Source organism: Brevibacillus ginsengisoli, assembly GCF_050113715.1.
GTDB classification, from domain to species: Bacteria; Bacillota; Bacilli; order Brevibacillales; family Brevibacillaceae; genus Brevibacillus_H; species Brevibacillus_H ginsengisoli.
This window is the reverse complement of the sequence record NZ_JBNJQR010000005.1, coordinates 115344-230686: the sequence shown is the minus strand read 5'-3', so window position 1 is coordinate 230686 and position 115343 is coordinate 115344. Positions and strand designations below refer to the sequence as shown.

96 protein-coding genes and 2 riboswitches (2 of these 98 cut by a window edge) are annotated in these 115343 nt (G+C 46.3%); of the genes, 23 read left to right on the top strand and 73 right to left on the bottom strand.

Annotation, left to right across the window (positions count from 1 at the left end):
• The 13 genes from ACQCN2_RS12470 to ACQCN2_RS12410 all read right to left on the bottom strand — a co-directional run.
• On the bottom strand, positions 1 to 1002 hold the 5' portion of the coding sequence (locus ACQCN2_RS12470) for a cytochrome-c peroxidase (protein ID WP_426929243.1). The gene continues 30 nt to the left of window position 1, outside the view; only the first 1002 of its 1032 coding nucleotides appear in the window; it begins with the start codon at positions 1000 to 1002; its stop codon lies beyond the left edge, outside the window.
• A gap of 187 nt (positions 1003 to 1189) precedes the next feature.
• Complete coding sequence (locus ACQCN2_RS12465) at positions 1190 to 2089, bottom strand: COX15/CtaA family protein (RefSeq protein WP_426929242.1); 900 nt, start codon at positions 2087 to 2089, stop codon at positions 1190 to 1192.
• Positions 2090 to 2398: 309 nt separating this feature from the next.
• Positions 2399 to 3118: a YebC/PmpR family DNA-binding transcriptional regulator gene (locus ACQCN2_RS12460; RefSeq protein WP_426929241.1), complete on the bottom strand. Its 720-nt coding sequence runs from the start codon at positions 3116 to 3118 to the stop codon at positions 2399 to 2401.
• A 120-nt stretch (positions 3119 to 3238) separates the two neighbouring features.
• Positions 3239 to 5128, bottom strand: a complete 1890-nt coding sequence (locus ACQCN2_RS12455; protein ID WP_426929240.1) for an FtsX-like permease family protein — start codon at positions 5126 to 5128, stop codon at positions 3239 to 3241.
• Positions 5103 to 5873 carry an ABC transporter ATP-binding protein gene (locus tag ACQCN2_RS12450; RefSeq protein WP_426929239.1) on the bottom strand — a complete coding sequence of 257 codons (771 nt, stop codon included), beginning with the start codon at positions 5871 to 5873 and terminating at the stop codon, positions 5103 to 5105. The genes ACQCN2_RS12455 and ACQCN2_RS12450 overlap by 26 nt, the downstream gene beginning before the upstream one ends.
• 93 nt (positions 5874 to 5966) lie before the next feature.
• The gene (locus ACQCN2_RS12445) at positions 5967 to 6983 is read right to left on the bottom strand and encodes a sensor histidine kinase (protein ID WP_426929238.1); all 1017 of its coding nucleotides are present in this window, start codon (positions 6981 to 6983) and stop codon (positions 5967 to 5969) included.
• Positions 6964 to 7677, bottom strand: coding sequence for a response regulator transcription factor (locus ACQCN2_RS12440; RefSeq protein WP_426929237.1), 714 nt, complete (start codon positions 7675 to 7677; stop codon positions 6964 to 6966). The genes ACQCN2_RS12445 and ACQCN2_RS12440 overlap by 20 nt, the downstream gene beginning before the upstream one ends.
• 573 nt (positions 7678 to 8250) lie before the next feature.
• Positions 8251 to 8880 (bottom strand): hypothetical protein, encoded by a 630-nt coding sequence (locus ACQCN2_RS12435; RefSeq protein WP_426929236.1) that lies wholly within the window; start codon positions 8878 to 8880, stop codon positions 8251 to 8253.
• A gap of 43 nt (positions 8881 to 8923) precedes the next feature.
• The gene (gene cyoE / locus ACQCN2_RS12430) at positions 8924 to 9862 is read right to left on the bottom strand and encodes a heme o synthase (protein WP_426929235.1); all 939 of its coding nucleotides are present in this window, start codon (positions 9860 to 9862) and stop codon (positions 8924 to 8926) included.
• Between the two features lie 52 nt (positions 9863 to 9914).
• Positions 9915 to 11567 carry a cytochrome c oxidase subunit I gene (ctaD, locus tag ACQCN2_RS12425; protein ID WP_426929234.1) on the bottom strand — a complete coding sequence of 551 codons (1653 nt, stop codon included), beginning with the start codon at positions 11565 to 11567 and terminating at the stop codon, positions 9915 to 9917.
• 13 nt (positions 11568 to 11580) lie between these two features.
• Positions 11581 to 12519 (bottom strand): cytochrome c oxidase subunit II, encoded by a 939-nt coding sequence (gene coxB, locus ACQCN2_RS12420; protein ID WP_426929233.1) that lies wholly within the window; start codon positions 12517 to 12519, stop codon positions 11581 to 11583.
• 555 nt (positions 12520 to 13074) lie between these two features.
• The gene (locus ACQCN2_RS12415) at positions 13075 to 14748 is read right to left on the bottom strand and encodes an acyl-CoA dehydrogenase family protein (RefSeq protein WP_426929232.1); all 1674 of its coding nucleotides are present in this window, start codon (positions 14746 to 14748) and stop codon (positions 13075 to 13077) included.
• Entirely contained in the window at positions 14745 to 15146 is a 402-nt protein-coding gene (locus tag ACQCN2_RS12410) for a MerR family transcriptional regulator (protein ID WP_426929231.1), read from the bottom strand. Before ACQCN2_RS12410 ends, ACQCN2_RS12415 begins: the two co-directional genes overlap by 4 nt.
• Before the next feature lie 130 nt (positions 15147 to 15276).
• A riboswitch (purine riboswitch) is annotated at positions 15277 to 15378 on the top strand.
• Positions 15379 to 15473: 95 nt separating this feature from the next.
• Here ACQCN2_RS12410 and ade point away from each other — a divergent pair.
• Complete coding sequence (gene ade / locus ACQCN2_RS12405; protein ID WP_426929230.1) at positions 15474 to 17216, top strand: adenine deaminase; 1743 nt, start codon at positions 15474 to 15476, stop codon at positions 17214 to 17216.
• Between the two features lie 69 nt (positions 17217 to 17285).
• On the opposite strand, the gene ACQCN2_RS12400 is transcribed toward ade, so the two are convergent.
• Positions 17286 to 17960: a GNAT family N-acetyltransferase gene (locus tag ACQCN2_RS12400; protein WP_426929229.1), complete on the bottom strand. Its 675-nt coding sequence runs from the start codon at positions 17958 to 17960 to the stop codon at positions 17286 to 17288.
• Between the two features lie 22 nt (positions 17961 to 17982).
• Entirely contained in the window at positions 17983 to 18843 is an 861-nt protein-coding gene (locus tag ACQCN2_RS12395; RefSeq protein WP_426929228.1) for a carbon-nitrogen hydrolase family protein, read from the bottom strand.
• Positions 18844 to 19036: 193 nt separating this feature from the next.
• Between ACQCN2_RS12395 and ACQCN2_RS12390 the strand changes: the two genes are divergently transcribed.
• Both ACQCN2_RS12390 and ACQCN2_RS12385 read left to right on the top strand, forming a co-directional pair.
• Positions 19037 to 20263, top strand: a complete 1227-nt coding sequence (locus ACQCN2_RS12390; RefSeq protein ID WP_426929227.1) for an MDR family MFS transporter — start codon at positions 19037 to 19039, stop codon at positions 20261 to 20263.
• A 22-nt stretch (positions 20264 to 20285) separates the two neighbouring features.
• Positions 20286 to 20804 carry a PadR family transcriptional regulator gene (locus ACQCN2_RS12385; RefSeq protein ID WP_426929226.1) on the top strand — a complete coding sequence of 173 codons (519 nt, stop codon included), beginning with the start codon at positions 20286 to 20288 and terminating at the stop codon, positions 20802 to 20804.
• Between the two features lie 60 nt (positions 20805 to 20864).
• Here the strand turns inward: ACQCN2_RS12385 and ACQCN2_RS12380 are convergent, their stop codons facing one another.
• A complete protein-coding gene (locus ACQCN2_RS12380; protein ID WP_426929225.1) occupies positions 20865 to 21839 on the bottom strand; it encodes a Gfo/Idh/MocA family protein in 975 nt (324 codons plus the stop codon).
• A gap of 120 nt (positions 21840 to 21959) precedes the next feature.
• Here ACQCN2_RS12380 and ACQCN2_RS12375 point away from each other — a divergent pair, with 120 nt between their 5' ends.
• Positions 21960 to 22853: a LysR family transcriptional regulator gene (locus ACQCN2_RS12375; RefSeq protein WP_426929224.1), complete on the top strand. Its 894-nt coding sequence runs from the start codon at positions 21960 to 21962 to the stop codon at positions 22851 to 22853.
• 142 nt (positions 22854 to 22995) lie between these two features.
• Positions 22996 to 24279: a condensation domain-containing protein gene (locus ACQCN2_RS12370; protein ID WP_426929223.1), complete on the top strand. Its 1284-nt coding sequence runs from the start codon at positions 22996 to 22998 to the stop codon at positions 24277 to 24279.
• A 70-nt stretch (positions 24280 to 24349) separates the two neighbouring features.
• On the opposite strand, the gene ACQCN2_RS12365 is transcribed toward ACQCN2_RS12370, so the two are convergent.
• The 7 genes from ACQCN2_RS12365 to ACQCN2_RS12335 all read right to left on the bottom strand — a co-directional run bounded on the left by ACQCN2_RS12365 (position 24350) and on the right by ACQCN2_RS12335 (position 33587).
• Positions 24350 to 26044, bottom strand: a complete 1695-nt coding sequence (locus tag ACQCN2_RS12365) for a YcdB/YcdC domain-containing protein (protein ID WP_426929222.1) — start codon at positions 26042 to 26044, stop codon at positions 24350 to 24352.
• A complete protein-coding gene (locus ACQCN2_RS12360) occupies positions 26035 to 26595 on the bottom strand; it encodes a sigma-70 family RNA polymerase sigma factor (RefSeq protein ID WP_426929221.1) in 561 nt (186 codons plus the stop codon). Before ACQCN2_RS12360 ends, ACQCN2_RS12365 begins: the two co-directional genes overlap by 10 nt.
• 338 nt (positions 26596 to 26933) lie before the next feature.
• Complete coding sequence (locus ACQCN2_RS12355; protein ID WP_426929220.1) at positions 26934 to 29351, bottom strand: PAS domain S-box protein; 2418 nt, start codon at positions 29349 to 29351, stop codon at positions 26934 to 26936.
• Positions 29352 to 29486: 135 nt separating this feature from the next.
• Positions 29487 to 30158, bottom strand: coding sequence for a GNAT family N-acetyltransferase (locus ACQCN2_RS12350; protein ID WP_426929219.1), 672 nt, complete (start codon positions 30156 to 30158; stop codon positions 29487 to 29489).
• Between the two features lie 18 nt (positions 30159 to 30176).
• Positions 30177 to 31673 (bottom strand): PAS domain-containing sensor histidine kinase, encoded by a 1497-nt coding sequence (locus ACQCN2_RS12345; protein ID WP_426929218.1) that lies wholly within the window; start codon positions 31671 to 31673, stop codon positions 30177 to 30179.
• Between the two features lie 43 nt (positions 31674 to 31716).
• Positions 31717 to 32433 carry a lipase family protein gene (locus tag ACQCN2_RS12340; RefSeq protein ID WP_426929217.1) on the bottom strand — a complete coding sequence of 239 codons (717 nt, stop codon included), beginning with the start codon at positions 32431 to 32433 and terminating at the stop codon, positions 31717 to 31719.
• A 92-nt stretch (positions 32434 to 32525) separates the two neighbouring features.
• Positions 32526 to 33587, bottom strand: a complete 1062-nt coding sequence (locus tag ACQCN2_RS12335) for a YheC/YheD family endospore coat-associated protein (RefSeq protein ID WP_426929216.1) — start codon at positions 33585 to 33587, stop codon at positions 32526 to 32528.
• Positions 33588 to 33738: 151 nt separating this feature from the next.
• On the opposite strand from ACQCN2_RS12335, the gene ACQCN2_RS12330 reads away from it, so the two are divergent.
• The 5 genes from ACQCN2_RS12330 to ACQCN2_RS12310 all read left to right on the top strand — a co-directional run bounded on the left by ACQCN2_RS12330 (position 33739) and on the right by ACQCN2_RS12310 (position 37802).
• Positions 33739 to 34635, top strand: a complete 897-nt coding sequence (locus ACQCN2_RS12330; protein WP_426929215.1) for a GNAT family N-acetyltransferase — start codon at positions 33739 to 33741, stop codon at positions 34633 to 34635.
• 58 nt (positions 34636 to 34693) lie between these two features.
• A riboswitch (TPP riboswitch) is annotated at positions 34694 to 34806 on the top strand.
• A 103-nt stretch (positions 34807 to 34909) separates the two neighbouring features.
• Positions 34910 to 35197, top strand: coding sequence for a thiamine-binding protein (locus ACQCN2_RS12325; protein ID WP_426929214.1), 288 nt, complete (start codon positions 34910 to 34912; stop codon positions 35195 to 35197).
• Positions 35172 to 35954, top strand: coding sequence for an ABC transporter permease (locus tag ACQCN2_RS12320; RefSeq protein ID WP_426929213.1), 783 nt, complete (start codon positions 35172 to 35174; stop codon positions 35952 to 35954). The genes ACQCN2_RS12325 and ACQCN2_RS12320 overlap by 26 nt, the downstream gene beginning before the upstream one ends.
• A gap of 12 nt (positions 35955 to 35966) precedes the next feature.
• Positions 35967 to 37019, top strand: a complete 1053-nt coding sequence (locus tag ACQCN2_RS12315; RefSeq protein WP_426929212.1) for an ABC transporter substrate-binding protein — start codon at positions 35967 to 35969, stop codon at positions 37017 to 37019.
• A gap of 15 nt (positions 37020 to 37034) precedes the next feature.
• A complete protein-coding gene (locus tag ACQCN2_RS12310; RefSeq protein ID WP_426929211.1) occupies positions 37035 to 37802 on the top strand; it encodes an ABC transporter ATP-binding protein in 768 nt (255 codons plus the stop codon).
• A 71-nt stretch (positions 37803 to 37873) separates the two neighbouring features.
• On the opposite strand, the gene ACQCN2_RS12305 is transcribed toward ACQCN2_RS12310, so the two are convergent.
• A complete protein-coding gene (locus tag ACQCN2_RS12305; RefSeq protein WP_426929210.1) occupies positions 37874 to 38713 on the bottom strand; it encodes a helix-turn-helix transcriptional regulator in 840 nt (279 codons plus the stop codon).
• A 126-nt stretch (positions 38714 to 38839) separates the two neighbouring features.
• Here ACQCN2_RS12305 and fabF point away from each other — a divergent pair, with 126 nt between their 5' ends.
• The 3 genes from fabF to ACQCN2_RS12290 all read left to right on the top strand — a co-directional run bounded on the left by fabF (position 38840) and on the right by ACQCN2_RS12290 (position 41368).
• A complete protein-coding gene (fabF, locus tag ACQCN2_RS12300; RefSeq protein WP_426929209.1) occupies positions 38840 to 40084 on the top strand; it encodes a beta-ketoacyl-ACP synthase II in 1245 nt (414 codons plus the stop codon).
• Between the two features lie 38 nt (positions 40085 to 40122).
• Complete coding sequence (locus ACQCN2_RS12295) at positions 40123 to 40659, top strand: hypothetical protein (protein ID WP_426929208.1); 537 nt, start codon at positions 40123 to 40125, stop codon at positions 40657 to 40659.
• A 109-nt stretch (positions 40660 to 40768) separates the two neighbouring features.
• Positions 40769 to 41368 (top strand): GNAT family N-acetyltransferase, encoded by a 600-nt coding sequence (locus tag ACQCN2_RS12290; protein WP_426929207.1) that lies wholly within the window; start codon positions 40769 to 40771, stop codon positions 41366 to 41368.
• 265 nt (positions 41369 to 41633) lie between these two features.
• Here the strand turns inward: ACQCN2_RS12290 and ACQCN2_RS12285 are convergent, their stop codons facing one another.
• The 18 genes from ACQCN2_RS12285 to ACQCN2_RS12200 all read right to left on the bottom strand — a co-directional run bounded on the left by ACQCN2_RS12285 (position 41634) and on the right by ACQCN2_RS12200 (position 59948).
• Positions 41634 to 42098 (bottom strand): hypothetical protein, encoded by a 465-nt coding sequence (locus tag ACQCN2_RS12285; protein WP_426929206.1) that lies wholly within the window; start codon positions 42096 to 42098, stop codon positions 41634 to 41636.
• Between the two features lie 88 nt (positions 42099 to 42186).
• Positions 42187 to 43254: an alpha/beta hydrolase gene (locus tag ACQCN2_RS12280; RefSeq protein ID WP_426929205.1), complete on the bottom strand. Its 1068-nt coding sequence runs from the start codon at positions 43252 to 43254 to the stop codon at positions 42187 to 42189.
• 151 nt (positions 43255 to 43405) lie between these two features.
• Positions 43406 to 44428 carry an LLM class flavin-dependent oxidoreductase gene (locus ACQCN2_RS12275; protein ID WP_426929204.1) on the bottom strand — a complete coding sequence of 341 codons (1023 nt, stop codon included), beginning with the start codon at positions 44426 to 44428 and terminating at the stop codon, positions 43406 to 43408.
• Between the two features lie 155 nt (positions 44429 to 44583).
• The gene (gene manA / locus ACQCN2_RS12270) at positions 44584 to 45537 is read right to left on the bottom strand and encodes a mannose-6-phosphate isomerase, class I (RefSeq protein ID WP_426929407.1); all 954 of its coding nucleotides are present in this window, start codon (positions 45535 to 45537) and stop codon (positions 44584 to 44586) included.
• Between the two features lie 150 nt (positions 45538 to 45687).
• Positions 45688 to 46206, bottom strand: coding sequence for a GNAT family N-acetyltransferase (locus tag ACQCN2_RS12265; protein WP_426929203.1), 519 nt, complete (start codon positions 46204 to 46206; stop codon positions 45688 to 45690).
• A gap of 40 nt (positions 46207 to 46246) precedes the next feature.
• Positions 46247 to 48226, bottom strand: coding sequence for an endonuclease MutS2 (locus ACQCN2_RS12260; protein ID WP_426929202.1), 1980 nt, complete (start codon positions 48224 to 48226; stop codon positions 46247 to 46249).
• A 1024-nt stretch (positions 48227 to 49250) separates the two neighbouring features.
• A complete protein-coding gene (locus ACQCN2_RS12255; protein WP_426929201.1) occupies positions 49251 to 50459 on the bottom strand; it encodes an ABC transporter permease in 1209 nt (402 codons plus the stop codon).
• Complete coding sequence (locus ACQCN2_RS12250; protein ID WP_426929200.1) at positions 50459 to 51625, bottom strand: HlyD family secretion protein; 1167 nt, start codon at positions 51623 to 51625, stop codon at positions 50459 to 50461. The genes ACQCN2_RS12255 and ACQCN2_RS12250 overlap by 1 nt, the downstream gene beginning before the upstream one ends.
• Before the next feature lie 120 nt (positions 51626 to 51745).
• Positions 51746 to 52168, bottom strand: a complete 423-nt coding sequence (locus ACQCN2_RS12245) for a MarR family winged helix-turn-helix transcriptional regulator (protein ID WP_426929199.1) — start codon at positions 52166 to 52168, stop codon at positions 51746 to 51748.
• 112 nt (positions 52169 to 52280) lie between these two features.
• A complete protein-coding gene (locus tag ACQCN2_RS12240) occupies positions 52281 to 52838 on the bottom strand; it encodes a DNA-3-methyladenine glycosylase I (protein WP_426929198.1) in 558 nt (185 codons plus the stop codon).
• 77 nt (positions 52839 to 52915) lie between these two features.
• Complete coding sequence (locus ACQCN2_RS12235; RefSeq protein ID WP_426929197.1) at positions 52916 to 53131, bottom strand: hypothetical protein; 216 nt, start codon at positions 53129 to 53131, stop codon at positions 52916 to 52918.
• A gap of 15 nt (positions 53132 to 53146) precedes the next feature.
• The gene (locus tag ACQCN2_RS12230) at positions 53147 to 54304 is read right to left on the bottom strand and encodes a Ger(x)C family spore germination protein (RefSeq protein WP_426929196.1); all 1158 of its coding nucleotides are present in this window, start codon (positions 54302 to 54304) and stop codon (positions 53147 to 53149) included.
• A complete protein-coding gene (locus tag ACQCN2_RS12225) occupies positions 54301 to 55413 on the bottom strand; it encodes a GerAB/ArcD/ProY family transporter (RefSeq protein ID WP_426929195.1) in 1113 nt (370 codons plus the stop codon). Before ACQCN2_RS12225 ends, ACQCN2_RS12230 begins: the two co-directional genes overlap by 4 nt.
• 11 nt (positions 55414 to 55424) lie before the next feature.
• Complete coding sequence (locus ACQCN2_RS12220) at positions 55425 to 57038, bottom strand: spore germination protein (RefSeq protein WP_426929194.1); 1614 nt, start codon at positions 57036 to 57038, stop codon at positions 55425 to 55427.
• A gap of 334 nt (positions 57039 to 57372) precedes the next feature.
• Positions 57373 to 57675 (bottom strand): monooxygenase, encoded by a 303-nt coding sequence (locus ACQCN2_RS12215; protein WP_426929193.1) that lies wholly within the window; start codon positions 57673 to 57675, stop codon positions 57373 to 57375.
• A 33-nt stretch (positions 57676 to 57708) separates the two neighbouring features.
• Entirely contained in the window at positions 57709 to 58542 is an 834-nt protein-coding gene (locus ACQCN2_RS12210) for a VOC family protein (RefSeq protein ID WP_426929192.1), read from the bottom strand.
• Between the two features lie 15 nt (positions 58543 to 58557).
• Complete coding sequence (locus tag ACQCN2_RS12205) at positions 58558 to 58761, bottom strand: 2-hydroxymuconate tautomerase family protein (protein ID WP_426929191.1); 204 nt, start codon at positions 58759 to 58761, stop codon at positions 58558 to 58560.
• A 20-nt stretch (positions 58762 to 58781) separates the two neighbouring features.
• A complete protein-coding gene (locus ACQCN2_RS12200; RefSeq protein ID WP_426929190.1) occupies positions 58782 to 59948 on the bottom strand; it encodes a YbfB/YjiJ family MFS transporter in 1167 nt (388 codons plus the stop codon).
• A gap of 144 nt (positions 59949 to 60092) precedes the next feature.
• Between ACQCN2_RS12200 and ACQCN2_RS12195 the strand changes: the two genes are divergently transcribed.
• Positions 60093 to 60974, top strand: coding sequence for a LysR family transcriptional regulator (locus ACQCN2_RS12195; RefSeq protein WP_426929189.1), 882 nt, complete (start codon positions 60093 to 60095; stop codon positions 60972 to 60974).
• Positions 60975 to 61021: 47 nt separating this feature from the next.
• On the opposite strand, the gene ACQCN2_RS12190 is transcribed toward ACQCN2_RS12195, so the two are convergent.
• From ACQCN2_RS12190 to ACQCN2_RS12180, 3 genes are all read right to left on the bottom strand, one after another.
• Positions 61022 to 62119, bottom strand: coding sequence for an aminopeptidase (locus tag ACQCN2_RS12190; protein WP_426929188.1), 1098 nt, complete (start codon positions 62117 to 62119; stop codon positions 61022 to 61024).
• A 38-nt stretch (positions 62120 to 62157) separates the two neighbouring features.
• Positions 62158 to 64239: a methyl-accepting chemotaxis protein gene (locus tag ACQCN2_RS12185; protein ID WP_426929187.1), complete on the bottom strand. Its 2082-nt coding sequence runs from the start codon at positions 64237 to 64239 to the stop codon at positions 62158 to 62160.
• Between the two features lie 145 nt (positions 64240 to 64384).
• A complete protein-coding gene (locus ACQCN2_RS12180) occupies positions 64385 to 65605 on the bottom strand; it encodes an MFS transporter (protein WP_426929186.1) in 1221 nt (406 codons plus the stop codon).
• A gap of 126 nt (positions 65606 to 65731) precedes the next feature.
• On the opposite strand from ACQCN2_RS12180, the gene ACQCN2_RS12175 reads away from it, so the two are divergent.
• Complete coding sequence (locus tag ACQCN2_RS12175; protein WP_426929185.1) at positions 65732 to 66619, top strand: LysR family transcriptional regulator; 888 nt, start codon at positions 65732 to 65734, stop codon at positions 66617 to 66619.
• A 93-nt stretch (positions 66620 to 66712) separates the two neighbouring features.
• On the opposite strand, the gene ACQCN2_RS12170 is transcribed toward ACQCN2_RS12175, so the two are convergent.
• The 11 genes from ACQCN2_RS12170 to ACQCN2_RS12120 form a co-directional block, all read right to left on the bottom strand.
• Entirely contained in the window at positions 66713 to 67027 is a 315-nt protein-coding gene (locus ACQCN2_RS12170; protein ID WP_426929184.1) for a DMT family transporter, read from the bottom strand.
• Positions 67027 to 67368, bottom strand: coding sequence for a DMT family transporter (locus tag ACQCN2_RS12165; RefSeq protein ID WP_426929183.1), 342 nt, complete (start codon positions 67366 to 67368; stop codon positions 67027 to 67029). The genes ACQCN2_RS12170 and ACQCN2_RS12165 overlap by 1 nt, the downstream gene beginning before the upstream one ends.
• A gap of 68 nt (positions 67369 to 67436) precedes the next feature.
• On the bottom strand, positions 67437 to 68198 hold the full coding sequence (locus tag ACQCN2_RS12160) for an HAD family hydrolase (protein WP_426929182.1): 762 nt from the start codon (positions 68196 to 68198) through the stop codon (positions 67437 to 67439).
• 32 nt (positions 68199 to 68230) lie between these two features.
• Positions 68231 to 69037 (bottom strand): DeoR/GlpR family DNA-binding transcription regulator, encoded by an 807-nt coding sequence (locus ACQCN2_RS12155; RefSeq protein WP_426929181.1) that lies wholly within the window; start codon positions 69035 to 69037, stop codon positions 68231 to 68233.
• A gap of 17 nt (positions 69038 to 69054) precedes the next feature.
• Positions 69055 to 70074, bottom strand: a complete 1020-nt coding sequence (locus tag ACQCN2_RS12150) for an ABC transporter ATP-binding protein (protein WP_426929180.1) — start codon at positions 70072 to 70074, stop codon at positions 69055 to 69057.
• Positions 70071 to 70877, bottom strand: a complete 807-nt coding sequence (locus ACQCN2_RS12145) for an ABC transporter permease (RefSeq protein ID WP_426929179.1) — start codon at positions 70875 to 70877, stop codon at positions 70071 to 70073. Before ACQCN2_RS12145 ends, ACQCN2_RS12150 begins: the two co-directional genes overlap by 4 nt.
• A complete protein-coding gene (locus tag ACQCN2_RS12140; protein WP_426929178.1) occupies positions 70874 to 71722 on the bottom strand; it encodes an ABC transporter permease in 849 nt (282 codons plus the stop codon). Before ACQCN2_RS12140 ends, ACQCN2_RS12145 begins: the two co-directional genes overlap by 4 nt.
• 71 nt (positions 71723 to 71793) lie before the next feature.
• A complete protein-coding gene (locus ACQCN2_RS12135) occupies positions 71794 to 72612 on the bottom strand; it encodes an alkaline phosphatase family protein (protein WP_426929177.1) in 819 nt (272 codons plus the stop codon).
• 12 nt (positions 72613 to 72624) lie between these two features.
• Positions 72625 to 73725 carry an ABC transporter substrate-binding protein gene (locus ACQCN2_RS12130; protein ID WP_426929406.1) on the bottom strand — a complete coding sequence of 367 codons (1101 nt, stop codon included), beginning with the start codon at positions 73723 to 73725 and terminating at the stop codon, positions 72625 to 72627.
• Positions 73726 to 73966: 241 nt separating this feature from the next.
• On the bottom strand, positions 73967 to 80893 hold the full coding sequence (locus ACQCN2_RS12125) for an S-layer homology domain-containing protein (RefSeq protein WP_426929176.1): 6927 nt from the start codon (positions 80891 to 80893) through the stop codon (positions 73967 to 73969).
• 838 nt (positions 80894 to 81731) lie between these two features.
• Positions 81732 to 84389 carry an Ig-like domain-containing protein gene (locus ACQCN2_RS12120; RefSeq protein WP_426929175.1) on the bottom strand — a complete coding sequence of 886 codons (2658 nt, stop codon included), beginning with the start codon at positions 84387 to 84389 and terminating at the stop codon, positions 81732 to 81734.
• Between the two features lie 512 nt (positions 84390 to 84901).
• Between ACQCN2_RS12120 and ACQCN2_RS12115 the strand changes: the two genes are divergently transcribed.
• Positions 84902 to 88189 (top strand): DEAD/DEAH box helicase, encoded by a 3288-nt coding sequence (locus ACQCN2_RS12115; RefSeq protein ID WP_426929405.1) that lies wholly within the window; start codon positions 84902 to 84904, stop codon positions 88187 to 88189.
• 72 nt (positions 88190 to 88261) lie between these two features.
• Here ACQCN2_RS12115 and ACQCN2_RS12110 read toward each other — a convergent pair whose 3' ends face one another.
• The 5 genes from ACQCN2_RS12110 to ACQCN2_RS12090 form a co-directional block, all read right to left on the bottom strand.
• Positions 88262 to 89377 carry a response regulator gene (locus ACQCN2_RS12110; protein WP_426929174.1) on the bottom strand — a complete coding sequence of 372 codons (1116 nt, stop codon included), beginning with the start codon at positions 89375 to 89377 and terminating at the stop codon, positions 88262 to 88264.
• A complete protein-coding gene (locus ACQCN2_RS12105; RefSeq protein ID WP_426929173.1) occupies positions 89370 to 92489 on the bottom strand; it encodes a hybrid sensor histidine kinase/response regulator in 3120 nt (1039 codons plus the stop codon). Before ACQCN2_RS12105 ends, ACQCN2_RS12110 begins: the two co-directional genes overlap by 8 nt.
• Positions 92490 to 92705: 216 nt before the next feature.
• Positions 92706 to 93335 carry an HXXEE domain-containing protein gene (locus ACQCN2_RS12100; RefSeq protein WP_426929172.1) on the bottom strand — a complete coding sequence of 210 codons (630 nt, stop codon included), beginning with the start codon at positions 93333 to 93335 and terminating at the stop codon, positions 92706 to 92708.
• 19 nt (positions 93336 to 93354) lie between these two features.
• Entirely contained in the window at positions 93355 to 93945 is a 591-nt protein-coding gene (locus ACQCN2_RS12095) for a TetR/AcrR family transcriptional regulator (RefSeq protein ID WP_426929171.1), read from the bottom strand.
• A 352-nt stretch (positions 93946 to 94297) separates the two neighbouring features.
• Complete coding sequence (locus ACQCN2_RS12090; RefSeq protein ID WP_426929170.1) at positions 94298 to 95131, bottom strand: helix-turn-helix transcriptional regulator; 834 nt, start codon at positions 95129 to 95131, stop codon at positions 94298 to 94300.
• Positions 95132 to 95343: 212 nt separating this feature from the next.
• Between ACQCN2_RS12090 and ACQCN2_RS12085 the strand changes: the two genes are divergently transcribed.
• From ACQCN2_RS12085 to ACQCN2_RS12070, 4 genes are all read left to right on the top strand, one after another.
• Positions 95344 to 96282 (top strand): alpha/beta hydrolase, encoded by a 939-nt coding sequence (locus tag ACQCN2_RS12085; protein ID WP_426929169.1) that lies wholly within the window; start codon positions 95344 to 95346, stop codon positions 96280 to 96282.
• A gap of 55 nt (positions 96283 to 96337) precedes the next feature.
• Positions 96338 to 96886, top strand: coding sequence for a MarR family winged helix-turn-helix transcriptional regulator (locus ACQCN2_RS12080; protein ID WP_426929168.1), 549 nt, complete (start codon positions 96338 to 96340; stop codon positions 96884 to 96886).
• Between the two features lie 125 nt (positions 96887 to 97011).
• The gene (locus tag ACQCN2_RS12075) at positions 97012 to 97512 is read left to right on the top strand and encodes a hypothetical protein (protein WP_426929167.1); all 501 of its coding nucleotides are present in this window, start codon (positions 97012 to 97014) and stop codon (positions 97510 to 97512) included.
• A complete protein-coding gene (locus ACQCN2_RS12070) occupies positions 97509 to 98375 on the top strand; it encodes an SDR family oxidoreductase (RefSeq protein ID WP_426929166.1) in 867 nt (288 codons plus the stop codon). The genes ACQCN2_RS12075 and ACQCN2_RS12070 overlap by 4 nt, the downstream gene beginning before the upstream one ends.
• Positions 98376 to 98470: 95 nt before the next feature.
• Here the strand turns inward: ACQCN2_RS12070 and ACQCN2_RS12065 are convergent, their stop codons facing one another.
• From ACQCN2_RS12065 to ACQCN2_RS12055, 3 genes are all read right to left on the bottom strand, one after another.
• Entirely contained in the window at positions 98471 to 98608 is a 138-nt protein-coding gene (locus ACQCN2_RS12065; RefSeq protein WP_426929165.1) for a hypothetical protein, read from the bottom strand.
• Positions 98609 to 98610: 2 nt separating this feature from the next.
• Positions 98611 to 99159 carry a hypothetical protein gene (locus ACQCN2_RS12060; protein ID WP_426929164.1) on the bottom strand — a complete coding sequence of 183 codons (549 nt, stop codon included), beginning with the start codon at positions 99157 to 99159 and terminating at the stop codon, positions 98611 to 98613.
• Positions 99160 to 99370: 211 nt separating this feature from the next.
• On the bottom strand, positions 99371 to 100006 hold the full coding sequence (locus ACQCN2_RS12055) for a DJ-1/PfpI family protein (protein ID WP_426929163.1): 636 nt from the start codon (positions 100004 to 100006) through the stop codon (positions 99371 to 99373).
• A gap of 206 nt (positions 100007 to 100212) precedes the next feature.
• Between ACQCN2_RS12055 and ACQCN2_RS12050 the strand changes: the two genes are divergently transcribed.
• Complete coding sequence (locus tag ACQCN2_RS12050) at positions 100213 to 100809, top strand: TetR/AcrR family transcriptional regulator (protein WP_426929162.1); 597 nt, start codon at positions 100213 to 100215, stop codon at positions 100807 to 100809.
• Between the two features lie 104 nt (positions 100810 to 100913).
• On the opposite strand, the gene ACQCN2_RS12045 is transcribed toward ACQCN2_RS12050, so the two are convergent.
• Positions 100914 to 105404, bottom strand: coding sequence for a helix-turn-helix transcriptional regulator (locus ACQCN2_RS12045; RefSeq protein WP_426929161.1), 4491 nt, complete (start codon positions 105402 to 105404; stop codon positions 100914 to 100916).
• Between the two features lie 157 nt (positions 105405 to 105561).
• Here ACQCN2_RS12045 and ACQCN2_RS12040 point away from each other — a divergent pair, with 157 nt between their 5' ends.
• Complete coding sequence (locus ACQCN2_RS12040) at positions 105562 to 105771, top strand: hypothetical protein (RefSeq protein WP_426929160.1); 210 nt, start codon at positions 105562 to 105564, stop codon at positions 105769 to 105771.
• Positions 105772 to 105773: 2 nt separating this feature from the next.
• Entirely contained in the window at positions 105774 to 106094 is a 321-nt protein-coding gene (locus ACQCN2_RS12035) for a DUF2085 domain-containing protein (RefSeq protein ID WP_426929159.1), read from the top strand.
• Positions 106095 to 106101: 7 nt separating this feature from the next.
• On the opposite strand, the gene ACQCN2_RS12030 is transcribed toward ACQCN2_RS12035, so the two are convergent.
• The 8 genes from ACQCN2_RS12030 to ACQCN2_RS11995 all read right to left on the bottom strand — a co-directional run.
• Positions 106102 to 106977: a DMT family transporter gene (locus ACQCN2_RS12030; RefSeq protein WP_426929158.1), complete on the bottom strand. Its 876-nt coding sequence runs from the start codon at positions 106975 to 106977 to the stop codon at positions 106102 to 106104.
• An 18-nt stretch (positions 106978 to 106995) separates the two neighbouring features.
• Positions 106996 to 107547 carry a helix-turn-helix domain-containing protein gene (locus ACQCN2_RS12025; protein ID WP_426929157.1) on the bottom strand — a complete coding sequence of 184 codons (552 nt, stop codon included), beginning with the start codon at positions 107545 to 107547 and terminating at the stop codon, positions 106996 to 106998.
• Positions 107548 to 107763: 216 nt separating this feature from the next.
• A complete protein-coding gene (locus tag ACQCN2_RS12020; RefSeq protein WP_426929156.1) occupies positions 107764 to 109458 on the bottom strand; it encodes a methyl-accepting chemotaxis protein in 1695 nt (564 codons plus the stop codon).
• A gap of 199 nt (positions 109459 to 109657) precedes the next feature.
• Positions 109658 to 111391, bottom strand: coding sequence for a methyl-accepting chemotaxis protein (locus ACQCN2_RS12015; RefSeq protein WP_426929155.1), 1734 nt, complete (start codon positions 111389 to 111391; stop codon positions 109658 to 109660).
• Positions 111392 to 111661: 270 nt separating this feature from the next.
• Positions 111662 to 112381 carry a glycerophosphodiester phosphodiesterase gene (locus ACQCN2_RS12010; RefSeq protein ID WP_426929154.1) on the bottom strand — a complete coding sequence of 240 codons (720 nt, stop codon included), beginning with the start codon at positions 112379 to 112381 and terminating at the stop codon, positions 111662 to 111664.
• 34 nt (positions 112382 to 112415) lie between these two features.
• Positions 112416 to 113744 (bottom strand): ABC transporter substrate-binding protein, encoded by a 1329-nt coding sequence (locus ACQCN2_RS12005; protein ID WP_426929153.1) that lies wholly within the window; start codon positions 113742 to 113744, stop codon positions 112416 to 112418.
• 27 nt (positions 113745 to 113771) lie between these two features.
• Positions 113772 to 114599: a carbohydrate ABC transporter permease gene (locus ACQCN2_RS12000; protein ID WP_426929152.1), complete on the bottom strand. Its 828-nt coding sequence runs from the start codon at positions 114597 to 114599 to the stop codon at positions 113772 to 113774.
• Positions 114600 to 114623: 24 nt separating this feature from the next.
• Positions 114624 to 115343, bottom strand: the 3' portion of a protein-coding gene (locus ACQCN2_RS11995; RefSeq protein WP_426929151.1) for a carbohydrate ABC transporter permease. Its footprint extends 225 nt past the window's final position; 720 of the gene's 945 nt are visible here — the last part of the coding sequence; the start codon falls outside the window, past its right edge; the stop codon is at positions 114624 to 114626.

The following is a 115343-nucleotide window of genomic DNA, read 5'->3' as shown; positions in this document are numbered from 1 at the left end:
AACTGGCGGTCCACTAAGTGTCTTAAGAAAAGCAACCAACGCCTTCTTCTCGTCCTCGTTTAAATGAAGCGGCTTGATGTCAGGGGAGGTATTGTCGTCTTTTTGCTCCCCTTTGTTGTAGAACTCGACGACCTCCTCCAGTGTTTTCAGGCTGCCATCATGCATATAAGGCGCTGTGTACACGAGGTTGCGCAAGGGGCTTGTACGAAAACTTCCCCAATCCTCCGCACGCTGTGTAATCATATAACGACCGGAATCCCCATTGTTCATCCCGATATTCTCTGGCGCTTCATCTGTAAACATCGCACCGGAGTGGCAGGTCATACAGTTGGCCTTGCCTGCGAACAGCTCCATCCCGTGCTTCTCCTGCGCAGACAACGCCTGATTATCCCCCGCCATATACTGATCGTATCGCGTATGCGGTTGGGTGATGGTTCGCTCAAATGACGCCAGTGCTTTGGCGATGGTCTCCTTGGAGACGTCCTGTTGAAAAGCCTTCTTGAATTTGCCCCGATACTCGGGTACTTGTTTTAATTCTTTCACCAGCTCATCGAGATTCTGGTTCATCTCAACAGGATTCTGGATGGGAACCAGCGCTTGCTCTTCCAGACCTGTGACTCTGCCGTCCATAAACAGATGCTTCAAATAAGCCGTATCGATAATGGTTGGCGTATTGCGGGTGCCTACCCCTACTCCAACCGCTACTTCCTTCTGATCCGCAAATCCTAGATCAGGATTATGACACGTCATGCAGCTTATCTTATTGTTGCCAGACAATCTGGGGTCTGCAAATAATTCTTGCCCTAGCTGGATTTTGTCTTGGGTCATCGGGTTATCAACTGGTACTGGAACTTCGCCTAACGATTTATACTTGGCGCGAAGCTGATCATCCTGGCTAATCGCTCCCGCTTCGGTTACCGTAAACCAATTGCCTCCAAGACCGATGCAAGCCGCCACAAACAATACAGCGCTGATCATTGCCTTTTTTCCGCGTGTCTTCATAATGTACATGAACCTCCAAAATAAACAGTCGCTCCTGTCTATTTAAGACTGTGGAAAAGGGAAAGACAACGGAATTTACAGAATCTTTACACGAGCTCAAATAAACTTTAAGAATAACGAAAAAGGCCGCATCCACAAGTAACGGATACAGCCTCTTGGTTCATGAATGTTTATTCATCCAAACGATTTACTTCTCTGGCTTCTTCAAGGTTTGCCAACAAATATAGCACAGGGTACCGAACAAGCAGGTAACCACGGCTGAATGCAAAATCGTGGAATACAGATTGATTTGAGTCCAAATCAAGATGGCACCGCTCAACCCTTGCATCAAAACCAGTACGAACGCCAGAATACTTGCTGTATAAATATCTCGTCTGGTCTCTTTATAATGACGAATGGCGTACGTCATCATTCCCAGAATGAGCAAGGTCAGCACAAAAGCTCCGGCGCGGTGGGCGAAGTGATTGGCTACTTGACCGGTTAAATCCGGAATCAGCTTGCCTTGACAGAGTGGAAAATCGGGACAGGCAAGATACGACTTGGTGTGACGTACATAAGCCCCGAGATAAACTACGCCATAGGCAAACACTGCTGTCAGCCAGGCAAAATTACGGAATCCTCGAGAAACTTCTGTTTGCACAAGCCTTTTGGATCTCGACCGTTGTAAAACAAATATACTGAGTAACAAAACACCTGTGAAAGCTAAGAGCGAAAAACCAAAATGCAAGGCTAACGCGGAATCGGATTGCGGCCAAATTACCGCTGACGCTCCCATAATAGACTCGACGATGATAAAGCCTGTTCCAAACATCGCAAGTGAGCGTACTTCTTTATTCCCACGATAATGGCGCCATGCCAGCACAGAAAAAGCAATGACGACCATACCCGCTAAACCGGTGATGATACGATGCATATACTCAATGATTGACGTAAGTGTATATTCTGGAACCCATTTACCATTACATAACGGCCAGTCATTACCGCATCCCATCCCGGAATTGGTATTCGTAACCAAAGAGCCTGCGATCATTACCATAAACATGATGACGGTGGCAGCAATTGCTAACCATTTTATAAACTTGTCCACTGATGACGCCCCTCCTTCATACCTTCCCTATTCTACTGTATTCTTTTTTGAATTGCTATAAGGGAAGAAAAGACTTCGTCCCTATGCGCTCTGTTTAAGCTCGCTCTGATGCTCCTACTGTCCGCTCCGGTCACTGCGCTGGGTTTCGCTTAAAATGAGACTTCAGTGACGAAGTCTTTTCTTCTGCGGGCTTGCGCAGATGGAAGGAATGAAGAATTCCTTTACCTGATGTAAAGCAATTCTTCATTCCGAGAGTATATAAAAAAAGCAGACCCCGTCTTCCACAAGGTCTGCTCTCCTAATTCTATTTTATTCACCCAAATCAACGTTATGGTACACCTGTTGAACATCATCCAAATCTTCCAACGCATCAATCAGCTTTTCGAACTGCGCTTGCGCGTCTTCTGGAATAGAGATTTCGTTTTGCGCCAGCATGGTGATTTCTGCAACGGTGAATTCGGTGATTCCTACGTTTTTGAACGCTTCTTGTACGGCATGGAATTGATCGGATTCGGCGTAAACGATTACCGCATCATCTTCTTCGAGAATGTCGCGTACATCTACGTCAGCTTCCATCAGGAGTTCGAGTACTTCTTCCGCATTTTTGCCTTCAACCCCGATAACGGCTGTCTCATCGAACATATAAGCAACAGATCCGCTTACACCCATGTTTCCGCCGTTTTTGTTAAAAGCTGCACGAACTTCAGGTGCTGTACGGTTTACGTTATTGGTCAAGGCATCAACGATAATCATGGAACCGTTTGGACCGAAGCCTTCGTAGCGAAGCTCGCTATAGGTTTCCTCGGAACCGCCTTTTGCCTTTTCAATCGCCCGGTCAATGATTGCTCTTGGCACGCTGTAGGTTTTGGCGCGTTCAAGAACGACTTTCAATGCGCGATTCGATTCTGGATCCGGTTCGCCTTGCTTGGCTGCTACATAAATCTCTTTTCCAAACTTGGCATAGATACGGCTCGTGCTGGCATCTTTTGACGCTTTCTTTTCCTTGATATTGTTCCACTTGCGTCCCATCTATTCCACTCTCTTTCAACTGTCAATATTAGTTATTTTCGTTCACTCACAATAGTATATTATACCTCAATTGCAGTTTTAAAAAAAGAGAGGGCGTATAGGGTTACCATGAATTCCCGCTTAGCGAATCACTTGTTTCAAATGGTGCAAATATCGATTGCGAATCAGCCAGAAATAGACGACCTGCACGACCAAAAAGCAGGCCAACACCGCTGCGGTTGGTTTCACCACCGAGCTTACGCCGATCAGCTTCAACATATTCTGTAAAGAAACAAAAGCGACACTGCTGTGGATCACCGCAATAATGATCGGGATAAAGAAGAGCAGAGCAACCTGCGTAGTCACAATTCGCTTCAGCTCTTTTTCGGTCAAGCCAATTCTAGTAATCGCGCTGTATTGCCGTTTATCCGAATCAAGATCCATGTACAAACGGAAGTAAAGAAAGCTACCAGCCGCCACGAAAAATAAGACTCCCACAAAAAATCCAACAAACAACATCGTATTGGCCAACTGTTTCTGAGGCAGATAATTCTCTACTCGAGCGAAAAATTGATAAGGCGTCTCATTCGTCCAGCTTAACTCTTTACGCAGTTCATCGACCATCGGCATAGATTTTTCCCAGTCATTCGCTACGTATCCATACCAGTTACGTTCGCCGTTCGTCGAGATCTGTTCGTACACCTGATCCGGGACAATCACAAGCTGGCCTCCCGCCATATCCGTTCGGATCAAGCTTTCTTGCAAGGTTTGAACAATTCCTAGCTTGATGCCGCTTTCCTTAAAAGATATCTCCTTGGGACCATCTTTGGAGGCGCCTAGCTGGATCAAGATCGCCTCTCCCTGATTCACTGTCATTTCACTCCATCCGACCACCTTTACCAAACGGTTGTAGTCGCTTTGCTTCACCAAGGCTAGCGGTTTGCCTGTAGCCGAACTGGTTTGATAACGTAGCGTCACGGTATTGGTAGTAAATTTCGGATCAAGAGCATGTATCTTGTTCTCTATTATGGTTCGTTGAGCATTCAACTGATCGAAGTCTTTGGGAGCCGAATACGTAAAAGTATATGGAAACAGTTTGATTGCCGATTCCTTAAATGAGTTCGCATAAGAAACAAGCGAACCAATCGCACAGAAAGCTACCGTCGATATAATACAGACGAAAAAGAACATCCGAGCGTTATCCTTCATCCGGTAGGCCAGATCAGACATGATGACCAGATTGGTCTTGCGCCAGTAGAAACGGCGGTTCTTTTTCAGCTTATGAATGGTATAGACGCTTAGTTGAGTGAACAAAAAGTACGTTCCAACAATAACAATCGCGGTTACAGGTATTAACAGCAACGGAACGAACGCACCTTCAGCAAAAAGGGCCAGGCCATAGCCTAACAACAAAAGTCCAGCGGCCAGAAGTGAGAGTCCTTTCGATGCTTTTGGCTCGGTTTTGGGCTTCTGGCTTCCTTGAAGCAGATCAAGTGGCTTGCTTTTTTTCAGGAAAAGTAGCGTAAATAGCGTAATCACGATAAACAGCAGAAGAAAAGCACCCACTGTCAAGCCAATCGCCTTCCATGGCATATAAAAAGGAAGAGATTCTGCTTCAAGCAAGAATCCCGCTGCCATAAAGAATAGCTTGGCGAGCACCATGCCGAGACCGATTCCATAAATGATCGCAAATAGGCCAATCAGCATATTCTCCCAGAAGATCAGCATATTACGTTGCCAGCTTGACATCCCGTGTACAACCAGAATCCCAAACTCCTTCTCCCGCTTCTTCAGAAAGGCGCTGACCGAATAGAAAAGAAAAAGAAACGCAAACAGGTAGATCACATACTGGGCAACCCCCATCCCGATAGCTGCCGACCAATGAATCTTCCCGTTTACTATTCCGGGATGAAAAATAAACATCGCGTACATGAAAAAGATCATGACACAAAAGACACTGCTTAGAAAAAAAGCGGCATACATTCGTTTATTGCGAGTGACATTGTTAAACGCGAATTGACGAAAGGTCATGGACACTACCTCCCATCAGTGAAAGTGTATCGATAATCTTTTGGAAAAAGGCTTGTCGGCTCTCCCCGCGATACAGTTCATTGTGAAGCTGACCATCCTTGATAAACAACACACGGTGGCAGTAGCTGGCAGCGAAGGGATCATGCGTCACCATCATCATCGTGGTTTGATCGTTACGGTTGATTGCTTCCATTGTCTCCATCACGTTACGTGAAGCTTTGGAGTCCAGATTACCAGTCGGTTCATCCGCTAAAAGCAGCGACGGAGAATGAATAATCGCCCGAGCGATTGCCGCCCGTTGACGCTGACCACCCGACACCTCGTAGGTGCGCTTCGGCAAAATCTCGACAATATCAAGCTTACGCGCCACTTCCTGCAGCTTTGCATCCATCTCTTGGACGCTTCTGCCGTCAAGCGTAAGCGGCAGGACAATATTTTCTCCGATGGTCAGCGTGTCCAACAGATTAAAGTCTTGAAAAACAAAACCTAATTGACTCCGGCGAAACAATGCCAGCTCCCGCTTCTTCAACTGCAAAGGATTGGTTCCATTCAACAGAATCTCGCCAGAAGTCGGGGTATCAATAGTGGAGATGATGTTCAGAAGGGTCGTCTTCCCGCTCCCCGAAGGGCCCATCACGCCAACAAATTCGCTTTTTTGAATGGTAAAATCAATATCGGTCAGTGCGCGATACGTAACACTGCCTCCGTAAATTTTGCTCAGTCGCTTCACTTGAAGCATTTCCATAGTGGTAGTCTCCTTTCTCACAGCAGGTTGAACTCTATAAGTCTCTTAAGACAGTTACCACTATACCGAAGCACCACTATAGTTCCTATCGAATTAGCTTTCGGTTTCCTTACAAGATTGTAAGGTAGATACCACCGCGGAAAATATCAGCCGGATACTTGTCCCCTCACCCACCTGCGATTCCAGCTCAACGGCATGTCCCAGTCGCTTGCAAATCTCTTGCACCAGATAGAGACCCATGCCCGTCGACTCGGGGTATTTGCGACCGTTTTCCCCGGTAAAATAGGGTTGGAACACGCGATGTAGATCCTCCTTGGGGATGCCGATTCCGTAATCTCGCACCTCCAGAACCGCTTGCTGTCCGCGATGCGACAAGCGAATGCTGACTTTGCGGCTGACTCCCGCAGAATAACGAACCGCATTGGTGATTAGTTGATTCAACACAAACGAGAGCCATTTTTCGTCTGACTCTACTCTCCAGTCGCTATCTGCGATAACTTCCGGATATACCTGATTACGGATCAAAAGCCGCTTGTTCTCCGTCAGCACGTTCTGCACCAGTTTCTTAAGGGGTACGAGCTCAATCACGAAGTCATGCTCAAATCGATCCAAGCGGGCGATATAGAGCACCGTTTCCAACCCACGCTTCAACCGATCCACTTCTTCGCGCACACTCGTGGAAACCTGTGAATCTTCTTCCTGTAACAGCAGGTGGATGACAGAAATCGGGGTCTTCATCTGATGGACCCATTGCTGGATAAACGTGTTGTATTCCCGCTGCTTGTTTTCATAGAGATGAAGTTGTTCTTTATATAAGCGATATTGCTGGGCATTCATTTCTGCCACTGCTTGCGCAATCGGACTGTCGCCCATCTCTTGCGTCAAATCGTCCAACGCCTTCACTGGTTGGCTAAGCCGCTGGTACACCCTGCGATTGCTCCAATATCGGAACACCAAGAAGATCCCGGTAAAGAACAGCGTTAAAAAAATGGCGTACAGAATATTGCCCGTTTCATGCAATCCGCCCAACAAAAAAATCAACAAGATCAAGACTAGTTGGAAGATGAACAAGAGAGCGAAGGGAATCTGATCACGGAGAAACAGTTTCATTATCGTTCCTCCATGTCACTTTTAACCGGTATCCTTCTCCACGCACGGTTTCGACTGCCCCTTGCAAGGAAAGATCCTTCAGCTTGTTTCGTACGCGCGTCACATACACGTTCAGCGTATTTTCATCGACGAATTGTTCGTCCCACAGCTTTTCGAGCATTCTCTCCCGACTTGCCACACGGGGGTATTGGCTCATCAGAAGGTCTAGGAGAAGCGCTTCTTTTTTGCTCAGCTCCACTTTTTTCTGCTCTATACAAAGTTCCAAACGTTCAGGAAATAAGATCAATCCTTCTACCTCAATCGTCCGTTCCTTCTCTTGATTGGCGTACATCCCATAGGCGCGTCGAAGCTGACTGCGAATCTTGGCCAGCACCACATCGTAGTCAAATGGTTTGGTTATATAATCATCGGCTCCGTTCTCCAATGCCATGACCTGATCCATCTTGCTCTCTCGCGCCGAGATAAACAGAATCGGGCAGGTTGAGATCGATCGGATTTGCCTGCACCAATAAAAGCCGTCATACTTGGGCAGGTTCACGTCAAGTAGAACCAGCTCGGGTCTCTCTGACATAAACAGCTCTAAAACACGGTCAAATTGGGCCACCACAACAGTTCTGTACCCGTATTTCTCCAACTGCGACTGCAGCAGTTGCGTAATTTTGGGGTCGTCTTCCACTAGCATGATTGAGGACATAAATATTTCCGCCACCTTTTGAATTTTTCCATTTGTATCATACCAAAGAAAACGAGGTTGAACCAAAAATACCCACATGCGAGTACGACGTAACATCAAAGTGAGAAAAGACTTCGTCCCTCTATGCTCTGTTTAAGCTCGCGGGTAGCATTGGCTGTCCGCTCCGTTCACTACGGAAGGGAGTCGACAAGAAAATCACTTAGCTTCTCACTGACGTAAAGAATGCCGACTCTTTTCCTTCCTTCGTTCTCTGCGCTAGGTATCGCTTAAAATGAGCGTCGAGCGGACGAAGTCTTTTCTTGATGGGCTTACGCGAATGGAAGGAATGATTAATTACTTTAACTCTGTAAAGCAATTAATCATTCCGATATTACAAAAAAACATCCCCTGCGGAACAAGGGATGTTTGCTTAACGAAATCGATATGCTATCCATCTATCAGTTTATTTCCGAGTAGAAAGCGACGCGGAGTAATAGAATATCCCGCACAACAATCCAGTAAACAAGAACAGGCCAATCGCGAACAAGATGAGACCCATCTTACCTGCCTCCTTTTTCGATTTGCGGTCTAGAGTTATTTCACCAGACCCAAGAACTTCACTCCGCACCATTCAGTGAATTGTTCAACAGACATCACGTTGGTCAAGAGCAGGATGCCAAGTCCCAGCATCAGCGTGAATAGCCAGACACTCATGGAAGCTGGAATAAAGCGTTTCAGCGCTTGTTCGTTACGGCGCAGTTGGAAGGCCACCGCGACGACAAACAGGATCACCGAGATTAACAACATAATCGCCTGACAGACATAGACCGTCACATACGCTGTCCAGGCGGCAGGTCCTAGCGCTGCCATTTCTTTGATCAAGAGGCACTCCTGAACGAAAGAAGCTGCAAACAACATCAGCGATACGAACAAACCAGCGGCGAACATTCCATCCTTGCGATTGCGAAACGCATTTCCGGTGAAAATTGCCATGACTGCCCCGATCAGAAGCGTCAATGTGCTCTGATACGGAAGATCGGTTTGATACTTCAAAGCAAATACTTCAGGAGACCAGCCTCGCAGGTACACGTTGGACGAAACGAAAGTCGCAATCAGAAACAACGCACTAATTAAACCGAGCCACACGCCAAGCTGAGCGTTATCTTTCATCCCTGCCCCCGGTTTGTATTCCGGTGGGAAAGCATGGTTATTGTGATTCGCCATAGAAATCCTCCTCTGCCTGCCCGGGCAAGCCCGAGTCAAAGCATTATGAAATCGTACTGATCAAAATCGCAGCGCACATCGCCAACAAGTAAACCAAGGAATAACCGAACATCTTCTTCGCCCAAACTATATCATCCTTGGCAAAAATCCCTTTAAACGCCATGACCAGATAAATTCCGCCCAAAAGCGTAGCGGCCGCAAGATACACATAGCCAACCGTACCGAACGCAAACAGCAAGATCGATGCTGGCACAAGAGCTGCCGTATAGCGAATGATTTGGCGCTTGGTTTCTGCAAAGCCTTTGACCGCAGGCAGCATCATCACTTCACCGTTACGGTAATCCTCCACCTTCATCATGGCTAACGCCAGGAAGTGCGGGAATTGCCACAAAAAGATGATTGTAAATAGTATCAACGCGGTCGGATCAATCGAGCCTGTTACCGCAGCCCAACCAATCACTGGAGGGACCGCACCCGAAACGCCACCAACTACGGTATTCAACGTCGTCACTCGTTTCAGCGGAGTATACAGAAGGACGTAGAAGATGTGACCGATCAGGCTGATGACTGCCGCCAATACATTGACACATACGCCAAGAACGACTAGACCCGCTAACAGCAAGGCAATCCCGATCCCCATCGCGTGACGAGGATGTATCCGTCCGGTAGCAACCGCGCGATTCTTGGTGCGCTTCATTTTTAAATCAAGCTCGCGGTCGTAGTAATTGTTCAATGCGGCACCCGATGCGATCACAAATGCCGTACCGATCAAGGTAAGAACAGTTACCTTGAGATTGAGCGACCCCGATGAGGCCAACCACAAGCCAGTAAAAGTCGTCAACAGGTTCGAGATCGTAATTCCCGGCTTGGTTAGATACAAGTAATCGCTCCATGTAGCCGGTTTTACTTGCTCCAACTGAACGGTAGAATCCGCTTCAAGAAATGAGCGGTTATTCTCCTTCAATACTGCTTGTTGTTCCATTGGTTAGAACCCCCTTCTGGCTTGTCAGCCGGCCTCGGGTTGGTAGCTTGCCTTAATTCACTCCAACACCTGGGCCACTTACCGTTTCTCCGTATTTCGACCGTTTATCACGTGGTGATCCGAAGTTGTAAGGCGTTCCAGTCACAACAGGCATCTCCAGGAAGTTATGCTCTGGCGGCGGAGAAGAAACCGTCCATTCCAGTGTTTGCGCTTCCCAAGGGTTGTCCGCCGCTTTGGCGCCTTTACCTAATGAATATGCAATGTTGACGAAGAAAATCACTGTACCGATGGACAAAGTGAACGCTCCAACTGTCGCCAACTGATTGACCGTCGTTTGTTCCGGGATGTAGTCAAATACGCGGCGCGGCATACCCGCAATCCCTGCGAACAGCATCGGCGTGAATGTCAGCATCGTGCCGATGAAATACAGCCAGAACGACCATTTGCCCATCGCCTCGTTGTACATGCGCCCCGTCGTTTTCGGGAACCAGTAATAGGTCGCCGCCATAGCAGCCATCACCGTTCCGCCAAATACAACGAAGTGGAAGTGTCCGACGACGAAATAGGTATCGTGCAAATTCAGGTCAATTGGCACAGCCGCCAGGAACACCCCGGTCAAACCGCCAATCGTGAACAGGCCAACGAAGCCCAACGAAGCGAACAGCATCGGTGTCGTGAACTTGATCGAGCCGCGCCACAAGGTTGCCAACCAGGCAAAAACTTTAATCGCCGTTGGAACAGCAATCACCATGGACGTCACCATGAACGGAATCCCCGTGTTAATCTGCATGCCAGATGTAAACATATGGTGAGCCCACACGAGGAAGCCCAACAAACCAATCGCAATCGAAGAATAGGCAATCGCGTGATACCCGAAGATCGGTTTGCGCGCGAATACCGGGATGATCTCGGAAACAAGCCCCATCGCCGGGATAACCATGACGTAAACTGCCGGATGGGAATAGAACCAGAACAAGTGCTGATACAGCATGACGTCTCCACCGGCGGCAGAGTTATAGAAAATCGTGCCCAGATGGCGATCCGTCAACAAGGTCGTAACCGCGCCAGCCAAAGCCGGGGTACCAAACAGCTGAATGAAGGAAGTCACCAAAGACGCCCAAACAAACAACGGCATGCGGTTGAACGTCATCCCCGGCGCGCGCATGTTGAAAATCGTCACGATAAAGTTAATCGCCGCAAGTATAGAAGAAAGACCGAGGATATGTACGCTCGATACCCATAAATCAAGTCCTAACCCCTTGGTTTCAATACTGTATGGCGGATAAGCCGTCCACCCTACATCCGGCATCTGTCCAATGAAGAAGGAACTGATCAACACCATTCCGCCCAAAAGATAGAGCCAGTAGCTTAACGCATTCATCCTCGGGAAGGCCATATCGTGCGCGCCAATCATAATCGGTACGAGATAGTTGCCGAATGCCCCAGTCAAAAACGGAATGATAAACAAGAAAATCATGATCGTTCCGTGCATGGTAAACATCTGGTTAAAGGTATCCGGCGTGAGGATCGTAGGCCCAGGGAAAAAGAGCTCTGTCCGAATCGCCAAGGCTGCCAAACCACCCAAAATAAAGAATAGCAAGGATGTAACCGCATACATAATTCCGATCTTTTTATGATCGACGGTGAGTAACCAATCCTGTAAAAAAGAACGTTTCTTATTCGCTGCACCAGCCAATTGTGACACCCCTTTCTCCGTTTTATTTTAGTGTCTTGATATAGTCGACAAGCGCTGTCGCATCTTCTTCGGACATCGAACTGAACGGCTGCATGATATTGCTGAACCCTTCTACTACATGATCGCCCGGATTATAAATCGAGTTCTTGATATAGGCTTCATCTGCTTTGGCTGTTGAGCCGTCCGTGAATTTTCTTTCGGAGCCATAAAGGCCCTTCCAAGTAGGCCCAGCACCTTGTCCACCGTCAATAGAATGACAATTCAGACAACCGTTTTGTTGAGCAATGGCTTTGCCGTCTTTGGCTCCACCGGCCGTACCTGCTGGCTCTTTTCCGCCAGATTTCAACCAAGCGTCGAAGGCTTCAGGCTTCATAACCGTAATGTTATTTACCATCATGGCGTGAGCCGTGCCACAATATTCGTTGCAGATGACGCGGAGTTTTTTCGCGTCTCCTTTTTCCACTTTGACGGTGAAGGAGGTTTCTCGTCCCGGAACAGCGTCTTGTTTCAAACGGAACTCAGGAATCCAGAAGCTGTGAATGACGTCTTTGGAAGTGATCTTAAACATGACGTCTTTGCCTTCGGGAAGACGCAGATCGTTGGTTTTCTTGAAGCCGCCCGGATACCCGTACTCCCAAGACCACTTCTGAGCGTGAACGTTAATTACCACCACGTCTGACGGTGTTTTTTGAATCGCGAAGGTCATCTGGGTACTGTAAACACCAAGAAAAACCAGAATTAATGCCGGTATCGCTGTCCAGATGATTTCTAAACGATGATTTCCATGTAAGTTCACCCCATCCTTGGCAGCCCACTTCCGACGATAGCGAACAAGAAATACAGCGAGCAAGAACTCTACCAAAATAAAGAAAAAAATCGTAATGCCCAGAATGACATAAAAGAGATTGTCCATATTTTCGGCAGCTTTGGTAAGAGCCTCAGGAAGCCAAAAAGTTTGCATACGCTTCACCTCCGTGATAACAACGTGAATTCATTAACTATGTAACGAGATTTAATGCTAGATTTTGATGCAAAGTTCGGACGCAGGGTTCCCCCTGAATCACCTCCTCCGAAGATTCTCTAATCTGATAAATATCATTTTTTACTATAAATAAGTTATTTACACATAGATAACCTAAATCTATCAAAAAATGTCAAAAAAAGCACGCCTAAAATTGGAAAAAAGTTCGGCCAAACCATGAGAAAAGACTTCGTCCCTCTATGCTCTGTTTAAGCTCGCATGTAGCATTTTGCTGTCCGCTCCGTTCACTACGGAAGGGAGTCGACAAGAAAATCACTTCGTTTCTCAGTCTGATGTAAAGAATGCCGACTCTTTTCCTTCCTACGTTCACTCCACTTTGTTTCGCTTAAAATGAGCGTCGAGCGGACGAAATCTTTTCTCCAGCGGGCTTACGCGAATGGAAGGAAAGTTTAAATACTTTATCACTGTAAAGCAGTTAAATTTTCCAAAATGACAAAAAACGAGACTAGCAGCTAGCCTCGCTTTGGTCTTCTTTTATATACCAACAATCTCATCATAATGTTTAACCGACAGCATCTCCCGGTCAAGATAACCTCGCTCCCACGTAAATTGCAGATACAAGCAGGCCACCAGCTCCTTCCGCTGATCTCCCCTGCTTGCATCGCGCAAAGCGATCAGGCTCGTATAGATATCACTCATCAAATGAGCGACCCGCTTGCTATGATAGGTTTGCATGTCTTCGGATTGTTCGGTGAGATAAGTCAGAAGTTCTACCAACTGATTCATTCCTTGATCAATTGGCTTGCGAAGCGGCTGAAGCTCTGGCTTCAAAGCTGCCAGCTCCTGCTGGACATGTTGAATATACACTCGATGAACCTGATATTTATTCAATAGCCGAAGCACTTCCAGACCGAGGATGTTCGCCGTTCCTTCCCAGACCGTCAGCACTTGAGCATCTCGAAGCAGGCGTGGCGTGACAAAATCCTCGATATACCCGTTGCCCCCATGCATTTCAATCGCCTGATGGCTGAATTCAATCGCCAGTTCCGCTGTGCGCATTTTCAATAAGGCAATCAATAAACGGTTCAGCGCCTGTTCCTCCTGACTTACCTGTGGCTGACCATTTCCGCCTTGGCGATGACTATTCATTACCCGCTCGAACAAAGGGATCATAGAGAAGACCGCACTGGTTTCTACCTCTTGTCTGGCACAGAGGTTCGCCAACGTTTCCTTGACCATCGGAAACTGGGTCAGCTTCTGGCCAAAAGCATCCCGCTTCCTCGCGTAATTCCTCGCTTCCAGGTAAGCTCGCCGCATAATTCCAACCGAAGCGATGGCGTTGCATACCCGTGAGAGATTCAAGGCTTCCATCATGTAATAGAAGCCTTTGCTGGCGTCCCCCACCAGATACGCTTCCGCTCCCTCGAATACGACCTCACCCGAAGGCACAGCGCGAACTCCCAGCTTATCCTTGAGACGACGGATGGTGAGATGGTTCAGTCTGCCGTCCGGCTGGCGCCACGGAACAAGAAACAGACTTAAGCCTTTGGTACCCGCTCCCGCTCCTTCGACCCGAGCCAAAACCATGGCAACTCCGCATGCTCCCGCATTACTGGCAAAATACTTCTCGCCATACAGCCGATACGCGTCACCATCAGGAATCGCCCGAACGTCATTGGCGCCAACATCTGATCCGCCTTGACGCTCAGTTAGGAAGGTGGCTCCTTCGTATAGCTCCTCTTTGCCAATGGAGGTGACATGAGGCAGGTACTTCTCTTTCAGCTCTGGAGAGGCATACGCGTCAATCAAGTAAGAGGTGGCCATTGTCAAGGTTACCGGACAGTAAAAGCCTGCCTCCGTCTGGGATAAGAGGTAGCCTTGCGCATAGGAGTAGATGTAATTTCCTTTGTGTCCAAGCTCAGGTATTTTTTGATAGAGATAGCCTACAATACCTGCTTGGTACGTCTCTTTGACGGTCTGTTTATAGCCTTCGTTCATCCAGACATGAGAGATATCGTTGCCCATCTGATCGTACTTGATCAGTCTCGGTTGCCCTTCCCGATCTGTGTGAATCGCGCGCTGATCAATCTCGGTCCCGCACAATTCTCCATAGCGATCTAATTCACGACTAGCCCACTCCAGCATCCGTGGCTCCAAATACTGTCGCAGAATAAAGAGCAGATTAGGATCTTCCCGAAACAGATTCATTGACTGTCTCCCCCATCTTCTTTAAGTTTGGCGAGTCGATTAGCAAACTCAGCAAGCATCTCTTCCATCTCACTGCGCAGCTCACTTAGCTCTTCAATCCGTTCATTCACCTCTCGCAGGCGTTTCTTGCCGTATTCAATGGTTTGCTCCAGTTGTTTACTGCCTGTTAAGTCAGCGTCGAACAACTCGATCATTTCTTTAATCTCATCCAGGGAGAACCCAAAGCGTTTTCCTCTTAGAATTAATCGAAGTCGCGCGCGGTCTTTTTTACTGAAGCTTCGCACCCCGCCTGCTGTTCGCGTTGGCTCCAGCAATCCAAGCTCCTCGTAATAGCGAATCGTTCGGGTACTGACATCAAATTCCTGAGCCAGATCCGATATGGAGAATTCCTGTTTCATGCAATCACCATTTTTACAGAATTTTCTATCATTTTAGTTTACGTTAACGTTAAAGTCAATTAAAAAACTGTATAAACATTCACATTGACACACCCTTCCACAATGAATAGAATATGTAACAATACTTTTCTCACAAACAAAAAAGCTTGCTCGTATAATCTTGGAGATATGGTCCATAAGTTTCTACCAAACTGCCGTAAATAGTTTGACTACGAGATGATTTTGGAGTCTTTCTTTGGTGTACCCAATGAACCTCCAATCTCCCATCTCCTTCGTCAAACTCTAGTGAAAGCTAGAGTTTTTATTTTTATAATAAAGGAGAATCCGATGAAATTGACACCCGATCAGTTGCGCAAACGAATTGCTGTGGCGAGTAAACAATCACCTGCCGATACCGTCATCCGAAATGGAAGAATCGTCGATGTATTTAATTTGGAGATTATTCAGGGGGATATTGCCATCGTGGATGGAGTCATTGTCGGAATCGGTGAGTATGACGGCAAAGAGATCATTGATGCCCAAAACCGTTACGTATGCCCCGCTTTTATCGATGGTCATGTGCATATTGAATCATCGATGGTGACCCCAAGCGAATTCGCCAAGGTCGTGCTCCCACACGGAGTAACTACGGTAATTGCTGACCCGCATGAGATCGGAAATGTATCGGGTACCCAAGGTCTTCAGTTCATGATTGAGGATTCGGAGGATATCCCGTTGGATGTTTATTTCATGTTGCCGTCCAGCGTGCCGGCGACACCTTTTGAGAATTCGGGAGCGGAGCTTCGAGCGGAGGATTTGGAGCCATTCTACCAGCATCCTCGGGTCATTGGGCTTGCCGAAGTGATGGACTATCCTTCTGTCAAAAATGCCGATCCAATCATGCTGGACAAGCTCTCCATGGCCCTAAGTCACAGCATCCAGATTGACGGTCACGCTGCCGGATTGGATACAGACGCCTTTAACGTATACATGTCTGCCGGAATCCGAACCGACCATGAATGCACCACTGTCGCTGATGCCAAGGAACGCTTGCGTCGCGGCATGTATCTCCTGATTCGTGAAGGATCGGTTGCCAAAGACTTGCATGCCCTGCTCCCTGTCGTCAATGAGCGAAATGCTCGTCGATGCCTGTTCTGTACGGACGACAAGCATTTGGATGATTTGATCGAGGAAGGCAGTATCGACCACAATATTCGTTTATCGATCAAGCAAGGGCTTGATCCGCTGTTGGCAATCCAGCTTGCTTCGTTAAATACGGCGGAATGCTACGGATTGCACCATAAAGGAGCGGTTGCTCCCAACTACGAAGCAGATCTGCTACTACTGGATGATTTGCAAAGTCTTCAAATCGCCGAGGTGTATAAATCCGGGGAACTGGTTGCGCGTAACGGCTCCTATGTAGGGAAAAATCTGGTGAAAGCTCAAGCGAAAGCCGAGATTACGGAGTCCGTCAATATCCCGCAAATCCGTGAAAAACACTTGCAGATTCCATTGGACGATGCCGCTTCCGCGCATGTCATCGGCATAATTCCTAACAGCCTGATTACGAAATTGCTGATAGAGAAACCAAACGTGGTAAATGGGTATTTCAGCCCGTCCCGTGAAAATGATCTGCAAAAGATCGCGGTGATTGAACGGCACAAGAACCGGGGACATATTGGCTTGGGCATTGTCCAAGGATTCAGCTTCAAGGATGGCGCCATCGCCACGACCGTGGCGCACGATTCCCATAACCTTGTCGTTACCGGAACCAACGATGCCGATATGATCCGCGCGATTCAGGCCATCCAAGAAATGAAGGGTGGTTTAGTGGTTGTGAAAAATGGAGAGGTGATCTCCTCCCTTCCGCTAAGAATCGCAGGGCTTCTCTCCGATCTGGATTATCAAACAGTGAATTTGTCGCTTCATGAGGTGAATTCCGCGTTGAAGGAAATTGGCTTTGATGGGCCGTTTAATCCGTTTTTGACCTTGTCCTTTTTGACCCTTCCGGTGATTCCCGCACTCAAATTGACAGACCTGGGACTCTTCGATGTGACCCGTTTCAAGCATATTGATATACAAGTCAAATAAAGACAAACGGCTGTACTCCCTTTCAAGGTGTACAGCCGTTTGCTTTTCTCCGTTATTCTGTATAATCGTTCATCCCTCCACTCGAAACGGATTCCTCCACTCCATCAGTCCCGCGTAATGACAGGATTCCTCGTCGTCCAAATAATTGGCGACAACACCCACAGGGGTCCGACCGCATCGAAGGAGGAAGGAAATCACCGGGTCCTTGCGTTCGCCGCGGATGACTTGAGCGAAGTATTCTTCCGCTGACATTTCCTGTTGAACCAGATGATACCCTGACATTCTTCCTCCGCCCAGCAAGCGATCCAGACCTTTGTGGACGACAAGCTCATACATCGACTGCATCATCCACTTCCCTAATCCAAGCTGGCGGTAGGAAGGACGGACGCTGATATCGGCAATATACAGCGTATTCCCATGGGGATTATGGTTCGTAATATAGCCGTTATCGGTCACTTCCACCCAGCTGTGATTGTCATGAGGTGAATCCAATTGCACCATCAGACCTGTCATTGAGGCAACCAGCTGCTGTTCAATCTCTACACATATTGCCCCTTCTGGAAACAACGTCACATGATTGTGAAGCTGTTTTTCATTCCACCAGAGCTCGGATGGATACGGAGGCGGAAAGCTTTCTCGCTGAATATCGATCATGCCTGCGAAATCTTTCTGTGTGTAATTGCGAATCACAGCTTCATGCAGCCGATCCGACTTATCGTACAAGTACAGCTGTTTGCGATACATAACGGGCTTCCCTCCGTTCGTCTTATTCCCAATCTGGATACAAGTCCGTCCGACGGTCTCTCCAGGTGGTGACGGAACCCTTTTGGCGCACTTCGTACAACAAATCGAGATCAAGATCCGCTGTAATAATCATGTCGTCATTAATCTCCCCTTCAGCCAGAATTCCGCGCGGCGGGAACGGGATATCATTCGGGGAAATAATAGCGGCTTGACCGAAGTTCGCGCGCATGAAATCAACCGTCGGCAGCGATCCAACTGTCCCCGTTAACACGACGTACACTTGGTTCTCGATCGCTCTGGCATGGCTGGTATACCGTACGCGGTGAAACCCGTGCCGATCATCCGTGCAAGACGGGCAAAAGATCACATCCGCTCCCTTGGCTTTAACCATCCGCACAATTTCAGGGAACTCAATGTCATAGCAGGTCAACAAGGCAATCGTTCCTTTGCTTGTCTCAAATACCTGAAGCTGATCGCCCTGTCCCATTTTCCATTCGGTCACTTCTGTCGGGGTAATGTGCAGCTTGGCTTGCTCCGCGATCCTGCCATCCGGGTAGAAAAGATGCGCGACATTGTACAGCTTGTCTTCTTTACGGATCACATGTGTGCCGCCAATGATATGCATCCCTGTTCTCATCGCGAGTCCTTGGAAAAGCTGACGGTATTGCTCCGTGAAATTGGGCAGATCGTTAATGGAAAGCGCCCGATTGTTGGAATCCCCAATCGAAAGCAGCTGGGTGGTCATGAATTCAGGGAACAACAGAAACTCTACTCCAAATTCCTCCGCTGTCTTCACGTAATGCTCCACTTGATGCGCAAACTCCTCAAAACTTTGAATGGTATGTAAGTGGTATTGAACGGCTGATACCCGAATTTTTGTCATCTTCTCGTCCTCTCCTCATGTCGGGGTTGTATCCAGTTATTGTAACAAATTCAGAACCTCAAAGTAATGATATCCTTTGAACGAAAAAGTCTTGAATTGTATAAATTTCCATGATACTCTTACAAACGGATCTCCTACCTCGATTAGAGGTATGTTTCGTTTATTTGAAATTCAGAAAGACAGGGTGAACAACATGTTGAATTATCCCAAGAAACTCTGGATTCTGGCAATTGCGGCAGCCATTAACATTACAGGGTTCTCTTTTATTTGGCCTTTAACTACGATCTATATTACACAGGTTTTTCATCGGACTTTATCTGTCGCCGGTCTCGTCATGATGCTGCAAGCGGGCGCGGGAATTGTGGGAAGTTTTCTCGGTGGGATCATGTACGACCGATTTGGCAGCAGAACCACTCAGCTGACGACCTCCCTAATCTCAGCGCTCTGTACATTATCGCTGGCTTTGTTCACTTCCTGGGAAGTATTCATTCTGATGATGATGAGCATTAACTTTCTCATTGGAGTGTTGTCGACCTCGATTAATGCGCAAGCGGGAACGATCTGGCCTGAGGGCGGACGAAAAGCTTTTAACCTGATTTACATTGCGAGCAACATCGGAGTGGCTTTAGGCTGTACATTGGGCGGAATGGTGGCCGACTTATCTTTTCGCTACACGTTTGCAGCCAACTCCCTTACGTTCATTCTCTTCTTCCTGTTGATTTGGAAAGGGATGCCTGCTGAATCATCTGAGTCCGACAAAACTGCAAGCGCTGAGGAACAAGCTGCGAATGCAAAAGAAAAAGGATTAAAGTTTACACCATCCTTCATCTCTTTGCTCTTGCTGTCCATTGGGATGATGTTCTGTTTTGTCTGCTATGTTCAATGGCAATCCACGATTCCTGTCTACATGCAGTCACTTGGTTTGTCGCTGTCCTCCTACAGCTTGCTTTGGACGGTCAACGGTGTGCTGATCATCGTGCTCCAGCCGCTGAGCGCTAGCCTGATTCATCGGTTGATCCCGTCTCTGCCCAAGCAGCTGTTGATTGGCGTGCTTCTCTACATTCTGGCCTTTATCGTGTTAAGCCTTCAGCAGTCCGATTACCGCTTCTTCATGGTTGCGATGATTATCATGACGCTTGGAGAAATTCTGGTTTGGCCTGGTGTACCTGCCGCAGCCGCCAAGCTCGCGACAGAAGAGAATCAAGGATTCTATCAGGGAATGATCAATGGATTCAGCTACGGCGGACGGATGGTGGGACCGCTGATCGGAGGTTTCCTGTATGATCACTACAACCCGCAAATTATGTTTACCGTGATGATTACATTCTTTGTGCTTTCTTGCCTTTGTTTCTCCACCTATCATCGCATCAAGCAGCAGGCAGCGAGAAGACTGGATAAAACCGCGTTGCCCCCATCGTAATTCGTTCGTGAGGAGAATGTAGATGTTAGAGCCAGCAATCTTGGGGTTTCTCATGGAATCAAGTATCCATGGCTATGAATTGAAACAGCGCTTAACTTTACTGAATGGACATTTTCGATCGATCAGTGACGGGGCGCTTTATCCTGCCATTAATCGTCTGGAAAAGCAAGGCTTGTTAAGCAAACAAAAAGAAGTCAACGATTCTGGTATGACTCGTCAGGTGATGACCATTACGCAAGCGGGTAAAGAGAAGCTTCTGGAATTGCTGCAACATCCCAGTGATATGGACATCTCGGACCGCAACCGCTTCTTTACCATGCTTGCCTTCCTGAAATACTTATCAGCAGACGAACAGAAGGCGATTTTGATGAGACGCCTTACCTTCCTGGAAGGTGGTCGAAGCTTTTTTAGCAACGGAGACAAGCCCGTTCGTTTCACCGAAGAAAAAGACGTTTTCCGAGCGGGGATGCTTCACATTGCCAAAGAAACCAGCCGTGTTGAAAAAGAATGGTTGAATAGTATGATCGCCTCCTTGCAGTAAAACACTGTCCAAAATACGAACAGAAGACACCCCTGGAGGTGTCTTTTCTTCGTGAAAAAACTATACGCCTAGCAACTGTTCCAGCACCTTCTGAACGCGTAAACCCTCAGCGAAGTCGATAATGTCTGCCGGCTTTCCTTTGATCGCTTGAACGACCCAGTCCACTTCTTCCGCGAGGTGATGATGGGCTTCCAACTCCACTCGTACAGGAGATTCTTGCCCGATTCCCACTTCTAACTGTCCCCAATTCACTAGCGAGATTCTTCCCCTGGTTCCATAGATCGTAAACGAAATTCGCTCTTCTCCCACTTCCCCTTCCATCTGGCTAAGGCCATTCATTAGCACATGGGTGCCATCGGCAAGCTTCAGGCTAGCGATTATTCCAGTCTCACATTCATGCGGATCATTAGGATACTCCAGTTGCGCGTTCACTTGAGTAATAGGACCAAACAGCTTCTGGATCAAATGAATATAGTGCGGCATTACTTCACGAACAAAGCCCCCCTGTTCACGTCCTGCGATCCACGCATTCTGTTGCCAGACCCGCGGCCACTGCGGAAAATACCCCTGCACCTCAATGCGGCGAACACGTCCTATCTCTCCTCGCTCAATTCTTGCGGCCATTTCACGATAAGCTTTACGGTAATAAGTAGGAAAGTTCATCGCATGGACGATTCCCGCTTTCGCTGCCGCTTCCGCCATCTCTTCCGCTTCCTCCAGTGAATTAGCCAGTGGCTTCTCACATAAAATATGTCGCTTACTGTGAATGATGGCAAGCGCAATCCCGTGATGCAATTTGGGCGGAACCCCCAGGTAGATTACATCCAAATCATCTCGCTCCAAAAGCTCTCGGTAATCGGTATAGCAGGAAACACCGCCAATCTCTTGAGACAATTGAGCTATTCTTGCTTGATCGAGGTCACAAATTGCCCTTACCTCCGTCTCTGGATGCCGGTGAAACGTGCGCAGCAGCTTCTCCCCCACTCCCCCTGTACCGATTATTCCTACCCGAATAAGACCAGTCTCTTTACTCATCTATACATCGCCCTATCTCTGGAAGATTTCTTGTTTTCAGCATACAAACTGTCCTTTGTATTCGTCAAATGAATCGTTTGAATGTATAGTATAAGTAATATTTATACGAAGGTGATTCGATTGACACTCATTCAAATCAAGGTTTTTCTAAGTGTAGTAGAGACCGGCAGTTTCTCCAAAGCAGGTGACCTGCTCGGAATGAGCCAGCCTGCCATTAGTCATGCCATCTCAGGCTTGGAAGCGGAGGTAGGCGTAACCCTTCTAAACCGCAGTCGAAACGGTATCACTCTTACTGAGATTGGCGAGCAAATCCTGCCCCATATGCGAGAAATGATGCGCTATCAAGAGTGCGTCTATCAGGAAGTGGACGCATACAAGGGGCTAACCAAAGGAACCGTCCGCATCGGCAGCTTCCCGAGTATCTCCGCTAGCTGGATGCCCGGAATCATTCATACCTTTCAGCAAGCGTATCCCGCAATCCAGTTAATCCTCGCCGAAGGAACCTATGAGGAAATCGAGGATTGGATTCAATCCGGTCACATTCATGTGGGCTTTGTCACATTGCCAGTTACTCATTTGGATGTGATTCCGCTTATACGTGACGAGCTAGCCGCAATTCTGCCAGCAACGCATCCACTAGGCGTCGAAGCCTCCGTTCCAATAGAGAAGATAGTTACTTCCCCGTTCATTATGCCGAATGCCGGCTGTCAGACGTTGATCAAGCAGGCTTTTACCGACGCCAACATCACGCCGGATATCCGCTATGAACTGCGGGAAACAAGTACGATCCTCCAGATGGTCGAGTCGAATGTGGGGATTTCCATTCTGCCCAATCTAGCTCTCGCTTCGCGGCACTCGTCTGTGTTGGTCAAGCCGACAACACCTGTGATCTACCGAGAAATTGGCCTGGCCGTCCGTTCACTCAAGCTGACAGCTCCGGCTGTGCAAGCCTTTATCCAACATGTCCAACAATGGATAGCAGATTCTGCGGATTCACCATCAAGCTGTAAATAAACCCGAAGCCAGAATTTCCAATCTCCCTCGAGGTTGGAAGTTTTTTTTGGAATCAGCGTTGACAATAAACAAACTAAACAATATTATGTTTATAAAATTCATAGACAACAATAAAATATTCTACAAAGAAAGAGGGATTCTAATGGAACCGCTTCGTTTTCCAGTAACCGGGCAAGACTTGTTCAATTACCTTGCTGGTTATTTTGCTTCGGATCATCAGCTACAAGTTGTTTTAACCTTTAACAACACCCTGAATGAAACCCTTATGGCGAAAGCTGTTCGCGCGACGCTGGAGTTGGAGCCTGTTTTGGGATGCTGCTTCGTAGAGGATCAACCAACGTCTTATTGGCAACGTCGAGAGGATTTGGACACAATAAACCTTTGCAGCGTGGTACAAACAGACGATGTGGAAGCTGCTATCCAAGATTTTTTGACGACTCCGCTAAATTCGCTAAAGGATCCGCAAGTACAGGTAAGAATTATCCGTTCCAATTACGATGTTCTCTGCATCAAAATGGACCATTCTAGCACAGACGGAGGCGGATTGAAAGAATATGTCCAGTTGCTAGCTTCTGTCTATTCCGAATGCTGTGCCGATCCAGAATATTGGCCCAGCTTCCGCCAAGAGGCCAGACGTGATCAAGGTCAAATTTGGGAGCCGTTACAGATTACCGATCCCGCAAGTGTCTGGGACCGAACTCGCAATGTCGCGCCAACTTGGTCCTTTCCATCCCAACCCGGAGTTGACTCTAATCCCGCTCATGTGATTCGCCGGATTGCAGATTCCCACTATTCCAGACTGGTCGCGTTTGCTCGGGAGAAGGGGGGAACGGTTAACGATCTGTTGCTGACCGCTTTTTATCGAGCATTCTTCACCATAACGGGGGTACAGACTTCTGATCCAATGGCTGTTCAGGTTTCTGTCGACCTGCGCCGCTATTTGCCTACCCGCCATGCCGACGCGATTAGCAACTTATCTGGCGCAGAAATCATGCAGCTTGCATACCAACCGGAAGAACCGTTTGAGGGAACATTGACTCGCGTCGCCCATCAAATGAATCAGCACAAAAATAATCAGCCCGGCGTGCAGATCGGAATCGTCATGGAGTTGTTGGCTGGTCTTGGATATTCAGGGTTTTACAACTGGTACCAGGATGCCAGACGTCAAGCTTTGGAGAGCAATTGCTTCTCGCCGCTCTTATCCAACGTAGGAATTTTACACGATCAGCCCATCACCTTTGGTCCGTTGGCAGCAGTAGACGGATACTTCGTCAGCCCTTGTTTCTGGGCACCAGCATTTATGACAGGTGCCAGCAGCTACAACGGAGTCCTTACCTTGACCGTCGGATTCTATCAATCAACTGTGGACCGAGCAACGGTGGAAACATTCCTTGATCAGATGGTGCAGGAGTTAACTCAACTGTAATTACCCATTTGAAACCTCAAGAAGCCACCTCTATTCATTCAGAGGTGGCTTCTTGAATCGCTTGGTATGACTAAAACTGCAAGACCCGTCCGGTTACCGCATCCAGGTGAAACTCCTTATAGGAATCGAGCGAATGGTTGACTGGATAAGGAACATAGACGAGACGGCATCTCACTTGTGTACTCCCTTTTGGAAGTTCATACTGATAGGCTAGCTTCAATTCAACATGTTTGAGATATTCCTGCATGGCAGTATCTAGTGGAACAACGGATTGCTCGGAGGGAAAGGACTTCTGCGTCGATTCTATAAAATAGCCTTCCCGACGAAAACCGTTCACCTTCCCCGTACTGGGATCGACAGAAACAGTATAAGCGCCATGCGGGCTTTGTTGGTTCGTCACAAAAATACCATCCTGTTTTTTATAAAAGCTAATCTCGTAACTCCCCGGATTAATTCGAACTTGAGAAGCGGCCACCTCCCGCACACCAAGATCAGCGTACTTCTCAAGGAATTTGACTGCGGATTGCATGGCTTTTTCTTTGGTCACCTTCTGCTCTTTTGGTTGAGCATTCGTTTGAATCGACTGGATCTTCCCATTCGCTTTATAGTACAAGACCTTAATTTGATCGCCTTTCCCTGGTTCATACAAGACTTCTTGAATGAAAGCATTGCTTGAGCCTATCTTCAGCTTTTTGACATCGACGTTGATTCCATAGACGTCTTTTATCACGTTGGCAATATCTTGATTATTCTTCACCACTACATTCGTAGTAGATGGGTTTATTTTGAATGATTGCTCCGGCTCTTCCATCCATGATTGAATTTCCCCAGTTTGCGCATCCAGATTCCAAGCTGGTACAAACCGGTTAAACTCCCCATACCCTAACAAATTGGGTGAATACTCCAGTAGCGTTCGTGTTTCGGTTGGATTTCCCGTAGCAGGGTCGCTCTTCGTCACCAGATTCTCCACATAGCGAAGCTTCATCTGCTGCGTCAGCTTCTTCACAGCTTCCTCTTGGCTGATAACAGTAGTAGTATCCGCAATCTCAGCCTTCGCCAGCTCCCAGTTTCTCGATAACCCTTGATAATTAATCACATTCCCCGCCGCATCAACGATGACTTCCACCGTATCACCCAACAACGGCAATCCATTCAGGAACCGCTGATAAGTAATCAACTTGCCATCGGACGTATCATTAACTGTATCTGGTTTGTACTGTTTACAATCATCGCCTAATATCTGTTCAAGGAAGCTGTTCGCTTTCACTTGAGCAAAAGCTACTGTGGGTTTCTTGTCGGATAGATTTTGTCTATTAATAGAATAAACCTGATTACGAGAATACATCTCAATTTCACCAGTTTGGGGACGAAACTGAATCAGCACATTATCATTCGCATTCCTCTGTAAACGAATATAGGCGGCTCCGGTCTCTCCAACCTGATATTTTTTTAGCTCAGGTACAATGTTGTACATTTTTTGCAAGACAGCCTGCGCCAGCTTTTTCTGATCGATTTGGGTAACCGCTGGTGTAGGTTCCTCCTGTTGATGATTGAACGTGATGCCGTTCCAAGACGATGCAGCCAGAATAACGACTGCCACCGCAACTCCAGCAATACTCACACCATAACGAAGAAAAAATGATCTCCTATGCCCATGAATCGATTGGCGAATACTTCTCTCCAAGTCAGGAGTAAATTGGACATCACTCGCAACCTGTTGCTTATCCAGACGGGCGTATTCACGCATGAGTTGGTCTATATCCATGCTTCTCCCTCCTGCTCCAGTAATTGTTTCAACTGCCTACGGGCCCGATGCAGCTTCTGTCTCACGGCCTCCTCCGAAATCTGTAAGATCTCCGCCATTTGTTTGCCGCTTAACTCTTCGTAGTAATAAAGGACGATGATTTGCCGGTACTGATGCGGTAAATTCAATACGTGCCGAAGAATTGTTCGCTGCTTCAGCTTGCCCATGACCAACTGCTCTACTCCAACGGTCTCGACTGCTTCGAGCTTCTGATCCTTTTCTTTTAACCACGTGGAGAAAATATTGCGAAAAGACCAAGAACGAAGATACTTCTTCGATTCGTTCATGGCAATTCGATACAGCCAAGTCTTGACGTCGCTCTCACCACGAAAATGATCCAGCCCTTTGTATGCCTTGAGGAAAACCTCTTGTGTGATATCCTCCGCGAGAGTATGATCCCGGATACACAAATAGACAAGCTGAAGGATCTGTTGGCCATAGTCCCGCATGAGTGACTCCAATACAACCTCCTTGGAGAGCTGCAGAGTCACATTCATCTCAACCTCTGCCACTTTTCTCACCTTCTTCCTTTCTGACTATTTATTTGATCCCGCTGGTGGAGTTTTGTGACATGAGAAAAGACTTCGTCCCTTTTCGCTCTGTGGAAGTTCGCAATGAAGCGGAAAAGTCCGCTCTCTCAATCCGAAAGGGAGTCGCCAAACGCTTCGCGCCCTGCGGGTTGGGTGGCGCCTCTTTTCCCTTTCTCCTTTCCTTTGCTAGGCTTCACTTCCAAGGAGGCTGCAAGCGGACGAAGTCTTTTCTCTAGCTGGCTTATGCTAACGGAAGGAATGTTTAATCACTTTAACTCTGTAAAGCAATTAAACATTCCGATATTATAAACAAAGACACCTCATCCGAGATGTCCTTGCAAAGCTGTCAGTGCGGCAGTTGGCTCATTTTCTTCGACAAGCGGCAGGATGATCTCTACCGTCGTTCCAACATTCTCCACACTATCGATATTGATTTGACCCTGATGACTGTTAATAATGCTGAAGCTGATCATGGTTCCCAGTCCCGTTCCTCTTTCTTTGGATGTGTAGAACGCCTGCCCGATTTTATGCAGCAGCTCCTTGGGTATCCCGCATCCATGATCCACTACTTTGACATAGGCGTTATTTTCTTTGACGTTTAATTCTATGTAGACTTTGCCGCCCGTAGGCATTGCTTCCATCGCATTTTTGATGATGTTGATAAAGACCTGCTTCAGCTTGTTTTCAACGCAATAGACCACTGGCAGAAACTCACCGAACTGCGGGACCAACTCAATATTCCATAACATCCCCTGAGGTTTCAACAACGTAATCACTTCTGAAAGAATGGAGACAAGCTCTCTCTTTTCAAAATCATGTTTGTTCGGCTTGGCAAGAAGCAATAATTCGCCGACGATTTCATTAATCCGATCAATCTCCGAAAGCATGATTTTCAAAAACTCATCGTTCTCCGTTTCACCAGATCGTTGAATCAATTGGACAAATCCCCGCAAGCTCGTCAGCGGATTGCGAATCTCATGGGCAATCCCCGCAGCCAATTGCCCGACCACCGTGAGCTTCTCTGATTGTTGCAGATACTCACGGCTCTTCCGCAGCTCCGTCACATCACGGAGGACCACATACAGAGATGACTCCCCTTGATACGAGGTAGGAATCGATTTGATCTCCACATCCAGAACCTCTCCGTCCACCTGTACACATTTGACGACTAACTGATCAACCGCTTTGCCGTGACATAAACCTTCGTTTAGAATGATGCTGCGATAATCCTTATGTACGAAATAAATCGCTTCCTTGCCGATGATCCACTCTTTCTTCTGGGCACCCAGCAAAGAATATCCAGTATGATTGACGTAAACGACCCGCCCTTTTTGAAGGATAAAAATAGCTTCCGGTGATTCCTCAACTAGCGTACGGTATCGCACTTCGCTTTCATACAGCTTGTCCCAGAGCTCTTTTTGCGGAGTGATATCCTTGGCAATCCCATAAACTCCGACAATTTGATCATTCACAACGAGCGGGATATTCGTGATATTGACATGAAGCAGTTTGCCTTCTTTTTGCCTCAGACGCGCTTCGTAGGTCTGTGGGACACCACTTGCCGCCAGATTAAAATGATAGGAACTCCTTTCATAGTCCGCAACATAGAGGAATTTATAGAATGGCTCACCGATAATTTCCTCCGCCCGATAGTTCACAAGTTTCTCCAAAGCTGGGTTGATCCGTTGAAATCTCCCCTCCAAATCCAACCAGGCAATAGGGTCCGGATGATAATCCACAATGGATTTATAGCGTTGTTTACTTTCATTGAGCTCTTGCTCTGTCTGCTTGCGGTCACTAATATCGCGGATCACAATCTGGATGGCTGATTTATTTTTAAACAAATAGGGCGCCACCAGCACTTCGGTCTTGATTATTTTTCCGGAGCAGTTGATCCAATCTCGTTCAAGCGGGCCGATCGTAACGCTCTCTTTAATGATCTGATCGTAATGGTGCTTGACCTCCGCATGGAACTGAGAAGGAAGAAAATCATAGATAGAGTGCCCCAGCATGTCTGACGGCTTGGCAGCTTCAAACAAGCGGAGACCCGACGGATTTACAAACACCCAGTTCCCTTCAAAGATGATCGCAATGGTATCCAATGAATTCTCGATTAAGCGCTTCGATTCCGATCGAATAAAGCTTGTTTCCAACGTATTCTCCATTAACAGAATCAGCAGCGTTATCGAAAACACATAGGTGAAGGCGCCCAACGGGATTACCCCTGACCAATACTTCACCAAGAAATCGAATTGATGCATAGACAAGAAATGAAGAGAAATCGTTGCCAATAACACGGCAAAGACGATCAAGCCAAGCAGAAACCCTGAGATGATTTTCTTCTGCCGATGATACTTATGGAACCTCTTCGCCCAAAGCGGGACGACAAGAAGAAAAAAGGATGCCAGACCGACCGCCATACCATAAGCCACCCCACCACCTAGTGAGAAGCGATAGCTAATCAAGATTATAAAAGCCACCAATCCGCCTCGATACCCGCCATAAATCAACGCCAGCAAATACGGAATCAAACGCAAATCCCAAATAATTCGATCAATTGAAGTCATTTCGGAAGCGATTGGGAAGGTCATGCATAGAATGGAAGTAAGCCCGGCAACCAAGCCGAGCATCCACTGAAATTTCTTTCCGTTTTTTTCGTGATATTTAAAAAGTAACAGTTGCGATAAAAAGACAGGTAATAATAAAACTAATACGTTAATGATTAACGCTTCGTACACCCCTATCACTCCTGCTAATGCTGATCTATTTAACTATTAGTATAATTAAAGATTCTAAATTTTGTGTAAACTATAGCATAATCCTTGGAGTAATAGAAGAACTGTTCGTTCAATTTTTTCTATTTTATCAAAGGACTAGATGGGCAACAGTGCCAAATGGTCTTGTTGATCAAGCCCTTCGACCATCTTCAGCCATTCTTGAGGTTTGTTCGGAAGCACCGCGTAATAGGTGGTCAGGAATTGTTTTACCAGTCTAGCAGAAATCGTCTCCATACCTTCCTGATAGGCTAGGAAGCACAAATCAAGCCCGGTAACCGCTTCTCCGTCATTATTCCATGATGGATGGACATAGGAGAACTGAATTTTACGGTACCCTAAATGAGAGAGCACTTCCCTGCGAACAAAGGGATTCATGGAGGCTACACCGCCAAATGAGTAGTCTTCCACGAGAGTAGGATTGTAGATTTCGGCAAACATCCCGATTAACGGAGTTCCCTTTGATTGCACCAAGGCAAACAGATCTTCCTGCCGTTTACGTGCCAGAAATGCTCCGATACCCATTTTGTCACGGCCAATAATCGTGAAATCGGTCATAGCCACGTGTAAGTCTTCATAGTAACGGTATTCGGTTGCCCCTACTACTTCTCCGTTATGTACAGCCACAAAAATACGGATTCCTTCATCTTCAAGAGGCCCTTCCCACAAGTCGAAGGCGAGTACTTCTTCAGGCGGAAAGATGGTCTGCATCAGTTCGTGCATCTGTTTAAATAAAGGGTCGGATATACTGGTTAGACGTTTATATTCCATTTTTTGTTGCCTCCTGATTTAGATTCCTGGCTTCGAATCAGTCTCCACCATCGGTAATGTGATCGTAACAGAAGTTCCTTGATTTTGGGAACTCTCAATGTGCAGATTGCCATGATGATCCTTGATAATCTTCAGACTGACCATTAAGCCCAATCCTGTTCCTTTGGCTTTGGTCGTATAGAATGGCTCTCCCAATTTAGGCACCAGCTCTTGGGGAATCCCGCATCCGCTATCGACACATTCAATTTGAATCAGGCCACCCGCAAGCTTCCGGGTTCGAATCGTGATGTGTCCTTCTTGTTCGATCGCTTCCATGCTATTTTTTATCAGATTAATAAACACCTGCTTGAGATGATTCTCTTCACAAATCACATGGGCCTCTTCGTCAAACTCTGTGATGATGTCTACACCTTGCAATAGAGCTTGTGGACTCAGCAAGGTAACCGTGTTAGACAGAATTTCATTCAAGTTTTTGATTCTATAATTGGATAGTTGAGGTTTCGCTAGAATCAACAGTTCACTCACAATGAAATTGATGCGATCCAGCTCGTCAAGGATAATCGGGTAGTATTCGTGCTTCTCCAGGTTGGAGGACTGAAACAACTGAATAAACCCTTTTATAGAGGTAAGCGGATTCCTGATCTCATGCGCGATTCCGGCGGCAAGCTCGCCTAGAACAGAAAGCTTGTCCGAAATCCTGAGCAGCTCCTCATTGCGTTTTCTCTCCGTAATGTCCCTGGCGATCATGACTAAGCCAACCAGATTGTCTTCGTCCAGAATCGGTCTGACATGCGTTTCAATATGAACCCAATGCCCTTCCTTATGTCTCACTCGATAATCGACGTGAAAGAATTCTTTGGTTCTCATACCCCATTCGTGTTTCATTTTCACTTGGTCAATATCATCCGGATGAATCGTCTCTTGGGCAAGCTTGCCGTACAGGCAATGATCGTGAAGAAATTCATCCATCGAATAGCCGAGAATTCTCGTAAACGAGGAAGAAATAAACGTGACATCTCCCTTTTCATCCATTAAAAAAATGATATCCGACGTATTGTCTGCAATCAGTTTCAGCTTCGCTTCTTTTCCTTGCAGCATCTTGGCCGTTTGGAGATGACTCTCTCTGGCGGTTTGCAATTCGTTCTCCAATTGTTTGCTTCTGGTAATGTCTTTGGCTATCCCGATCGCACCGATAATCTTATTTTCTTGTTCATAGATCGGTAAACTCATGACGTGAATATAAATGATCTGCCCGGTACGATGCACAATACTCAGCTCGGCTTCACTCTGAGCACCCTTCAGCACTTTTTGGAATCTTTCCAGATCATCCTTTACCTCATGCGGAGGAAGAAACTCCAGGAAGTTGTGTCCGATCAGTTCTTCCTTGGGATAGCCGATTATCCGCTCGCAGGAATCGTTCGCCATAGTGATCACTCCATTACCATCAACTGCGTATATGGCATCCGGATTCTTCTCAAACAAGGATTGATACATAAGATTATCAAGTTTCGTCATTCTATCATTCCTCTTGGCGATATTAATGAGAATATTCGCTCGTCTAAGAGGAAAATCCTCGTCCCTTTTCAAACATCCGACATACCTGCTTATAATAGTTCGCCATTTCATGATTGGGCACGATTCCGCCCTGTCGAAACGAGATCCTGACCAATGAGTGAACATGCCGATAGTGTAATTGGAAGGTCCTCCTCAGAGGAAAATGCGGAACGACATCATAGCGATTGGCAATGCGATAAGAGAATGGAATGGTCTTATTAAATAAATGGACAAAGGCGGAATTGCCGACTCGCGGAGAACCGAATGTATACACATGAGGATGTTTAAATTTTGAATTGCAGGCAAGGTCAAGCGCCGCCAAAGTTGCAATGGCGCCACCCATACTATGACCGCAGAGAATCAGTTGTTTCTTGTGGGACAACCCGCTGAGGATATTGAACAGCTGGGAGCGAATCGTTCCTTCATACATCTCGGTAAAACCCTGATGAGTCTTTCCCGCTTGTTTCACAAATGGGTACGGAATCTGATTGAGCGTCAAATCCTTGTAGATATCAAACCAATTCCCCGTTCCCCGAAAACAGACGACAATTTGGGTGTCCGATTGAGCGATAATCCCTAGTCGCGGATCTTCACTCTTGCCAAGTCCAGCAACGATCTGGTATCCCTTGGGCAGAACACACTTACCGTCTCGCGCCAGAATTGTATCGTATGTCATGGTTGCTACAGTTACTACCTGCCTATCAATAACCGGCTTCCTCATTGTTGAACCCCCTCCCCAAGTGATCCAGATGGTTTTGCCATACTATATTCACTCGGGAAGGGACTTGCTTTAGTTGATTATACCGGTATTGACTAGGCTTTTATCCCCAGGAGAGAAGCCGCGTAGTAGATCGGCTGACGAATACTGTCCTGTTTGGTGTGGATGCCGAATACCTGCCGAAATGGAAGTTTCCCCGGCTTTACGTTCACCTCAATCAAGTAAATCTCTCCTTCTGGATCAATGGCCAGATCAAGTCCCAGATCTGCTTGTCGCCTGGCGTAGGCTTCTTCCAGGCAGCCGGGAATTCTAAGCGAAAGTTCTTTGATCTTTTGATAAAGTTTGCGGCTTTTCTTCTTACCAAAGTGGTGTTTCAAATAAGGGAGCAGTTCAAAAGCTGTTCCACCGTCCATCAGATTCGAGGTAATTTTTCCTGCTGCCCCCTGACGCGCGGCCAACCCTGTAATCTCCCAACGGCCCTTCTGATTTTTCTGGACCAGTGAACGCACATCATAGACAAGTCCTTCCCGGTTCACGATGGGAATCCACTTTTGCACGATGTATCTCCCGCTTTGGAGAATCCGCTCAATCTGATGAATGGCCCCCTGCTCATCTGCGAGTGGCTTTTTGTTCATTTGTTCCTCCAACAGATAAGGACCGCCCGAACCGTTTTCTCCTGTTTTGCTGAGCCGTACAATTCCCTTGCCTTCTTTTCCGTTGATAGGCTTCAAGATGACGGCTCCATAACGCTCCATCCAGTCCATTACCTGCTTGCCGTCCACCACCACTTCGGTTGGAATAAGGTGGGGACGTACGGTTTCAAATGGAAATAATTTTTGATGAATCATCCATTTGTTGCCGAGTCCGTAATTGAGAAAAGCAATCGATGGCGTATTCTTAATCTGTCGTACCTTGCCGACCACCTTCGGATCATGGTAATAGCCGATGTCAAACGTGATGGGCGGGGCGTTCATGATCCTTTTGTTCCAGCTTCCCTGTTCTCTTACGAAGCCGCTTATTTTGCCAGTGGTCAGATTGACATCCTCTGGGCGATAGACAAGCACTCGATCAAATCCTGCTTCCCTGGCCACTTCATCATATGGGTCGAATCGATCAGGATGGATTACACGACTGGCCATTACTCCAAGTATATTCATTTAGCATCACCTGAGCTTGAAGTTACGTTCTATTGTACTTGTCGCCTGCATAGACATAGGTATCCGTAATTTGTGTAGCATATGACAAATGCCCGCCTGAGGTACATGATTTGGGCGATTCGTTCAACTTATCTCGAGAAGGGGACCCGGAATGATTGCTTACCAGCTGGCAACAATTCAACAATTACCAGAAGTCTCGCAGTTTATTGCGTTCATGAATCAACATCGCGAGCACAATAACCCCTGGCTTCCCTCAGACATGGAAAGTATCAAGAAGGTACTAGCCGGTCTGCCTTTCGAAGAGGTGTTTGTCCTTGCTCTATCAGCTGAAACTTCAGCAGAAGATCAGCTTATCGGAGCGCTTGGCTACTATCCCTTCCCCGAACAAGGCTTAATCCGAATATTGGGACCTTATGTACGTGCATCTGACTGGCAACGAGTCGTCTCCGAACTGTGGGACCAACTGTTACTGCTTATCCCTCATTCATACGAGAAAATTCGGATTTCTTTAGATGAGAAGAATCAGAACGGTTTGGCATTCTTCGGCGGCCTTGGATTTGTCGTATATAACGCTGAAGCATCTCTCTCGCTTGAACTGAATTCGGGTACGCCCCTTCCGTCTGTACCGTCCAATCCAAGCGTAACCATCCGTCCCTATACGACAGGCGATCTTGAATCGTTTAATAGCCTACATCCGTTAGACGCTTATTTTAGCGCGTCGGATATCGTCAATCGGATCAGCGACACGCATCTGTTGTTTCTCATTTATGAGCAGAATCGGATGGTCGGGTACACTTATGTAGAGATCATGGAAGCGTTGAGCGCGGCAGAAATCTGCTTCATTCGCGTGTTGGAGGCAGAACGGAATAAGCGATACGGAAGCCAATTGCTCGCTCATGTGATCACCTGGTTGCGTGACAAAAGGAATGTCTCCCACATTGAACTGTCTGTCCGTGTGGAGAATACCGCCGCAAGAAGATTATATGAACGCTTCGGGTTTCATGAAGAGAAGGTATGCGTCAGCTTGGAAAAGCAGCTGGAAAAGTAAAAAGGATTTACACACCAATAAAGAATGTCTATAATGAGACACGTAATTGCATATGGAGTTTTTTGTTTTGGGGAGCTAGGTTAGCTTGGCTGAGAGGGTACCCGAATTGGTGCCGACCCTTTAACCTGATCTGGGTAATGCCAGCGTAGGGAACTAGCGCGAATGCAAACGAACAAGATTGTATCCATGCTGTTTTCTAGGCTGCCCACTTGGGTGGCTTTTTCGCTTTTCCAAGGCATAAAAGGAAAAATCGTAGAGGAAGGAGGCTTTATTGATGCCCATCGTCAATTTAGGATTTCAGGTGTTGCCAAAGGTCGCAGATGGTAATACTTACCCAGTGGTGGACAAGGCAATTGAAGTCGTACAGCAATCAGGAGTCAAATACGAGGTAGGCGCAATGGAAACCGTTATGGAGGGTGAACTGGACGAACTGATCGAGATCGTGAAGCGCGCTCAGGAAGCTTGTATCCAAGCGGGAGCCAGCGAGGTTATGACTCACATGAAAATTCATTACCGCCCAGAAGGGGTTTCCATGGATGAAAAGCTTCAAAAATACCGGTAAATCACAGACGCTAACCAGCGTGCTCCCCATCGGCTTGCTCATGCTCGTCCTGCTGATCTGGGAGATCGGGGTAAAAGTAAGCAAGATCGAAGTATGGATTTTGCCAAGCCCCACCCAAATCTTGCAATCTCTGTGGGAAGCAAGAGAGCTGATCTGGATGCATAGTGTCCAGACAATATACGAGACCCTGCTCGGTTTTGTCATCGCTATACTGGCGGGAACCTTGATTGCCGTCCTGATGGATTGGTCGGATTATCTGCGAAAAGCGGTTTACCCGCTTCTCGTGATTACCCAAACGATTCCCATCGTGGCGATTGCGCCCTTGTTTTTTATTTGGTTTGGCTTTGGGATCACGCCAAAAGTAATCGTCGTCGCATTGGTCTGCTTCTTCCCGATTACCGTGAATCTATCGGACGGTTTTCGCCTGGTCGATTCAGACATGATCCGCCTGATGTCCTCCATGGGGGCGGGTAGATGGCAGATTTTTCGGATGGTTAAACTCCCTGCCGCAATGCCCTTCTTCTTCTCAGGATTGCGAATTGCCGGTACCTACAGCGTCATGGGGGCGGTGATCGGGGAATGGCTAGGCGCAAGCAAAGGCTTAGGCATCCTGATGACCCGCTCCTCCCAATCGTTTCAGACGGACCGAGTGTTCGCTACGATTTTCGTCATTGTTTTTCTCAGCTTGGCCATGTTCGTTCTCATTGAACTGATCGCGCGGGTCACCATGCCTTGGTATCCATCCCGTAAAGAATAAAGGAGACTTATCATGAATCGAAATCATACAAAACAAAACCGTCTTCGGTATCTATTCGCAAGTGTTACAGTAGGACTCAGCATTCTCGCCGCAGGCTGCGGACAATCAGCTGCTCCCGCTCCACAAACAGATAAAGCGGCTCAACCAGCGACTGGTCAACTGCAAAAAGTAACCGTAATGCTCGACTGGTTCCCGAACACCAACCACTCCGGCCTTTATGTGGCCAAAGACAAAGGCTACTATCAGGCACAAGGACTGGATGTAGAGATTGAACAACCAGGTCAAGGCACTCAAGCTGACCAATTGGCGGCAGCGGGTAAAGTTGATTTTGCCGTGAGCTATCAGGAAGCGGTTACCCAAGCACGCGCAACCAATATTCCGCTTGTTTCCATAGCAGCGGTGATCCAGCACAACACCTCCGCTTTCGCTTCACCGAAGGACAAGAACATTTTGTCCCCGAAAGATTTCGAAGGCAAGCGTTACGGCGGATGGGGATCGCCATCTGAAGAAGCCGTGATTAAAGCTGTGATGACCAAAGCGGGAGGCGACCCGTCCAAGGTTCAAATGGTTACGCTCGGGGCTACCGATTTCTTCAAATCCATTGGCCGCGATGCTGACGTCGAATGGATTTACTACGGCTGGGACGGCATTCAGGCAAAAATCAACAAAATGGATCTGAACCTCCAAATGGTGAAAGACCTCGACCCTGCATTGGACTACTACACACCAGTCATCGTAACCAATGAGCAACACGTCAACGAACAAAAAGACCTGGTGAAAAAATTCATGGTCGCTACAGCAAAAGGATACCAAGAAGCGATCAGCAATCCGAGTGAAGCGGCTACTATCTTGCTCAAAAACGCACCGGAGCTGAACCCTGAACTTGTAAAACAAAGCCAGGCGTGGTTAAGCACGAAGTATCAAGACGATGCGCCGCAATGGGGCGTACAAAAAGAAGAAGTGTGGGACCGTTACGCCAAATGGATGTACGATCGCAAGCTGATCCCGAAAATGATTGAACCAAGTAAAGCCTTCACAAACGATTTCTTGCCGGAAAAACAATAGATAGTTGGTGAATCAATGGAAATCCTTCGCGTGAACCGTATAACCAAAACATTCGCCGCCAGCAAGCGTGAAGCCGTTACGGCATTGCGCGACGTCTCGCTGGTCGTGGGCAAAGGCGAGTTCGTCAGCCTGATCGGACCAAGCGGCAGTGGTAAAAGCACCCTCCTCGATCTTGCCGCCGGGTTATCGGTTCCCGACGAAGGTGACATTCTGTTGGAAGGACAGTCGATCATCGGACGCAAGGGACTCGTCGGCTACATGCCGCAAAAGGATGTGTTGTTCCCCTGGCGCACCATCCTCGATAATGTGATCGTCCCTTTGGAGGTCAGTGGTATTCGTAAAAGCCAAGCCCGCAAGCAAGCTTTGGAGCTTCTGCCGATTTTCGGCTTGGAGAAGTTCGCTGACAGTTACCCGGATATGCTATCAGGTGGCATGAAGCAACGAGCTTCGTTTCTTCGCACCTATCTCGGACAAAAAGAATTGCTGCTGTTGGATGAGCCGTTCGGCAAGCTGGACGCCTTGACTCGTATGGAGATGCAAGCATGGTTGCTGCAAATTTGGCAAACCTATCAGCACTCCGTCCTACTGGTGACCCATGATATCGACGAAGCGATTCTCTTATCCGATCGAATCTATGTCCTCTCCGCTCGTCCAGGTGAAGTGATCGGCGAAGTTCAAGTCAACTTGCCAAGACCGCGCGACCCCAGAATGTCGCTTGATCCGGCTTTTACGAAACTGAAGACGGAACTGCTTGATTTGCTGGGGAGTACCGTAAGACAATAAGTGATCGATTAATTTTTTTACTAGACGGCCTTGTGCCGTCTTTTTTATTTGGACGCTTCAGCGTTTGATCCCTACTGATGCTCCATTAATTTTCTTAACTTGCTTTCTGTTTGGGAGTCAGGATCAGGAGTATAGATACTGCAACGCAAATCTGAACCACCTTGAACCTGCAGAGAAGTTAAATTAAACAGCATCTTTCCTGCTTTCGCATGACGAAATTCGATAAGGACCTCCGGAGCGGATTTTACCTCGCTTTGTTGCCAAAGATGGTCGAAATCCGGGTGAATGCCCTTCATCTCCTCGAGGAACCGATCATACCAGTCATCCTCTACATATTGACCGTAATAAGCACGAAAAATCGCAAGAAATCCTCTGATAAAATGATCCCAGTTAACCGCCAATCGTTGAAGCTCTTTTCTAGTAAACAACAACCGAATCATATTGCGCTGCTCAAATGGGATTTTTCCAAAATCCAAAAAAACGTGAGATGCAGCCTCATTCCAACCAACAATAGAATATCGTCTGTCAGAAATGATGGTAGGACAATATCGCAACTCTTCTAAAATCTTTTTTAAAGACGGACTTATTTCTAGCGGTTCTTCCTTTAAATTGGCTGTTCCTGAACCAGACTCCAATGCTAAAGCATACAGATATTTACGTTCATCGCTAGTCAACTGTAGCGCAGCTCCGATACAATCCAATACCGAGGTAGACATTCGTATGTCTCGTCCCTGTTCAAGCCACGTATACCAAGTGGTGCTGACCCCTGCCAGTTGGGCAACTTCTTCTCTTCGAAGGCCAGGTGTTCTTCTACGGGTGCCTGTTGCAATTCCGATAGATTCGGGGGAAATCTTGGCTCGTTTTGCTTTCAAAAAAACTGATAGTGCTTGAAGCCTTGTTTCACGATCCATGTTATCTCTCACCTTTTCATTCCCATTATCATGGTACTCATTATACTAGGATAACCTATAACTTGTAATAGGATAACGAAAGTGACAAGATTGTTTTATGATCGCTAGTTAGAGGAGGGTATCAGAATGGAAAGAGTTGTGATTACAGGGATGGGTGTAGTTTCGCCGCTTGGGAACACGGTAGAAAGCTTTTGGAATCAATTAATAAAAGGAAAGTCTGGAATTTCCCTGATTGATACGTTTGACGTTTCTAGACAAAAGTCCAAAATAGCTGGTATCGTTCGGGATTTTGACGCGGATACTCTTCTCGGCCGTAAAGAAGCACGGCGTATGGATCGCTTTTGCCAATTCGCTGTAGTGGCTGCTGAGCAAGCTTTGAAAGATTCGGGGCTTTTACTTGAGCATATGAATCGGGAACGTTTGGGTGTATACGTCGGTTCTGGTGTCGGGGGTATTCAAACCTTATTAGAGCAGGACGCAATTATTCGAGAGCGTGGGCCTGAGCGAGTAAGCCCCTCTTTGGTACCCATGATGATTTCGAATATGGCGGCAGCTATGATCAGTATTAAATTTGGCGCATTAGGTCCTACCATGTCCCCGGTTACCGCTTGTTCCATTGGTAATACGTCAATCGGAGAAGCATTTCGTTCCATTCGGTTTGGGGGCATGGATGCCGCCTTTGTCGGAGGAGCAGAAGCTGCTGTCACGGAAATATCTTTAGCGAGTTTTGGCAATGCTACCGCTTTATCTACCCGAAACGACGCACCATCCCTAGCTAGCCGTCCGTTCGATGCAAGTCGAGATGGATTTGTTATGGCTGAAGGCGCAGGAATCCTGATTTTGGAGTCGCTTACTCATGCTTTGCGAAGAAATGCCCGAATTTATGCAGAAGTAATTGGCTACGGAGCCAGTTCCGATGCTTACCATATGGTGGCGACCCATCCAGAGGGGCTTGGCGCTTATCAGGCTATGAAGCTGGCGATTCAAGAAGCTGGCATTAGCCAAGATGAAGTGGATGTGATTAGCGCACACGCCACAAGCACAGAGATCGGTGATAGATCGGAAACTCTGGCGATAAAAAAACTATTTGGAGAAAATGCTTATCGAATTCCGATTACAGCAAATAAGTCCATGACTGGTCATCTATTGGGAGCCGCTAGTGCAGTTGAAGCCATCGCTCTAGTTAAAACCCTTCAGCACAACATAATTCCCCCAACAATTAATCAGGAGATGAGAGATCCCGAGTGTGATTTGGACTACGTACCTAATGTAGCTCGTGAAGCTCAATTGAACATAGGATTATCCAATTCTTTCGGTTTTGGAGGACACAATGCAGTGATCGTGTTAAAATCCTACAATCATTTATGCTAAAATCGATAGATACTACCTGTACTCAAAGGAGAACACCCATGCAACCGTCTCTTGAACCTCTTCTAGCCGTTACCAAGCACCTGGAACAAGCAAATATTACCTACGCCCTCGGTGGAAGTGGGCTTCTATACAGTTTAGGATTAATCGAACGCGTGCGAGATTGGGATATAACTACGGAGGCTCCATTAGAGGAAGTGATGTCTGCGCTTGATCACTTGGCGCATACCGCATCCCCAAGCGGCGATTACCCGTTCGCTTCAAGCTATCGGATTTCTTTTCATCATGCTCAGCCTGAGATTGATTTGATCGGTAATTTTTCCATTCTGTCAGAAGCGGGTACATGTCAACTCCCCACCATCCCTACATTCCGCTGGGAAGGCGTAGCGGTCGGCAGTCCTGAAGTCTGGTATGTTGCCTACTATTTGATGAACCGAATGGACAAGGCTCAATTACTTCATCGCTATCTAAAACAGCATGGGTTCAATTCAGAGGTTATGAACAAACTGCTCAGCCAACCGTTGCCGGACGATTTGCGCACGGGAGTGATTGCGCTTGCGGAGGCTTCACCACAGTAGGAATTCATTCTAATCATTCTTTCCCTATTCAATTGGTTACCTCAGCCGTTAATCTGTTCTAGAGACCTGACCGAATTCATTACCGTTTCTAAACGATTGGAGGCCCAGCATGGACATTCAGCAACAAACCAAGCAACCCGTTCGATTTCTGGAAGGCAACCGCGTTTACTTGCGGCCGATTGGACTTGATGATACGGAGCTATATTTTCGGATGTTATACAACCGAGAAACCAGAAGGCTGACCGGAACACAGAAACACTTCACCAAAGAACAAATCGCTCGCTACATTGAAGGCAAATCTCAGGATTCTTCCAGTGTCCTGCTTCTGATCGCCTTGCATGAGACAGATGAAGTAATTGGAGACATCGCCCTGCAAGGCATTGATTCATACAATCGAAACTGCAATCTGCGAATAGCGATTGACCAAGAACGATTTCAAGGGAAAGGCTACGGAAGTGAAGCCATCCTGCTTCTGCTGGATTATGGTTTCGGAATTCTCAATATGCATCGAATTGAGCTGAACGTCTTCTCCTTTAACGAACGAGCATCCCATGTGTATGAGAAGTTAGGCTTTCAACAAGAAGGTGTACAGCGTGACGCGCTCTATTACAACCACGCCTACCATGATTCGATTCTCATGGCGATTTTAGAAGAGGATTATCGGACATTGCACGTTAGAAAAGACTTCGTCCCTGTACGCTCTGTTTAAGCTCGCTTGTAGCTTCTGCTGTCCGCTCCGTTCTCTACGGAAGGGAGTCGACAAGAAAATCACTTCGTTTCTCATTGATGTAAAGAATGCCGACTCTTTTCCTTCCTTCGTTCTCTGCGCTTGGTTTCGCTTAAAATGAGTCGTTAGTGACGAAGTCTTTTCTTCAGCAGGCTTACGCGAACGGAAAGCAAGTTTAACCCCTTTATGATCAGAAAGGGGTTAAACTTGCTTATTTACTAAAAAAGACGCCATAAACTGGCGCCTTTTAATTGTTGATCGTGATAATCAGATACTTCTGCGGCTTGCTGTCCGTCGCCCCAAACCAGACTTCTCCACCGCCTGCCATAACCCCTTGATCACGCACGAAGGTTTCCTCGACCTTTTGGTTGATTAGGGCTTGTTTTACTTTTGGGGAGAAGATTGTGTCATAGTGCTGAATGAACTGTTGTTTATTCTCAATGATTTGCTTCTTTCCATTCGTATAGACAGACAAGGGATATCGTATGTAGTTAGCAACACCGATCTTATCTCCCTGCGATACCAATCGCTGTACGGATCGAAACGTCGACTCGAACGCTTGCGGATTATCAATTCCGGCAACCGCGTAACGGTTCTCCCCTTCACTGGTTGATGCCTTTGTACTTGTTTCTATGCTTTGAAATCCCGTCACAAGAAAAACAACAATTGTAAGCACCAGCCATACCATACAGTTTCTGTAAAAGGATAGCATGTAGTAACCACTCCTATGTTCATGGTTAAAAACCTACGTACACTATTCCCATTTATACTTATCCCTCATTCACGTAAAAAAACCGCAGCTAGTGCGGTTTTTTCGTTGCCCCTTGAATAAACTGAATGATTTTGTCGTACACCACAGTAGGCTTCTCAATATGCGGAGAGTGTCCGGCTCCTTCCACAACAAACTCTTCGTATTGTCCTCCGTTCGCTTGATACCTGTTGAGCACATGCCTGGTTTGACTGACCATTGGCTGCGGGGGGTACGCCTCTTCCCCTGGCCAGCCGGGGATGATGCCCTGCTGTCCCAAGTAGCCAAAATCAAGTTGCGGCTGATCGGACACAATCGCATCATCTGAACCCCGAACCCACAAGATAGGCGGCTTGGGTGAAATATCGGCAATCGAGTCGGTTTTAAAATGTTTGGGGGATATCGCGTTATTAATCCCGACATCTCCTGGCTTGACACCCGGCCATTCTGAGCAGGTCTCGAAGCTTCCCGGATACAACCCTTCCCCCACCTTGATCGCTACCATCGACTGAACAAATTGCTCTTCCCTTTCCTGAGAAACGCGGAAGGGCGGTTTAAAATAAAATTGATTCATAATATTACGTGGACTACTCGGAGCCTCATCCGATCGATCGCCTTGGCGCAACCGTTCAACAAATTCCGGATTCGTCGCACCTGCACCAGATCCAGCAAAGTTGTCATAGCAAGGGGTTCCCACCTCATCCTTCGTCCCGCCATATCCGTAGGGAGAGACCGGATTTAACAGGATCAACGAGGCAACCGATTCAGGATAATCAATCGCGTATTGCATCACTACTCCCCCGCCTAGTGACCATCCGATGATGTGAATGGGTACATCGATTTGCAAGCAAGTCACAAGCGCATGAAGATCATCTGACCAATCGCGCACACCACGCGTGGCATCAATTGGCTTCGCTTCGGATTCTCCATACCCTCTCAAATCAGGGGCGATGACCCAATACCCATCCGATAATTGCTCCAATGCCTCATCCCAAAAAAGATTAGAAGATACATTCCCGTGAACCAACAAAACAGGCGGATTATTCCGATCCCCTGCTTCAAAAAACGACGTTACCAGACGATTGGTTTGAACAGTCTTCTTCACCGTTTTCTGTGACAAGTGATTGCACCCCTCTACTTATCTATTGGAAACACTGCGAAGCGCTTCGTTTCTATTATTCTATTCTAACTGATTGGTTTTTTACCTTTATTTGGATTTTATCCTTTTTAAGTAAGAGAACTAAGCGACTCCTAAGCCATAGTTGGACGAATCAGAATGAGGCCGTAAGTCCAAACGCGTCCGCCAAAAGCCGATACGATTTTAATTTGGCCTCAAAATCATGGATGATGGACACGATCATAAACTCATGGGTGTTGTATTCCTCGCTCATCCGCAGGATTTTTTGCTTCACTTGCTCCGGTGTTCCTACGATCATTCGATTGCGATTATCCTCCATCCGATAGCGATCATATTCTGAATACGGATAAGCCAAAGCTCGCTCTACGGATGGGACTCCTGTACGGTTGCTTGTTCCCTTTTCGATCAATAAAATCGAGAGATCAAGACTGGATGCCAGCTTGTTCGCTTCTTCCTCTGTCTCTGCGCATACCACAAAAATTGCTACCATGGACTTCGGTTGATCTCCGACTCTGGTGGGTTTGAAATAACGTTGATACCACTGCATAGCTTCCGTTCCAGTGCCCTGCCCATTAATGAAGTGGGCAAAAGCAAAAGCCGCACCTCTTTCTGCCGCTAACTTGGCACTCTCTCCGCTAGAACCTAACAGCCAGATCTCCGGTATTGTTGGAATAATCGGCGTTGCTTGCAAACCAGCAAACGGATGATTCTCTGGCAACTCATCATGAATGTACGCAATCAGGTCATTCAATTGCTCCGGATACTGATCAACCCCTGAGATTTTGCCCTCTTGCAAGGCTCTCGAAGCAATTGGCATGCCACCTGGCGCTCTGCCCACGCCCAGATCGATTCGATTCGGATAAAGAGCCTCCAACAGGCGAAAATTCTCCGCTACCTTAAACGCACTGTAATGCGGCAGCATGACACCGCCTGAACCAATGCGAATTCGCTCGGTTTTGGCTCCTAGATGAGCGATAAGCACTTCTGGGCTTGAACCCGCCAAACTATAAGTGAAATGATGTTCCGATACCCAGAATCGTTGATAGCCCAGCTTCTCCAACTCCTGGGCCAGCCGAGCTGTTTGCGCTAAAGCCACAGCTGCCGTACTTCCCTCTGGAATTGGTGATTGGTCTAATGCACTAAGTTTTATCTTCATGGATATCACACTCCACCAGTTTTCATTATAAATGCTTTATGCTTTTATTTTGTCAGTAACTTATCAAAAGTCAACACAAATAAAAAAGCCACCAACTTTGGTGACTTGAGTGATCGCTCTCGATTCGATTTAATCTTGTTCATTTCCATTCCGTTCTATTCAACATAAGAAACGATGAGCTCAGCTGTTCCTTGCAAAAGAATCGCACCTACACCATGCGGCAGGAGAAAATGCTCCCCCTTCTTTATTGGATAGGAAATACCCTCCACGGTAATTTGTCCCGCTCCATCAAGGACGCTGGCTAACAGATAATCTTGATCCTGCCCTACGGTGGCCTCGCCATCCAGTTGCCATTTTTGAACTGTAAAATACTCGCTGTGGACATAGGTTGTCATGCAGAGCCCGGACAGTTGAACGGTTTGAGGTTCGGTTATGGGGTCGGTATGAGGGATCGTCGTGACATCTAATGCTTTTTGGAGGTGCAACTCCCGCTTGTTCCCCTTGTCATCGATTCGGTCATAGTCAAACACGCGATAAGTGGTATCAGAGCTTTGCTGCGTTTCCAATACAAGAGTACCTGCGCCCAATGCATGAATCGTACCACTAGGAACGAAGAAGAAATCACCCGGCTTAATGGATACTTTTCGCAGAAGCTGATTCCATTCTCCCTGCTCAATCATTCGCTCAAACTGTTCCTTGGAATTTGCCGTATGTCCGTAGATTAACTCGGCACCTTCCTTGCAATCAATAATATACCAGCACTCTGTTTTGCCTAGCTCACCGTTTTCGTTCAACTTCGCGTATTCATCAGCCGGATGCACCTGTACGGACAAGTCGGTATTGGCATCCAAAATCTTGGTTAACAAGGGAAATACCTCTCCCTTGGCCTTACCGAACAACTCATGATGCTGGCTCCACAGCTCTCCAAGTGTCACTCCCTGGTACTTACCTTCACGCACAACACTTTGACCATTCGGATGGGCCGAAATTGCCCAACATTCTCCTGTTCGGTCGGATGGGATTGTGTAACCAAAGCAGTCATAAAGCGCAGTCCCCCCCCAGATACGCTCTTGAAATACTGGAGAAAAGAAGATAGGTTCTCTCTTCACCGTCACATCATTCCTCTCCCAAGAAGAAAAAAGTGCAACAAAATCCCCAGTAGGTTATTCAGTTGTATCTAGGAAGGTTCGTCATGTGGGAGCTGAAAAAAACTTCGTCACTCTGCACTCTAACGGGAGAAACCAGGCATGTTTCCCAACCTATGACACGACATCAAAGCTTGGTGGATACTTCACTCTCCCTTGGTTCGCTGCCCATGAATTCTCTTGAAGTTCAATGACCATAAATACTTCATCAGGAACTGGCAACGGCGGTTCAATTCCTTTCAATCGCGAAGGAACGAATCCAAACTTGGGGTAGAAGTTCGGATGTCCGAGCACGACAACATGCTGATATCCCAGAAGCTTGCACCTACGCAGTCCTTCTATGACCAAGGCAGAACCAATCCCTTGATTCTGGTAGCCTGGCTTGATTGCCATTGGGGCCAGAGCTAATGTCGGTACACTTCCCTGATTCGTTTCAATTGACACGATGCTAAAGAGAATATGCCCGATCACTTCGTCAGCAACCGCAACAAGCGATAATTCCGGGATGAAAAATTCTGATGCCCGGATTGCTTCTACGAGTTTGGCTGGTTTCTCTTCTTGAAAAGCAAGCAAATTGACTTCTGTTATTGCCCCTTGATCTCCCGGCTGTTCTGCTCGGATTGTAAACATCATGATGAACTCCCTTTCAGTTGGTCAATTTTTTTCTCCATTTTTATTGGTTTTCTTCTGTTCTACGCTCAACCCGTAACCCCTCCACATGCTTCTTGCCCATCATCCGATCCTTTTTCCGATTCTCTTTGGTTTCGAACACAATCGCCATATCGTAGTTCTCAGGGTACAGCTCCTTGCTCTCGATTTGCAGCGTCAGCCGCTTCTTGTTGATCTTGATTTTCTTCTGCCCGACCATCACGCCCAGTTCGCCCTGATGATTCTCCAATTCATAGATGATGCCTGAGGTTTTCAGGCTGCCGATGTAGACGCGATCTCCAATGGTGAACTCCCGCTGCTTTACCTCCGTTGGTACATCTTCCTCCTGCTTTACCTGCTTCTGCTTGAACGTCTTTTCCCATTCCTTTGCTTCCTCTAGCTTGGCTCGATGATTCATCACGACTTCCTCATTGTGCACGAATTGCTGCTCAATCGGTTGTTCGTAGGTTTTGTGTTCCTTGTAGGTAATCTCGTGAGCCCGTTCAATCAGCGTACGCTTCATTCCCAACCGCAAAGCGATAGAAAAAGCCTGACTCTCTCCCGCCTGACCAATCTTTAATCGATAGAGCGGGCGCAGAGTTTGCAGGTCAAACTCCATGGAACCATTCTCGAATCGTTCTCGCGACTGGGCAAACTCCTTGATTTCACTGTAATGGGTTGTGGCGAGAATGGTCGCTCCCTTTTTGTCTAACTCCTCCAGAATAGCAATGGCAAGCCCCATCCCCTCCTGTGGGTCCGTCCCCGCTCCCAGCTCATCCACGATCACTAAAGTTTGCGGATGAGCGCACTCCACGATGCTGATGATGTTGCGAATATGGGAAGAAAATGTACTCAGTGAATGCTCAATGCTTTGACCGTCCCCGATATCGACCAACAAATCGAGGAAAACGGCGAATTCACTTCCCGCTTCGACAGGAACGTGCAAACCGGCTTGAACCATTAGGGTGAGAAGTCCCACGGTTTTAATGGCTACGGTCTTCCCGCCTGTATTCGGGCCTGTAATGACCAGTGCGGTATATGAATCACCAATCCCAAAATCAAGCGGTTCGGCTGATTCGCCAATCAAGGGATGCTTGGCTCCTTTTACCCGAATGATATTTCGTGTATTCAGCCCCACGGATCGACCGTTCATCGACTTGCTCAATTTTGCCTTAGCAAACAAGAAGTCGTAATGCGCCATCGTTTCGATATTGATGGAGATTTCCCCTTGATAGGACTCCACTAGGCCGGTTAGATAGGTTAAGATTTTATGTTCTTCGGCTTCCACTTCCGCTTTGAGGTAGTTACATTCGTTCTGTAGTTTCTTGATCTCCTCCGGTTCGATAAACACCGTTTGGCCGCTGGAGGAGCGGTCCAGTACGCTCCCATCGATTTGACGTCGATGCTCGGCCTTGATCGGAATAACATAGCGTCCATCCCGCATGCTGATGACACCGTCTTGAATGTAGTCGCGATAAGCGGATGATCTCAGGTAATGCTCCAAGCGGCTTTTGATCCGCTCCTCGACGATAGCTACTTTCTTCCGTGCCTTGCTCAACTCTTTACTCGCTTGATCATCTACACGTCCATGCCGTATGCACCTCAGAATTTCTTCAGCCAAATCCTCCAAGTCATCAATAGAAAAAGCGTAGCTGCTTACTTGTGGAGCAATCTCTTCTCGAGCTTTCATGAACTTCTTCAGCTTACTGCCAGTCTCCAATAATTCCAGCAGCGTGGTCAATTGCTCTGGATGCAGAACCATTCCTTTGCCCAGCTTTAGCATGACCTGATCGATCTCGTGAAGCCCGTGCAACGGTACGCTTCCTCCCCTATCCAGAATCGCTCTTGCTTCAGTGGTCTCGATTAGCCTATTTTGAATCACCACAGGGTTAATCACTGGTTCCAGTTCCCGAACATGGCGTTTCCCTTGCTCAGACTTGGCGTATTCCATCAGCTTTTCCTTAATCTTGTCAAACTCCAGTGTTTGCATCGCATGATTGTTCAATGTGGATTCCTCCTGAATGAGTTTTTGGACATAAAAAAAGACCGCCAACGAACACTCGCTCGTTAGCAGTCCATGTGAAATAAACGATAAAGCTAGACAAAAACAGGAAAAAAAGGCACAAAAAAAGCCATGCACTATGGCACGGCATCCTATCCCTTGGCGTCTAACCAATACCGAGTATAATCGATGCACTTCGTAGTGTTCTTAACTAAACGCGTATCCCAAAAGAACGGCAAACCAAATAATCCTCGCAAGGATCAAAAAATTGCCCAGTCCAACACGCTCACGCATGATTAGACCTTCTTTTAGCAAAACGCATATGAAGTTGCTTTAGTTAAGAACATCCACCGACATCAACAAAACTCCCTTACTTTGAACTTCTTGATCATTCTACACTACTTTTATTCCCTGAACAAGAATATTTATCCATACCGTTCCAGATACAGAATTTTATTGATGGATGTTTTCTAAAAAAATTGTTGTTTTATCTAAAATGATAGTATCCTAATTTCTGTTACTATCATTTTAGGGTAGATAATCACGGCGCTAAATCATTCGAAGGGAAACAGCTATGAAAAGAAAAGTGAATCTTTGGGCATTTATTTTTTCACTCGTTTGCATAGGGTTATTCTTTTTAGCGTTATCCTCTAGCGAAGCAGTGGATTTTGTAACAAATTGCGTACACCTACACCCATTAAATATCGTACTAAATATTTCTTTGGTCACATGTATATTCGGTGTTATCGGCTTTTCTGGGATAAATGGTTGGAAGACGATGTTAAGAAGTATTTTAACTGTAATTCTTACTTTTGGATTATCAATTTTAATAATTTTCATTTTGATTATGGGGAATTTGTTTACATTCACCTAAACGTAAATAGATATTGATATCGACCTCAACATATCCACAGCAAAGAAAACTTGGCGATGCCAAGCCTCTGTCGCCGGTAGAGCCTTAGTTGCACTTGGATCGATAGGAATTTTTATAAATTCCTATCGACTAAAAAAGAACAAGCCACTTGATTTAGGTGACTTGTTCTTGTGAAACCAAATACGTATTGCTTGACGATTGGGCATCTGTTGCTTCTTCTGCTTGGAACTCTGCTTGAGCCATTTTCTTGGTTTCTTTGATGATGAGCAGCGCCATGAAGGCAAAAATGACCGCCAACATCAGCAAAAATACCCCCAGCTCCTCCCAATAATACGTCAGGCTTCCGCCTCGAAGACCCATTCCCCTGAAGACTTTGAAGTACCAGGTGGCTGGAATCAGGTCACCGATCAACTGAATGGATTGCGGAAACAAAACGACTGGAGAAAGTACCCCGGATAACATAAACGCCGGAGAAATCAGGTTTTGTGCCCGAGCAGCTGCACTCAAAGGATGCTTGGCATTCCAGCCCGTTAACATCCCTAGCCAAGCGCTCACCAAGCAAAACAGTCCTAACGGAACCATGTACTCAAGCGCATTGCCAGCAAAACGCAATCCTCCGAATTGTTTGAGTGCCGCCAATGTAAGAACCATCGCAATCATGTAGACAAGCGTGTATGGCAATACCCTCATCAAAAGACCGATCGGATGCTTCAAATCCTGAGCAAGCCTGCCCTCAACCCGAAGGCGAGGAACGATCGTAATGGTTGCCCCATAGATAATCCCCAAGGAAACAATACTGATATACCCGATAACCATCAGGTTCATATAGTCGTTTGTCGGGTTAAACAATAACCGCTGTTGTAAAGACAGATTACTAACAGTTGCCGCAACCTGTTCATCTGTCATCCCCAACACTTTTAATTTGCCTACCGTCGGCGCCGTGCTATTCTCACTCGCGATGATCTCTGACATGGCTGAGCGCAAGCTTCCCGTAGCCGAAGGAACCGTATAGTCTACCATAAATCCAATGTTGGACTGTTTTCCCTGAAAACGGTTCTGCTCCAATCCGTGCGGCAGATACAAGACAGCCATGTATTTTTCATTGTAGAGAAGTGTCTCGGGGTTTACGTCCTGATGCAGAATGGTCTCGACTTCAATGTACTGAGAGGCGTTGACCTTGTTAATCAATTGCTGACTGTACAAGCTGTTGTCCTCGTCAATCACCGCAATCGGAGCCTTATTAATCTGGTTGTGGCTGAACAAATACCCGAAGACAATCGCCAGGATGAGCGGAGTAATGAACGCTTTACGAACAAATTTGCCACTAATCATCAAATTCCATTCTTCCCGTAAAGCCCTCATTACAGGTTCACCTCAATCGTCATACCAGGAAGAATGTCTGGAGTACGCTCGATGTATACACGAATCTGGAACGTGTTCAAATCGGCCTGACCTTTTTCACGACTCATGCGAAGGCTGGCAAACTGTGGCGCTGCGGTAATGAATCGGATCTTTCCGTTCCTATCCTGGTTCGTCGAAACCAAATGACCTGTCACTGTACCGCCTACCTTGAATTTTGTCACCTGTGTCTCATCCACATAAAAATCATAGTAGACCTGGTTCGTCTCCAACAAGATCACAGGAGCACCTGCGGATACGTTCTCCCCTGTTTTTGGAATGACTTTGACGATTTTACCATCGCTAGGCGCGCGAAGCGTTAAGCGCTCCTTTTGGACAAGTAGTGTTTGCAGTTGGATTTGCAGGGCTTCTCTTGATTTCTTCAAGAGGTCTATACCCATTGCGCTGTTTTGCAAATCTTCCTTGGCTTGTGCAACCGTGTCCAGACCCAGCTTCGCTTTTTCGGTTGCTTGATGGGCTTGATCCTTATCCTGTTGTTGGGCGCCAGTCTTCATTTGCTGATAGGTTTCTTCCTGTTGGTTCAGCGTATTTTGGGCCGTGGTTAATTGAAGCTGAGTCGTATCCATCGCCGATTTGGCAACAGCGCCGCTTTCATACAGGGATTTGGTCCGGTCGTAATTGAGTTGAGCGTTGCGTAAGGATTCCTTCGCGGTTCCGACGGCAAGGCGCTGCTTTTCCAGATCTTCTTTGCGAGCACCCTCCAATACTTTGCTCTCAACCGTTTGAGCGGTAGCAACCCCCAGTTGGGCTTGGCTTTCTTGCGTGTCTACTTTTTGCTGACCAATTCGGATGGAATCCTGTGTTTGTTTGATTTTGATATCGGTGGAAGCTATATCGGAGGTTACTTTGGCGATTTGCAGATTGATATCGGTTGGATCTAGCTGAATAAGCACATCGCCTTTTTTCACTTGTTGCTCTTCTTGTACGTTGACGTTGGTTACTTTGCCGCCTACCTGCTGGAACGATACGTTTACCTGTTCGGCAGTCAATATGCTGCCTTTTTGTTGCATGGCAAGAGAAACTGCATCTTTACCGCCTCGTAATAATCCGAATCCCCCCAAGGCCAGGGCTACTACTAAAATCAGAATGACCGTTACACTTTTTTTCATATGGGCTCCTCTCACACGTAATTATTTCTATTAGCGAAGTATTATCTGTGACTTATTTCTGTTAGTGAAGTATTATTCGTAATTTATTTCTATTAGCGAAGTATTATTCACGACCGATTCTTAATTCTGGAGTAATCGTCTCAATTGAGCCATCAAGGTTTCAATCTCTTCCTGGGAAAAACCCTTAAACTTGTTCATGAGGTAATCCGTTTGCCTCTTCTCCAATTCCATTATCAGCTTCTTGCCCTCTTCCGTAAGCCCTAGCTCTACAACACGCTTGTCTGTCAACGCTCTCTCACGATAAATGATCCCCTTATTCATCAGCTTGGTGTAATTCGCTGTAATAACACTCGGGGACACGTGCAATTCATTAGCAATAGACATGACGGGCTGGGCTGTGCCCTTTTCAGAAAGCACCTTCATGAAGTAAAATTCCAGGATGCACACGTCCTCCAACAATTTCCCCATGTCCTTTTTATATTGTCGAATGACCTGTCTAAAGGTTGTATCCGCTTCTCTCATGAGGTCATACCATTCGTCCATCGTTTCCCTCCCCAAATTATTTCTGTAAGTGAAATATTCGCTAGATTACATTATACTTTCTGCCCAAAATATGTCAACCATCAAGAAAGAAAAGACTAAAACAGAGCTCACCCTAGGAGCTCTGTCTGCAGCAGCAGGTCACGATATGGTCATTCACCAGCCCTACCGCCTGCATGAACGCGTAACAAATCGTCGATCCTACGAACTTGAATCCACGCTTTTTCAGATCTTTACTGAAACGGTCGCTTAGCACCGTAGATGCAGGAACGTCTTTCATCTCTTGAAACTGGTTCAGAATCGGTTGACCATCCACGAACGACCAAATATAGGCTCGAAACGACCCAAACTCGGCAACAACGCGTTGATAGGCCTTGGCGTTGGAGATGACCGCTTGAATCTTTAATCGATTTCTTACGATTCCTGGGTTATTCATCAGCTCTTCTACTTTTTGCGCATCGTATTGAGCGATGATGTCGGGGTCAAACTGGTCAAAGGCCACGCGGTAATTCTCTCTTTTCTTCAAGATGGTATACCAGCTTAGACCGGCTTGCGCTCCTTCCAGATTCAAATATTCAAAGAGCAACCGATCATCATAGACAGGCACTCCCCATTCCTTGTCATGATATTCGATATACAACGGATCTTGGTTGACCCATCCGCATCTGTTCATAGCCAGTCCCCCTCTTCAGTCTCGGCCTTCTCACCTTCTATTCATAGGATAGATAGAAACTGGACGATCCGCAAATGTTATTGAGGTGAACCATGCATGAATTCAGCAACCCTATTGACGATATCCTGTGGATTCAACGGCTGCAGGTCCATCTGGATCAGTACCGCATAGACAAAATTGACAGTGGTCAGAAGAGCAAATAGAATCAACTCTTTTTTCCTTTTTTTCTTCACTAACGGTCCGATATCCTTGAAGCTGACCACTGTCAACAAAATGACCATCGTCAGGATCATATCCTCACCTATTCCTTACTTCTGTCGCTGGATTAAGGCACTAGAGTTAATATTGGTTTCAACCTCCACGGAAACGGGAATTTTCGCGAAGTAATCGGGCCAGCGATCCTTTATCTTTTTCCAGTCCTTTGGATACTTGCGATGAATGGCCTCTCCAAATCCAAACACGTCTACTTTGTGCGCGCGGGCCTTTTTAAGCGATTTCATAACCTCCGCTTTTATTTTATTGCTTTTCAAGTCTTCGAGTTTTTTGATGTCTGTGGGATTTACCTCATTTTTGGTACAGACGGCTCCAGCCAGGTTGCCCGCTTCCTTGATCTTTACCGTTATGGTGAAGTCTTTTCCCTTTTTCGCCGGTTTAATATCCGCTTTGGCTGTGAATACCTCGAAGGATACTTTTTGGGTACGCTTATCCTTGCCCTTCCCATCTGGACATGGGGTTACCAGAATGGCACTTTTCACTTGTCCTCGAACCCATAAGGCTCCCCGGGTTTCAATCGGGTCCAGGTAGGTGATCAGTTTATCCTTGGTGAAGACAGCGGAGCCCTGGACGTAGTAATCTTCTTTGGAACCTTGGTTTACCACTTTTCGCACGACAGGTACAAGGATCGAGGTTGACGTATGGTAGGTCCGCATAAAATCGTTCACATTCATCCTCGGCGTCGTCGAACTCGCTTTATACCCTTCAAGAAGGTCCATTAAAGCGAGGACGGGAACTTTTTCGGTTTCTACCTTCATTTTCAGGATGTCTTCCGCTCTCTTAGGTGTAATCGCAACCGTGAAATTACGCCTCGTTTCAGCGTCTCGGCTGAAGTATTCCATCACTGGCATGATTCCTTTGCGGGCGAACTCCTCACTAATCACGATGACCTTGGTATGCGCCCAAAACAATCGGAACGGAGAGCTGTGTGTCGCTTTACGGAGGGAGTCAAACATCGTTTGCCCCGTAGAAGTGAACGTAAAGAATGTTGGAGCATTCCCAGCCTTCTTGGTCATCGCTGAAGGATTGGCCACTTGAGCGCTTAACAGAAAACCTTGTGGAGTCGAATCGATCCCGGCTCCCAATACAAAGCTCAATTTTTCAATTTCCCTTCGATTCCAGCATCCGGTTGTGGTCAAGGCTAAAACGACTGTAAGCATGACAAGCAGAACAGTTCGTACCATTGGTTTCATGATGCGGCCCGTTCCTTTGGTTTGAGCAAGGTTATAAGCAGCAACAGCAGAGGAAAGATGATTTCAATCGATAGAGCGTAGATGCCGAAATACCCTGGGGTCAGAAAGTATTTTAAGTCCGCGAGATTTTTAAACGATAGTTTGGCAAGAACAATAGGGCAAATCCCCATTGGAATGATTAGAAAACGCTTGGCTTGCAGTTTAAACAACTGTCCTGTGCCCTGGATTCCAATATATAAGTAGAAACAAATTTTGCTGAAAATGATACTGATCCAGATCGCGACGAGAACGGCTTCAATCCGCTCAAAAAAGCTAGCCACTTCAATCATTCGCACAAAAGAAAACAAGGGCAAGGTGAGCTGCCCGGCTTCTTCGGGACCAAATACTCCGATAACTCCGCCTGAGAGAAGGACTAAAAGAATGGTCGTGACAACGATGCTTAAGAGCGTGTATGGTTTTACCTTCGGCTTGTCTTTTACATATGGAAATAGCATCATAATCAAAAATACGTCGCCAAACCACGCCAAAGGAACAATGCTTCCGTACAAAACGCCCGACCACCCATTCTCCAGAACCGGTAACAATGCACTGATTTCATAATTCTTCTTGTTGAACAAAACGATAAGGAACAGGGAGAGGATGGATAATGGGGTGGTCAGCGCCGTTACTTTTGCTATTGCCTCCAGTCCGCGACTGACAGCAAATATAACAGCAAGGGTAATACAAATGATGAATACTTGGATCGGCGTTTCGGGCATCAAGGCAACGTTCAGGATTTCGGCAAATTGTCGCGTCATGATCGTTGCAATGTGTAAGAAAAACCACAGAAAGATAACCGAAACAACACCCCCCACCCATTTTCCTAGCAGACTTTGGGTGATCTCAATCAGAGTCTTGTTTGGGTGCATCTCCGAGAGCTTAACAGACATCCAGATCAAGAGCATCCCCCCGACTCCGGACAGAATCGAGATCACCCATCCGTTTTTCGGATCGCCTTTGGCCCAGATGACCGGCAGAAACACGGCCATGACAGATGCTCGACTTGCGATTAGCGCAAGAGACAGCTGCATCGCAGTAATCCTAGGAGTATATGGACCTTTCCCCTTCATGATGTACCTCCTTACTCATTTGCGTCGAACTCATCAACCTTATCCCGATGACGTGTATATCGATGCTTTTGGTTAGCCAGCCACTTCCAAGGAGCCCGAATAAAGCTATCTTTTATATCCCCCCATTGAAATGGAGCAAAGGGTGAGAGATACGGAACACCAAAAGAGGTTAATGAAACCATATAGGTAAGCAGTGTAAGCAGGGCCACCGTGATGCCGGGAATCCCCAGAATCGAAGCGATAATCATTAAGGGGAAGCGCAATACACGAAGGGCCAGTCCGATTTCATAGCTAGGTATGACGAAGGAGGAAATCCCCGTTAACGCCACCACGATAATCATGATGGGAGATACGACTCCCGCCTCAACCGCAGCTGTACCGATAATCAGCGCTCCGACGATACTTACGGCTTGTCCCGCCGCTTTGGGCAACCGAATCCCCGCTTCACGAAGCAACTCAAAGGATAATTCCATCAATAACGCTTCCACGATAGCCGGAAACGGGACCCCAGAGCGTGAACCGGCAATTTGCAGGGCAAGCGGAGTAGGATACATCTCGTGATGCATGGTTGTTAACGAGATGTATAGTGAAGGGACGACCAATGAAAAGATAAAACCCATGAGCCGAAGAAAGCGCATGGAAGTGGCAAAAATATAGCTTAAATAGCTGTCACCCGCTGTGGTAAAAAATTGGACAAACACCGTTGGGACGATTAATACCCATGGCGTACCATCCACTAGAATAGCCACTCGTCCTTCCAATAGCATAGCGACTACTCTGTCGGGACGTTCCGTATGATCAATCTGTGGAAATATAGAATTGGGGGCGTCTGCGATAAACGATTCAAGATAATAGCTTTCCAGGACCCCCTGAATATTCATCTGATCAATTCTCTGTTTTACCTCTTCCAAAATGGCCGGATTAACAACGCCATGCACAAAAGCGATCGAAATCTCTGTTTGCGTCTCCTTGCCTACTCGCATGTTGAAAAAACGGAGATGCGGATTTTTCAGTTTTCTCCGAATCATCGACTGGTTAATCTGAATGTATTCAACAAACGACTCTCTTGGCGCTTTGATCTCATCTTCCACAGAAGGTTCGGAAATCGAACGTTTTTCGCCGCCCGTTGTACTGACAGAGATGGCAACAGATTGACCATCAACCATAATCAGCGTACTGCCATTTAAGATCGCTTCCGTCAGCTTTTTCTTGTCCTGAATCTGCCATACATGGCCAACTGGCAGAAGTTGAAACGAAAGGTTATTGATAAGTTGATTGTTTGATGGATCACTCACACTTTCATAGAAATTAAGCAGCGTCCCAATAATCTGTTTGTTGATGATGGAGATTTGCACAAGACCAGCAATATACACAACAATTGCCTTGTATTGTCCTCCAGCTAGTGGTAGCTCCTGATACACGACATCGGCGCTAGCCCCAAGTTCAGCTTGTAAATACGACTTATTGGCGTCAAGCGAGGTAGACAATGGAATGACCGGGGTCTGTTTGTTGTTCGTCCCCATTCTTATTTTTTTGTGGAAGAAGTTCGTTTTGATATCAGATTCCTCCCACGCTTCGTTGTGTTCATACTGAAAGGATGCCAATTGTATTGGAAGATTATGCAAAAAAGAAAAGACTTCGTCCCTCTGTGCTCTGTTTAAGCTCGCGTGTAGCAGCTACTGTCCGCTCCGTTCACTACGGAAGGGATTCGACAAGAAAATCACTACGCTTCTCAATGACGTAAAGAATGCCGACTCTTTTCCTTCCTTCGTTCTCTGCGCTGGGTTTCGCTTAAAATGAGGCCCGAGTGACGAAGTCTTTTCTTGGTGGGCTTACGCGAAAAGAAGGAATGTTTAATCGATTTACTGATGTAAATCAATTAAACATTCCGATACGAAAAAAAGCATAGGACTACCTGTTGGGTAGTCCTATGCTTGAGTGAAAGCTATATCAGACAATCTAAATACCTCTTGTGATCTTGGTCAGCGGTTCATTGACATCAAAGATTTTTACATGAAGTTCTGTAATTCCAAAAGACTGAAGACGAGCCGTGTGCTCCGCCAGATATTTCTCAAGCGAAGCAAGGTCGGAAAACAAATAGATGCCGCCCGCTTCTTGCGTCTGTTCATTTTCCGTCCAGATTTTCCAAAGCAGTCCTTCTGTGTGGGAAATCATTTCGGCAAGGTCTTGAAATTGAGCGGACATTTCCTCCCCCCACGGTCCATTCATCGGAAAATGAATCTGTAAAAGCTTGTTCGCCATCGGTTGTTCCTCCTTAATTTATCCATCTTAATTTTACCTAATCTTACAATAATTTGATTGGATTAGGCGATAGATACTACCAAAGAGTTGGTGCTCTCTGGGATTCCCAGCACCGGACAGATTCACAAGAAAAGGTCGCTCGCCCCGAGTATCAAGCACCTCTGAGACGATCCCCTCCCCGTTAGGCTGGCAGAAAAGCAGATTGCCGCCCGTCACATGCAGCAGCTGACAGGTGGCATTCCATTCTTCCTGTATGTAAGGTGCTCCTGCCGAGAGCGCGAAGCAGTTCCGCCACTCCCTAATGGATGAGTCCAAATCGTTTACCGCAAAGGCGACATAATCCAGCTTCAATTCTCCCGCAGGGTGGCTTGAGATGATGTGATGTTGTGTGAGATCACTTCTTCTTTCTTCGTCCATCTGTTCCCACTCGATTAAAAAAGGCAGAGGCAACCCAGCCGTTTCTTTCCTTAAAAATAGCATCTTCCACCGAATCACCTTGCCGTCCGACCGCTTGCGACTGCCAGGAAATGGCCCACATATCTGGACCCCTTGGTTAATCAAGTGTTGCTTGGCCTGCTCTATGTTCGATGTACGCAGTGCGATTGTTCCCATTCCTTCGCCATTGGGTAAATCACGTAACAATTGATCGATCAGTCCGTATTCTCTAGCTCCCTCAGCCACATCCGGATGCTCCAGACTAAGAAATTCAATGTAGCTTATATCAAAATAACTAAGAGCATTGATCGTTCCCCAATTCTCATGACGGCCACCGACGACTGAATGAAGGCCGAGCTGACTCATCTGATTCACCGCTTGTTGGGGGGAAGCCGTTATAAAATGCACAAGATGGTCAAATGCGATTGGCATGTTTCTCTCTCCTTATTATTTCCCCTCTTTCCTGCGCTTGGTGACGGTTTCGCCGCCAATTCCCCAATTATCCGTATCCACTTCATCAATCACAACAACCGTCGTTTGCGGATTCTTGTCCAGCACATCGACCAGCAGCTGAGTGACTCCTTGAATTAACTGCGCTTTTTTCTCAGGTGTTACATTTTCGTTCGTGATTTTAATATTGACGTATGGCATGATGGATTCATCCTTTCTATTTAACCAATTGGTTTGACTATCATTTGATCGGAACGTCCAATCCCTAACGGCAGAATAACGGCTCCGAGAAGTACAATCAGGGACGCTCCGATTAAAGCCGCGTCATAGCTTCCGCGTCCAGAGATGAGGACTCCAGCGATGACAGGGCCGATCATTTGACCCAGACCATAAATCGTGGTCAATAGCCCGATGATCCTTCGGTTATTTAACGGGTACAGGTCCTTGGCATAGGAAATCGTTAATGTCGTAATGCCCATGAACGTCGCACCAAACAAAACGGCCCCTAGCAATAGAGTGGCAGAAGAAGGAGCAATAACCGGGATTGCGATTCCGATGGATTGCAGAATCATCGTTAAGGTTAACGTCCACTTCTTCCCCCATCTGGCGGCAAGCAAGGACCACAAGATACAAGATGGGGCAGCGGCAAGCCCAACCAACATCCAACTTAGCGAGGTAATGTTTTCAATATTTACACTAATCTTTGCATACGCCACTAGATATGTGCCAGTCACAATGTACCCCAAGCCCTCCAGTCCATAAGCGATCATCAAGCTAAGCAGGATTCTTTGAACGGACTCTGGTCGCTTCACATGAAAATTCGTTGATGGTTTCTCAATTCCTTGTCGTTCCGCTAATAAATAGCAGGCAAGTAGCCCAAGTACCAGACTGAGAAGTCCAAGTCCTTTCCATGCCCCCATCCATTGGCCATAATCCGCAAAAAGCGGGACAACCACTCCCGTCAAAAGAATTCCAACACCTACACCGCCGTAAAATATGCCTGTCCAAACGCCCGACAGACGCTCTAAGACAATACTGGAAGCCACTACAAAAACGATTGAACTTGCAACGCCAGACATAAACCTGAGCACGAGCCAGCCTGCAAAGCCGGTAACCGCCCCCATCCCCCAGGTCGTCACGATACTCATGATCATCCCGGCAATAAGCAGCCGAGACCTTCTCTTCAACGGAATCACCGTCAGAACAAGCGCGCCAAGCAAATATCCTAAATAATTGCTAGAAGCGAGATAGCCAGCTCCCACTGTTGAGAATAGCTGTTTGTCCATCATCATCGGAAGAATGGGAGTAAAAGAGAACCGTCCAATTCCCATCGCAACAATCAGTGCTGCTATTCCTCCTATCAAGGGGATCATCGGTTTTTGTTCCATGGAGCATTCACCTCCTGAAAATGGATCGCCACTGTCATCATGATACACTGTGATTGGTTATCATGTATAATACGGATTAAGGATGTTTACTATCTGGTTTTCAGATGGCTAGTGTTGACCCAAGCCCTAGAAGTGGAGGGAATTATGGACATTCAATTGCTTCAGGCGTTTTATACCACCGCACAAGAAGGCAGTCTTTCTAAAGCTGCTCAAAAATTGAATTACGCTCAATCCAATGTGACGAATAAAATTCAGCAATTAGAGGCTGACCTCAATACACAGCTATTTTACCGACATAATCGAGGGATTACGCTTACCCCCTCTGGCCAGACCCTCGTTCCCTTTGCTGAGAAGATCCTGCATACCATTCAGGAAGCCAGACTTGCCGTTGGAGATTCTACCGTTCCCTCGGGCCCGCTTCACATCGGTTCGATGGAAACGACTGCCGCTGTACGTCTCCCTGCTCTTCTGACCAAGTACCATACACGCTGTCCCGCGGTTGAGCTATCGCTTGTGACAGGTCCTACGGAACAACACATATCGCGCGTGCTTCATTATGAACTGAGCGGAGCATTCGTCGCCGGACCAGTAGAACATCCCGATCTGATTCAGGAAAATGTCATTGATGAAGATCTCGTCCTCGTCACCCCGGCTTCCCATCGACCCATTACGTCGTTGAACGAAATAGAACTGCGCACGCTGTTGGTTTTTCGCAGCGGCTGCTCCTATCGAGCGAAGTTACAACAATTGTTGCATGAACAAGGGATGTTTCCCGTTAAATTGATGGAGTTTGGAACCCAGGAAACCATTATCGGCTGTGTTAGCGCTGGTTTGGGGATTTCTCTGTTGCCCCGCTCCATCGTGTCCCTTTCAGAGCGACAAGGTCTTATTCGATGCCATGTGCCAGACAAGCCAATCACAGTTACAACCGTCTTTATCCGACGTAAAGATTCCCTTATTACAACGGCTTTTGAGGAATTTTTAACGGAGATGCGGGCTCATTTCCCACAAAAAAGTACCCTCTAGCCACCGCATGAAAGGCTGAGGGTACTTACTTTTCAATGAAAACGATTCTACGGATTAAGATCAACTAACGACGGAAGTACAAATAAACCATCTTTTCTGATGAGGACTTCATCAAACCAGATTTCCCCCCCACCGTATTCCGCTCGTTGAATCGAAATTAAATCCCAATGGATCGAGCTTCGATTGCCATTATCCGCCGCTTTGTAGGCTTGACCAGGCGTTAAGTGAAAACTGCCTGCGATTTTCTCATCAAACATGATGTTCCTCATCGGGGTAAGAATGAGCGGATTCACGCCTATAGCAAATTCCCCAATATACCGCGCTCCTTCATCACTATCTAGCAGTTGATTTAATTTCTCTGTGTTGTTTGAAGTAGCGTTGATAATTTTTCCGTCTTTCAATGTCAATTGAATATCGTCAAAGGTGAACCCAGCATACTGAGACGGGACATTATACGTTACGATCCCATTAACCGAATTTTTTATTGGTGCCGTATAAATCTCTCCGTCAGGCAAATTTCGCTTTCCAGAGCAAATGACAGACCCAATCCCCTTGATTGAGAAACTTACATCTGTCTTAGGACCAACAATTCTTACCTGGGAAGTTTGGTTCATAAGCTCTTGCAAAGGCTTTAGTTTTTGGGCTAATTGTACATAGTCGATCGATAGCACATCAAAATAAAAATCAAAGAATTGATCGGTCGACATTCCAAACTTCTGTGCTAGAGACGGAGTTGGATAGTATAGCTCTACCCATTTCTTATGTGTGAGCAGATGTTCTTTTGAGGGCTTCACCACTTCACGAAATAATCGAAACTGTTCTTGTGGAATGCCGGAGAAATCACTGTCATTCGTTAAACCTTGAATTCCGATATATTTATCAATACCAGACAGCTGGCTTTGCTCAACCTCTTGCAAGATTTTGACGTCGTTTTCCTGAATCCCCTTTATCCACTCCGCCTGAATTTCTGGATCAATCATTCTCACATATGGCAAAGCACCTATTTGGTTTAGGAGCTTTACCAACTCTTTTCCCAACGGCTTTCCTTCTCCAAAAATATCAATCAATACTCTTTCCGATCGATTCACTTCAAGAGAATAATTCACAATCGTTTGCGCTAATGTTGAAATTCTGGGATCACGCATATGTTAACCCTCCAAACGTATAGGTTCGTAACGCACAATCACTTGTTAATCTTAAAATTCGCTACTTCTAGTTGCAGCTTCTCAGCCATATTCGCCAGCATACTGGATGCGGCAAGTATCTCTTCCATTGAGGCATGCTGCTGTTCAGTTGTAGCAGCGACTTGTGAAGTGTTTTGGGCTGTCGTCATGGAATTGTGTTCAATCTTTTTCATATCATCCGCGACGTTTTGCATATTCGCGCTAAAAGTTTTAAAGCCTCTCTCAATCGTACTGGTTTGGCTCACAACTTGTTTCACTGCCTCAAAGATCGATTGGAACGATTGATCTGCCACTGTAATTAATGTTTGTCCCTTCCCAACGGACTCATTACTCTCTTTTACCACTTCATTGGCTTTGTTGGATTCTGATTGGATTTCAACAATAATCGTACGGATTTTTTCTGCGGCAACGGCAGACTGTTCAGCTAATGTTCTGATTTCGCTTGCTACAACAGAGAATCCTCTGCCATGTTCTCCCGCTCTGGCGGCTTCGATACTGGCATTTAAGGATAAAAGGTTCGTCTGTGAAGAGAGATCGGTGATGAGGGAGATAATTTGACCAATTTCCTGTGATTTTTGATTGAGAGATTCAACCGCTCCAGATACATGAAGTGATTTCTGCTGAATATCATTCATTTGAGTCATGGCTTGGTTGATCGCCTCAGAACCGCTGGTGGCGGTCATTAACGTAGCCTCGGCGGAATGGTTCACTTGATTGATGTTCGTTCCCATCACGGTTAATTCACCAATTGCCGACATTGATCTGCCCATTGTCTCCTGAGCGATCTGGACTTGCTCATCCATTTGCAAGGATATGTTTTGAAAAACCTCCGTAATGTGCTGGCTTGCCTGACTTGTCTCCTGAGCACTAGCTGTCAATTCCTCACTTGAAGCCGCTACTTGCTGTGAAGCGTCATAGACAGAGGAGATTACAGCTTTCAGACTTGCTGTCATTTGATTAAACGAACTTGCTAAAATCCCCACTTCATCCTTGGATTTCACGCTCACCTGTTCGTTAGATAAATCCCCATTCGATATATTTTGCGCTTGAATAGATACCTGCAATATTGGCTTAATCATGGATCGAGAGAAGAAATAAATAATAATTAATGCTAGAAGAAGAACGATTAAACCAATGACTCCGATGGTTACTAAATAATTATTCGCAACGTCTTGAATCTCACTTGTTGGAACAACCGCAAAGATTTTATATCCGGTCGCTTGAGACTGATAAGCGTAAACGTAGGATGGGATCCCGTTAATATCAGCTTGTACCACTTCATCATGGGCGTTAAGCAAGGTATCCAGGTTCGTCATATTCATTTTTTTATCTTTTACAAGTTCATCTAGTTTCTTAAAGGTTAAGGATGGATCTTTGTGTGCAATTACGGTATTGTCTTTTGTCAGAAGAAAAATATATCCTTCCTTCCCTAGCTTCATGGAAGTGATGCTTTTGGACAATTCATCCAGCCTTTTATCCGCTCCGACGACTCCAATCATTTTTCCTTGATCATCTCGAACTACTTTTAATGTACTGATAACGGGAATCGGACCATTCGGCGATTCATACGCGTAAGGTTCCGTTCGAATGACTTGGTCTGGATTTGCTTTTGCTGATTTATACCAATCTCTTTTTCTGGGGTCATAGCCACCTTTGGAAGCTTCATCTGGAGATTGGAGCATGGAGCCGAATTCCGTCCCTAAATAAATGTAGGATAATGCTTGGTGGGCTTTGCGAAAGCGATCAAAATCGAAGAAAATTTCTTTTTCGATTCCCTTGGCCTCATAGTGCTTCGGATCAATCAGTTCGCCTTCTTTCTTATCATAAAAGGTAACCATCGTGTTATCTGCTTTTTTAACGTTGGGGAGTGTGGAGAGATAAAGAACATCATCTTCAGCATCTTTAAACATTGCGGTTATATCATTATCGATTTGTCTTAGTTGTTCCTTTGTACTCTCTTTAAATTCTTGCATAAGAATATTTTGTGTACTAAAAAAAGAAAAAATAGAGACTAACAATAACGGTAGGGCTACTAGAATAGATATTGTTAGTATCCATTTTCTCGCTAAAGACGTTCTCATTCATTAATCCTCCTAGTAATTTTTCCTCTCAGCTGTTAACACACTAGTAATATATACCTATATCCTCCTGTTAGAAATATATATGGAAAAATCGACTAAAACAAGATATATAATGCTTAAAAATATATCTATAAAAAATGCACCCTTATTGGGTGCATTTGGTCATTGCGTTCGTTTTTAGCGTACGGTTCGGGATCACCACTTGTGCGGAGATAAAGATAGATGCAATCAATAGCGCGCACGTATAATACACCAGACCATTCCAGCCGAACTGTTTGAGAAAAAATCCGCCCGACCATCCGATCAAGCTGGAACCGGCATAATAAAATAACAGATAGAACGAGGATGCCTGCGCTTTGAATTCTTTTTTGGCTAAGGCGCCTACCCAGCCGCTTGCAACCGAGTGACCGGCAAAAAAACCGAACGCGACGACGGCAACCCCGATTACCTTGATGAGCAGATCGTGGTGCAACGTCATCAGCGTTCCCAAGATAAATATGCCAATGGCCAACCCGATGACGTATCGTCGGGAATAACGATCCGCAAGCTTCCCAAACCAAACCGAACTGACCGTTCCGCCAAGGTTCACCACAAACAGGAAGCCAAAGATCGTTTGACTAACATAATAAGGCGCACTGGTCAACGGATAGCCGATATAGTTCAAAACCGTGATGTAGCCACCCATTAAGAGAAACCCCGTGATGAACATATACAGGAGATTTTTATCAGACAAGCTCCCCTTCATGCCCGCAATCCATTGTTTTGCCGAGATTTTTTTCGGGCTAAAATTACGGGATTCCGGGAGATACCTCCAGAACCAGATACTAAACACGAAACTAATAATCCCCATTGTCATCATGGCAATCTGCCAATTGAACAGATCCGTTAAGGCTCCGATGACAATTCGTCCGACAAATCCGCCGATCGCTGTGCCCGCGACATACACTCCCATTACTCTCCCAATCGCCTTGGGTGAAAACTCTTCATTCAAATAAGCCATTGCGATGGCTGGAAACCCTGCAATACTGATGCCCTCCAATAATCGGAACACCAAAAATGATTGAAAATTATGGATGAACGCCGAAACAATCGCGAATAGCGAAGTGAGCAGCAACGATATGCTCATGATTCCTTTGCGCCCCCACAGATTGGATATCACCGTGTAAAATAGCAAGCTAACTCCCAAAGCGATCGTCGTTAAAGAAATGGACGAACTGGCGGCAGCTGGTGAGATATGATATTCTTCCGAAAATAAACGGATGAGCGGCTGCGGGCTATACAGAATCGCAAACGTGACGATGCTTCCCAGCAGCATGCTGATTGATGCCCGTCGATGCGCTTTGCTCCCCACTTCAACATAATTCATAGTTTTGTTCCTCCACCGTATTGATTGACAGTATCTAGTATAATGATGGATAGAGCACAACGTCTAATGCATAATTCTTATCGTATTTATGTTCTTGATGTAATAAAAGAGACGGAGGAGTTCAATATGGAGTGGCAGCAACTCGAATACTTTCAAACCGTTGCCCGTTTGCAGCACATGACCTTGGCGGCGCAGTCATTATCGATCTCACAACCTGCGCTAAGCCGTTCGATTGCTCGGTTGGAAAATGAACTGGGCGTTCCGCTCTTTGAACGAAGCGGACGCTCTATTGTCTTAAATCGATATGGCCGCCTTTTTTTAAAACGGGTCAATCGTATTATGCATGAATACAGTGAGGGAAAACAGGAGATAGAGGATCTGATCCATCCGGAGCACGGGGAAGTGTCACTTGGGTTTCTTCACACGCTGGGGGTTCAGTTTATTCCGGATTTAATCCGCTCCTTTCGCTGTCTGTACCCGGAGATTCGATTTCAGCTTCATCAGAATGGTACTCAGATTCTTCTGGACCAGCTTGCGTCAGGAGAAATCGATCTTTGCATGGCTGCGCTTCAGGATACCAAGCTACCCATCCAGTGGACTGAATTAATCAGTGAAGAGTTGTTTGTCATCGTGCCGAAAGATCATCGGCTTGCTCGCTCGAAACAAATCCTTTTGGAGGAAATACGCAACGAACCCTTGATCTCATTCAAAAAAGGGTACGGTCTTCGAAAAATAATGGACGACTTGTTGCTAGAAGCGGGAATTAGCCCCGTGATTCGATTTGAGGGAGAAGAAGTACACACCATCGCTGGACTTGTCGCAGCCGGGCTAGGCGTTGCCATCCTACCAGACACGAAGGGATTAGACCTCAGTGGAATATCCCTTCTGTCCGTTCAACGTCCTGTTTGTCGTCGAGTTATTGGAATAGCTCGACTCGAAGGACGATACCTATCACCGGCAGTAGAGCAGTTTCAGCAATTTGTGATTGATTACTTTAAACAGAATGCTAAATAAATCCTTAACAGTCCTTCAATTTCTTGCGCGTACGAAGCCCTTTCTCATAATACCCTTGCATGATTTCCGGTGGCACCATGCCCCTTCTAGTTGTTAGGATACCAGCTTCAAACCGATGGCAGCGCATAAAATCATACTCATGCATAAAATCCTACGCCAATCTCTGGATTCTCCGTATCTGATCATACCGACAAGCGTACTACCTACTGTGCCGATTCCGGTCCAGATGGCGTAGGCGGTCCCCATCGAAATAGTTCGCATCGCTAGAGAAAGAAATAGAAAACTTAACGTAAAGCCGCCAGCTAATACAAGGATTGCCTTCCAGCCGCCGCCTTTATTTACTTGATTAATACTTGTCACACTTACCACTTCAAACATACCAGCCAAGAGAAGATATACCCATCCCATTATACTGTTTCCCCTTTTGTATCTGTGTCTTTCGTGATGGCCTTTAATCCGATGATTCCCGCTAACAGAATGAGAATCAAGACGATTTTGATCCACTTGAAGGGTTCACCGAATACAAGAATATCTGCCAATACAGTCCCCATTGTTCCAATGCCCGTAAAGACTGCGTATACGGTGCCTACCGGCAGTTTTTTCGTGGCGCGGATTAATAAATCGAAGCTCAGAAGTATCGCCACAATCGTACCAATCCACATCCAAGCATTCGATGAATGTTTCAGTCCGATTGCCCATAACACTTCAAAAAAAGCGGCAATCAAGATCATTACCCAATTTCTATTCATACGTACATCTCCTTACTGTAAGCTCGCCTACCTATTGATTTTCTAAAAAAACAACAACACCACTCGCATTAGCGAATGATGTTGTTTTCCCATATCAATCGTCCATCTTCCTGAATGATTTCTCCAACAGACGGCAACAGGATATCTGCTAATTCTTCCAATACATTCGGACTGCTTACTCCACAGAGCACTCCAACCGCAAGGCCTGCAGCTCCATTACGGGCAAGCATTAGATCAACTACCGTATCGCCTACAACCGCTACTTCTGAAGGTTGCAACTGAAATTTATCACAAAAAGCGTTCAGCATACACGGATCTGGCTTTTTATCATAATGATCCGATGTCCCGATAAATTCGAAGTGATGATGAACCCCTAAACTTTTCAGACAAAATATCGTGGATTCCCAATCATCCGCCGTTGCAATCCCCACCTTGATTCCAAGGCTGTGGAGCTGATCAAACAGTTTCTTCAGATCGGCAGTCGGCTTGATCTGAACCGTACTTGATTTGCTCAATTCAACTAATTTGTGAGAAATCCAGGATTCCAGATGTTCCATTTTGCCTGGAGGCACTTGTTTATCCCGAAGCAATTCAACGAACGCCTCGTAAACATCCCGGGTTGTGCCACTGGCAAGAATTCCTTTGGGATCTACTTGATCCTCATTTAATCCGATTGCTTTGAACAGCTCTGCTTCCAGTTGGTGATCATCGGATAACGCTAAATCATTCAGCAATTGATCGACGAGTTGTTTGGCTACTGGAACAAAAAAAGCGTGAAAATCTAGTAACGTGCCATCCTTATCAAAAAGGATTCCTTTTATCTGCCTCATCTCTGATGAACCCAACCTTTCTGCCCTTCGTTTCAAGATACGGCGCTAATATCTACTTGTTCGTTTCCCGCTGTTATCCATTCAATATTCTCCATTTGCGCTTTCCATGCTGGAGGTACATCCTGATCACAGACGATCACATTCACCCCGTTAACAGCAGAGATATTGCAAAACGCTTCAATTCCGATCTTCGAGTGATCCACGAGAATGATCGCTTCTTTGGCTACTTCAATCATTTTTTGGGAGATGCCCGCTTCTTCCACTTCGTACTCTGTAATCCCTGAGAGCGCAATACCACCAGGTGAGATAAACGCTTTGTTAACCTTAAACAGCTCCAGCATTTTCGCGCATAAAGCTCCTCTTGCCGAATGCTGCTCCACGTTTAGCTCGCCGCCTAAGAGAATCACTTTTCCACTAAAGAATCCTTGGTTCAGCGAATCCATCAGGACATTGGCTGTTGGAAGTGAATTGGTTAAGATGGTGAGTCTGTTGATCCCACGGATAGCGTGAGCCAATTCCAATATCGTGGTGCCGCCTCCCATGACAATCGTATCTCCATTGTTGATCAACTGTGCCGCTCTTTTGGCGACTTTCTGCTTGGACTCCATCTGCAAGCTTTGTCTTTGGACGAATGGCGGCTCTCCAAATTCAAAATTGCTTTTGACAGCTCCGCCGTGCACGCGTTTTAAGAAACCTTCCTTCTCTAGCAGATCCAGGTCTCGACGAATGGTCTCCATGGACACGTCGAACAAGCGAGCTAATTCAGACGCGTTCACCTTTCCTGTAACCTGCAGCTGATCTAGAATGATCTTTTTTCTCTCTACGGCCAGAATCGACATCGGGACTCACCTTTCTGTTACAGCTGAATGCACTCTTTTTCCGGAATCCACGCCTGAATCGGCATCCCCTCTATTAAAGGCGCATTGGACGGCACATTCAGTTCATCTACATATAACAAGCGATCATTCGCCTGAATTTCATAGCGACGTACATTTCCTTTGATCGTTACATTTAGGACAGAACCTTTTACCCAGTATCCTGATGTTTGCATCGTGGATGGAATGCTGTTGTCAAATAATCCGATCACCTCGGGCCGAACAGCATAGGCCCCCGCTTGGATGGATTCCCCGGTCAAATGGTAAATATCTTCGTGCGTCAACACGTTATAGCTTCCGATAAAGCGTGCGACGAATTCGTTTTTCGGAGAAGCGTAAATCGTCTCAGGTCGTCCGCTCTGTACCACTTGTCCTCGATCCATGACAAAGATCCGATCGGAAATGGTCATCGCTTCCTCTTGATCATGCGTAACAAAGATCATCGTCATTTTTAAATTCTTCTGGATGTTCCTCAGTTCGACTTGCAAGTTCTTGCGGATTTTGGCGTCGAGTGCGCTGAGCGGTTCATCCAGAAGTAATATATCCGGCTCGGTCACGATGGCTCTCGCCAGCGCTACACGCTGTTGTTGTCCACCAGAAAGCTCATGCGGATAGGCTTTTTCTTTTTCGGACAAATGAATCAGTTCAATGACTTGACGAACTTTTCTTTCGATTTCTTTTTTACCCATCTTCTGCATTTTCAACCCAAAGGCAATATTATCAAAAACTGTCAGGTTAGGAAACAACGCGTACGATTGAAATACCATTCCGACATTCCGTTTTTGTGGAGTTACATGCGTGATATCTTTACCATTCACTTTTATCGTACCGCTGTCAACCGTTTCTAAGCCAGCGATGCTTCTAAGCAGTGTACTCTTGCCGCATCCGCTTGGGCCGAGCAAGGTAATGAATTCACCCTTTTCAATCTCAAGAGAGACCTGCTGAAGCACGGTGTTGTCCGCATATTTTTTTAGCACGTTCTCAATCTGTACGTAACTCATGACACCTTCTCCTTTTTCTCTCCATTTTGAAGTCGAGCTCCAAGCTTCAACATGACGAACGAACTAATCAAAACGATTACGAAATACGTAATGACAATTGCGCTCGACAAATGCCCATTTTCTTTCAGGCGTTGCATTAAATAGATTTGGATGGTTTCAAAGTGTCCGCCGACCAGAATATTGGCCAAAACAAATTCACCAAATAGAATTGAAAGCGATAAGAGAGAAGAAACGAGAATTCCGGGGATAATATTCGGCAATACCACGTAGATGAACGCTCTCCACTTGCTCGCCCCTAATATCTCAGCCGCTTCTATCAGTCTCGTCACATCGATGGTTCGCAAGCTGTTTCGAATTCCCTGATACATGTACGGAAGAATTAGCACATAGTACGCGCCGACGATAATCCAGATGGTTCCGGTCAGGACAATTGGCTTGCTTGAATACATTTTGATCAAGCCCACAGCCGCTACTACACCTGGAATCGCATAAGGAAGCATTACGAGAGCCTGAACCAAGCGCTCCAATTTCGGAAAATAGACCGTGATCGCAAAAACCGCCATCACCATGGTGATCATACTTACGAGTAGGGTCAGAACACAGATCAACACGGTTCTTCCCATCGCCTCAATAAATCGTGGATCGGAAAAAAGCTGGTGATACCAGGTGAGCGTGAAATCAGAAGGCAAAATGGTATTCGCCCATGTATTCGAAATCGAGTACAAAAACGTTGCGGCTAATGGCAAGAAAAGATACAACCCGACAACAACGATGACTAGATAGTGGATTGATCCTTTTCTCATCGCAAATCTCTCCTTACCCGACGCATCATGCGTTCGTTAAACCACATCGCCCCAATCATCATCAAGCCCAGGATGACCGCAAGCGCACTTCCTAAATGAGGCTGACTTACAACATCTCCGCTTACTAAAGCACCGATGCGTATCGGCAATATATTATAGGTGCCGCCCATTAATGCGTACGCCGTCGCATACGCCCCCATGGCATTGGCAAAGAGGATACTAAACGTCCCGACAACACTTGGGAAAATCACCGGCAATCCGATATATCTCCAAAATTGAAAAGTAGAAGCCCCCAACAGAGAAGCAGATTCTCGCCAGGATTTGTGAATACCGGAATACGTAGGGTACAGCAACAGGATGGCTAGTGGAACTTGGAAATAGACATACACAACGACGAGTCCACTCCAACTATATAAATCAAATGAAGAGAGGATATTCCAACCTAAGTCCTTGGCAAGCAAGGTAAACACCCCGCTAGTACCAAGCAAAATGATATACGCAAACGCAAGAGGAATCCCGGAAAAGTTGGACGTCATATTGGAGAAAGTAATCATGAGCGTTTGAATCTTTTTCGGCATTTGCGTAATCGAATAAGAAGCACAGAGCGCAATCACGATCCCAATCAGACTGGAATACAAGGAGATGAGCAAACTATTGGTCATTCCTTTAAAATAATAGGGATTCGTCAGAGCGGATACATAGTGATGCAACGTGTAGGTTTGTGCCCCATCAAATTGAAAACTATCCATTACCATACCGATTAGCGGCACGATTTCAAACGCTATGACCAGAACGGCAAAGGGAAGTAGCGCAAACAATGCAAACCACTTTTTCTTCTGCTTCATTTAGACAACTCCTGGTTTTGAATAGGGAAGACCATCACCATCAAGCAATGGTCTTCCTTTTCGTTTCGTATTTATTCAAACATTCCCGAAAAATCATAGTCGATCATCGCTTCAGACGGCGAGATTCCAAGCAATTGGCAAATCATTGGAGCCATCGCTAATTGCGGTACAACCTGCTCATGATATCCCGGCTTCACGCCATCACCGATGATGAATAGAGGGACATCTCGCTCATCACTACCGGTGCCGCCATGTGCTCCATCCGTATTCATCCCATGGTCAGCCGTGATGACGATGTGGTAACCTTCCTTCGTCCATGCAGGGATCAACTCGGCTAAAAAGCTGTCCATATGAATCGCGGCTTTGCGGTATTGCTTCGAATCGGAGCCATAAATATGGCCAAAATTATCAACCCCCATGGTATGGATATAGAGGAAGTGAGGGTCGTGTTTTCTGCGTAAAACTTCAGCATCCAACAACAGATGAGAATCCGGATAGAAATCATCATAGTAAAACGTTCCGTGTTGAATGGCCTTGCTCTCATCCGACTGTTGACGATCTTCAATTTTGTCAAACGGAGCGCGGTTGTACAGCTCGCTCACCCAGTAAAAGGCGGTAGCGGCATTGCGCATTCCATTTTCTTTTGTCAAATGAAACAGGCTCTTTTGATGAGACAGGCGGCAGGTATCATTGTTTGTGATCCCATTTACCGATGAAGGGGTACCTGTCAACAGCACTTCATACAGAGGTCTGGACATGCTTGGCAGCTCAGACTTTACCTTGTAGGATGCCGCTTTGTTCAGTTCCACCAGATGATTCAGATACCCCATTTGGGAAGAAGCCACCTGATATTGCAATCCGTCAATAACGACCATGATGACTTTATTCATGTTGAATTCCTCCTATTTAACGTTGACCAATACTTGTTCTTGCCAGAGTTCTGGAAGTTGCTTGGATGTGTCGGACCATGCTTTGAAGTCCTTGATTGGTTTTGCGCTTTGATATTCTTCAGCAGGAAGCATTTTCTTGGTAACATCTTCAGGCATTTTCACATCAGAACGGATCGGACGCGCATACCCTCTTGCAAGGTTGATTTGACCTTCATCGCTCAAAATGTACTCACGGGCAAGCATTGCTGCGTGAGGATGTGGAGCATATTTGTTGATAAGGGTTGTATATCCGCCGATCGCACTACCTTCTTTTAAGATGGATACTTCATAACGATTTGGATCGATTTTGTCGCGATAGCCTAAGGCTGTAAAGTCCCAAAGAAGCGCGACAGGAACCTCGCCTTTTTCCAGGTTGGTTGGTTTGACGTCCATTGATTGCAATCTTCCTTGCTTAGCCAGCTCAGCAAAGAAATCCAACCCCGGTTTGATATTCGCTTCATTACCGCCGTGTGCCATTGCCGCAGCCAAAACGGTCATTTGAGCTTGATTGGATTTGGACACATCGTCCACCACTACTTTATAGTTACCTTTTAAGAGATCATCCCAAGTCTTCGGAGGATTTTTGACCAGCTTCTTGTCTGTGAGCACAGCGATTGTTCCCGTATAAGAAACCAACCAATTTCCTTTGTCGTCTTTGGCCCAGTCTGGAATGTCATTCCAATGGGTGGTTTTGTATGGGAGAGTCAATCCTTTTTCAACTGCTGTAGGACCGAATGACATGCCTACATCTCCAATGTCAGCTGTTGGGTTATCCTTCTCCGCTTCAAATTTGGCGAGCTCTTCGGAACTTGACATATCGGTGTCGGTGTGGGTTAACCCGTATTTCTTATTCAAATCGCCCCACGTATCCTTCCAGTCGGCCCAGCCGTCTGGCATACCCACACTCACAACTTGTCCTTCTTTTTTCGCCAGATTGGTAATCTCGTCGAGCGACAGTTCTTTTTGTGTGTTATCCGCTGTTGTATTTGCTGCTGGAGTTGATGCCGTATTCGGAGTAGCGCTATTTTGTCCTCCACACCCTGTAATACCCAAAGTCAACAATCCCATTGCCATCACTGTCTTCAGAGCAATCTTCTTTTTCACGTCATACTCCTCCAATTTGCAATTTTGCGTTTTTGTGCGTTTATTTGTTGTTTTGTACATTTACACTATATAATCGCAATATTAACCACACGTGAAGTTATCTTGGCTTTCGATTAATTTCGTGTAAAGAGATTATTAAAATAATTTCCGTTAAAACAAAAACAGTCATCACATGGATAGCCAGTGACGACTGTTTCTTAGATTCAAAATTTTATTGTTGTGGTTGAACACAAGCTGCTTCAATATCGCCGAATGCCCAATACGTAACAGGAACATCTGTCCATGAAGGTACCGTGAGACTCGTTAATGGACTTCTCTGTGTAAGTCGATTCAGCAAGGTTATCGCTTCCGCTCGAGACAGCGCTTGATTCGGACGGAAGGTATTGTCAGGGTAGCCTTTCATATACCCTGTCTCGTTCACAGCAGCAATATTGACTTCGGCCCAGTTCCCCTTCGTGTCGGTGAAATTAGCTTGTCCTGTAGGAGAAATCTGTTTCCATTTGGCAATAATGGTTGCCATTTCAGCACGAGTTACAGGAGAATCCGGATAAAACATTCCATCACCATTGCCCTTCATCAATCCGGCATCTTGTACCTTCATAATGGCATTGGCTGCCCAATGTGAGGAATACACATCGGTAAAAGGAACTTCATTGGTCTCTTGCTTGGAGTCAGGAATTAATCTGGAGATCATTAATGCCATTTCTGCTCTTGTTACCTTACGATTTGGCTGGAATGTTTGATCCGGGTAGCCAGTTGCATAAGGAACGTGTCCAGCCTTCCCTTGCTTTCCTTGGAAAGAAACAATAGTGAACGTACTAAACTTGTTAATCTCAATTTCAATGCCCATCGGTTTGCCAGAATCATCATAGCGGATGAGGCCAGACTTTAGCTCTTTCTCTCCATCTGTATGTTCCACATAGACAGACAGTGATGATAGGAATGTCTGCAACGCTTGTGGGTTGGTTGGCAAGCTATCCGCTTGCAGTGGGAACATGACATTCGTCGGGAGATGGCTAAAATTAGTTTCGATCACCATCGGCTTACCAACAATCTGTACAGGCTTTCCTCCCGCCAGCTTTTGTACCTCTTGGGCTTGAAGAGTACGCTCCGTTACCGTCTGTTTTTCCTTCGCGTTTTTAATCGGAACTATTCGGAAATACAGGTCCTCTACTGAAATTGCAGCTAATACTTCCTTCGGTATCGTGATAATCGCATCGTTTGTCTTAATCTCCAAGGAAACCTTCTGTTTTTTTATGAGATCCATTGAGTTTTTCGGTATGCGTACTGCCACCTCGTCCGCCGGATCTTTTGGCAGGTCATCAATCACGATTCGGACAACGTCTTTGTTGTTTTTAACAGCTTTTTTCAAGATTTCCTTGGCTTTCTGCGAGTCAAAGATTACTTCGTCAATCTTTTTCCCCTCTTCTGAGGTCTTGCGGACAATTTCCACCTGCTCTACCAAGGAGCTGTCGGTACCCGCTTCCACTTTTACATGTCGGATGGATTGATCGGTGGTTTGGTCACTCGGTTTGCTCGTTCCTCCTCCACCGCCATTGTGATTCCCACCCTTATGATCATCTTTTCCGTTATCACGATCACGTGTCGCTTTATTCACCGTCACATCGATACTCACTGCTAGGTTATTGCTGTTGGTTACCCCATTCGGGAGCTTGACCAATTGCCCGTCGATAGTAAACTCTTGTTTGTCTAAGTCGGTCGGATCATAGTCAGCATGAGCTACATCCCATTTAACGCTCACATGAATGGTACTTTGATCATCTAGGGTAACTTCCACAGATTCAGGAAGGCCAAGTGCAGATGCAGTTTTCGCTGTGCCGTTCTCTATTCCCTTGATGGCTTTAGGCTCAGTGACCTCGATGATGTCTCTTGTATCCTCTTTTGCCGCTTCTACGCTCACCTGGATGCTAACGGTCAGGTTCTGAGTGTTGGTGATTCCGTCCGGCAATTGTATACTTCCCGTAATATCGAATGTCTGTACATCTTTATTGTTCGGATCGTAGCTAGAACCTGCCACATCCCATTTGATTGCTGCATATATGGTACTTCCATCGGTTAACCTGACAGCCACTTCCTCTGGCAGACCCAGAGCTGACGCGGTTTTGGCTGTACCGTTTGGCACTTTCGAGATTGCGGAAGGATTCGTGACGGCTACGATATCCCTTGTCACAGTATCAGCCGCTTTGACATTGACGCGGATGCTTGTGGTTAGGTTTTGCGTATTGTTTACGCCATCTGGTAAATGGACCAGTGTTCCGTTAACCGTAAACGTCTGAGCCTCTTTGCTGGTTGGATCGTAATTGCTGCTGGAAACTTCCCAGCTTACATCGACTTGGATCGCATTACCGTTACTTAACGTGGCGGTTACTTGGGACGGCAATCCCAGAGCTTTAGCGGATTTGTCCGTTCCGTTAGGAAGTCCAGTCAATGGGCTTGGATTATTAACGTTTGTTATCGTAAGGTTTTCTGGTTCTGGTACAGAGATTGTATATTTTTCTACCATTACCGCACTGTCTGTCATGCCGTCTTTGATGGCAATTGCTTTGATCGTCATGGCACTGTTTACTGTAATCGGACTGGTGTAAACAGTACCGCTACTTGTTGGTGTAGTTCCATCTGCCGTGTAATAGATTGTCGCTCCTGGAGTGTTGGTGCTCAGGGTTACCTTTGTCCCTGCTGTCACCGCTCCTCCGGCTGGGCTTGCGGTTGGGGTTTCTGCGTTGGTCAACGAATTCACCGTCACCTTGGATGCGCTGCTTGTTGTCGTTGCGGTTTTCTGGCCTGTTGCTACGTTATTCGTATTCGTTACCACGACATAGTAGTAGGTGGTTCCTTCCAAATCTGTCGGTGCGTCAAAGGTTGTGTTCGTTGCTCCGCTGATCTCTTTACCGCCGCTGGTACTGTTCGTCGTATTGCTGTACCACTGATAGCTCAGCGTTCCTCCGTCGCTCACACTTGCCTCTACACTCAGGGGCGCATTACTTCCCACGCTTACTATCTGATCTACTGGCTGTGTCTTGATGCTCGGCTTTTCCGCATTTACCAGTGTATTCACCGTCACTTTGGCTGCGCTGCTTGTAGTTGTTGCGGTTTTAGTACCAGTTGCTTTATCATTTGTGTTCGTTACCACCACATAGTAGTAGGTGGTTCCCTCAGTTGACGTTGACGCTGCATACGTTTCGGTGGTTGCTCCGTCGATCTTCGTGCCATCGCTCGTGCTATTTGTTGTGTTGCTGTACCACTGGTAGCTTAGCGTCCCTCCGTCGCTCACACTTGCCTCTACACTCAGGGGCGCATTACTTCCCACGCTTACTATCTGATCTACTGGCTGTGTCTTGATGCTCGGCTTTTCCGCATTTACCAGTGTATTCACCGTCACCTTGGCTGCGCTGCTGGTTGTCGTTGCGGTTTTAGTACCAGTTGCTTTATCATTTGTGTTCGTTACCATCACATAGTAGTAGGTGGTTCCCTCAGTTGACGTTGGCGCTGCATACGTTTCGGTGGTTGCTCCGTCGATCTTCGTGCCACCACTCGTGCTATTTGTTGTATTGCTGTACCACTGATAGCTCAGCTCTCCTCCATCGCTCACGCTTGCCTCTACACTCAGGGGTGCATTACTTCCCACGCTCACTGTCTGATCTGCTGGCTGTGTCTTGATGCTCGGCTTTTCCGCATTCACCAGCGCATTCACTATTACCTTGGCTGCGCTACTTGTTGTCGTTGCGGTTTTAGTACCAGTTGCTTTATCATTCGTGTTCGTTACCACCACATAGTAGTAGGTGGTTCCCTCAGTTGTCGTTGGCGCCTCATACGTTGCGCTCGTTGCTCCGTCGATCTTTGTGCCGTTGCTCGTGCTGTTTGATGTGTTGCTGTACCACTGGTGGCTCAGCGTTCCTCCGTCATTCACACTTGCCTCTACACTCAACGTCGGTTTGCTGTCGTTTACGTTCACCGTCTGATCTGCTGGCTGCTTGCTAATGCTCGGTTTTTCCGCATTCGTAACTGGTGCTGGAGGTGACATCGTTCTCATTTTTATTTTGTTTTGACTATTATCCGACACATATATATTTCCGGAACTGTCTACTGCCACTCCACTTGGGTAACTAAATCCTTCATTGTCAGTGATATCCGTCCAGCTATTGTCTGCTTGGTTCAGTTTTTTAACTTTTTTATTGCCTGAATCAGTTACATACACATTGCCGGAACCATCTACCATCACATTACTCGGGCCATTTAATGCTCCCGAACCCGTTATATCTTTCCAGTTACTGTCACCTTTGTCCAGTTTATTAATCTTGGAATATCCAGTATCCACTGCATACAGATTGCCGGAACTGTCTACTGCGATACCACCAGGGAATGCAAACTCGTCCGTACCAACGATGCCCTTCCAGGAATTGCTTCCTTTGTCCAGCTTTGTAATCTTGTTATTGCCACCATCAAACACATACACATTGCCGGAACTGTCTACCGCTACACCAGTCGGGGAATTAAATCCTCCATCGTAAGTGATGTCCGTCCAGCTAATGTCGTTTTGATTTAGCTCACTAATCTTACCTGTACCCCAATCAGCCACATACACATTGCCAGAACCGTCTACCGCTAAACTATGCGGGAAATTAAATATTTGCGTGCCAGTGATATCCGTCCAGCTATTGCTATCTTTGATCAATTTTTTAATCTTTTTATTATTGCTATCAGCTACATACACATTTCCGGAACTGTCTACCACTACACCATCTGGGGAATTAAATCCTCCACCGTAAGTCATGTTTTTCCATGTTCCTGTAGTAGTCAGAGCGTTCACCGTCACCTTGGCTATACTGCTTGTGGCCGTTGCCGTTTTCTGGCCCGTTGCACTGCTATCGGTGTTGGTCACAACGCAGTAGTAGTATGTCGTTCCCTCAGTTGTGGTCGGCACTTCATACATTGCATTCGTTGCTCCGCTGATCGCTGTTCCCCCGACGGTGCTATCCATACTGTTGCTGTACCACTGGTAGGTTAGCGATACTCCTCCGCTTGCCACAACACTCAAAGATGCACTGTCTCTTACATTGACTGTTTGATCTGTTGGCTGTGAGTCAATTCTTGGTATTGCTGCGTTCACCAGTGCGTTCACCGTCAAATTGCTCGTTGTGGTCTGCTTTCCATTAGATGCAAGGGTTACTGGATTGCCATTATGAGTGGCCACTGACAGCGTCGTTCCATTTGCAGGGCTTGCTGTAATGCTGTTAGTCGCAAAGTCTGCCAGAGCTACATCTGCCGTTGTACCGTCATTGTATGCAAGAGTTGCCACCAACCCCGAAAGATCCAGGGCTTCTCCTGCTGTATAGGTCAACTTATTCGGCTGCGTCTTTACCGATATACCTGTTACCGACTTCGCTGCTGTTGCACTGAAGGTGACGGTAAAGCTTACTGTATTGCCTGTCCCTGTCCCGGTGGTGGTTGTTGTTCCTACCGAGGATGAACCTGCCACTGCCGGTGTAAAGGCGGCTGCCTGGAACTCCTTGTCGTTCTTGGAGGTCAGGGTGATGGTGGCCGTATATACCTCTCCCTCCTTGAATTTATTGCCTGCTGTCAATGCCTCATTCCACACTACATTAGAAACGGTGTAGTCGACGTTTAACGTTGCTGCTTCGATTGCCGCCGTATCCTGCGGTGCTGCTCCTGCTGCCGGTGCTGTCATGGTTACGGCTGCCGAGCTTATATACACAGGGGCTGGGGCGTTCACCGTCAAATTGCTCGTTGTGGTCTGCTTTCCATTAGATGCAAGGGTTACTGGATTGCCATTATGAGTGGCCACTGACAGCGTCGTTCCATTTGCAGGGCTTGCTGTAATGCTGTTAGTCACAAAATCCGCTAGGGCAACATCTGCCGTTGTACCGTCATTGTATGCAAGAGTTGCCACCAACCCTGAAATATCCAGGGCTTCTCCTGCTGTATAGGTCAGCTTGTTTGGCTGCGTCTTTACCGATATACCTGTTACCGACTTCGCTGCTGTTGCGCTGAAGGTGACGGTAAAGCTTACTGTATTGCCTGTCCCTGTCCCGGTGGTGGTTGTTGTTCCTACCGAGGATGAACCTGCCACTGCCGGTGTAAAGGCGGCTGCCTGGAACTCCTTGCCGTTCTTGGAGGTCAGGGTGATGGTGGCCGTATATACCTCTCCCGCCTTGAATTTATTTCCTGCTGTCAATGCCTCATTCCACACTACATTAGAAACGGTGTAGTCGGCGTTTAACGTTGCTGCTTCGATTGCCGCCGTATCCTGCGGTGCTGCTCCTGCTGCCGGTGCTGTCATGGTTACGGCTACCGAGCTTATATACACAGGGGATGCCGCATTCACCGTTAACGTAGCTGCATCGGACGTCACATTTCCTGCTCCATTCGTGACAACTACCGTATAACTGCCTGCGTCACTTGCCTGAGCATTACTAATCGTCAGGCTCGCTGTTGTCGCTCCGTTTATGCTTGCACTGTCACCAACATTCGTTCCATCCTTTTTCCACTGATAGGTCAAAGGGGCGTCTCCTGTTGCTGCCACACTAAAAGTTGCATTCTGACCTACCGTTATGCTCTTGTTGCCCGACTGGCTTGTAATAGTCGGTGCGACTGGCAATGGGACATAAGTGAAAGCTGTGTTAATTGCTCCAAAAACGTAGTACTTTCCATTTATATATGTCACAGCTTTTAAGAAATTTGTTGTACCCGTAGATTCTTTCGACCAATTTACTCCATCTGATGAAGTAAGCAAAGTTCCACTACTACCAACAATAACATATCGACCATTTGCATAAATCATGTCCCATAGTTTTATTGAAGTTAAGCCTGGTGGCAGTAATTGTGATTGGGATGTCCAATTAACTCCATCTGGTGATGTAAGATACGTTCCATTATTACCAACTGCATGAAATTTATTATCAGCATAGATGATATCGTACAAATGGTTAGGAGTTGTTGATGTTTGAGTATCCCAAGAAACCCCATCTGATGAGGTTATTATTGTACCCGTTCCCCCGACAGCTACATATTTACCATTGGCGTAGATTAATCCATATATAGTATCATTAGCTGGCTTTGTTTTTGTCCATGATGCTCCTTCATCCGTTGATACATACATGTATCCAGCGGCGCCACCAACAATATATTTATTATTTGCATATAACACTGAATTAAGAGCCGTGTTATCAGTTGCAAAATAAGGTGATGGGGTCCATGCTACTCCATCTGATGAAGTTAAAAAAGTACCTCCTCCTCCTAAAGCTGTAAAATGATCTTTTGTATAAGCGACAGAACTCAAAGAGTATTGCGAATTTGATTGAGTCCATGTTGTTCCATCAGTTGAGTAATAGGGGTTAGTTGAACTCCCCACGACCACATATTTACCATTACCATAGGCTACCCCAGTAAAATTCCCCGTTAGAGATGGGTTCAATGGTGAAGAATTTGCTGAAGCAGGTGAAATCGATTGAAAAACAAATAAAGTGATTAATAGTAAAATTAATGATTTTCGAAATAATATCCTCAATAAAATACACTCCTCTCTATACATTCTTCTACAACTCTTCTCTGTAGGATTGTATATTTTTAAATCCATCTGCTAATCCAACACCAATTGTTAGGAAAAATGTCTATTCTGAATGGCCTGTACTCGATGGATAAAAATATTCCAATCCCTCTCCTGCAAATGTCCTTTATTCTACCAAGCAACTAAATGGAAAACACTCTAAAAATTCTCACATCCTTTTTATAGATATTAATAGATAATGGTTAACCTATTAAAATCGGCTAGTTATGTCTTCTACTTGCTCAGATTCGACAAATTTTTTAGAATGCCAAGATAGATTATATCCGTTCGTTCTCACCAAATTCTCACAAGATTCGGTGTTGTGTGACCGGGGCAATACTTCATACTAAAAGACCAAATCCCATGAATAAGATTTGATCTTTTTCTCAGTCTAGTTTGTAACCGTAACCGTGATTGTCACAGTGTTCTCTTGGTACTTCGCTTTAATTTTCACCGTACCTGGCGCTTTTCCGCTAATCACACCTTTTTCCACAGTGGCAATCTTCTCGTCTTCACTCGACCACTCTGCTTGATCCGTTACGATTTTTTTCGAATTATCCTTAAAATAAGCGGTTAGCTTGACGCTTTGTTCTTTACCTGCTACTACCGTCACCTGTTGTTTACTTACGTGTAGGCGTTTGACCTGCTTAGCCTCGCTTACTTTTATAGAAATCTGGGTCGTCTTGCCACCATATGCCGCTGTGATGACAGCCTCCCCTGGGGCAATGGCTTTCAGCTTTCCGCTCTCATCTACTGTTGCCACCTCTGGGTTACTGCTAGACCATGCCGCCCAATCCGTTACATCCTCTGTTTTCTTATTGGAATACGTTGTTGTAAGTTGAAGCTGCTCCGCTTCACCCATTCTTACTTCCAGATTGGCCGGACGCATCTCCACCTTTGTCACTTTCAGATTCGAGACAAGAACAGGGATTTTCACCTTTTTGCCTTGGTAGGTAACGGTAATTGTCACCTTGTCCTCTTTTTTTCCAGCTTTGATGGCACCGTTCGTGACCGTTGCGATTTCTTTCGAGCTGGAGCTATACGTTACTTCTTTATCCTTGGTGATATTCTCTTTGTTGCCATTGGCATAGATGGCATAAACCTTAACGGAAGCCGATTTGTTGGGCTTCAGCAAGATTGATTTTTTGGACACTTCCAATCTTAAATCGACAACCTTTACCGTACATGTCGCCGTCTTGGCTTGATCTAATGTGGTAACTGTAATCGTTGCGGTACCGGGAGCGACTGGAGTAACAACACCTTCGTCGTCAACGGTTGCCACTTCTGGATCGCTGCTGCTCCATTTCACCCTTGGATTGGAAGCGTAGGAAGGACTGATCGTAGCGCGCAAGACGGCGGTTTCCATCCCTGATGTTAACGCGATCTCCGACTGATCCAGACTTACTCCCGTAACACTGTATCCGCCTCCACCGCCACCTCCGTACACGATTTTGTTCCTTTCAAACACCTTCACCGCTTCATTAAGCGTAGCCACGGCATTGTTCACTTGAACTTGAGTGGAAAGCTCGTTATTTAGCACCGCTACAGCTGCATCAATCGCCGCTTGCAGGGTTGCTTTGGAGCCTGTTTGATACTGACCGGGAGCTGTTCCTTCCGTTGCTGTGTTATAGATTGTTTGCGCATTGGTTATCGCGGTGTTTAGTGCCCCTTTATTCACCTCAGCCGCTACTTTCCCGGCTTCAAATACTGCTACTGCTTCATTGAGCGCTGTGACCGCTGTATCTACTTGCGATTGCATGGCTTCCACGTTGTTCTTCACCGCTACTGCGGCATCAATCGCCGCTTGCAAGATTGCTTTGGAGCCTGTTCGATACTGACCGGGAGCTGTTCCTTCCGTTGCTGTGTTATAGATCGTTTGCGCTTTGGTTATCGCAGTGTTTAGTGCCCCCTTATTTACCACAGCCGCTACTTTCCCGGCTTCAAAAGTTGCTACTGCGAGATTTAGCGCTGTGACCGCTGCGTTTACTTCCGATTGCCTTGCTTCCACGTTGTTCTTCACCGCAACTGCTTTATCAATCGCTGCTTGAAAAATTGCTTTGGAGCCTACCGGGTACTGGCCCTGATCATTGCCCTCAACAGCATTGTTGTATAGGTTCTGCGCCTCATTAATCGCAGCTGTTAATTCCGCCTTGTAATCGGATTTAAAAACCAAATTTTTGAAATAATACTCATCCATTAATATCGGTGGATCATCTGATCGACGAAGGGCCAGATAAGCTTCACTCCAAGTAGTCGGCCTTATAGGCAGCCTAACTTCATTCCCACCTGCTGTGTTTGACATGGCAAGGGTATATGACTTCCCTTCCTCAAGATAAACGTTATCAGGCAACTGGATTTCCACCGAATCAAGCGACAAGTCCAAAGCTTTGGGCGTATAGGAAGTGGCATCGGTATTGTTCAGAATTACATAGTCGCTTGCATTATGGATTTCCCCATTCATCTCGATCCAAGTGTCGTTCCCCTCTTCAATAGGGAATCCAAAAAAAATCCGATCTGGATTGCCGCTGGTAGGCGTGAAGGTCACGATCCGATCGCCAGCTTTCAGCTTATATCCGGTCGTACTGGGCAGTTTGAGAACTGGAGGGGTAAGGAATTCTCCTGGTGTCTTATTCGTTACGTCCACTACCGCCGTGCTAAGCTCTTTGCCCTGAATATCCTTCATCGGGTTTACTTGGTTGATATATTGGATGGTAACGGTATCCCCCTTAATGACTGGATTCTCGAGGATAATAGTTACAACTGGAACAAGCTTGTCCGAGTCAATAAAGGGATACACATTTGTTACATTGACAGGTACGCCGTTCACCTTCACAACAAAATCCTGCGGCACCATACTACCTGAATTGGCGAGTATTTCCTTGGTAAATCGCATATTTATATTGTCTTCCCTTATGGTTACCGGGAATATTTCTGGTTGTCCCTCACCTTCCGCCCTGGCAGTATTCTCCACCGGTACTACAAGCGCTGCGACAAGCATAATCATCATGATCAGCATCGAGCATCTTTTCCAATTCAATTGGTTCATCATACGTTTCCCCCTACTCCTCTTTAATAAATTCAGAAAATACTATGAGAACTTATTTCAGGATGGAGAACTAGGCTCATCCTTAGAAATTTCTAAAAAAGCATAGCAGAAGTAGGGATGTAAGAAACCTAACTAAAGTTAGGGTTCTTACAAATTGTAGAAAATCTGTAGCATTTTTCACGGTCACCTTAACTAGCGATTCCAGTAAAGTCTCTCCTCTAGTAAACCAACTGGTTAAATTCTATAATCAGTAAGAAAAGACTTTGTCCCTTTACCCCCTCTCGTCGGGGGGCCGAAACGCACTCTGTCTAAGCTCGCGTGTAGCATCTACTGTCCGCTCCGTTCACTTCGGAAGGGAGTCGACAAGAAAATCACTTCGCTTCTCATTGACGTAAAGAATGCCGACTCTTTTACCTTCCTTCGTTCTCTACGCTTTGTTTCGCTTAAAATGAGCTCGAGCGAACAAAGTCTTTTCTTGGTGGGCTTGCGCAAAAGGGAAGGAAAGGGAAATGACCATGAGCTTTCAGTTGACCAAAAAGATGATTAAATCATGGTGCGGCCCGTATGCGTATCAAAAAGGCGAAGCATTCAACCGCGCCAAAAAAGTGATGTTTACCCAATACGATCCCGACTCGGTTCGATATAAAGCCACTGTGAAAGGAACCAACAGCTATGAGGTCTCGATTCAGTTCTATTCCCATGGCGAAATAGAGGCCGAATGCTCATGCCCCACGCTTGGTTCCTATGATCAGTACTGTCAGCATATCTCTGCTGTATTGATCTCACTTTATGATCTTCAGCAAAGCGGATATCCTCCTGTTCAAGCAACCGCCTCTAAGGGGGATACGACTTACGGATTACTGGATGATTTGCAGGTAACCAATCGCATTCTTGGATTATTCGATGAGAAGCCGAAACAATCCATTCGCAATCATTCGATAATCGAAACTAGAATGCTTCTGGACGTAGAATTCATCTGTAAAGTGATGACCTACAGCAACAGCATCTCCATGATTGGCATTGAGATGAAGCTTGGCCCCAAGCAACTCTATATCGTTCAGAATGTGAAAGACTTTCTCGGCCTGGTAGATCAGCGGAAAGCTTGCTTTTTTACGAAGCACTTCACTTATGATCCAACTCTTCATACCTTTGAAAAGGAAAATGAGGCAGTCATTCGTCAACTGATCCTGATCAATCAGGAGGAACAAACCTATCGGGAAGCCCCAAGCATGTACACTGCTTTAGCGGCAAGAACAACCGGAGAGCGCACCGTGATCATTCCTCCACATGCGTGGAAGACTCTTCTACCGCTCCTGATCCAGGCTCCCAAGGTAAAACTGATTCATGATGAGCAATCCTATGGGGGTATCCAAGTATCTGATGAACCGCTCCCTCTTCATTGTGCGTTTGACCAAGCAAGCCATGAGGGCTATCAATTAAGCATGGATGGTTTGGATCAGATGACGGTGATGGAATCGTATGGAGTTGTCTTCTCGGAGGGAAAGTTGATGAAACTGTCCGCCGACCAATGCAAGCGTCTCGCCTCTCTCAAGGAGATACTCAACACCTCCGGGAAGCACCACATTCAGATTCAGCCGGATCAAATTGACACGTTTATGGAAAAGGTCGTTCCAGGTCTAATGCAGCTTGGCAACGTGCATATTACCCAAGCGGTCTCTAGTCGCGTCGTACAAAAACCCCTTCAAGCCAAAATGTATCTGGACCGAGTAAGAGATCGGTTGCTCGTTGGTCTGGAGTTTCACTATGGGGATATCGTCATAAATCCATTGGAGCAAGCCGAGGGGACTCGCCGTTCACACCGGATTCTGATTCGCGACAGGGAACAAGAGCAGCTCATCATGGGGTTAATCGAGCAGAGTCCTTTCACCAAAACCGAGGGCGGTTACTACATGACGAATGAAGAGGCGGAATTTGAATTTCTTTATCAAGTGATTCCCGAGCTGGAAAAGCTGGTGAAGGTTTATGCTACCTCAGCTGTCAAAACAAGAATTCACATGGGACAAGCTCTCCCAAAAGTAAGCGTTCGTGTTGACGTCGATGAACGAATCAATTGGTTGGACTTCAGGTTAAACATGGATTGGATTCCCGAATCCGAAATCCGCCATTTGCTTGAAGCACTTGAAGAAAAACGCAGCTACTATCGGCTGGCTAACGGCTCCTTACTCCCGTTGGAAGGCGCGGATTTTAAAGATTTATCTCATTTCATGAACGAGCTCGGGCTTCGAAGCAAGGATTTCACTGGGGCAGAAATCCGTATGCCGGCGATCCGCGGACTTCCTCTTCTCGATAAGGAGACGAAAAGCGTCAAACTCGGCAAATCGCTTCGACACCTGCTGGAGAACCTGCGGAATCCGGATAATCTGGAATTTAGCGTACCCGATAGTTTAGCTCCCGTATTAAGGGATTATCAAACGTACGGCTTCCAATGGCTGAAAACTCTTGCCCACTACGGCTATGGCGGTATTCTCGCAGATGATATGGGGCTTGGCAAAACGATTCAAAGCATTGCTTTCATCGTTTCCGCTCTTCCTGAGATTCGGGATACACACATGCCTGCAATTGTCGTGGCTCCCACATCTCTCGTCTATAACTGGCGTAATGAGTTTGGGAAGTTTGCTTCGGAAATTCGTGTCGCGATAGCAGATGGAGATAAGTCACAGCGTCGAAGAACCCTGCAGCAGCTCGCTGAAGCAGATGTGATTATCACGTCCTATCCGCTTTTACGCCGGGATTACGACCTGTATGAAAAACATGGGTTCCACTCCCTCTTTCTGGATGAAGCACAGGCTTTTAAGAACCACGCCACACAAACGGCTCAGGCAGTAAAAAGAATCAAAGCACAGCAACGCTTTGCGCTTACCGGAACACCTGTAGAAAACCATTTAGAGGATTTGTGGTCCATCTTCCACATCGTTCTCCCCGAATTGTTCCAGGACCAAAAGTCCTTCAACAACTTAAGTCGGGAACAGGTGGCGAAGCGAATGCGTCCGTTTCTGTTGCGCAGGGTGAAGCAGGACGTATTAAAAGAGCTTCCGGAAAAAATGGAGTCCATGAAAATATCCGAGCTGTTGCCTGAGCAGAAGAAGCTGTATGTCGCCTATCTGGCCAGGCTGCAACAGGAAACCTTGAAACACTTAAGCGCAAACAGCCTGCAGAAGAACAAGCTCAAAATCCTGGCGGGTTTGACGCGTCTCCGGCAGATTTGCTGTCACCCCGGATTGTTCGTCGAAGGGTATAAAGGAAGTTCCGCGAAAATGGAGCAGCTCATGGAGATTCTTGAGGAATGCAGAGGTGCGGGGAAACGCGTCCTTGTTTTTTCTCAGTTTACCGAGATGTTAGGACTGATCAAGAAAGAGCTTGGCGATCTGGGACTCCCTTACTTTTATCTGGATGGCAAAACTCCAACTCCTGAACGGGTTGATCTGTGTAATCGGTTTAACGATGGGGAGGTTGACTTGTTCCTTCTCTCGCTCAAAGCTGGGGGAACAGGCTTGAATCTGACTGGGGCGGATACTGTGATCCTCTATGACCTGTGGTGGAATCCGGCAGTGGAACAACAAGCGGCCGACCGTGCTCATCGAATCGGTCAAAAAAATGTCGTACAGATCATTCGCCTCGTGACGAAGGACACCATGGAAGAGAAAATGAACGAGCTTCAGCAGAAAAAGAAGAACCTGATCGCCGAAGTAATCCAGCCTGGAGAAGCAAGCTTGTCGAGCATAAGCGAGCAGGATATCCGAGAGATCCTGATGCTTGAGGAAGGTAATCAACTCGGCAATTAACCGAGTCATTTGGCAAAAAAGCAGAGAGAATCCCATCTCTCTGCTTTTCTTTGCTCTTTATTTCTACGGGGTCTATGCCAAATAGGGAGCCACCCATTTTCTCATTTCTAATGGGGGGTCTATCTCCATTTCTCGACGATAGGAGGCTTCGAATTGCGCGTAATGCTTCACGATATTTTCTGTTTTTCCTGTGCTGGCATAGATTTGCAAGAGAAACAGATTCATCTCTTCATGCAAAGGATACAAGGACAGATACTCAGCTAACCTCCGCTCCGCCTTTCTCCATTCCTCTGAAGCCAGATCATGTTGAACGAGATTGCGTACCAACGATGTGTATTGATAATTGTATTTAGCCTCCATGGGAGCTACCCAGAGGTAATCCTTCCCCTCCATTAACGATCCCTTGTACAGGGAGCACAGTAGTTCCGCTTGCGCCACATCCGTAACCACTTCCTCAGAAAAAAGGCTGTTGTACCGCTGAAATTCCAGCAAATCGTACACAAACTCCAAAGGTTCCAACATGTATCCATCATTGGTTTTCTGAATATCCACGTTGATTTCGTGCTCTTTTAACGTTTTTTTCAAGTGATACATGGTGCTGTGCAAATTATGCGATAGCCGTTCCATGCTCATATCCGGCCACAACAAATCCATCAACTGCCACTTGCTGACATCCCGTCCTTGATGGCAAAGGAGATAGGCGAACAACTCCTCTGTCTTGCGTGTCCTCCAATGCACCCGCTCGCCTTTGGGATTTCGGACCTCAAATCCCCCGAAGCACTGGATCACAGCTTGCTGTCTACTCTCTTGAATCGGGAGCGCGGGAAGATGCTGCTTGAGCAAACGATTCGTCACTTTCTCAATAGCGGCGGGAGTTACAGGCTTCAGAATGTAATCAAAAGCGTACACCTGAAATGCGTCCAGTGCATACTGCTTATAGGCTGTTGTAAAAATGATTTTGGTCTGCTCCAACATCTCATTGATCTTTTGAGCCAATTCCAGCCCGTTCATCTTCGGCATTTCTACATCTAGGAAGGCAACATCCGGTTGTAGATCAGGAAGACTAGCTAGCGCCTCAAATGGATTCGTAAATACCCCTGCGATGGTATAATGAGGGTTTTGACCGATCACATGCTTCATCAGGTCCAGAATGGGTTTTTCGTCTTCCACGATAATGACCTTAAACAAGTCGATCCTTCCCTTCAATGTCATCTTCCGCCTGTCCATCAATCGATATAGGCAGATACATGGTTACTTTCGTCCCTTGCCCCAGCTCCGAATGAATGGTTAAAGTTGCCCCAGGAATTTTATCGAGACGCTTGCGAATGTTTTGAATGCCAATGCCGCCGCTTTGAGGCTCACCCTTAGTCATTTGATAGAGAAGATCATCCGAATTGCCGACACCATCGTCTTCGATCACCACTTTCAAATAATGATCTCCTTCAAGAATGGTAAGCGTAACGATGCCCAGCCCATCTTTCTCGAACAATCCATGCCGGATCGCATTCTCGACAAACGGCTGAATGCATAAGGAAGGAATTTCTCTCTGAAAGACACTGTCGTCTACATGACAGACATAATCAAACCGATCTCCGAAGCGAGCCTTCTCAATCTCGACATAGGCGTGAATCAGCTCCAATTCCTGATACAGCGGAACGAACAGCGTGTTGCGATCCATATCCAGAATGTAGCGTAAATACTGACTAAGCATGGATAGTAAATAGGCCGCTTTTTCTCCATCCGTATAACAGAAGGAAATGACACTGCTCAGCGCATTGTACAGGAAATGGGGTTTGATTTGGGCTTGATGGAACGCCTGTTCATTGCGAATGGCCTCTTGAATGGAGGTCTTCATGGCGATCAAAGTCTGAACTCTGGCGATCAGTGTTTCGGCGTCAAATGGCTTGGTCACATAATCATTCGCCCCAGCTCGATAGCCAAGCGCAATATCATGCGGGGTGTCCCTGACAGTGGCGAACAGAATCGGCAGATCTAGAATCGAATACTGGCTACGCAACAGCTGACACAGCTCGATCCCTGATATTCCCGGCATCATGACATCCAGAATGACGAGATCAACCTGCTGACGCTCCTTGATTTTGGCTATGGCTTCTTTTGCCGAAAATGCGGTGATTACATTATAGCGGTGCCTTTTTAAAATGTTCAGTAAGATATGAATGTTGGATGCCTCGTCATCCACAATCATGATCGTATACTCATGTTGATCCAGAATATCGAGCGAAACCGGATCACTCATATCCCGAGGTTCCTCTATAACGGTGGAAGCTGCTTCCTGATAGGCCAAGGTCGGCTCCGCGAGTGGAAGTGTATACATCATGCACGTGCCTTTTCCAACCTCCGAACGTTCCACCCAGATTTCTCCACCCATCCGTTCGACCAACTTCCGGCTAATATACAGCCCGACACCCATTCCTGTGTATCCGTCCTTCGGCAACGGCTGTTCCAACTGCTCGAAGTACTCGAAAATCGCGGTATGCTTGTCGTGGGAAATCCCTGTTCCCGTATCCTCAACAGTAATATACACTTTTCCCTGAACCACTCTCGCCATCACCTTGATCGAGCCCTTGTCCGTATGCTTGATGGCGTTATGTATAAGATTGTACATGATTTGACGCAGACGATTCTCGTCGGCATGAATCCAGATATCATGCGGGACTTGATTTTCCAGTTGCACATCCTTGCCAAGCATCTCAAATTGCAACACGTCGAACACGATTTGCGTCAAAACCTTAAGATCGACAACCGTGGAATGCAAGCGCAGCTCTCCATTCTTCAAGCGTGTGACATCGATCAAATCGTGAATCAGCATGGACAGCTTAATAGACGTGTCCTTGATCAGCCACAAATTCTGTTTTTGCCTGGATGACAAGTTTTTGTCCTCATCCTCCAGCAAGTGAGACGTAATATTGAGAATACCGTGAAGCGGCGTCTTCATCTCGTGCGATGTATTCGTCAAAAATTCGTCCTTGAGTTGATTGGAAATCATCAGTTGATGCGAGAGAATTTCCGTTTTCTCATAGGCATTCGTAAATCGGACAGCCAACAGAATATTCATGAAGGTGATGAAGTATAGAACGCCGACTTTTCCCGCAAGATCGGATGAAACCAGGCTCTGGGCATATAGAATTCCGTCAATTAGGCTGATCGACAAAGAAACTCCCGCACCAAATAGCAACTTCATTTCTTTCCGATTGGACGACTCTCCTAGTGACTTGCTGGAGAGATACAGCATTCTTCCGAAAATATAGAGATGGAAGAGTTGTCCATAAAGCAATAAGGTCCCTTTCACGTCGGTATACACCGAATAAGGCAACACGAGAATAGCTCCGAGGTAAAGAACAATCGGGCAAAGCAACACCATCAGCCACCGTCGCGTCATGATCCTTGTGTCAATGGAACTGAATAGCAAAGCAAGTAGCGCAATGCTGAGAACCAAAGAAAAATCCTGCAACTTGTAGGCAATGGTAAAAGGAATAGCAGGCACTAGCTGCAATAGTACCTTCTCCCCGTAATCCGAATGATAAACAACCAGTGAAAGCAGATACAATCCGCTGAGCAAATAAGTTTTCTCCTGCATTCGGAGGAAATAGAAGCTGAGATGGTACGCAGCCATAATCCCCAGTGTCACGACAAAGGCGATATCCGCCCCAAACCTAATACTATTCGTCTTTACAATGTCCTTATCCAATCCGAATTGGATCGAATTGGCGATTCCCCCGGTAAAAAACATGTAATTCGCCACTTGAATCACGATATCCGCTTGGTTGCCATCTGCGTAAAAAAAAGCGGTGTACGGTGTATTGCCTGGCTCGTGTGTATCAGGATCAGTTGAGGGACGCCCGCTTTCTCCCGCCAGCTTTCCATTGATGTACAGCCGATGGGACATACGGATACTCTCTGTTTTGATTCCGTATAATTCGTGCCCATCCGGAAGCTTTATCCGGAGATGGTAGGTTCCAAAGCCTTTTCTCTTTATACCATTAGCGCCAACTTTACCATTCCAAGCTCCGGGTACAGATAAATACGAGACACCAGCCAGATTTTTATCACGAAAATCAGCGGGCGAAAGCAGTTTGTCCTGATAAAACTCCCATTCCCCATCCAGATTGACGATTCCCTGTTGCTTAAAATCCCATCCCGATATATCGAGGATTCCTCTCTTCGCAGCCGGCATATCGCGATTCGGCAACGTCTGAGCGAATATCCAAGTGAATATCACAATGGAAAGACAAAAAATCAAGCCAAATCCGATTAGCCTGAAGTACTCTGCACGGTTCAAAAACTATTCCCCTTCCCAATTAAATCGACTCACTATATAATCTAGCATTTCATACTCACAAAAATCTCACAAGTATTTACCTGCTAGAATCTGTACGATGTTGGTTATCGGACTGCTCGGATAAAAATCAAAAACCACCGGTCTAACCAGTGGTTTTGATTTTGGGGTATTTATTTGTATGGGGAGCTCCAGGTTACCTCTATCTAAAGGAAAAAATCATGCTTTGGGGGCATACGGCCCTAACTGTTGACGTGAAAAAGCATAACGAGAGTTTTTATCTTTTAACCACATATTGCCCTTCACAATCAGAATGTAGACCGCAACGATAAAATAGATGGTTCCTAGTATCCAATCCATGGTTGTCACAAGACCCAGCGAAACGATGCGATTGATATACCATCCCCCAATCGGCAGATGAAGAAACACAACAGCGAACAAGCCCGGATTGTAAATGGTTTTCGCTTTACGGTTGGCAAAAATTCCATGCCAGAAAAATTGGAAGAAGCCCATGAAAATAGGAGCTAAGCCCAGCCATATGACCGCTGGAAAGAAAACGGGGAGCAAATAAAACAAATAGGCAATGACCAGATTGATGATCATGGCAGATTGCGTATTCAACGGGTATCGTTCCGGATGTTTGCTGTTGAAGATGAGCCCATTGAACAACCCGCCAAAATAACCTGGCCAGCGATATTCTTCAAATTGATGAACCAATATGGCGATGAAGCTTAGCCATAACAGGCGTCTGATCTCTGAGATCGCCCCCCACTCCACGTACAAATAAACACCAATACCTACCGCAACTAAAAGCCCGAGATCCTGCCAATATTTTCGCAAAAAGTTCATACGATTCTCCCCCTATTTCTTACGTTTCGTAAAAATAGCGCGCAAATAACAGGTCGATTTGCTGTTCTAATGGAGCTACCTCTATTTCAGCTCCTGTAGCCAAAATTGGTTTGAGCAACGCGGGAAGAATGATGGCACCGAATAGCTGCATGATCATCAGCATCAGGATGTCCGGATTCTCTTCTTTGGTAATTTCCTTCATGACCGATTGAATCTTATCAAACCCGATGGTCTTAAGAAATTGACCATATTCATATTGAGAGCTGAATACAGCGCCGCCAATCGCAAAGATTCTGGATACGAGCTCAGGGTATTGCTGGACAACGCCAACGTAGTTTGTTAGAAATTGTTTCAGTCGTTCCTTAGGTGACTTCGTCTGATCCTCTAGAATCTCAAACGTGCTTTGAAAGCTGCTCAACAAAACGTTGATAGTCTCACTGATCAGCCTATCTTTCGAACCAAAATAGTAATTCACCAAAGAAACATTGGTGCCAGATTGGGCTGCGATCTTCCGCACCGTGACGCTCTCAAAACCTTCCTTCTTCACCAGATCCAGCGTTGTTTGCAAGATTTTCTCTTTTGTTACGCTATTTTTATCCAGTTGATTCATGCAAGCCCTCCTTCTATTTGCGTTGATTAGAAAACTTGGCTGTCGCCAAGCCTCTGGCGCAGGCGAAGCCTTAGTTGTGACGCACAGGACGTGCTAATGTCGGCGTTTCAACAGGACGTTGAGTCTTTAGCCGACTACTTATGTAGAAGGGAATTTTATATAAATTCCTTTCTACTAAAAAGAATTCAAACACTGTTTAAAACTGTGTTTGAATTCAAAATATCAGATTTTTCCAAGGTAAGCACTCTTTTTTTATCCATTTTTTAACGGCGCATACATGAGAAAAGCCGGCTATCACCTCACAAATGGGTGTAACCGGCGCTCGGTTTGCTCTTCTATAACTTTCTCTGAATCATTCAACCAATTCCCATAGCTTCTTCAACGTTTCCTCGGTTTCTGCCATATGCACGGTGACGATTAAATCCGGTGCGTCACTAACCTGAAAGGAGAGAAACCCAAGAATCAGTTCCCCTACTTGGGGATGATGAAGGATCTTTCTTCCTTCCGGGGTATCCAAGACATCGTGTCGCAGCCACCATTTTCGAAACTCTTCGCTCTCGTTCGCTAGTCTATCGATCATTTCCGACCACCATGGATCATCGATATACCTTCCGTAACCTGCGCGAAACTGGGCTAGACGTCTTTGAGCGTGTTTTTCCCAATCACCCTTCAGGAGGTTTTTCATATACGATGACGTAAACGCCCGCCATATGGAATTGCGCTCTAGCTCCGACATCGCTTCATAATCCCCAAAAACCTTGCACGCAGCCTGATTCCAGGCGACAAAATCCCATTTGAGATTCGTCACATAGGCCGGGTTGGGATCCTGATAGTCAAGAAATCGCTGCAGGGCAGGACTTACTCGCCCCTGCTCCTCTATCGGTTCAAACGGCATTTGCTGCCTAGCTAGGAGGAACAAATGTCTTTTCTCGCTGCTGCTCATTTGCAGTACCCTACCCAATTCCCCCAACAAATTGGATGATACCTGTATCGCACGCCCCTGCTCCAGCCTGGTGTACCAATCTACGCTAACCCCGGCCAGTTGGGCTACTTCTTCCCGTCTCAAACCTGTTGTTCGTCGCCGACCTCCCGAGGGTAATCCAAGCTGTTCAGGGAGAAGTCGGGCGCGTCTTGTTTTGAGAAACTCCCCCAATTCCTTGTAGCGGGCCATATCGGGATTTTTCATGTAAGCCTCCATGTTTATACAAAGCAACTGTATTTTCCATAAGTGGCGATTAGCCTAGGAGTAAACATCCCAGGATAACGCCTTCTCTAGCTAGCCTTCTATTCCCATTGTACATTATTCATGCTCCTGGTCGAGCGAATGAAAGATTTCAATGGAAGGCTGAATGGAGCTCAAGCTCGAGCAATCAATCTTTTGAGAAGGATGGATAAACAATGCAAGAAAAGACAATAGAAACTCAAGCAAAGAATTTCACTCGAACAGATATTGAATTCAATGCGGATGGCAACATACTTCGGGGGTGGCTCTATTTACCCGAGTCCAATGGCCAACAAGTCCCTGCTATTGTCATGGCGCATGGATATTCTGCTGTAAAAGAAATGTATCTTGACCGATATGCGGAAGCCTTTGCCAAAGCTGGTCTTGCCGCATTGGTTTTCGATTACCATGGTTTTGGCGCAAGCGATGGCACCCCACGTCAAGAAATTAACCCTTGGCAACAAATCGAAGACTATCGCCATGCGATTACTTACGCTGGGATGTTGCCGGAAGTAGATCAACACCGAATTGGCGTGTGGGGATCAAGCTACAGCGGTGGTCATGTTTTGGTTTTGGGTGCGACAGACAGACGCGTGAAATGTGTGGTTTCTCAAGTGCCTACGATAAGCGGCTATCAAAGCGCTCTGCGTCGTGTACCCGGGGAGGCAGTTGATCAATTGTTGCATTCTTTTGCGGAAGAGCGTGTCCGTCGCATGCAAGGCGCGAATCCCGAAATGCTTGCTGTCATTCCGGAAAATGCGGGTGTAAATGCGGTTTACAAAATACCCGATGCGATAGAATGGTATTCCGAAGGCGGCAAACTGGCTCCTGGATGGCGCAATGAAGTGACGTTACGTTCTGTAGAATTCTCAAGGGCCTACGAGCCTGGAATCTACGTTTCAAGAATTAGTCCAACACCATTACTCATGATCGTTGGGGAAAAGGATTATGTGACACCGACTGATCTCGCCCTCGTCGCTTATGAAAATGCGTTGCAGCCCAAAAGATTAGTCATGCTGCCTGGCGGACACTTTGACCCGTATGTGAAAAATTTTAAACAATCCAGTTCAGCAGCCGTCCAATGGTTCTGTCAGCATTTATTGCTGGGATCATGAAGCTTTTACTAAAAAATGTATTGACTTAAAAATAGTTAGCTGCCATACTATATCCATGACGAACGATACAAAACGAACCAATGACCTGAATTCTATTCCCTCGCTGGTACAATCCAAGCGTCAGATCGAACGCTATAATCTGGATGTAGACGCACAGGCTATCCTTGTCGCTTCCAGGTTAATGGCCGCAGGAGCCCTGCTTGGACAAGCTGCGGAGATTCATTTCTCCCGATTTGGTTTATCGACAGGCAGATATCGTTTACTGGCAGACCTGGAAGACAATGAAGGTGAAGAGCTGCCTTCGCAATTAGCGGAGCATCTAGGTGTTACACGCGCGACAGTGACCGGGCTTATCGACACTCTTGAGCGAGATGGTCTGGTATCCCGACGATCAAGCTCAGTCGATGGCCGTCAGAAATCCGTTATTTTGACGGATGAAGGAAGAAAGAAGCTCCGTGAAATGGCACCTGAGCATTTTGCTCGGTTAGAAGCGATGGTCGGCTTGCTCAGCATCGAGGAGCGCAGCGTATTTCTTGACCTGCTTGACCGAGTGACACAAGGCATCTCAGCACTTACGGATGAAGCAGTTGACCCAAAGGAATAATCAGTAAAGCGAAAACGGGCTAGTCAAGCTAGCCCATTTTCACTCCTATATAGTTAGCTTCCTAACCATTCATCGAGCTAACAAATACTGAGCCAAGGAAAATGAAAGGAGCCGTACATAACCCTATGAAATACCCAAATAAGACCGAAAGAGTTTTCGTCATCAATGCTGCTGGTTCTAGCGCAAAGACTTTTGTGCTATGGCCTGAGGTTGTAATGTCCTATGTCTCCCCTGCGATTATGGCAGGTATCGGCGGGTTGATTACTGCTGACAGGAATCTTCAAATCGCGGCTTTAACCACAATCGGGGGCTCATCTGCCTTGGTGGCCTGGATGCTTGGCCTATGGCTTCGTAGCCGAGGAAGACGCAAAAGGTGGCTCATCGCTACACCTCACCTGGTTGTGGTCGGCATGTTCGCATTGGCTGGAGTGTTGTTGGGCCTACTCGCCGCATGGATGACATCCGGTTTAGTAGACATCATCGATCCAGCCCATCACTTGTCATGGGTGGATCGTGTCTGGACCGACTTTCCGTTATCGGCAACCATCGCCTGCACCATGGTGACATGGCATTGGCGTCAAACTGTCACAACCAAATTCCCATTCAACGGAGGAGATACTAAATGATTGTAATCATTGGAGCAACAGGTACAATTGGCCGTGCCCTTACGAACCGCTTGGCTGATCTTGGCGTCCCCGCTCGAGCACTGAGCAGAGAGCCTGAGAAATTGCGAATTCAGTTGGGAAATGGAAGCCAGTCGACTATCGAGGTCGCAGCCGCTGATGCTTCCGACCCCGATTCGCTGCGCCGCGCGTTTACAGGAGCAAGCCAGCTCTTTCTTGCCATGTCCAACAGCCCAAGACAGATCGAATTGGAGACTTCGATCATTCACACTGCCGCCGAAGCTGGAATCGAGCATATCGTGAAGATTTCCAGTCCTGCCTTTGAGAAAAGTTCCCCAGTAGCAGTGGCGGGCTGGCATCACGAAATCGAGAAAAATCTGCGCGAGTCCGGTCTCACTCACACGATATTGCGCCCTTATGCGTTCATGCAAAACTTGCTGCGCCTTGTGCCAACCATCACCACACAAGATGTTTTTTTCGGCTCCATGGGCAATTCTCCATGCAACTTCATTGACTGTCGCGATATCGCGGATGTGGCCGCAGAGGTTCTGACCAATCGAGAGGTGGCAGGACAAATCTATACGCTTACCGGTTCAGAGACTTTTAGCTATCCCGAGATTGCAAGCAAGCTATCCGCCCTGCTCGAGCGACCCATACGCTACATCGATCTAGCGCCAGAATTACTCGTTCGCAATCTGATTGAGCATGAGCACATGCCACCTTGGCTTGCCAATCACGTAATGGAAATCCAAACTATGTCAACGAAAGTACCCGAAAAACCAACGGATACTGTAAAACGCTTGCTCGGTAGAGATCCCCGCACGTTAGACGCTTTTCTGAGGGAGCATGTAGAAAACTTCCGATAATAGTCGCAACCGAGCATGACTTCATTCCACATGTCGATGCCCATAAAAAAGAAGCACAGGTAACGGCTGTGCTTCTTTGTGTAGTTCAAGCTCTTTCATAAATTGGTCAGTCCGGCCAATCTTAACAAATCATCCAATAGTGTCATTGCTTTGGTAAAAACAGCTTCCAGGACAAGCGAAAAAAAGAACAAGCACAGCGACATTACCAGCCAATTATTATTCAGCTTTTTCATGGTCAACGTCCTCCATAAAACCATTTGTAAATGCCCTCTTCTGCATGCACATCTGCATAGTAATTATGGACGATGACCCCAACAATGAGGATCAAACTGATATAAATGTGCCACTTCCTCGCTTTCGTTCGATTCAGCTTTTTTTGCAGGCTGAGTCCAAGTATCGTGACCAGAATCATAGCGGCGGTAGCGATGATACCTGAGTAAGTGTCCATCCATTTCGGAGAAAGCTTGATTAAATAGAATAGACTGTGAATCACCGCTAGGATCAGCGCCGACCAGCCGATTGGGTAGTGGTATTTCGTGACGAATTGGTTGAATGAAGCAACCAGTCGAACTCCTCGTGTATTCCACTGTTTGATTTTTACATACGCCATTCGAACAAGAATCAACGTGATTCCCATATAGGAGAGTTGCATGGAATAGCTGCCCGTATGCGCAAAGAATCTTTCTATCATCTCAGGAGTCCAGAAGATCGGTATACCGAGCGGCAACGCACTCATGAAAACAAAAAACGACGTCAGATAAAGCGTACGTTTAACGTCCTGCATAAGCCCCCCTCATTTCACATCATTGCAAAACAACCTATACCTTTCATACGTTTGACCTTCCTCTACAATTTCAATAATTCTCCACTAAGAGATTACGCAAGCATTACACAAAACAAAACCTCCAAAGCAAGCTTCCCCTATCTCCCCGATGGTAAATAGGAGAGTGGTTCATCTTACTTTGGAGGTGTTATTCATCCTGCATTTCTATTGACTATGCGATATGATCAGCTTCCAAGGTGTCAACTGCCATCTGACTCGCTTCTGCACCCATTAACCTTTTGATGAGATGAAAAGCGAGATAAATCCCTGCATCAGGCCCTTGCGAGGTAATAATATTGCCGTCATCTACAAACTTCCTGTCTCGAACTACCGTTACTTCTGGAAAAGACTGCTGCAAATAATCAAGCAATTTTCGGTTGGTGGTTGCATTTTTACCGTTTAATATCCCCGCTTGTGCCAAAACCAAAGTACCGCTGCAGACAGATGCAATCAGTTCCACGCTTTGCATCCGGTCAGTAACCCACTGGATTAGATTGTGATTGGTCATCACCTTACGGATCGTTTCGAAAAAACCGCCGGGAACCAGTAGAATGTCAAAATGGGGAGCGTTCTCCAAACTGTAATCAGGCAAAATATGCATACCGTTACTAGCCGTCACCGCTTCTCCAGTTTCTGATACGGTCTGAATCACAAATGGCTTTTGTTTATCACCCTCCTTGCCAAGCAACATGTTATGTACATCTTCTCTGGTGTAACGAGCAAGTGAGAGTATTTCTGCCGGCCCAACGAAGTCAAATGCATCAACCTGATTAAATACGAGAATACCTACTGACCATTGTTTATTCATCGCCATTGCCACTCCTTTTTCATCCTGGTTTCACAAGTCGATTTCATTTATTAAATAAAAAAACCGACCGTTCGTTATTTAAATTACCACATATTTCATTGTCGGTCTACATGGATCATTTAAATTTTTTCGACTTGTGATGCCTATTCCTACTCCTATATACTTAATAAAATAACGAACGATTGGTTTGTTTTGAGGAGGACAAAATGAAAAAAGGTGAAAAAACGAGGGAGTTTATCATCCAAGAGGCAGCCGTACTGTTTAATCAAAAAGGGTACTTTGGTTCATCGATCTCTGATCTTACCCGAGTCACTGGCATGCAAAAAGGCGGCATCTATAATCATTTTGAAAATAAGGATCAGCTTGCTCTAGAAGCATTTGAATACGCCACAGAAGTGTTGAGGAAAAGTTTTATACAAGCGATGGACGGAAAAACAACCGCTTATGACAAGTTGGCTGCCGTTATTTCTGTTTATGAAAACGCACATGATCATCCACCTTTACAAGGAGGATGTCCCGTACTAAATACAGCGATCGAGAGCGATGACGCCCATCCCGGGTTAAAAGAAAAGGCGCAGCAAGCGATGGAGCGGTTTTTGAACCTTGTACGATCTCTTCTCAAACAAGGAATTAAGAACGGAGAGTTTGTAGCGGATATCGACGTCCAAGAATTGGCGGTTTATATCACTTCTGTTATTGAGGGCGGTGTCATGCTGAGCAGGTTGTATGATGATAACAGCTACATTCGTCTGAACATCAATCGGTTGTTGAAAGAACTAGATAGATGCAAAAGTGTGAACTAAATACCACAAAACAAAACCTCCAAAGCAAGCTTCCCCAATCTCCCCGATGGTAAATAGGAGAATGGTTCATCTTACTTTGGAGGTTGTTTCTTCAACTGCAACACTTACTCTACATTCAACAATTTATATTTTTTCGCCTCCGCCACCGCTTTCGTTCGTCGATTGACATTCAGCTTCGAAAATATATTTTTGACATGGTACTTGACTGTCCCCACCACGATCATCAGCTGATCCGCGATTTCCATATTGGACAATCCTGCCGCCATCAGGTTAAGTACTTCCAGTTCCCGTTCCGTAAGAGGTTCGACCAGCACTTCTACGTCTTCCTTCGTCCTCTCTTGAACAGCGATTGCCGTCTCTCCGAAAGCAGCCAGCAATTTTTTTACATAACTGACCTGAGCCCCAAGCATATGCAGCACCTTCAGCCTGTCTCTTTGAAAAGCGTTAGTCATTAAATTGTTTTCCAGATAGAGCATGCCGTTCAGTTCTCCTTGAACAAGGATCGGCGCACATAGAATAGATCGCAACTCGTTTTGTACCACATAAGGATCGTTTGTATACTCGCCTTCGTTCATGGCATCCTCAAGAATGACGGCTTCCCTCGTCTGCGATACATCACGGAGAATAGCATCAAAAGTCTTGCCGCTACGCTCTGGTGAACCGGATTCGAACGTCACGCCTTCACCTGATTCAATATCCAGGGCAACTTCAACCGACAAGAGTCCGTCTCTCTCCATGACCAAGACTCCCTTTTGCGCGCCGGCATTTTCAATGATCAACGCCATCAGTCGCTCGAGCAGCTTTCCTAAATCCATCTCCTCAGAAACGGTCTGAGATGCTTTCAGGATCGTCGCCAAGTCCAATTGGGCCGTGTGTTCTTCTCTGTTTTGAGCGGCGAGAGTACCTGAACCTGTGTTGCTTCCATCCGTTCCTCCCACCTGTTCAAGAGCGTCAATTCTTTTTTCATCCCTACCCAGTACCGCTTCGCTATCAACCGCTTTTGTCAATTCCAAGTGAGGGAATTCTTCAAGAAGTAGCTTGGCTTTTACAACTGCTCCCCATTTGATGTAGAATTCGTACGCGTTGGCTGCGTAGAAGCGGGCGATGTTGTCAACGCCTTTCTCCCGGTAAAAATATGCGGCCCTTTCATTGGCAACCGCCACGCTTGGCGCGTAATCATTCTCCATCGCAGAGCGAATAGCTTGCTCGTACAGTTGGATGGCCTTCCCATCATCATTGGTTAAGCGGGCCATTTCGGCTTCTATCAACAGCAATTTATGCGAGTAATTATCTAGCGAATACTCCGACCATTTTTTGAATTGAAGATGATTCTGCTCGAGTTGCTTCCACAGCTTTTCCTTGTCGTTAGCCGAAACTTTCGCGTACCCGGAAGCAATCGCCAACGACTCATAGAAGCAGCATTCCTGCAGATGCGGGAGATGTGCGGCGTAGAGTTCATACGGTTTTGCTTCCATCGCATATTCAATCGCTTCCGCAAAATTGCCAATCAAGTAGTTCACTTGTACTTTATAGCTATAGTATTGAAATAAGGTAGTGGCCTTGAATTCCGTATTCTGTATCCTGTCCAGAAAAGCATCCTCCGCAAAAGCGTCGGTATCGAAGGAAGCAGGATCTTTCGTCATTCCTTGCAACGAAGCAATCCAGTACTGAAAAAGAACGAAATTGTCGATGACAAACTCATCTCGGGTTTCCGCCAGAGTCTCCATGTATTTGCCAATCCACCGCTTTAGTTCTATGAGATTTTTTCTTGTATAGAAGGAGTTGATTCTCGCTCCCATAGCAAAGCTGGCAAATACATAATCACCTGACTCCAGTCCAAACTTCAATGCCTGCTCGAGATAGGTCTCCCCGACTCTTGCGTGATGCAACCATCTAGAGATCACCGCCCCAAACATCGTATAGGTCTTGCATTTTACCGATTGGATATTGGTTTTCTCCGCTAGTTGAATCGCGATCTCCCCAAGCTGGTATCCCATCCGGTAATCTTCCAGCCCCATCCCTAAGATCATAGCATAACCCGCAAAAACCGCGGGTGAAACAGGAGTAAGTCCGTACTGAAGCGTGAGCGTGACACATCTGGAAATGAGTACGGTATAAAACTCCTTATTGAAAAAAAACGATGGAGCAACAAGGGTGAACATTAACTCCACAATCATTTTCCCTTCACTGCTTTCCATCGGCGGAAGCTCATGCAAGCGATCGATATGCCTCCCAAGATCCTCCTTAGCAACCAACATTTCCTCCATCAAGACCAACTGGCTTGGATTTGCAGATAGATGAATTCCAAACTCCTTCAACAATTCCAACCCCAACGAAATAGCTTCGCTGTACTTTCCCATATTCACATACTGTGCAGTGATCACTTTGCAAATTGCGGCGCGTTCCATTCGGTTTCGCGAGCGTTCGTTCAACTGTTTGGCAAGCTCCTCAGCAACGTCAAAATGACCGCACAGATACTCGCTTTCCATCCGTTCCAACGAGAGGTCAAAGATTAGCTCAAATCGGCTCTCCCAGTTCTTTTCCGTTACGAGCGATAATCCCGCTCTGAAGAAAGCGGCAGCCGCTTTATAGGCAGAAGAGGACTTGGCTTTACGACCGGCGGCAAGATTACCTTCCATCAATTGAACAAGCTCAGTCTCCTCCGTAATGCAATCTGCTCCCAGATTGAGGTGATTCACCCAGTCAAATAACTCTTCGGTTTGCTCGGCGATCGCACTCGACTTTTGCAAATAAAGTCCCACTTTCCAATGGAAGCGCTTCCTCGATTCCTCATCCAGCAGCAAATAGGCAGCCTGCTGAATTCGGTCGTGAAGAAAGCTATACATAAAAGAACTGACAGGAACGATCAGCCCTTCCCTGACGGCATCACTCAATTCAGAAGCAAGCTGCCGAAGAGGCACTTGTTCCACCTCCGCCAAAAGTTCAAGCTCAAACCGACTGCCCAGGCAAGCAGCCAAAGACAAGGCCATCTGCGTTTCCCCGGGGAGCCTCTTGATTTTTTCAACCATGAAATCGAGCAAATTTCCAACAGGCTGCTCCCATCCCGTTCCGTCGCCGTTCAACCCCCATGTTTCCTGCTTCGGATCATAGGAAAGCTTTTGTTCAAGATAACTGGTCTGAAACAACTGCTTAAAGAAAAACGGGTTCCCATCCGCTTTTTGATACAGCAGTTCGGTTATTTCCCTGGTTTGTGCTTCATCGCATTCAAGGCTCGTTGAAACCAATTGGTTGAAGTCGGATAAAGTCGGGGCTGACAGAGGAAGAAAGTGGACACCTACACCTGATTGTCTGATCTCATGCATGGGAAGAAAAAGCGGATGAGTACTGTCCACTTCATGATCTCGAAACGCTCCGATCAGCAGAATGCTTTCACTCTCTGAATCGGTCAAAAGTGAGTGGATCATCTGTAAAGAGTCGGTATCCGCCCACTGTAAGTCATCAAGAAAAAGGATAAGCGGACACTCTTTTCTCGCAAAAACCTGAACAAAACTGCGAAATCTTAGTTGGAAGCGAAGACGGGATTCGGCCAGGGGCAATATCTCTCCCTCAGGAAGATCACCTACAAGCAGCTTTAATTCCGGGACAAGGGCAGATATTACGCCGGCATCCGCTCCCAAAGCTGTGTGAAGCTTCTCCTTCCAGTAATCGATCCTCTCTTCCTCGGTTAAGACCTGTCGAATTAACTCTCGAAATCCTTCAACCAGTGGCGCATAGGGAACATCCCGGTTATACTGTTCAAATTTCCCCTGGATGAACCGTCCCCATTCCCGTTTCTCTCCGACAAGTCTCCGACGAAATTCATGAACGAGGGTAGTCTTGCCGATACCAGCTGGGCCGGTTATGCCGATCATTTCCGTTGTCCCAAGGCAGGTCCACTGATAGATCTCATTCAACATTCCAATTTCCCGCTCTCTCCCATACAAGCGGTCCGACCATTGAAACATGGCAATATTCTCTCTTTGCCCAAGTGAAAAATCCGATACCGTCCCTGTTTGTCTCCACATGAACAAGCAGAGTTCCAAGTCATTTCTCAATCCATATGCGCTTTGATAACGCTCCCCCTGTTCTTTGCTAATCAGCTTCATGATGATGTCAGAAACAGGGCGCGGAAGCTTTGGTGCCCATTTGATAACCGGTTCAGGTTTTTTGGCAATGTGGACATGTGCCCATTTGATCGAATCATCCGCTTCGAACGGCAGCCTGCCCGTAAGCATTTCATAAAAAATAATGCCAATCGAGTAAAGATCTGCTCGTCCATCAACTTTGCGATTCACCCGTCCGGTCATCTCGGGAGACATGTAGGGCAACATAGCGCTAAGATCAGCTTCTCGCTTTTCCTTTATAGGAGGAGCGGGTTTATCATAGCCTAAGAGATTTACTTTCATGGTTTGCAATTCCACAAAGATGTTATCAGGATTCAACTCCTTATGGATAAACCCGTACTGATGCAAGTGTCCAATCCGGTCGGATAAACGGAGGGCAATCTGCAAAAATTCAGGAAGCGAAATCTGGGTCGTATCCATAAAAGCGCGCAAGGAGATTTCCTCCTCCAGCTGGTTTTCAAGATTAGTCAAGAAAAACCACCCCACTTCCGAAAAAACATGATCAATCTTCCAATAAATAGTACTTTTCCTTGATATTTATCTTACATTCAAACCTATCCTTTTGATAGGGTATTTTTGTGAAGATTTTTGCTATTATAAAATCAAAAGAAAGTGGAGGATGATTCACATGTTCTATCTCCTTGTGATGGCTACCCTGGTTAGTTTTATCGCCTGTATATATCTGATTGCTTCCGGTTCGCTCGTTGCCGGAATCGCTCTAGGTGTGTTGTGTGTCTTGTTAGTCGTGATTATTTTGACCAATTATTCCAGCAGAAAGGTACAGGACTGCCTTGATGTTGGTGGTGCTTGCGGGGATGCTCTGGACTGCATTAAATAACCATGAGAATCCCCTGTCATCGTAATCCCGCACGCTCATTCTTCATCAATGGAAAACAAATGCCGCTGTGTGCTAGATGCACCGCAATCCTGCTTGGCTATTTGATGCTTCCGGTCTTTCTCTTTGTTTATCCATCCGTCCCTTTTTATATCGGGCTCTTGCTGCAAGTTCCGATGCTGATTGATGGCTATACACAGCTGCGCAAATGGAGAGAAAGCACCAATTGGCTTCGCGCACTCACTGGTTTTCTCAGCGGCGCGGGCCAATCCGCTATCGTGGTTAGTGTCTCACTGTTCTTTATCCAGCTGATTCTCAACTGGTAAGCCAAGGTCATTTACAATCGCGACTTTTTCCAGCTAGCTCATAGATAAAAGTACATCCCAATATCAAAATACCCCCCAACAATTGTGTCACAGTCATTTTTTCACCCAAAAATATACTGGACATCGCGATAGCTGATATCGGGTCAATATAGCTGAAAACGGCTATTGTCTGGCCACTTAACTTGGGAATTGCAGAAAAATACAGAAAATAAGCGATACCCGTATGGACGATGCCTACAGTCAAAAGCAATCCAAGCGATGCCCAGTCCAATTCTTCCAGCCCTATTGTTTCGGTTGCAAATACATAAGGCAATAAAACCACAGCGGCTACAGCAAGCTGTACCATGCTGCTCTGTGCCCCCGATAAATTCTTGATAAACTTATTGGTAATAATGACTCCTGTATAAAGAACCGCTGCCGCAAGACCAAATCCAATCCCCAATAATTGGTTGTTCTGTGCCCCACTACTTCCCACTCCTACGATTAAAAACATGCCGGTCATAGCGCCTAACATACAGACTATCTTTTTGGCGTTCAACTGTTCTTTCCAAAGAATTGGAGATAGAAGCATGACTAGTACAGGCGCGAAGTAATAGCATAAGGTAGCTTTTGAGATTGTCGTATATTTATATGCTTGAAACAGAAAAATCCAATTAAAGCCCATAGCAGCACCCGATACGATTAACGGGAGCAGATTATGTCGAATCGCTTTCCAAGATGTCTTTTGACCGACGATGTAACTTGCCAGCAATAGAAATGCGCTGCCGATGACTCCCCTTGCTAAAGCAATCATGCTAGAAGACAAAGGTATATGTCTAACCACTAATCCAATGCTCCCGAAAATAAGCATCCCGACGATTAGACTTATCTTTGCGTTTTTCACCAGATATCACCCCTTCAATTAAATCGAATAGAAATTGATCACCATCGCTTTAAGAGTTGTTTCTCCGCAGCTTTTATACGTATGAGGCACTGCTGATGAGAAGCTGATGGAATCTTCTTTTTTCAATACGTAGTCTTCATTGTTGGTTGATAATACAAGTTCTCCTTCAAGAACAGTAATATACTCTTGGGATTTCTCGGAATGGCCAACAGAAGTGTAGGTAGCTCCAGAATCCATCTCGAGTAAAAATAATTCGAAGTTCCGTTGAGGTGTATTACCATAATAGCAGTAAACACGATACGTCCCATCTTTACTGGATTGCTCTTTCGCTTCGGTCTTTTTGATAACTGTAGTGTTTTGCTCATGCTTATCAATCAAAACCGTATACGGGACATTCAATCCTTTCGCGATTTTCCAAATCGTATTGATCGTCGGGTTAGTATCTCCCTTTTCTATCTGAGAGAGCATCACCTTGCTTACTTCAGATAATTCCGCTAACTGCCCTAAACTTAAATTTCTTTCTAATCTCAACCGCTTCAGATTCTGTGCAATCACTAGATTCAGATTCATAGATAAAACCTCCTGTCCGTACATTCATAATAAAATACATGCCAAACGCTGTAAATTATAACTTTCATTCGTTAAATATATTTTATAATCTACAAGAAAATGATCGCTTTTTCGAACCTCGGTTATGTCACTAAACCTCCAAACGGCTTCCCTGTTTAATTGGAGTACAAAAAACATCCCGTCCCACTTTCTTTTTGGGACGGGATGTTTTTTTGACTACACCCTAAACTGACCAACTAAATTTTGAAGGTTCTCGGCCATTGTAGACAATGAAGAGGCAGAGGATGATACCTCTTCCACAGCCGCCAGCTGTTCCTCCACAATAGCCGAAACATTTTGTGACTCTGCAACAACTGTCTTAGATTCCTCTGAAAGCTTCTCAACGGAGTCTACAACTTGTTCCGTATTTACGGCGATTTGTTGGCAAGCCGCTGTTATTCCTTGCATTTGACTAGAAACCTCATGAATATTGTCCCTGATCTCTTCAAATAGCCTTCCTACGTCGTGTACGACACGAATACCTTCATCGACTTCCTTGACTCCCATATCCATTGATTCCACAACATGATGAGTATGATCGGTAATGGTACCAACCAATTTCGTGATTTCTGCGGCTGATTGGGACGATTGTTCCGCCAATTTACGAACCTCCTCCGCAACCACCGAAAATCCGCGCCCTTGTTCACCCGCTCTCGCCGCTTCAATCGCTGCATTTAATGCAAGTAGATTGGTTTGATTGGCGATCTCTGCGATCACGTCCACGATTTGCTCAATCTGTTTGGATTGTTCGTTCATTCTCGTAACAGCACCAGCTAATTGGTTCATCGTATGGTGAATCGAATCCATCTGTTTGATCGTTAATTGAATGGCTTTATTCCCCTCCAATGCTTTCTCGGAGGTTTGGGCCGAAAGAGATGTTGTTGTTTGGGTGCTCGAGGCGATTTGCTGAACTCCTGATGACATTTCATTGATCGCTTGTACACCTTCCGTCACGCTGTGAGCTTGTCTTTCCGCCCGAGACGCAACTTCTTGAATGGTAGTTGAAATCATTTCAGATGCTTGGCTTGATTGTTCTGCGCTTGCTGATAGCTCTTGTGAGGAAGAAGCCATATGCTGAGAACTATAATTAATTTGTTGAACCATTGTTTGAAGATTCTCCTTCATTCGATTGAAGGACTTCGCGAGGATCCCTATTTCATCTTTGTTTTTTACCTCAATTTCTTCCACTTTTAAATTGCCTAATGCAATTTCTTCCGACGCCTTCGCGATCGCCACAATCGGCTTGGATATCATTTTGGAACCGAAATACCCAATGAGAATTGCCAAAATAACCGCACTTATACTTATCGTGGCAATACCTACTGTAGCCTCATCCGTTAACTTCGTAATTTGATTCCTTCCTTCTTCCATCAGCTGCTGTTGACCTTTTGCTATATCATCTGCCAGCGGGTCAAGTTGCCGTCCCAAGGGAAGCACAACTCTATTGTAGGTATCTAATATCTCTTGAGAAGATTGATTACGATGAGCCATTTGAAGCAACTTTTCATATTGTTGTTTAAACTCTTGATTCAGCTCTTTTAGCTGTTTAAGCTGTTCTTGATCCTCACTCCGTTGGACAAGTGGGTAGGTTTCATCAACAAGACGGTTTACATTATCGTTCGAGGTTCCTAATTGATCCAGGAATGATTGATCCTTGGTGAGCAGATATCCACGCAACCGACCAGATTGTTTGGCTGCTTCCACTTGAATATTTTGTGCATTGGATAAAATAACGGCTCGCCTTTTAATAAGATCTGAATCCACACCATCTACCCTTTTTAGGTAATAATACGAGATACTGCTCGTTATTCCTAATAAGATGGCGATGAGTAAAAACATAGCCATTAGTTTTTTCCCTATGGTTAACCTCATGATTGCTCCTCCCACCTCAAATAAGTAACCCAAATCTTCCAATAACCTGAGTTTATTTTACAAATATTGTTAATATTAACAACTTTCATATGTAAATTATAGGAGTTCAATGTGGAAAATAGTAGAATTTTATCCAGATTAATATGTAAACTTTGTGTACAGATTAAAGCCCCCCTCAACCAAGAAGGGGGGGAATCCATTACAATTTGAAAGTGCCAATCACCGTTTGAAGGTCCTCAGCCATCTTGGACAAGGAATTTGCGGAAGTGGAGATCTCCTCCATGGACGCGAATTGTTCTTGAGCCGCCGCTGATACGTTCTGAGTCCCGGATGCGGCTTGTAGCGCTACTTCGGTAACCGAATCAATTGCCTGGTGAACTTGAGTTGTACTTGCAAGCATTTGCTCGGATGCCGCTGAAACCTCCTGAATCTGTCTGGCAACTTCAATGACGGAGCCTTGTATTTGTTCAAAAGATTCACCCGCTGTGTTCACGACGCCGATTCCTTCCATAACTTCTCGCGTCGCCATACCCATTGACTCCACAGCCTTGCTGGTCTCATCTTGGATATGAGCGATCAATTGGGAGATCTGTTGAGCTGAACCTACTGATTGTTCCGCAAGCTTACGCACCTCGTCAGCCACTACCGCAAAGCCTCGTCCATGCTCTCCTGCCCTCGCAGCTTCTATGGCCGCATTCAACGCAAGCAGATTGGTCTGGGCCGAAATGCTTGTAATCACTTCCGTTATCTGTCCAATTTCCAAAGATCGCTCGCCCAATCCCTTGATGACTTTTGCAAGCTCGTTCACGGTAAGGTTAATAGAATTCATCTGTTGGACTGCTGTTTGAATGGCGTCATTGCCTAATTCCGCTTTCTCGGAGGTCTGGTTTGCCGCTTGGGAGACACCCTGTGCAGTAGCGGCAATTTGTTTCACGCCTGTGGCCAGATTCCCCATGGCTTGGGAACTCGCTTCGATGCTTTGCACCTGTATATCGGCACCAGCCGCCACTTCCTGTATAGTAGTCGCAATCTGGGCACTTGCTTTACTGGTTTGTTCAGCGCTAGCCGTTAGTTCTTCAGCTGACGCCGATACCTGTTCCGTACTTTTGCTGACATGATGAATCACATTCCGAAGATTCGACACCATTTGGTTGAAAGAAGCACTTAATAATCCGATTTCATCTTGTGTTCTTACTTTTAATTCATCAACTGTCAAATCTCCCTGAGCAATTCTCTGTGAAGTATTGGCGAGATCTACAATCGGCTTGATCATTTTGGATACGACCAGGTAGAAAATAACCCCGGAAACGATTAAGAAAATGATCAACAAAACGAGGAAACTTTTCGTTTCATTCCACGCTTTTTCATTGACTTTAGACACTTCATAATCTACAGCATACAAGGCGAGAACCTTGCCATCGTTGTCCATAATTGGATAGAAGCTGGTGATCCAGGTTCCAACATCATCGGAATAGATCGCTGTCGTCTGACTGCTCTTTGTTTCATATGCTTTTTTGGCCGGCTCATTAAAAACGGGGCCACCCGTCGTATATTCTGATCCATATGTAAGATTTCCGTCCATTGCTGATGTACTCAAGGTAGGAAAATAGAAATGTCCATCTTTAAGTGTCACGAGATAGAGATTGCCAATATTCGAGTCAGATGTTCGAATGATATCATCCATTTGTTGATGCATCTCGATAACATCTGGATTTGATGCTTCTGGTTTATTTACCACTGATTTGACTTTGTCAATTTCGAGGTTTTCCGCAAGAAGAATGGAATAGGCGTGTAATTCTTTGTTCATTGAGTCAATATTGCTTGTTTTGATTTTGGAGTAAGCGTCAAACATGGCTGATAATCCAAATAACATGAGAACCAGGAAACTAATCAACAGCATCTTTACACGAATCGATAACCTCACTTGATTCATTAAGAATCCTCCTATCATACCTTCCATTCAAGCAATTACTCTCGCACCTGAATATTCATCGCATTTATATTGCGAATAGAATAAATTGTAATAAAATTTTCGACATGATTCAACAATCCTTCATGTTTTAGTATGTTATTTCTCTAACATTCTAAAGAATAGCTTAAAATTCACAAGATTTGAAGATTTTCTTTAAACAAAGAAAAGAGGAGAAGCCAAAAGCAGCTCCCCCTCTTTTTTCTACATATGGTTTTGAAATCTGTTGACTGTTTAGACAAACGTGAACATTCGATCAGGATGGTTGGTGCAGATTTGGATATCCGGATGCCATTGCTTGATCTTGCGCATCACGTGAGGATCGTCCACGGTCCAGGCTATGACTGTAAATCCGGCGTCGATGGCGGCACAGGCCAGCTCCCCCGTCAAGAACTGATAAGAAATGGAGAGAATTTCGGCCCCCGCTTCACGTAGTTGCTCCAGCATCAACACGGGACGTCCGTAGACAATCAGACCAGTTTTTATCGTCTTATCCATCCGCCGCACCTGACGGATCACCTCATGGTCAAAAGAAGTGATGTACGCGTCCCGCTTCATGTCGTGCTTTTCTAGAAGCTGTACGACGCTTTCGGCCAAATGAGGGTACATGTCTCCTGCAGTCTTTAGTTCAATGTTAAGCTTGCCCCTGCCTTTTACGGCCTGCAAAACTTCCTCCAGAGAAGGAATCCGCTCCTTGGCAAACCGTTCATTCATCCAACTGCCGGCATCTAACGACTGCAATTCGGCAAAGGTATGATCCTTCAATAAACCCGAGCCATTGGTGGTGCGTTCCAATGTGAAATCGTGGAATAGCACGGGGACTCCATCTTTGGACAGCTGCACATCTACTTCGATCGCCTGAATGGCAGGTTCAGCCAGAGCCAGACGGATGGCAGTCATTGTATTTTCCGGCGCCTTGCCGGACCAGCCGCGATGGGCAATGTAGATGTTCATCCTGATTTGCTCCTTTGTTGTGATGTGCTGGTGATTATTTCTTCAAGAGCTTGTCGCCCTTGTCCGTAGCCGCCTTGATTGCATCGTCTACACTGGCTCTGCCGAGCATGGCTCGTTGTAGCTCCTTCTGGATAACATCTTGCAGCTCTTTGTACCCTGGCGCCATCGGGCGGGCATAGCCATACTGCAATTGGTCGACTGCTACCTTAAAGTTAGGCTCTTTTGCATAAAAGGCTTTCATTTCTGAGGATTCGACCGCTTCCGTGGTTACAGGCATATATCCTGACGCGATCGACCAGTCAACCGTTTGCGGAGTATCGGTCATCCATTTGATGAATTCCCAAGCTGCTTTTTTCTCCTCCTCAGGCGATTTGGCGAGGATCACCAGGTTGGCTCCGCCTGTCGGTACTCCGTAGTTCTTATTTGCTGGAAGGAACGCGGTTCCCAAATCAAACTTTGCGTTTTTCTTCAATTCGGTCAGCGATCCAGTCGTAGTGAAGATCATCCCTACTTTTTGGTTCAGGAAGTCAGCTTCGGCAACGTCCCAGGAATCATAGTTCTCGCCTGGCGGATTTTTCATTAAACCGTCTTTCACCATTTGCGTCCAATAGTTTATAGGCGCTTTCCCAGCCTCGTTATCAATGGAGAGGCTCTTGCCGTCCTCGCTTAGAATACTGCCGCCGTTTTCGAACACCATCGCTTCATAGAACCAGATGTCGATCGGCGTGGAGAAGCCGTAACGAACGATTTTATTGCCTTCCTTCTTGGTCAGCTTCTCCGAATAGCTTTTCAGCTCATCCCATGATTTCGGACCCGCAGGATCAAGTCCTGCCTGTTTCAGCACATCGCGGTTGACATACATGAGCGGAGTGGAGCGATTGAACGGGATGGCGTACAGCTTATCTTTCCAGTAGGAGTTTTTCATCAGGCCGGGAATGTATTTCTTTTCTTCACCGTTAGCGTATGGCCCCAGGTCTTCCAGCACCTTGGCGTCGGCAAAGGCTGCGATTGAGGCGAGTTCCACCATGGTCACGTCTGGTTGGTTGCCCGCCGCGACAGCCGCAAGCACCTTGGAGTGATTCGTGGAATAGGAGCCTTGGTGTGCCGCTTTTACCACGATGCCTTTATGCGTCTCGTTGAACTTTTTCACCATCTCTTCAATCTTCTTGCCTCTCACGCCACCTACTGCATACCAGAAGTCGACCTTCACAGGCTGGCCGTTAGCGACTGTGGAAGCTGGTTGGGCTGAGCCGTTCGGATTGGTCGACTGTCCCTTGCCGGAAGATGAGCAGCCGCTCAAGATGGCTGTCAAGCTCAAGGACAGTACACACGCGAGTACTCCGGTTTTTTTCAAAGCTTTCATGATTAATTCCCTCCTAAATGGTTTCTTTTATTTGGATTGATAGGTAAACGCCTTAATGATATGGCGCTGGGCCACAAAGAAAATAATCAGGATCGGCAGGATGAGAATCACGTTGCCAGCCATCATGACGTTCCATAACGTTCCGCCATCCGACATGTGAAGGCCGGAAATCCCTACGGGCAGTGTACGAGCTTCATCGCTGTTGGTCATGATTAATGGCCAGAAATAATCGTTCCAGTGGTAGATGAAGCTGAACAAGCTGAACGTGACAAGAACTGGCTTGGCCATCGGCACCATAATCGTCCACATGATTTTCCACTCGGAGGCATTGTCGAGCCGGGCTGCTTCAATCACTTCATCAGGGACCTGCATGAACGCCTGTCGCAACAGGAAGATGCCAAATGCGCTGGCGGCATAGGGCAAGATCAAAGCCCACAGCGTGTTAATCAGATGCCATCCGCTAAGCTGCACATAAATTGGAAGAAAGATCACTTGTCCAGGCATCATCAGAACGATGAGGACCAGGGTAAATAGCAGGTTGCGTCCCGGAAACTTCAGCCGGGCAAACGCATAGGCCGCTGGCACCCCTGTCAACAGCTGAAGAATCAAAATTCCGATGGAGACCACAATGCTGTTCAAGGTAAAGGTTAAAAACGGACCAGACTGCCACGCTTGGACAAAATTCCCCCACTCCCACGTGGACGGAATCAAGCTTGGCGGGAACTGGCGCACTTCCGACATCGTTTTGAACGCGGTAGATGTCATCCATAGGAACGGAAAGACAAACATGAGGGCAACTATCAATAGCGAGAGCCAGTTCACCGTTTTCACGGAAAGAACGACCATCCGTTTCATTGCGTCTTCTCCTTTTCTCATCCATTAACGGTAGTGAACACGTTTGGAGATGAATAAAAAATGCAAAGCAGTTAATAGTCCTACCATCACCAACAACAGAACGGATGCGGCCGAAGCAAGCCCGCCGTTGTAAAAGTCCATGCCTTGTTGGTAGATGTAATAGACTAGCACGTTGGTACTGTTGATCGGCCCACCCTGTGTCATGATGGATACCGTATCAAACACCTGAAAGGAAGAGATGGTGTTAATGATCAACAAAAAGAATATCGTGGGCGACAGCATGGGTATCGTGATACGGCACACCGTCTTCCATGCTGGCGAGCGATCAAGCTCTGCCGCTTCGTAGATGTCACGCGGGATATTCTGCAACCCGGCGATGAAGATCAGCGTGTTGTAGCCCACTCCTTTCCAAACGCTGACGAGAATCAGCGAGAACAGAGCGCTGTTCGGATCAGATAGCCATGTGTAAGGGGGCAATCCTACCGCTTCTAGCATCGCATTCAAGAGACCAAACTGCGGGTCCATCAGCCACATCCACAGCATCGAGACAGAGACCAGCGAGATAATATGCGGGCTGAACACCATCGCCTGAATCACGCTGTAAATTTTGGCTTGCCTGTTCAGCCATAGGGCTAGAAAAAAGGAAAGGAGCAATCCCAGAATGACTGTCGCCACGGTGAATACCATCGTGTTCATAAACACTTCTTTGAAATCGGCGTCCGCAATCAAATCCGTGTAATTCTT

Bases quoted from the DNA above. Each gene is read 5' to 3' on its own strand.
- ACQCN2_RS12265 (WP_426929203.1), bottom strand. From the start codon at position 46,206: ATGATGTTTACAATCCGAGCAGAACAGCCGGGAGATCAAGGGGCAATA.
- ACQCN2_RS12095 (WP_426929171.1), bottom strand. From the start codon at position 93,945: ATGAATCAACTGGATAAAAATAGCGTAACAAAAGAGAAAATCTTGCAA.
- ACQCN2_RS12080 (WP_426929168.1), top strand. From the start codon at position 96,338: ATGACGAACGATACAAAACGAACCAATGACCTGAATTCTATTCCCTCG.
- ACQCN2_RS12120 (WP_426929175.1), bottom strand. From the start codon at position 84,389: ATGATGAACCAATTGAATTGGAAAAGATGCTCGATGCTGATCATGATG.
- ACQCN2_RS12390 (WP_426929227.1), top strand. From the start codon at position 19,037: ATGTTGAATTATCCCAAGAAACTCTGGATTCTGGCAATTGCGGCAGCC.
- ACQCN2_RS12245 (WP_426929199.1), bottom strand. From the start codon at position 52,168: ATGGACGAATGGTATGACCTCATGAGAGAAGCGGATACAACCTTTAGA.
- ACQCN2_RS12160 (WP_426929182.1), bottom strand. From the start codon at position 68,198: ATGAGGCAGATAAAAGGAATCCTTTTTGATAAGGATGGCACGTTACTA.
- ACQCN2_RS12385 (WP_426929226.1), top strand. From the start codon at position 20,286: ATGTTAGAGCCAGCAATCTTGGGGTTTCTCATGGAATCAAGTATCCAT.
- ACQCN2_RS12130 (WP_426929406.1), bottom strand. From the start codon at position 73,725: ATGGCAATGGGATTGTTGACTTTGGGTATTACAGGGTGTGGAGGACAA.
- ACQCN2_RS12185 (WP_426929187.1), bottom strand. From the start codon at position 64,239: ATGAGAACGTCTTTAGCGAGAAAATGGATACTAACAATATCTATTCTA.
- ade (WP_426929230.1), top strand. From the start codon at position 15,474: ATGAAATTGACACCCGATCAGTTGCGCAAACGAATTGCTGTGGCGAGT.
- ACQCN2_RS12285 (WP_426929206.1), bottom strand. From the start codon at position 42,098: ATGCTATCCTTTTACAGAAACTGTATGGTATGGCTGGTGCTTACAATT.
- ACQCN2_RS12040 (WP_426929160.1), top strand. From the start codon at position 105,562: ATGTTCTATCTCCTTGTGATGGCTACCCTGGTTAGTTTTATCGCCTGT.
- cyoE (WP_426929235.1), bottom strand. From the start codon at position 9,862: ATGGAACAACAAGCAGTATTGAAGGAGAATAACCGCTCATTTCTTGAA.
- ACQCN2_RS12010 (WP_426929154.1), bottom strand. From the start codon at position 112,381: ATGAACATCTACATTGCCCATCGCGGCTGGTCCGGCAAGGCGCCGGAA.
- ACQCN2_RS12055 (WP_426929163.1), bottom strand. From the start codon at position 100,006: ATGAATAAACAATGGTCAGTAGGTATTCTCGTATTTAATCAGGTTGAT.
- ACQCN2_RS12255 (WP_426929201.1), bottom strand. From the start codon at position 50,459: ATGAGGGCTTTACGGGAAGAATGGAATTTGATGATTAGTGGCAAATTT.
- ACQCN2_RS12085 (WP_426929169.1), top strand. From the start codon at position 95,344: ATGCAAGAAAAGACAATAGAAACTCAAGCAAAGAATTTCACTCGAACA.
- ACQCN2_RS12190 (WP_426929188.1), bottom strand. From the start codon at position 62,119: ATGCGTGATCCCAGAATTTCAACATTAGCGCAAACGATTGTGAATTAT.
- ACQCN2_RS12225 (WP_426929195.1), bottom strand. From the start codon at position 55,413: ATGAAGGGGAAAGGTCCATATACTCCTAGGATTACTGCGATGCAGCTG.
- ACQCN2_RS12380 (WP_426929225.1), bottom strand. From the start codon at position 21,839: ATGAGTAAAGAGACTGGTCTTATTCGGGTAGGAATAATCGGTACAGGG.
- ACQCN2_RS12210 (WP_426929192.1), bottom strand. From the start codon at position 58,542: ATGCCAATCGCATTTGACCATCTTGTGCATTTTATAACGGCTTCCCCC.
- ACQCN2_RS12315 (WP_426929212.1), top strand. From the start codon at position 35,967: ATGAATCGAAATCATACAAAACAAAACCGTCTTCGGTATCTATTCGCA.
- ACQCN2_RS12200 (WP_426929190.1), bottom strand. From the start codon at position 59,948: ATGGAACAAAAACCGATGATCCCCTTGATAGGAGGAATAGCAGCACTG.
- ACQCN2_RS12025 (WP_426929157.1), bottom strand. From the start codon at position 107,547: ATGAATCTGAATCTAGTGATTGCACAGAATCTGAAGCGGTTGAGATTA.
- ACQCN2_RS12230 (WP_426929196.1), bottom strand. From the start codon at position 54,304: ATGAAACCAATGGTACGAACTGTTCTGCTTGTCATGCTTACAGTCGTT.
- ACQCN2_RS12345 (WP_426929218.1), bottom strand. From the start codon at position 31,673: ATGACGAAACTTGATAATCTTATGTATCAATCCTTGTTTGAGAAGAAT.
- ACQCN2_RS12180 (WP_426929186.1), bottom strand. From the start codon at position 65,605: ATGAATTATGTTGAAGTGGGGAGCAAAGCGCATCGACGGGCATCAATC.
- ACQCN2_RS12020 (WP_426929156.1), bottom strand. From the start codon at position 109,458: ATGAGGTTAACCATAGGGAAAAAACTAATGGCTATGTTTTTACTCATC.
- ACQCN2_RS12170 (WP_426929184.1), bottom strand. From the start codon at position 67,027: ATGGGATGGGTATATCTTCTCTTGGCTGGTATGTTTGAAGTGGTAAGT.
- ACQCN2_RS12395 (WP_426929228.1), bottom strand. From the start codon at position 18,843: ATGACAAAAATTCGGGTATCAGCCGTTCAATACCACTTACATACCATT.
- ACQCN2_RS12330 (WP_426929215.1), top strand. From the start codon at position 33,739: ATGATTGCTTACCAGCTGGCAACAATTCAACAATTACCAGAAGTCTCG.
- ACQCN2_RS12175 (WP_426929185.1), top strand. From the start codon at position 65,732: ATGGAGTGGCAGCAACTCGAATACTTTCAAACCGTTGCCCGTTTGCAG.
- ACQCN2_RS12450 (WP_426929239.1), bottom strand. From the start codon at position 5,873: ATGGAAATGCTTCAAGTGAAGCGACTGAGCAAAATTTACGGAGGCAGT.
- ACQCN2_RS12115 (WP_426929405.1), top strand. From the start codon at position 84,902: ATGAGCTTTCAGTTGACCAAAAAGATGATTAAATCATGGTGCGGCCCG.
- ACQCN2_RS12075 (WP_426929167.1), top strand. From the start codon at position 97,012: ATGAAATACCCAAATAAGACCGAAAGAGTTTTCGTCATCAATGCTGCT.
- ACQCN2_RS12250 (WP_426929200.1), bottom strand. From the start codon at position 51,625: ATGAAAAAAAGTGTAACGGTCATTCTGATTTTAGTAGTAGCCCTGGCC.
- ACQCN2_RS12050 (WP_426929162.1), top strand. From the start codon at position 100,213: ATGAAAAAAGGTGAAAAAACGAGGGAGTTTATCATCCAAGAGGCAGCC.
- ACQCN2_RS12310 (WP_426929211.1), top strand. From the start codon at position 37,035: ATGGAAATCCTTCGCGTGAACCGTATAACCAAAACATTCGCCGCCAGC.
- ACQCN2_RS12415 (WP_426929232.1), bottom strand. From the start codon at position 14,748: ATGAATCTGTTTCGGGAAGATCCTAATCTGCTCTTTATTCTGCGACAG.
- ACQCN2_RS12090 (WP_426929170.1), bottom strand. From the start codon at position 95,131: ATGAAAAATCCCGATATGGCCCGCTACAAGGAATTGGGGGAGTTTCTC.
- ACQCN2_RS12000 (WP_426929152.1), bottom strand. From the start codon at position 114,599: ATGAAACGGATGGTCGTTCTTTCCGTGAAAACGGTGAACTGGCTCTCG.
- ACQCN2_RS12325 (WP_426929214.1), top strand. From the start codon at position 34,910: ATGCCCATCGTCAATTTAGGATTTCAGGTGTTGCCAAAGGTCGCAGAT.
- ACQCN2_RS12455 (WP_426929240.1), bottom strand. From the start codon at position 5,128: ATGACCTTTCGTCAATTCGCGTTTAACAATGTCACTCGCAATAAACGA.
- ACQCN2_RS12140 (WP_426929178.1), bottom strand. From the start codon at position 71,722: ATGAAGCAGAAGAAAAAGTGGTTTGCATTGTTTGCGCTACTTCCCTTT.
- ACQCN2_RS12125 (WP_426929176.1), bottom strand. From the start codon at position 80,893: ATGTATGTATCAACGGATGAAGGAGCATCATGGACAAAAACAAAGCCA.
- ACQCN2_RS12195 (WP_426929189.1), top strand. From the start codon at position 60,093: ATGGACATTCAATTGCTTCAGGCGTTTTATACCACCGCACAAGAAGGC.
- ACQCN2_RS12165 (WP_426929183.1), bottom strand. From the start codon at position 67,368: ATGAATAGAAATTGGGTAATGATCTTGATTGCCGCTTTTTTTGAAGTG.
- ACQCN2_RS12295 (WP_426929208.1), top strand. From the start codon at position 40,123: ATGCAACCGTCTCTTGAACCTCTTCTAGCCGTTACCAAGCACCTGGAA.
- ACQCN2_RS12015 (WP_426929155.1), bottom strand. From the start codon at position 111,391: ATGAATCAAGTGAGGTTATCGATTCGTGTAAAGATGCTGTTGATTAGT.
- ACQCN2_RS12340 (WP_426929217.1), bottom strand. From the start codon at position 32,433: ATGAGGAAGCCGGTTATTGATAGGCAGGTAGTAACTGTAGCAACCATG.
- ACQCN2_RS12065 (WP_426929165.1), bottom strand. From the start codon at position 98,608: ATGAAAAAGCTGAATAATAATTGGCTGGTAATGTCGCTGTGCTTGTTC.
- ACQCN2_RS12460 (WP_426929241.1), bottom strand. From the start codon at position 3,118: ATGGGACGCAAGTGGAACAATATCAAGGAAAAGAAAGCGTCAAAAGAT.
- ACQCN2_RS12365 (WP_426929222.1), bottom strand. From the start codon at position 26,044: ATGGATATAGACCAACTCATGCGTGAATACGCCCGTCTGGATAAGCAA.
- ACQCN2_RS12145 (WP_426929179.1), bottom strand. From the start codon at position 70,877: ATGAGAAAAGGATCAATCCACTATCTAGTCATCGTTGTTGTCGGGTTG.
- ACQCN2_RS12135 (WP_426929177.1), bottom strand. From the start codon at position 72,612: ATGAATAAAGTCATCATGGTCGTTATTGACGGATTGCAATATCAGGTG.
- ACQCN2_RS12215 (WP_426929193.1), bottom strand. From the start codon at position 57,675: ATGGCGAACAAGCTTTTACAGATTCATTTTCCGATGAATGGACCGTGG.
- ACQCN2_RS12035 (WP_426929159.1), top strand. From the start codon at position 105,774: ATGAGAATCCCCTGTCATCGTAATCCCGCACGCTCATTCTTCATCAAT.
- ACQCN2_RS12370 (WP_426929223.1), top strand. From the start codon at position 22,996: ATGGAACCGCTTCGTTTTCCAGTAACCGGGCAAGACTTGTTCAATTAC.
- ACQCN2_RS12435 (WP_426929236.1), bottom strand. From the start codon at position 8,880: ATGGCGAATCACAATAACCATGCTTTCCCACCGGAATACAAACCGGGG.
- ACQCN2_RS12445 (WP_426929238.1), bottom strand. From the start codon at position 6,983: ATGAAACTGTTTCTCCGTGATCAGATTCCCTTCGCTCTCTTGTTCATC.
- ACQCN2_RS12005 (WP_426929153.1), bottom strand. From the start codon at position 113,744: ATGAAAGCTTTGAAAAAAACCGGAGTACTCGCGTGTGTACTGTCCTTG.
- ACQCN2_RS12070 (WP_426929166.1), top strand. From the start codon at position 97,509: ATGATTGTAATCATTGGAGCAACAGGTACAATTGGCCGTGCCCTTACG.
- ACQCN2_RS12235 (WP_426929197.1), bottom strand. From the start codon at position 53,131: ATGATCCTGACGATGGTCATTTTGTTGACAGTGGTCAGCTTCAAGGAT.
- ACQCN2_RS12400 (WP_426929229.1), bottom strand. From the start codon at position 17,960: ATGTATCGCAAACAGCTGTACTTGTACGATAAGTCGGATCGGCTGCAT.
- ACQCN2_RS12440 (WP_426929237.1), bottom strand. From the start codon at position 7,677: ATGTCCTCAATCATGCTAGTGGAAGACGACCCCAAAATTACGCAACTG.
- ACQCN2_RS12060 (WP_426929164.1), bottom strand. From the start codon at position 99,159: ATGCAGGACGTTAAACGTACGCTTTATCTGACGTCGTTTTTTGTTTTC.
- ACQCN2_RS12350 (WP_426929219.1), bottom strand. From the start codon at position 30,158: ATGGAATATAAACGTCTAACCAGTATATCCGACCCTTTATTTAAACAG.
- ACQCN2_RS12410 (WP_426929231.1), bottom strand. From the start codon at position 15,146: ATGAAACAGGAATTCTCCATATCGGATCTGGCTCAGGAATTTGATGTC.
- ACQCN2_RS12335 (WP_426929216.1), bottom strand. From the start codon at position 33,587: ATGAATATACTTGGAGTAATGGCCAGTCGTGTAATCCATCCTGATCGA.
- ACQCN2_RS12275 (WP_426929204.1), bottom strand. From the start codon at position 44,428: ATGAAGATAAAACTTAGTGCATTAGACCAATCACCAATTCCAGAGGGA.
- ACQCN2_RS12205 (WP_426929191.1), bottom strand. From the start codon at position 58,761: ATGCCATACGTCAATATTAAAATCACGAACGAAAATGTAACACCTGAG.
- ACQCN2_RS12155 (WP_426929181.1), bottom strand. From the start codon at position 69,037: ATGTCGATTCTGGCCGTAGAGAGAAAAAAGATCATTCTAGATCAGCTG.
- fabF (WP_426929209.1), top strand. From the start codon at position 38,840: ATGGAAAGAGTTGTGATTACAGGGATGGGTGTAGTTTCGCCGCTTGGG.
- ACQCN2_RS12100 (WP_426929172.1), bottom strand. From the start codon at position 93,335: ATGAACTTTTTGCGAAAATATTGGCAGGATCTCGGGCTTTTAGTTGCG.
- ACQCN2_RS12305 (WP_426929210.1), bottom strand. From the start codon at position 38,713: ATGGATCGTGAAACAAGGCTTCAAGCACTATCAGTTTTTTTGAAAGCA.
- ACQCN2_RS12320 (WP_426929213.1), top strand. From the start codon at position 35,172: ATGAAAAGCTTCAAAAATACCGGTAAATCACAGACGCTAACCAGCGTG.
- ACQCN2_RS12240 (WP_426929198.1), bottom strand. From the start codon at position 52,838: ATGAACAGATGCGGATGGGTCAACCAAGATCCGTTGTATATCGAATAT.
- ACQCN2_RS12290 (WP_426929207.1), top strand. From the start codon at position 40,769: ATGGACATTCAGCAACAAACCAAGCAACCCGTTCGATTTCTGGAAGGC.
- coxB (WP_426929233.1), bottom strand. From the start codon at position 12,519: ATGCAAACTTTTTGGCTTCCTGAGGCTCTTACCAAAGCTGCCGAAAAT.
- ACQCN2_RS12150 (WP_426929180.1), bottom strand. From the start codon at position 70,074: ATGAGTTACGTACAGATTGAGAACGTGCTAAAAAAATATGCGGACAAC.